Annotated in this window: 111 protein-coding genes and 1 rRNA gene (1 of these 112 running past the window's edge); 41 read left to right on the top strand and 71 right to left on the bottom strand. The window is 38.9% G+C overall.

Going from position 1 to position 115,343, the window contains the following annotated elements; translation table 11 throughout:
• A 16S ribosomal RNA gene (locus tag ACINWC141_RS09645) occupies nucleotides 1-94 on the bottom strand; the annotation flags it as partial.
• A 571-nt stretch (nucleotides 95-665) separates the two neighbouring features.
• Between ACINWC141_RS09645 and ACINWC141_RS09650 the strand changes: the two genes are divergently transcribed.
• From ACINWC141_RS09650 to ACINWC141_RS09680, 7 genes are all read left to right on the top strand, one after another.
• Complete coding sequence (locus ACINWC141_RS09650; protein ID WP_009390771.1) at nucleotides 666-1,544, top strand: MlaA family lipoprotein; 879 nt, start codon at nucleotides 666-668, stop codon at nucleotides 1,542-1,544.
• Nucleotides 1,545-1,655: 111 nt separating this feature from the next.
• Nucleotides 1,656-2,624: an RsbU family protein phosphatase GigA gene (gene gigA, locus ACINWC141_RS09655; RefSeq protein ID WP_009390851.1), complete on the top strand. Its 969-nt coding sequence runs from the start codon at nucleotides 1,656-1,658 to the stop codon at nucleotides 2,622-2,624.
• A 102-nt stretch (nucleotides 2,625-2,726) separates the two neighbouring features.
• Nucleotides 2,727-3,248, top strand: coding sequence for an anti-anti-sigma factor GigB (gene gigB / locus ACINWC141_RS09660; protein ID WP_002117273.1), 522 nt, complete (start codon nucleotides 2,727-2,729; stop codon nucleotides 3,246-3,248).
• Between the two features lie 26 nt (nucleotides 3,249-3,274).
• Nucleotides 3,275-4,099 carry a carbon-nitrogen hydrolase family protein gene (locus ACINWC141_RS09665; protein WP_009390794.1) on the top strand — a complete coding sequence of 275 codons (825 nt, stop codon included), beginning with the start codon at nucleotides 3,275-3,277 and terminating at the stop codon, nucleotides 4,097-4,099.
• 14 nt (nucleotides 4,100-4,113) lie between these two features.
• Complete coding sequence (locus ACINWC141_RS09670; protein WP_009390722.1) at nucleotides 4,114-4,488, top strand: DUF4951 domain-containing protein; 375 nt, start codon at nucleotides 4,114-4,116, stop codon at nucleotides 4,486-4,488.
• A gap of 166 nt (nucleotides 4,489-4,654) precedes the next feature.
• Nucleotides 4,655-5,092: a MarR family winged helix-turn-helix transcriptional regulator gene (locus ACINWC141_RS09675; protein ID WP_009390801.1), complete on the top strand. Its 438-nt coding sequence runs from the start codon at nucleotides 4,655-4,657 to the stop codon at nucleotides 5,090-5,092.
• A gap of 88 nt (nucleotides 5,093-5,180) precedes the next feature.
• On the top strand, nucleotides 5,181-5,612 hold the full coding sequence (locus ACINWC141_RS09680) for an organic hydroperoxide resistance protein (RefSeq protein ID WP_009390777.1): 432 nt from the start codon (nucleotides 5,181-5,183) through the stop codon (nucleotides 5,610-5,612).
• Between the two features lie 58 nt (nucleotides 5,613-5,670).
• Here ACINWC141_RS09680 and gspE read toward each other — a convergent pair whose 3' ends face one another.
• The gene (gspE, locus tag ACINWC141_RS09685; RefSeq protein ID WP_009390852.1) at nucleotides 5,671-7,161 is read right to left on the bottom strand and encodes a type II secretion system ATPase GspE; all 1,491 of its coding nucleotides are present in this window, start codon (nucleotides 7,159-7,161) and stop codon (nucleotides 5,671-5,673) included.
• 96 nt (nucleotides 7,162-7,257) lie between these two features.
• Here gspE and ACINWC141_RS09690 point away from each other — a divergent pair, with 96 nt between their 5' ends.
• Nucleotides 7,258-8,079, top strand: coding sequence for a DUF432 domain-containing protein (locus ACINWC141_RS09690; protein WP_009390731.1), 822 nt, complete (start codon nucleotides 7,258-7,260; stop codon nucleotides 8,077-8,079).
• A 9-nt stretch (nucleotides 8,080-8,088) separates the two neighbouring features.
• Complete coding sequence (locus tag ACINWC141_RS09695; protein ID WP_009390876.1) at nucleotides 8,089-9,006, top strand: mechanosensitive ion channel family protein; 918 nt, start codon at nucleotides 8,089-8,091, stop codon at nucleotides 9,004-9,006.
• Here the strand turns inward: ACINWC141_RS09695 and ACINWC141_RS09700 are convergent.
• Nucleotides 8,996-11,800 (bottom strand): DUF2339 domain-containing protein, encoded by a 2,805-nt coding sequence (locus tag ACINWC141_RS09700; RefSeq protein WP_009390780.1) that lies wholly within the window; start codon nucleotides 11,798-11,800, stop codon nucleotides 8,996-8,998. The genes ACINWC141_RS09695 and ACINWC141_RS09700 overlap by 11 nt on opposite strands.
• Before the next feature lie 154 nt (nucleotides 11,801-11,954).
• Here ACINWC141_RS09700 and polA point away from each other — a divergent pair, with 154 nt between their 5' ends.
• Nucleotides 11,955-14,726, top strand: coding sequence for a DNA polymerase I (gene polA / locus ACINWC141_RS09705; RefSeq protein ID WP_009390845.1), 2,772 nt, complete (start codon nucleotides 11,955-11,957; stop codon nucleotides 14,724-14,726).
• 53 nt (nucleotides 14,727-14,779) lie between these two features.
• On the opposite strand, the gene ACINWC141_RS09710 is transcribed toward polA, so the two are convergent.
• From ACINWC141_RS09710 to ppx, 5 genes are read right to left on the bottom strand one after another with little or no spacing between them, the layout of a single operon-like run.
• Nucleotides 14,780-15,349 (bottom strand): YggT family protein, encoded by a 570-nt coding sequence (locus tag ACINWC141_RS09710; protein ID WP_009390679.1) that lies wholly within the window; start codon nucleotides 15,347-15,349, stop codon nucleotides 14,780-14,782.
• Nucleotides 15,350-15,370: 21 nt separating this feature from the next.
• Nucleotides 15,371-16,207, bottom strand: a complete 837-nt coding sequence (gene proC / locus ACINWC141_RS09715; protein WP_155757891.1) for a pyrroline-5-carboxylate reductase — start codon at nucleotides 16,205-16,207, stop codon at nucleotides 15,371-15,373.
• Nucleotides 16,182-17,582, bottom strand: a complete 1,401-nt coding sequence (tilS, locus tag ACINWC141_RS09720; protein ID WP_081400097.1) for a tRNA lysidine(34) synthetase TilS — start codon at nucleotides 17,580-17,582, stop codon at nucleotides 16,182-16,184. Before tilS ends, proC begins: the two co-directional genes overlap by 26 nt.
• Nucleotides 17,519-18,340, bottom strand: a complete 822-nt coding sequence (locus ACINWC141_RS09725; RefSeq protein WP_004794519.1) for an acetyl-CoA carboxylase carboxyltransferase subunit alpha — start codon at nucleotides 18,338-18,340, stop codon at nucleotides 17,519-17,521. The genes tilS and ACINWC141_RS09725 overlap by 64 nt, the downstream gene beginning before the upstream one ends.
• An 18-nt stretch (nucleotides 18,341-18,358) precedes the next feature.
• Entirely contained in the window at nucleotides 18,359-19,879 is a 1,521-nt protein-coding gene (gene ppx, locus ACINWC141_RS09730) for an exopolyphosphatase (protein WP_009390850.1), read from the bottom strand.
• Between the two features lie 278 nt (nucleotides 19,880-20,157).
• Between ppx and trxA the strand changes: the two genes are divergently transcribed.
• Together trxA and rho are read left to right on the top strand one after the other, a co-directional pair.
• Nucleotides 20,158-20,484, top strand: coding sequence for a thioredoxin (trxA, locus tag ACINWC141_RS09735; RefSeq protein WP_003655060.1), 327 nt, complete (start codon nucleotides 20,158-20,160; stop codon nucleotides 20,482-20,484).
• A 322-nt stretch (nucleotides 20,485-20,806) separates the two neighbouring features.
• Entirely contained in the window at nucleotides 20,807-22,075 is a 1,269-nt protein-coding gene (rho, locus tag ACINWC141_RS09740) for a transcription termination factor Rho (protein ID WP_004794523.1), read from the top strand.
• Nucleotides 22,076-22,239: 164 nt separating this feature from the next.
• Here the strand turns inward: rho and ACINWC141_RS19565 are convergent, their stop codons facing one another.
• Nucleotides 22,240-22,392, bottom strand: coding sequence for a hypothetical protein (locus tag ACINWC141_RS19565; RefSeq protein ID WP_081400098.1), 153 nt, complete (start codon nucleotides 22,390-22,392; stop codon nucleotides 22,240-22,242).
• Nucleotides 22,393-22,486: 94 nt separating this feature from the next.
• Here ACINWC141_RS19565 and ACINWC141_RS09745 point away from each other — a divergent pair, with 94 nt between their 5' ends.
• Nucleotides 22,487-22,729 carry a hypothetical protein gene (locus ACINWC141_RS09745; protein WP_005302445.1) on the top strand — a complete coding sequence of 81 codons (243 nt, stop codon included), beginning with the start codon at nucleotides 22,487-22,489 and terminating at the stop codon, nucleotides 22,727-22,729.
• A 95-nt stretch (nucleotides 22,730-22,824) separates the two neighbouring features.
• On the opposite strand, the gene ACINWC141_RS09750 is transcribed toward ACINWC141_RS09745, so the two are convergent.
• Genes ACINWC141_RS09750 through pheS form a run of 3 tightly spaced genes read right to left on the bottom strand, consistent with a single transcriptional unit; the run spans nucleotide 22,825 to nucleotide 26,512 of the window.
• Entirely contained in the window at nucleotides 22,825-23,121 is a 297-nt protein-coding gene (locus tag ACINWC141_RS09750; RefSeq protein ID WP_000126166.1) for an integration host factor subunit alpha, read from the bottom strand.
• Nucleotides 23,118-25,499, bottom strand: coding sequence for a phenylalanine--tRNA ligase subunit beta (pheT, locus tag ACINWC141_RS09755; protein WP_009390758.1), 2,382 nt, complete (start codon nucleotides 25,497-25,499; stop codon nucleotides 23,118-23,120). Before pheT ends, ACINWC141_RS09750 begins: the two co-directional genes overlap by 4 nt.
• A gap of 32 nt (nucleotides 25,500-25,531) precedes the next feature.
• Nucleotides 25,532-26,512 (bottom strand): phenylalanine--tRNA ligase subunit alpha, encoded by a 981-nt coding sequence (gene pheS / locus ACINWC141_RS09760; RefSeq protein ID WP_009390854.1) that lies wholly within the window; start codon nucleotides 26,510-26,512, stop codon nucleotides 25,532-25,534.
• A 158-nt stretch (nucleotides 26,513-26,670) separates the two neighbouring features.
• Between pheS and ACINWC141_RS09765 the strand changes: the two genes are divergently transcribed.
• Entirely contained in the window at nucleotides 26,671-27,663 is a 993-nt protein-coding gene (locus ACINWC141_RS09765) for a hypothetical protein (protein WP_009390785.1), read from the top strand.
• Between the two features lie 49 nt (nucleotides 27,664-27,712).
• On the opposite strand, the gene rplT is transcribed toward ACINWC141_RS09765, so the two are convergent.
• Together rplT and rpmI are read right to left on the bottom strand one after the other, a co-directional pair.
• Complete coding sequence (rplT, locus tag ACINWC141_RS09770; protein ID WP_000124858.1) at nucleotides 27,713-28,072, bottom strand: 50S ribosomal protein L20; 360 nt, start codon at nucleotides 28,070-28,072, stop codon at nucleotides 27,713-27,715.
• A gap of 11 nt (nucleotides 28,073-28,083) precedes the next feature.
• Nucleotides 28,084-28,278, bottom strand: coding sequence for a 50S ribosomal protein L35 (gene rpmI / locus ACINWC141_RS09775; protein ID WP_003655048.1), 195 nt, complete (start codon nucleotides 28,276-28,278; stop codon nucleotides 28,084-28,086).
• A gap of 236 nt (nucleotides 28,279-28,514) precedes the next feature.
• Here rpmI and nreB point away from each other — a divergent pair, with 236 nt between their 5' ends.
• Nucleotides 28,515-29,768, top strand: coding sequence for a nickel resistance MFS transporter NreB (gene nreB, locus ACINWC141_RS09780; RefSeq protein WP_009390704.1), 1,254 nt, complete (start codon nucleotides 28,515-28,517; stop codon nucleotides 29,766-29,768).
• Nucleotides 29,769-29,812: 44 nt separating this feature from the next.
• Here nreB and ACINWC141_RS09785 read toward each other — a convergent pair whose 3' ends face one another.
• The 4 genes from ACINWC141_RS09785 to thrS all read right to left on the bottom strand — a co-directional run bounded on the left by ACINWC141_RS09785 (nucleotide 29,813) and on the right by thrS (nucleotide 33,628).
• Nucleotides 29,813-30,241: a YqaA family protein gene (locus ACINWC141_RS09785; protein WP_009390683.1), complete on the bottom strand. Its 429-nt coding sequence runs from the start codon at nucleotides 30,239-30,241 to the stop codon at nucleotides 29,813-29,815.
• A 57-nt stretch (nucleotides 30,242-30,298) separates the two neighbouring features.
• Nucleotides 30,299-30,919 carry a glutathione S-transferase N-terminal domain-containing protein gene (locus ACINWC141_RS09790; protein WP_009390762.1) on the bottom strand — a complete coding sequence of 207 codons (621 nt, stop codon included), beginning with the start codon at nucleotides 30,917-30,919 and terminating at the stop codon, nucleotides 30,299-30,301.
• Nucleotides 30,920-31,148: 229 nt separating this feature from the next.
• Nucleotides 31,149-31,700, bottom strand: a complete 552-nt coding sequence (infC, locus tag ACINWC141_RS09795) for a translation initiation factor IF-3 (RefSeq protein ID WP_080592984.1) — start codon at nucleotides 31,698-31,700, stop codon at nucleotides 31,149-31,151.
• Nucleotides 31,701-31,705: 5 nt separating this feature from the next.
• A complete protein-coding gene (gene thrS / locus ACINWC141_RS09800) occupies nucleotides 31,706-33,628 on the bottom strand; it encodes a threonine--tRNA ligase (protein WP_004794546.1) in 1,923 nt (640 codons plus the stop codon).
• A 395-nt stretch (nucleotides 33,629-34,023) separates the two neighbouring features.
• On the opposite strand from thrS, the gene ACINWC141_RS09805 reads away from it, so the two are divergent.
• Nucleotides 34,024-35,661 carry an acyl-CoA synthetase gene (locus tag ACINWC141_RS09805; RefSeq protein ID WP_009390761.1) on the top strand — a complete coding sequence of 546 codons (1,638 nt, stop codon included), beginning with the start codon at nucleotides 34,024-34,026 and terminating at the stop codon, nucleotides 35,659-35,661.
• Between the two features lie 46 nt (nucleotides 35,662-35,707).
• On the opposite strand, the gene yjgA is transcribed toward ACINWC141_RS09805, so the two are convergent.
• The 9 genes from yjgA to mazG form a co-directional block, all read right to left on the bottom strand.
• Nucleotides 35,708-36,244: a ribosome biogenesis factor YjgA gene (yjgA, locus tag ACINWC141_RS09810; RefSeq protein WP_004794549.1), complete on the bottom strand. Its 537-nt coding sequence runs from the start codon at nucleotides 36,242-36,244 to the stop codon at nucleotides 35,708-35,710.
• 2 nt (nucleotides 36,245-36,246) lie between these two features.
• The gene (locus ACINWC141_RS09815) at nucleotides 36,247-36,516 is read right to left on the bottom strand and encodes an HPr family phosphocarrier protein (RefSeq protein WP_000567533.1); all 270 of its coding nucleotides are present in this window, start codon (nucleotides 36,514-36,516) and stop codon (nucleotides 36,247-36,249) included.
• A complete protein-coding gene (rapZ, locus tag ACINWC141_RS09820) occupies nucleotides 36,513-37,364 on the bottom strand; it encodes an RNase adapter RapZ (protein WP_003655028.1) in 852 nt (283 codons plus the stop codon). The genes ACINWC141_RS09815 and rapZ overlap by 4 nt, the downstream gene beginning before the upstream one ends.
• Before the next feature lie 24 nt (nucleotides 37,365-37,388).
• Nucleotides 37,389-38,237 (bottom strand): pantoate--beta-alanine ligase, encoded by an 849-nt coding sequence (gene panC, locus ACINWC141_RS09825; protein WP_009390714.1) that lies wholly within the window; start codon nucleotides 38,235-38,237, stop codon nucleotides 37,389-37,391.
• Between the two features lie 3 nt (nucleotides 38,238-38,240).
• Nucleotides 38,241-39,050 carry a 3-methyl-2-oxobutanoate hydroxymethyltransferase gene (panB, locus tag ACINWC141_RS09830; protein WP_009390809.1) on the bottom strand — a complete coding sequence of 270 codons (810 nt, stop codon included), beginning with the start codon at nucleotides 39,048-39,050 and terminating at the stop codon, nucleotides 38,241-38,243.
• A 46-nt stretch (nucleotides 39,051-39,096) separates the two neighbouring features.
• A complete protein-coding gene (gene folK / locus ACINWC141_RS09835) occupies nucleotides 39,097-39,579 on the bottom strand; it encodes a 2-amino-4-hydroxy-6-hydroxymethyldihydropteridine diphosphokinase (RefSeq protein WP_009390870.1) in 483 nt (160 codons plus the stop codon).
• On the bottom strand, nucleotides 39,576-41,039 hold the full coding sequence (gene pcnB / locus ACINWC141_RS09840) for a polynucleotide adenylyltransferase PcnB (protein ID WP_009390756.1): 1,464 nt from the start codon (nucleotides 41,037-41,039) through the stop codon (nucleotides 39,576-39,578). Before pcnB ends, folK begins: the two co-directional genes overlap by 4 nt.
• Before the next feature lie 125 nt (nucleotides 41,040-41,164).
• Nucleotides 41,165-41,569, bottom strand: coding sequence for a ComEA family DNA-binding protein (locus ACINWC141_RS09845; protein ID WP_009390824.1), 405 nt, complete (start codon nucleotides 41,567-41,569; stop codon nucleotides 41,165-41,167).
• A complete protein-coding gene (gene mazG / locus ACINWC141_RS09850; RefSeq protein WP_009390700.1) occupies nucleotides 41,538-42,344 on the bottom strand; it encodes a nucleoside triphosphate pyrophosphohydrolase in 807 nt (268 codons plus the stop codon). Before mazG ends, ACINWC141_RS09845 begins: the two co-directional genes overlap by 32 nt.
• Before the next feature lie 112 nt (nucleotides 42,345-42,456).
• Between mazG and ACINWC141_RS09855 the strand changes: the two genes are divergently transcribed.
• Nucleotides 42,457-43,230, top strand: coding sequence for an SDR family oxidoreductase (locus ACINWC141_RS09855; RefSeq protein WP_009390896.1), 774 nt, complete (start codon nucleotides 42,457-42,459; stop codon nucleotides 43,228-43,230).
• A 49-nt stretch (nucleotides 43,231-43,279) separates the two neighbouring features.
• On the opposite strand, the gene ACINWC141_RS09860 is transcribed toward ACINWC141_RS09855, so the two are convergent.
• The 4 genes from ACINWC141_RS09860 to cysM are packed head-to-tail and all read right to left on the bottom strand — an operon-like array spanning nucleotide 43,280 to nucleotide 48,772.
• Nucleotides 43,280-45,586 (bottom strand): RelA/SpoT family protein, encoded by a 2,307-nt coding sequence (locus tag ACINWC141_RS09860; RefSeq protein WP_009390684.1) that lies wholly within the window; start codon nucleotides 45,584-45,586, stop codon nucleotides 43,280-43,282.
• A gap of 30 nt (nucleotides 45,587-45,616) precedes the next feature.
• Complete coding sequence (gene rlmD, locus ACINWC141_RS09865; RefSeq protein WP_009390869.1) at nucleotides 45,617-47,008, bottom strand: 23S rRNA (uracil(1939)-C(5))-methyltransferase RlmD; 1,392 nt, start codon at nucleotides 47,006-47,008, stop codon at nucleotides 45,617-45,619.
• A 9-nt stretch (nucleotides 47,009-47,017) separates the two neighbouring features.
• A complete protein-coding gene (locus ACINWC141_RS09870; RefSeq protein ID WP_009390725.1) occupies nucleotides 47,018-47,836 on the bottom strand; it encodes a 3'-5' exonuclease in 819 nt (272 codons plus the stop codon).
• A 12-nt stretch (nucleotides 47,837-47,848) separates the two neighbouring features.
• The gene (gene cysM / locus ACINWC141_RS09875) at nucleotides 47,849-48,772 is read right to left on the bottom strand and encodes a cysteine synthase CysM (protein ID WP_009390787.1); all 924 of its coding nucleotides are present in this window, start codon (nucleotides 48,770-48,772) and stop codon (nucleotides 47,849-47,851) included.
• A 172-nt stretch (nucleotides 48,773-48,944) separates the two neighbouring features.
• Between cysM and ACINWC141_RS09880 the strand changes: the two genes are divergently transcribed.
• The 6 genes from ACINWC141_RS09880 to ACINWC141_RS09905 all read left to right on the top strand — a co-directional run bounded on the left by ACINWC141_RS09880 (nucleotide 48,945) and on the right by ACINWC141_RS09905 (nucleotide 55,858).
• Nucleotides 48,945-51,752, top strand: a complete 2,808-nt coding sequence (locus ACINWC141_RS09880; protein WP_009390709.1) for a GacS-like sensor histidine kinase — start codon at nucleotides 48,945-48,947, stop codon at nucleotides 51,750-51,752.
• Between the two features lie 94 nt (nucleotides 51,753-51,846).
• A complete protein-coding gene (locus tag ACINWC141_RS09885; RefSeq protein WP_009390805.1) occupies nucleotides 51,847-52,635 on the top strand; it encodes a crotonase/enoyl-CoA hydratase family protein in 789 nt (262 codons plus the stop codon).
• A gap of 11 nt (nucleotides 52,636-52,646) precedes the next feature.
• Complete coding sequence (locus ACINWC141_RS09890; protein ID WP_009390890.1) at nucleotides 52,647-53,516, top strand: NAD(P)-dependent oxidoreductase; 870 nt, start codon at nucleotides 52,647-52,649, stop codon at nucleotides 53,514-53,516.
• 13 nt (nucleotides 53,517-53,529) lie between these two features.
• Nucleotides 53,530-54,324: a hydroxypyruvate isomerase family protein gene (locus tag ACINWC141_RS09895; protein WP_009390676.1), complete on the top strand. Its 795-nt coding sequence runs from the start codon at nucleotides 53,530-53,532 to the stop codon at nucleotides 54,322-54,324.
• An 81-nt stretch (nucleotides 54,325-54,405) separates the two neighbouring features.
• Nucleotides 54,406-54,807: a ribosome silencing factor gene (rsfS, locus tag ACINWC141_RS09900; protein ID WP_034678192.1), complete on the top strand. Its 402-nt coding sequence runs from the start codon at nucleotides 54,406-54,408 to the stop codon at nucleotides 54,805-54,807.
• Nucleotides 54,808-55,036: 229 nt separating this feature from the next.
• On the top strand, nucleotides 55,037-55,858 hold the full coding sequence (locus ACINWC141_RS09905) for an SDR family NAD(P)-dependent oxidoreductase (RefSeq protein WP_009390894.1): 822 nt from the start codon (nucleotides 55,037-55,039) through the stop codon (nucleotides 55,856-55,858).
• A 61-nt stretch (nucleotides 55,859-55,919) separates the two neighbouring features.
• On the opposite strand, the gene ACINWC141_RS09910 is transcribed toward ACINWC141_RS09905, so the two are convergent.
• The 3 genes from ACINWC141_RS09910 to ACINWC141_RS09920 are packed head-to-tail and all read right to left on the bottom strand — an operon-like array spanning nucleotide 55,920 to nucleotide 58,840.
• Nucleotides 55,920-57,374, bottom strand: coding sequence for an NAD(P)(+) transhydrogenase (Re/Si-specific) subunit beta (locus ACINWC141_RS09910; protein WP_004794591.1), 1,455 nt, complete (start codon nucleotides 57,372-57,374; stop codon nucleotides 55,920-55,922).
• Between the two features lie 12 nt (nucleotides 57,375-57,386).
• Entirely contained in the window at nucleotides 57,387-57,701 is a 315-nt protein-coding gene (locus ACINWC141_RS09915) for a proton-translocating transhydrogenase family protein (protein WP_003654992.1), read from the bottom strand.
• Nucleotides 57,702-57,712: 11 nt separating this feature from the next.
• Nucleotides 57,713-58,840: a Re/Si-specific NAD(P)(+) transhydrogenase subunit alpha gene (locus tag ACINWC141_RS09920; RefSeq protein WP_009390849.1), complete on the bottom strand. Its 1,128-nt coding sequence runs from the start codon at nucleotides 58,838-58,840 to the stop codon at nucleotides 57,713-57,715.
• A gap of 238 nt (nucleotides 58,841-59,078) precedes the next feature.
• Between ACINWC141_RS09920 and ACINWC141_RS09925 the strand changes: the two genes are divergently transcribed.
• The 3 genes from ACINWC141_RS09925 to ACINWC141_RS09935 all read left to right on the top strand — a co-directional run bounded on the left by ACINWC141_RS09925 (nucleotide 59,079) and on the right by ACINWC141_RS09935 (nucleotide 61,689).
• The gene (locus ACINWC141_RS09925) at nucleotides 59,079-60,005 is read left to right on the top strand and encodes a DMT family transporter (protein WP_009390867.1); all 927 of its coding nucleotides are present in this window, start codon (nucleotides 59,079-59,081) and stop codon (nucleotides 60,003-60,005) included.
• Between the two features lie 67 nt (nucleotides 60,006-60,072).
• Entirely contained in the window at nucleotides 60,073-60,480 is a 408-nt protein-coding gene (locus ACINWC141_RS09930; RefSeq protein ID WP_009390685.1) for a RidA family protein, read from the top strand.
• Nucleotides 60,481-60,498: 18 nt separating this feature from the next.
• Nucleotides 60,499-61,689 (top strand): MFS transporter, encoded by a 1,191-nt coding sequence (locus ACINWC141_RS09935; RefSeq protein WP_009390793.1) that lies wholly within the window; start codon nucleotides 60,499-60,501, stop codon nucleotides 61,687-61,689.
• A 342-nt stretch (nucleotides 61,690-62,031) separates the two neighbouring features.
• Here ACINWC141_RS09935 and ACINWC141_RS09940 read toward each other — a convergent pair whose 3' ends face one another.
• The 12 genes from ACINWC141_RS09940 to cadR all read right to left on the bottom strand — a co-directional run bounded on the left by ACINWC141_RS09940 (nucleotide 62,032) and on the right by cadR (nucleotide 71,982).
• On the bottom strand, nucleotides 62,032-63,162 hold the full coding sequence (locus ACINWC141_RS09940) for a beta family protein (RefSeq protein ID WP_000975797.1): 1,131 nt from the start codon (nucleotides 63,160-63,162) through the stop codon (nucleotides 62,032-62,034).
• A gap of 2 nt (nucleotides 63,163-63,164) precedes the next feature.
• A complete protein-coding gene (locus tag ACINWC141_RS09945; RefSeq protein WP_000394712.1) occupies nucleotides 63,165-64,388 on the bottom strand; it encodes an ImmA/IrrE family metallo-endopeptidase in 1,224 nt (407 codons plus the stop codon).
• Entirely contained in the window at nucleotides 64,378-64,650 is a 273-nt protein-coding gene (locus ACINWC141_RS09950) for a type II toxin-antitoxin system HigB family toxin (protein ID WP_000770669.1), read from the bottom strand. Before ACINWC141_RS09950 ends, ACINWC141_RS09945 begins: the two co-directional genes overlap by 11 nt.
• 407 nt (nucleotides 64,651-65,057) lie before the next feature.
• Nucleotides 65,058-65,876, bottom strand: coding sequence for a hypothetical protein (locus tag ACINWC141_RS09955; RefSeq protein ID WP_000835372.1), 819 nt, complete (start codon nucleotides 65,874-65,876; stop codon nucleotides 65,058-65,060).
• A 293-nt stretch (nucleotides 65,877-66,169) separates the two neighbouring features.
• A complete protein-coding gene (locus tag ACINWC141_RS09960) occupies nucleotides 66,170-67,237 on the bottom strand; it encodes an ArsO family NAD(P)H-dependent flavin-containing monooxygenase (RefSeq protein WP_000080830.1) in 1,068 nt (355 codons plus the stop codon).
• Between the two features lie 105 nt (nucleotides 67,238-67,342).
• Nucleotides 67,343-68,296, bottom strand: a complete 954-nt coding sequence (trxB, locus tag ACINWC141_RS09965; protein WP_001191833.1) for a thioredoxin-disulfide reductase — start codon at nucleotides 68,294-68,296, stop codon at nucleotides 67,343-67,345.
• 18 nt (nucleotides 68,297-68,314) lie between these two features.
• Nucleotides 68,315-69,019 (bottom strand): arsenical resistance protein ArsH, encoded by a 705-nt coding sequence (gene arsH / locus ACINWC141_RS09970; RefSeq protein WP_001052988.1) that lies wholly within the window; start codon nucleotides 69,017-69,019, stop codon nucleotides 68,315-68,317.
• 4 nt (nucleotides 69,020-69,023) lie between these two features.
• Complete coding sequence (arsB, locus tag ACINWC141_RS09975; protein ID WP_009390767.1) at nucleotides 69,024-70,064, bottom strand: ACR3 family arsenite efflux transporter; 1,041 nt, start codon at nucleotides 70,062-70,064, stop codon at nucleotides 69,024-69,026.
• A gap of 7 nt (nucleotides 70,065-70,071) precedes the next feature.
• Nucleotides 70,072-70,545 (bottom strand): arsenate reductase ArsC, encoded by a 474-nt coding sequence (locus tag ACINWC141_RS09980; RefSeq protein ID WP_000670222.1) that lies wholly within the window; start codon nucleotides 70,543-70,545, stop codon nucleotides 70,072-70,074.
• 6 nt (nucleotides 70,546-70,551) lie between these two features.
• Nucleotides 70,552-70,875, bottom strand: coding sequence for a metalloregulator ArsR/SmtB family transcription factor (locus ACINWC141_RS09985; protein WP_000373081.1), 324 nt, complete (start codon nucleotides 70,873-70,875; stop codon nucleotides 70,552-70,554).
• Between the two features lie 55 nt (nucleotides 70,876-70,930).
• A complete protein-coding gene (gene arsC / locus ACINWC141_RS09990) occupies nucleotides 70,931-71,365 on the bottom strand; it encodes an arsenate reductase (glutaredoxin) (protein WP_000213576.1) in 435 nt (144 codons plus the stop codon).
• A 224-nt stretch (nucleotides 71,366-71,589) separates the two neighbouring features.
• Nucleotides 71,590-71,982: a Cd(II)/Pb(II)-responsive transcriptional regulator gene (gene cadR, locus ACINWC141_RS09995; RefSeq protein WP_009390747.1), complete on the bottom strand. Its 393-nt coding sequence runs from the start codon at nucleotides 71,980-71,982 to the stop codon at nucleotides 71,590-71,592.
• 76 nt (nucleotides 71,983-72,058) lie between these two features.
• Between cadR and ACINWC141_RS10000 the strand changes: the two genes are divergently transcribed.
• From ACINWC141_RS10000 to feoB, 3 genes are read left to right on the top strand one after another with little or no spacing between them, the layout of a single operon-like run.
• Nucleotides 72,059-73,363: a cation diffusion facilitator family transporter gene (locus tag ACINWC141_RS10000; protein ID WP_009390718.1), complete on the top strand. Its 1,305-nt coding sequence runs from the start codon at nucleotides 72,059-72,061 to the stop codon at nucleotides 73,361-73,363.
• Between the two features lie 11 nt (nucleotides 73,364-73,374).
• Complete coding sequence (locus tag ACINWC141_RS10005; RefSeq protein ID WP_009390681.1) at nucleotides 73,375-73,635, top strand: FeoA family protein; 261 nt, start codon at nucleotides 73,375-73,377, stop codon at nucleotides 73,633-73,635.
• Nucleotides 73,625-75,454, top strand: coding sequence for a ferrous iron transporter B (gene feoB / locus ACINWC141_RS10010; protein WP_001086232.1), 1,830 nt, complete (start codon nucleotides 73,625-73,627; stop codon nucleotides 75,452-75,454). Before ACINWC141_RS10005 ends, feoB begins: the two co-directional genes overlap by 11 nt.
• Nucleotides 75,455-75,525: 71 nt before the next feature.
• Here feoB and ACINWC141_RS10015 read toward each other — a convergent pair whose 3' ends face one another.
• From ACINWC141_RS10015 to ACINWC141_RS10050, 8 genes are all read right to left on the bottom strand, one after another.
• A complete protein-coding gene (locus tag ACINWC141_RS10015) occupies nucleotides 75,526-75,888 on the bottom strand; it encodes a copper-binding protein (RefSeq protein WP_000911303.1) in 363 nt (120 codons plus the stop codon).
• A gap of 33 nt (nucleotides 75,889-75,921) precedes the next feature.
• Nucleotides 75,922-79,068, bottom strand: coding sequence for an efflux RND transporter permease subunit (locus ACINWC141_RS10020; protein ID WP_000561732.1), 3,147 nt, complete (start codon nucleotides 79,066-79,068; stop codon nucleotides 75,922-75,924).
• Between the two features lie 14 nt (nucleotides 79,069-79,082).
• Entirely contained in the window at nucleotides 79,083-80,573 is a 1,491-nt protein-coding gene (locus ACINWC141_RS10025; protein WP_000945693.1) for an efflux RND transporter periplasmic adaptor subunit, read from the bottom strand.
• Nucleotides 80,573-81,880: a TolC family protein gene (locus tag ACINWC141_RS10030; protein WP_009390886.1), complete on the bottom strand. Its 1,308-nt coding sequence runs from the start codon at nucleotides 81,878-81,880 to the stop codon at nucleotides 80,573-80,575. Before ACINWC141_RS10030 ends, ACINWC141_RS10025 begins: the two co-directional genes overlap by 1 nt.
• 81 nt (nucleotides 81,881-81,961) lie before the next feature.
• Complete coding sequence (locus ACINWC141_RS10035) at nucleotides 81,962-82,354, bottom strand: hypothetical protein (RefSeq protein ID WP_004713635.1); 393 nt, start codon at nucleotides 82,352-82,354, stop codon at nucleotides 81,962-81,964.
• A 112-nt stretch (nucleotides 82,355-82,466) separates the two neighbouring features.
• Nucleotides 82,467-83,396, bottom strand: coding sequence for a copper resistance protein B (locus tag ACINWC141_RS10040; protein WP_001260878.1), 930 nt, complete (start codon nucleotides 83,394-83,396; stop codon nucleotides 82,467-82,469).
• Nucleotides 83,383-85,290 carry a copper resistance system multicopper oxidase gene (locus ACINWC141_RS10045; protein WP_004713637.1) on the bottom strand — a complete coding sequence of 636 codons (1,908 nt, stop codon included), beginning with the start codon at nucleotides 85,288-85,290 and terminating at the stop codon, nucleotides 83,383-83,385. The genes ACINWC141_RS10040 and ACINWC141_RS10045 overlap by 14 nt, the downstream gene beginning before the upstream one ends.
• An 82-nt stretch (nucleotides 85,291-85,372) precedes the next feature.
• Entirely contained in the window at nucleotides 85,373-85,690 is a 318-nt protein-coding gene (locus tag ACINWC141_RS10050) for a hypothetical protein (protein WP_000853611.1), read from the bottom strand.
• A 149-nt stretch (nucleotides 85,691-85,839) separates the two neighbouring features.
• Here ACINWC141_RS10050 and ACINWC141_RS10055 point away from each other — a divergent pair, with 149 nt between their 5' ends.
• The gene (locus tag ACINWC141_RS10055) at nucleotides 85,840-86,523 is read left to right on the top strand and encodes a heavy metal response regulator transcription factor (RefSeq protein WP_001221580.1); all 684 of its coding nucleotides are present in this window, start codon (nucleotides 85,840-85,842) and stop codon (nucleotides 86,521-86,523) included.
• On the top strand, nucleotides 86,513-87,889 hold the full coding sequence (locus ACINWC141_RS10060) for a heavy metal sensor histidine kinase (RefSeq protein ID WP_000149047.1): 1,377 nt from the start codon (nucleotides 86,513-86,515) through the stop codon (nucleotides 87,887-87,889). The genes ACINWC141_RS10055 and ACINWC141_RS10060 overlap by 11 nt, the downstream gene beginning before the upstream one ends.
• Nucleotides 87,890-87,966: 77 nt before the next feature.
• Here ACINWC141_RS10060 and ACINWC141_RS10065 read toward each other — a convergent pair whose 3' ends face one another.
• Nucleotides 87,967-90,306, bottom strand: a complete 2,340-nt coding sequence (locus ACINWC141_RS10065) for a heavy metal translocating P-type ATPase (RefSeq protein WP_000350167.1) — start codon at nucleotides 90,304-90,306, stop codon at nucleotides 87,967-87,969.
• 281 nt (nucleotides 90,307-90,587) lie between these two features.
• On the opposite strand from ACINWC141_RS10065, the gene ACINWC141_RS10070 reads away from it, so the two are divergent.
• On the top strand, nucleotides 90,588-90,968 hold the full coding sequence (locus ACINWC141_RS10070) for a copper resistance CopC family protein (protein ID WP_000689222.1): 381 nt from the start codon (nucleotides 90,588-90,590) through the stop codon (nucleotides 90,966-90,968).
• Nucleotides 90,969-91,034: 66 nt separating this feature from the next.
• Nucleotides 91,035-91,916 carry a CopD family protein gene (locus ACINWC141_RS10075; protein ID WP_000611873.1) on the top strand — a complete coding sequence of 294 codons (882 nt, stop codon included), beginning with the start codon at nucleotides 91,035-91,037 and terminating at the stop codon, nucleotides 91,914-91,916.
• A 264-nt stretch (nucleotides 91,917-92,180) separates the two neighbouring features.
• Here the strand turns inward: ACINWC141_RS10075 and ACINWC141_RS10080 are convergent, their stop codons facing one another.
• The 7 genes from ACINWC141_RS10080 to ACINWC141_RS10105 all read right to left on the bottom strand — a co-directional run bounded on the left by ACINWC141_RS10080 (nucleotide 92,181) and on the right by ACINWC141_RS10105 (nucleotide 96,456).
• Entirely contained in the window at nucleotides 92,181-93,230 is a 1,050-nt protein-coding gene (locus ACINWC141_RS10080; RefSeq protein WP_000951116.1) for a DUF932 domain-containing protein, read from the bottom strand.
• Nucleotides 93,231-93,297: 67 nt separating this feature from the next.
• The gene (locus tag ACINWC141_RS10085; protein WP_000553830.1) at nucleotides 93,298-93,591 is read right to left on the bottom strand and encodes a hypothetical protein; all 294 of its coding nucleotides are present in this window, start codon (nucleotides 93,589-93,591) and stop codon (nucleotides 93,298-93,300) included.
• A gap of 90 nt (nucleotides 93,592-93,681) precedes the next feature.
• A complete protein-coding gene (locus tag ACINWC141_RS10090; protein ID WP_001068165.1) occupies nucleotides 93,682-94,011 on the bottom strand; it encodes a hypothetical protein in 330 nt (109 codons plus the stop codon).
• Nucleotides 94,012-94,069: 58 nt separating this feature from the next.
• Nucleotides 94,070-94,768, bottom strand: a complete 699-nt coding sequence (locus tag ACINWC141_RS10095) for a hypothetical protein (RefSeq protein ID WP_004713642.1) — start codon at nucleotides 94,766-94,768, stop codon at nucleotides 94,070-94,072.
• 81 nt (nucleotides 94,769-94,849) lie between these two features.
• Nucleotides 94,850-95,875: a J domain-containing protein gene (locus ACINWC141_RS10100; RefSeq protein ID WP_000942646.1), complete on the bottom strand. Its 1,026-nt coding sequence runs from the start codon at nucleotides 95,873-95,875 to the stop codon at nucleotides 94,850-94,852.
• A gap of 70 nt (nucleotides 95,876-95,945) precedes the next feature.
• Nucleotides 95,946-96,092: a hypothetical protein gene (locus ACINWC141_RS20295; RefSeq protein WP_000682545.1), complete on the bottom strand. Its 147-nt coding sequence runs from the start codon at nucleotides 96,090-96,092 to the stop codon at nucleotides 95,946-95,948.
• 100 nt (nucleotides 96,093-96,192) lie between these two features.
• Complete coding sequence (locus ACINWC141_RS10105; protein WP_000790974.1) at nucleotides 96,193-96,456, bottom strand: hypothetical protein; 264 nt, start codon at nucleotides 96,454-96,456, stop codon at nucleotides 96,193-96,195.
• A 546-nt stretch (nucleotides 96,457-97,002) separates the two neighbouring features.
• On the opposite strand from ACINWC141_RS10105, the gene ACINWC141_RS10110 reads away from it, so the two are divergent.
• The 5 genes from ACINWC141_RS10110 (at nucleotide 97,003) to ACINWC141_RS10130 (ending at nucleotide 101,950) form a co-directional block, all read left to right on the top strand.
• A complete protein-coding gene (locus tag ACINWC141_RS10110; protein WP_000489165.1) occupies nucleotides 97,003-97,218 on the top strand; it encodes a hypothetical protein in 216 nt (71 codons plus the stop codon).
• A 361-nt stretch (nucleotides 97,219-97,579) separates the two neighbouring features.
• On the top strand, nucleotides 97,580-98,692 hold the full coding sequence (locus ACINWC141_RS10115; RefSeq protein ID WP_000235770.1) for a hypothetical protein: 1,113 nt from the start codon (nucleotides 97,580-97,582) through the stop codon (nucleotides 98,690-98,692).
• A 749-nt stretch (nucleotides 98,693-99,441) separates the two neighbouring features.
• Nucleotides 99,442-100,677, top strand: a complete 1,236-nt coding sequence (locus tag ACINWC141_RS10120) for a YagK/YfjJ domain-containing protein (protein ID WP_000838816.1) — start codon at nucleotides 99,442-99,444, stop codon at nucleotides 100,675-100,677.
• Between the two features lies 1 nt (nucleotide 100,678).
• Nucleotides 100,679-101,659 (top strand): hypothetical protein, encoded by a 981-nt coding sequence (locus ACINWC141_RS10125; protein WP_000170389.1) that lies wholly within the window; start codon nucleotides 100,679-100,681, stop codon nucleotides 101,657-101,659.
• A gap of 18 nt (nucleotides 101,660-101,677) precedes the next feature.
• Nucleotides 101,678-101,950: a pyocin activator PrtN family protein gene (locus tag ACINWC141_RS10130; protein WP_000538010.1), complete on the top strand. Its 273-nt coding sequence runs from the start codon at nucleotides 101,678-101,680 to the stop codon at nucleotides 101,948-101,950.
• Here the strand turns inward: ACINWC141_RS10130 and ACINWC141_RS10135 are convergent.
• A complete protein-coding gene (locus tag ACINWC141_RS10135) occupies nucleotides 101,934-103,082 on the bottom strand; it encodes a tyrosine-type recombinase/integrase (protein ID WP_000534872.1) in 1,149 nt (382 codons plus the stop codon). The two genes, ACINWC141_RS10130 and ACINWC141_RS10135, sit on opposite strands and share 17 nt — an antisense overlap.
• 134 nt (nucleotides 103,083-103,216) lie before the next feature.
• Here ACINWC141_RS10135 and dusA point away from each other — a divergent pair, with 134 nt between their 5' ends.
• On the top strand, nucleotides 103,217-104,233 hold the full coding sequence (gene dusA / locus ACINWC141_RS10140; protein WP_009390804.1) for a tRNA dihydrouridine(20/20a) synthase DusA: 1,017 nt from the start codon (nucleotides 103,217-103,219) through the stop codon (nucleotides 104,231-104,233).
• Nucleotides 104,234-104,567: 334 nt separating this feature from the next.
• Nucleotides 104,568-105,077, top strand: coding sequence for a hypothetical protein (locus ACINWC141_RS10145; protein WP_009390868.1), 510 nt, complete (start codon nucleotides 104,568-104,570; stop codon nucleotides 105,075-105,077).
• 8 nt (nucleotides 105,078-105,085) lie between these two features.
• Here the strand turns inward: ACINWC141_RS10145 and ACINWC141_RS10150 are convergent, their stop codons facing one another.
• Nucleotides 105,086-105,979 (bottom strand): LysR family transcriptional regulator, encoded by an 894-nt coding sequence (locus ACINWC141_RS10150; RefSeq protein WP_009390892.1) that lies wholly within the window; start codon nucleotides 105,977-105,979, stop codon nucleotides 105,086-105,088.
• A 102-nt stretch (nucleotides 105,980-106,081) separates the two neighbouring features.
• On the opposite strand from ACINWC141_RS10150, the gene ACINWC141_RS19580 reads away from it, so the two are divergent.
• Nucleotides 106,082-106,204 (top strand): hypothetical protein, encoded by a 123-nt coding sequence (locus ACINWC141_RS19580; protein ID WP_081400099.1) that lies wholly within the window; start codon nucleotides 106,082-106,084, stop codon nucleotides 106,202-106,204.
• A 65-nt stretch (nucleotides 106,205-106,269) separates the two neighbouring features.
• On the opposite strand, the gene ACINWC141_RS10155 is transcribed toward ACINWC141_RS19580, so the two are convergent.
• The 7 genes from ACINWC141_RS10155 to ACINWC141_RS10185 all read right to left on the bottom strand — a co-directional run.
• Nucleotides 106,270-107,031 carry a tRNA threonylcarbamoyladenosine dehydratase gene (locus ACINWC141_RS10155; RefSeq protein WP_009390669.1) on the bottom strand — a complete coding sequence of 254 codons (762 nt, stop codon included), beginning with the start codon at nucleotides 107,029-107,031 and terminating at the stop codon, nucleotides 106,270-106,272.
• A gap of 351 nt (nucleotides 107,032-107,382) precedes the next feature.
• Nucleotides 107,383-110,139: an aconitate hydratase AcnA gene (gene acnA, locus ACINWC141_RS10160; RefSeq protein ID WP_009390693.1), complete on the bottom strand. Its 2,757-nt coding sequence runs from the start codon at nucleotides 110,137-110,139 to the stop codon at nucleotides 107,383-107,385.
• A 124-nt stretch (nucleotides 110,140-110,263) separates the two neighbouring features.
• Nucleotides 110,264-111,076 carry a TatD family hydrolase gene (locus ACINWC141_RS10165; protein ID WP_009390818.1) on the bottom strand — a complete coding sequence of 271 codons (813 nt, stop codon included), beginning with the start codon at nucleotides 111,074-111,076 and terminating at the stop codon, nucleotides 110,264-110,266.
• On the bottom strand, nucleotides 111,076-112,017 hold the full coding sequence (locus ACINWC141_RS10170) for an RsiV family protein (protein ID WP_009390837.1): 942 nt from the start codon (nucleotides 112,015-112,017) through the stop codon (nucleotides 111,076-111,078). The genes ACINWC141_RS10165 and ACINWC141_RS10170 overlap by 1 nt, the downstream gene beginning before the upstream one ends.
• A gap of 91 nt (nucleotides 112,018-112,108) precedes the next feature.
• Nucleotides 112,109-112,951, bottom strand: coding sequence for a hypothetical protein (locus ACINWC141_RS10175; protein WP_009390723.1), 843 nt, complete (start codon nucleotides 112,949-112,951; stop codon nucleotides 112,109-112,111).
• Nucleotides 112,952-113,020: 69 nt separating this feature from the next.
• Nucleotides 113,021-114,613, bottom strand: coding sequence for a peptide chain release factor 3 (locus ACINWC141_RS10180; RefSeq protein ID WP_009390900.1), 1,593 nt, complete (start codon nucleotides 114,611-114,613; stop codon nucleotides 113,021-113,023).
• A 232-nt stretch (nucleotides 114,614-114,845) separates the two neighbouring features.
• On the bottom strand, nucleotides 114,846-115,343 hold the 3' portion of the coding sequence (locus ACINWC141_RS10185) for a heme oxygenase-like domain-containing protein (RefSeq protein ID WP_009390766.1). It continues 366 nt past the right edge of the window; 498 of the gene's 864 nt are visible here — the last part of the coding sequence; its start codon lies off the right edge, out of view — the gene reads right to left on this strand; it ends in the stop codon at nucleotides 114,846-114,848.

Consider the following 115,343-nt stretch of genomic DNA (forward strand, 5'->3'; position numbering starts at 1 on the left):
AAGTGATAGTGCAAGCACCATCACCCCGCTCGACTTGCATGTGTTAAGCCTGCCGCCAGCGTTCAATCTGAGCCATGATCAAACTCTTCAGTTAAAAATCATTTTGCACCTTATTAAAGACAAGGTGCCAATTCTGGCTCATTAATTTTCTGACTTAAATTTCGCTCAAATAAACTTCGAGTAATTTAAACCAATCAATCAATGATAATATTTCGATTAATCAATCAGTAAAAATCCACACAAGTTGTTCTTCAATTCTCTTAATGATCTTCTTCCTGGTTCGTCACCAGCAAGCTAGGTCGGCTATATTACTCTTAATCTCTTAAAAGTCAACAGGTAATTTCGATATTTTTAAAACTTAATCTCTAAACCAACTTCTCATCAAATTCATCACTTAAAGTAATCAACTCAATTCCAAGTAACTGTTTTTCAACAAGTTTCTATCTGCATCACCGCCGATGGATGTGCATTATAGACCATCCCAATCCCTTTGCAACCCCTTTTTTAAACAAACATTATCGTATGCTTGTTTTTTAGCCTTTTTAGCATTTTATCTATATTATTTGATCAATTTTACATTGATAATAGGTTATCAATTTTGTATTAAAGCATATCTCCATCCAACTGCACTTAAGTATTAGCCTGGCTGGCGGTTAAGGAATTATATGAATTATTCTAATTTAATTTTACTCAGCGTGTTATCTGTAGGTGTTTGTACCTCTATATATGCTCAAGAAAACACGGTAAGTGAATCTGCTAATGCTAGTTCATTAGAAGAAACAGGGTCGAATCATCCCCGTTCACAAATTATTAAAGATTTAAAAAATATTAAAGTTAAGGATTTAAAAATTAATGCGAATGCAGCGCAACCAGATCCTGTAAAAGATCCTTTGCAGTCGTTGAACCGTCCAATTTATTCTTTTAATGATATGTTAGACCGCAATTTTTTGCGTCCTGTTGCTGTTCAATATAGAGAAAAGACCCCAGAAGATGTACGTGGTTCTTATCGCCAGTTCCGTAAAAATCTTGGTGAACCTTGGAATGCCGTTAATCAGCTTATTCAAGGCCGTCCTGGTCGCGCAGCAAAAACTTTAGGTCGATTTACAATTAATACCTTAACTACTCTTGGTTTAGCTGACCCAGCCAGCCGCTTAGGTTTACCGACTGAGGAAGAGAATTTTGGTGTAACTCTAGGCTACTATGGTGTGCCTTCGGGACCATTCCTTATGTTACCTTTCTTTGGACCAAGTACCTTACGTGATGGTTTTGGTTTAGCAGTAGATGCTCAAGCTCGTCCACAAAAATATGTTATGGATGACCAAGATGGGCTTTATTGGTCAAGTAATCTATTACAAGCTGTTGATACTCGTGCTCAATATCTAGACTTAGATCAAACCTTACAAGGTGATCAATACGCTATGATTCGAGACTTATATCTCCAACGTAAAGCATTCCAGATTGCAGAGAAAAAGGGCGACTCAGCGGATGTATCTTTCATTGATGATGATTCAGAAGATACACCTGATGAGAATCAAAACCCTTAAAAGATGAAATAAAGGTATTGCTTGAATTGAGAGTTCGGCAATACCTTGATTTTGGTCATACATACTCTATGATGAATAAAGTGATCATATAAAAGGACTACCATATCTTCTATGTATTTTATTAAACCGACACGCTCTATTCCTTATTTAGAGCAAGCTTTGGATAAACTACCAGGCTTACAAGTCATTAACATAGATGATTTAGACTTATATGATCCAACCATCATTGCAATTGCAGATGTACAAGATTTTCTAACTTATAAGTGGAATTTACCCACTATTGTAATTGCTTTTGAAAATGAAGGTAGTGCTTTAGCTCATGCATGGGAAGCAGGTGCTCTTGCAGGTTGGGTATGGAATCAACTACCTAACGATTTAAACAAAGCATTATCAAGAATCGATGCCCAATATAAGCGAAATCAAGATAGTCGTGATTTACCTTCAGCTGCTGAACTACAAAAACGGTTATTACCCAATCCAATTGATTTATTAAATTATGAAGTCGAAACTTTCTTTCAGCCTTCGGCTTATCTTTCCGGTGATTGGTATGATTATTGGAAGCTAAATGATAAGGAAGTTTTATTCTACCTTGCTGATGTTTCAGGTCATGGTGTAACCAGTAGTTTATTAACATCATGGATGGCAGCTTTTCATGGTCGATCTAAAACACCGAGACAATTAATTAAAAAATTAAACGGGATGTTAGTTCAAGAAAATATTGAAAAGCACATTACGATTGTGGTGGGTATTTTAAATCTTGAAACTCATACTCTTCGCTGGTCAAGTGCTGGACATTACCCCCCTCCTATCATTTTTGAGCCCAATCAAGCACCGAAGATTCTCACAACAAGTAGTTTCCCATTAGGTTTAACCGATGAACTCGAAGTTGAAGAGCATGTTTGTACATTAAATCGCCACGCACGCTTCATTGTTTGCTCAGATGGAGCTCTTGAACCCTTTGATGGTGGTTTGAATGATCAATTCCAACAATTGGTCCATCATTTGCAAAATCAATCATTTCAAGCACCCGATCACGTGGCCGACGATATTGCCATCTTCAGTCTTTGTCGAATGAATTAATTTACGAATCAATTAATTACATAATATACGACCTAAGGACTCTTGAGTCTGGGATGGCACTATGTGATAATTTTTCTATCCTTCTCTGAAAATGGCATTTATATGTCAACAGGTCATGTTGAATATGCAAGTTTAAATGGAACGCATATTTTCAAACTTATTGGTGAAGTGCGAGCCCATTCTTGTATAAGTCTAGACAAACTTTTAAACAGAATTGAACAGCAAGAGAATGTTGTAGGTGCAATCGTTGATTTAACCCAAACAACATTTATTGATAGTACTGTATTAGGCATCCTAGCTAAGCTAGGTTTAAAGCTTAAACAGACTCATCATATTCAAGCTGTGATGCTATCTACCAATCCAGATATCACAACCTTAGCCAACAGTATGGGGCTAGGGCAGGTTTTTGTTATTTTGAATTATTGTGGTGATCCTAATGTTTGTACGTTAACGTTAACAGATGAACAAATCACTCATAATGCAATGCTAAGAACTGTTCTGGATGCACATAAGACATTGATGAAACTCAATGCAAATAATCAGAATATGTTTGAGCCACTTGTGAAGCAGTTACAGAAAGAACAAGATACGCTTGAACAGGTTTCTGACAAGCAAAATGCCTGATTTTCACCATTAAGCCGGATTAGAATATGACCCTTGTTTCTGTTGCTCAAATGAACTCTCAAGATGATATTGAAAATAACTTTCAAGTCATTGAGTCTTTGATTCAACAAAGCAAGGCGCAAAATGCCAGTTTGATTGTTTTCCCCGAAAACTTTGTATGTTTTGCCGCTGGAAAACAACGTGAAACTGCTGAGCAATTTGAATCTATTCAGCAAAGGCTTGAGAAACTAGCTCATCAATATCAAATCTGGATTATAGCCGGTACTTTACCATGCCCTTTTCGTCCAGATGGATCCATCATTCAAGATGGGCGTGTCCGAACTGTTAGCCTCTGTATCAGTCCTGAACGTACAGAAGCACGTTATGACAAGATCCATTTATTTGATGTACAAGTTGGTGATGCTGTCGGTGGTTATCAAGAGTCTCGTTTCTTTGAACCAGGAACAGACGTAGTAGTCACATCTACTCCTTTTGGCAATATTGGCTTAATGGTATGTTATGACTTACGTTTTCCAGAGCTTGCTCTAACGCTAAGACAACAAGGCGCTCATATTCTTACTGCCCCTGCTGCATTTACCTACACAACTGGACAAATGCACTGGCAGCTTTTGCTACAGGCTCGGGCAATGGATAGCCAATGTTATGTTTTAGGTGCAGCACAACAAGGCTGGCATGGTGAAAAACGACAAACCTGGGGACACTCTGGGGCAACAGATAGTCGTGGTCAAATTTTAAGTATGATTGAAAATGAAGGGAATGGATTAATTACTGTACCCTTTGATTTAACTGCACAAGAACTTGTCCGCTCTTCAATGCCTCTAATGACACACCGTAAATTGATTCACTATTAAAAGTTTAATTATTCATGTGGAAATACTTATTTAGCTTTTTTTGCTTGGGGGCAAATATTCATTGTTATGCAGAGTTCGGTACAACGAATCATTTCGTTTCACCAACTGCACAGCTCAACTCAGATATTCTCCCCTCTACTCCTAAAAATATTCCTTTGCCTGCATTTGGTCAGAGAATAATTGGATGGGGAACGGGCGCAGAAGGTGCGAGACAACGTTTAGAAAATATTCAACCTGCAGATGTTTCTATGATTAAAAAACAAGGAACAACACTTGAAATGATCACTGCTTGGCAAGATTTTTATGAACAAGAGCAACAACGTAATGCGAATAATCCTACTGCTAAATATCGCGCGCGTTTAATGAAAAAAATCGCAGATCTATGGTAGCCAGTTTTATCTAAAATATTTTTTATCTTATGGAATAATTGATTCAATTATTCCATTTTTTATATCTTTTAATTTATTTTATTCATAACCTATTCTTATGAACATTTAAGAAACTGAATAGAACGCGATATACTACAAAAGCAATATTAGTTTCTTTGAGGAAGATATGGACCAAGACTGTCAAAACTTAAAGCTTGAGAATCAACTATGTTTCCTCGTCTATTCAACAAATTTAGCTCTTAATCAGCTCTACAGAAAACTTCTAGTACCTTTGGGTATTACTTATCCTCAATATTTAGTGATGTTAGTTTTATGGGAACAGGATGAAGTGACTGTTTCAGAAATTGGCGCAAAGCTATTTTTAGAATCATCTACCCTCACCCCCATTTTGAAAAAATTAGAAGCCCTACACTTTCTTCACCGTACTCGCTCAACACAAGATGAACGCCAAGTTATTATTACGCTAAGCGATGAAGGAAAAAAATTAAAAGATCGAGCAATGGATATTCCAGCCGAAGTATTAGACGCAAGCTCATGTGATATGACAACGCTACTAGGCCTAAAAGATCAACTTACTAAACTCCGTACAAACCTAGTCAAATAAACAGCAATTTTTTCAAAAAATATACTTGTCAAAATAATTAAGTCGTGTACGATATATTTGTATTCAATTTATTTTAGGAATAAAAACGATGTCATTAGAAAAAGTTGTTTATCGTGCAAAAGCTAAAGCAACCGGTGGTCGTGATGGCCGTGCAACCTCATCTGACGGTGTATTAGATGTACAACTTGGTGTACCTAAAGAAATGGGTGGTGCCGGCGGTGCTGTAACAAATCCTGAGCAATTATTTGCAGCTGGTTATTCAGCGTGCTTTTTAGGAGCTTTAAAATTTGTTGCGAACCGCGATAAATTTAATATTCCCAAAGATGCTTATGTTGAAGGCGAAGTAGGTATTGGTCCAATTCCTACAGGTTTTAGTATTGAAGTAACTTTAAATGTTTACTTGGTTGGCATGGATCGTGAAGAGGCTGAAAAGTTAGTTGCAGCAGCTCATATTGTATGCCCATATTCAAATGCAACTCGCAACAATATTGATGTAACTTTTAATATTGTAACTGAGTAATTTTTTAAGTTTTAAAAATGCCCGAATCTTATCGGGCATTTTTATTACGTGTTACAAATTATACTTCACTTGCTTCATTGGTTACTCGAAGCACTTCTTCAAGTGTAGTTTTACCTGTAAGTACTTTGCGTAAACCATCATCACGAATAGAACCCGAATACTGACGAGCATGATTTTCTAATTCAAATTCAGCTGCATTACCGTGAATCAGACGGCGCATAGGTTCATCAACAGGTACGATTTCATAAATAGCCGTACGCCCATTGAAGCCCAAGTGAGAACAGTGATCACACCCTTTAGCTTCAGGTAACTTCAACACAGGTTCACTATGGACATGTTGAAAAACCTGTCTTTCAAAAGTATCAGCTTCACGCCATGCCATGCAATGTGGGCATAAGGTACGAACCAAACGTTGAGCAACAACACCAATTAAAGAACTAGATAATAAGAATGGTTCAATCCCCATATCTTTAAGTCGAGTGACCGCACCAATAGCGGTATTGGTATGTAGTGTAGACAACACTAAATGACCCGTTAATGATGCTTGTACTGCAATTTCAGCAGTTTCGAGGTCACGAATCTCACCCACCATGACCACATCTGGATCTTGACGTAACATTGCTTTTAAAGCACGAGCAAACGTCATATCCACTTTAGTATTAACTTGTGTTTGACCAATGCCTTCAAGTTGATATTCAATCGGATCTTCCGCTGTCAAAATGTTGCGCGTATTATCGTTTAGATCAGATAAGGCTGCATACAAGGTCGTCGTTTTCCCCGAGCCGGTAGGACCAGTTACTAAAATAATGCCATGGGGGCGATGTACTAATTGAGTTAAACGCTCATAGTCATTTGCCATTAGACCCAAATGGATCATATTAAGACGACCCGCTTGTTTATCAAGCAAACGCATTACAACTCTTTCACCATGTGATGAAGGTAAAGTCGAAACACGGACATCTACTTCTCGTCCGGCAAGACGTAAAGAAATACGCCCATCTTGCGGTACCCGCTTTTCTGCAATATCGAGCTTTGCCATGACTTTAATACGTGAAACAAGCAACGGTGCCAACTCACGGCGTGGCTGTACAACTTCACGTAATTGACCATCTACACGCAATCGCACAGATAATTTCTTTTCAAAAGCTTCAATGTGAATATCAGAAGCGCCCACCCGAATTGCTTCTGAAAGTAGCGCATTAATAAGACGAACAATTGGAGCATCATCTTCTTGGTCCATCAGGTCTTCTGTTTCAGGAACCTGATCGGCCAAGCTTAATAAATCTGGATGGTCTTCTAAACCTGCTGCAACTTGTTGTGACTCCCCTGTATCACCTGCATAACTGGTACTTAAGAGTGTATTAAATTCTTGTTCAGTACATAATTGGTAATGAGCTGGCTTACCTAAAATTCGTCTTGCTTCCTGCAATGCAATTTTTTCAGTATTTTGACGTCTAATAATAAATACTTGATCACCGTCATAACGAAATAAAACACCATGACGCTTGGCAAAACTATATGGAACTTGTATTTGTTTCAATATTTGCATCACAATTTATAATGATGAGTAAGATGATTTTGAGTGTACTCTAAGCAGATTACAGCGTGAAGTCTGTTTAACAACTCGGTAGAGGAATTTTACGTCTTGTTTGAAAATAATGAATATCAGCCTCGCCCCCAGAATTCTTTAAAATGGTGGGGTGAACAGCACTTTGAAATTAACCAGTCTAAAGCATGGCAATTTGGTTCAATGCTTTTTCGTCTAACGCGCGGTATAAAAGAATGGCGCATCGAATATTATCGCCCATCTCTTCAAGATGATAATGAGCAAGATTGGCACCCAATCGCAGATCCGAATTTTGCCTTTCCGCATACGGTTCAAGTAGAACGCTACATGTTTCGGAAAACTAATCCAGAATTCCTACTGATGCCACGTCTAGCAGACCGCTCTGTGGTCATTAAACCTGTTGACCCTATCTACATTCCAGCGGGACAACGCGGAACTCTTTATATTAGTACGCCCTTATGGATTGCCGGGTTGGTTGAAAGTCAGCATGAGCCTTTGTTTGAAATTCCTCTAATTCAGCCCAAAGATACATGGTTTGGTCCAAATGCCCAGCAAGGCGAAATTTGTTATGCCACTTCAGTAGATGGGCGTACCGATTTGAACCTGTTAACGCCACGTGCTTTTCGTGCGGTTACACCGATTGATTTTCACAATACCAGTAACCATCAATTGCGTTTTGACCGCATGAATGTACCAGTTACCGCCCTGCCTCTTTTTTATAGTGAAAGTACGGGGCGTTTATGGACTTCTCAAATTAAAGTTTATTATGAAGGCTCTGATCGTCCCGCACGCATTCGTATTGAAAATCGTACGCCACCACTTGCTGGTGAGGTGACCTATGTTCATCCACCACGTTCACCTGGTGGAGCATTATTCAATATGTTTGATTCATTCTTTTAAGAGGTTTATATGGCTGATACAAGTATTCCTAAGGATATCGCTGATAGCCTCACAAGCATATTTACCAATATTAATACCGAACGTATTAGTGAAATTTTAGTCGGTGTTGTGCTGTGTTTTATTGGTTTTGTTCTTGCCCGTATTATTTCAAATACATTTATTAGAACCGTTGGTTCACGTTTTAATGCTCATCAACGTCTGGTGTGGCGCCGCGGTATTTTTTATTTTATTTTCTTACTCTTCATTATGACGAGTTTAAAAGAAGCAGGATTCAAACTTAGTGTATTCCTTGGTGCAGCAGGTATTTTAACCGTAGCGCTCGGTTTCGCATCGCAAACATCAGCCAGTAACTTGATTAGTGGTTTATTTTTGATTGGTGAAGGTTCATTTGAAGTCGGTGATACGATCCAGATTACGCTCATTCGTGGCAATACAATTGAAGGTGAAGTGATCTCGATTGATTTGCTTTCGGTTAAGCTACTTACATTAGACAATGTCTATATCCGTTTGCCGAATGAACAACTTATTCGTGCACCCGTACATAACTTATCTAAATACCCAATACGGCGCATTCCAATTACACTCGCAATCAACTTTCATGAAGACATTATTAAAGTCCGCGAGGTTCTGCTTGATGTGGCAGCCCATTATCCGCTTGTGTTAGATGACCCAAAACCTGCAGTTACAGTTACCGCGTTTAGAGAGTCATCGATTGAGCTTTTATTTGCAATGTGGTGTAGACAAGAAAACTCTTTAAAAGTTCGGGATGAGATGCAAGAACGAATTCGAAATGGATTTTTAAATAACCAAATCGAAATTCCTGTTCCTAAAATGGGACTGATTGATCGACCATCTAGTATTTTTGCTGAAGATGATATCGATCAATACAGTAATCAAAGAGAATTAAAACAAGAGCCTAAAGCTTAGGCTCTTCATTTTTTTGTATAGCAAATGACGGCGGTAATGGCGCAAGATAAGCAATAATCAACATTACCCCACCTGCTGCAATAAACGAAATGACCCGAGTTAATGTCGCACTTTGCGATAGATCAAGCAAAATTAACTTTAATACGACTATTCCTAAAAGTGCAGCGCCGACAAACCACAATTGACGAATCATTTTGCGACTTGAGAAGGTGGTTAAAATGAATGCCAAGATTACCCAGAGCAATGTCAAACTTAACTGCACTACGCCATTTGTCCAAATTGCAGCACTCCAGAGTGGCGTTGCCCAGTAATGGTGCAAACCTCTGACCACCACACTACTGAATACTAATAACCCCACTAGAATTGTTGTAATCTTAAAAGTCCACTCCAATGATTTATCTTGATCAAAAGTATGTTGATAAATAATAAAGAGTAGACCTGCAAATACCACAATTGAGAGAAAGTCAGTTAAGTTAATCAAAGGAATAAAATAAAGATACTGGGCAGAATGCATATCAACACTGACTACAAGCAACCAGACCAAGCTTAGACACCACACCGGAATTTGATGTAACAATGTAGTTTTATGAGTTTTATACGCCCAAAACGAATAAACCACAGGTACAAAAGCCAAAGCAACAATTGGCATTTGAGGAAAGATCGCCAGTCCAGTCACGGCTAATGCTAACCAGCTTAAACCAGCCCATAATTTTAAATATCCAAACTGACCTGATTGTGGTTGAGCCGTTATGAATAAAGCACTGAGGAGCATTGCCGCAATGAGGAAAGTACCCTGCTGCAATATGCTCGGCCATTTAAACATGCTGAATACTTGACTGGTAAAAGCCTCACCCAAAATTAACAACAATAACAGGCTAATTAAACTTAACTGTAGACTCTGCCATTGGACCCTTAGTTTGTAGTGAACAACTACACTAAATATTGATAATAAGAGTATCGCAATCATCAAATATGGACTTAAGCCGTGATGTTTCCATGTCAAAATTTCTATACCCGCTATAGCACCTGCATACATCCCTAAACACAAGAAAATACCGCTAAACATGCTGGCACTAAAATAGTGTTGCTCTTTACTGTTGTATTGCAACAAATAGAAGGCAGAAATAAATTGAGCCATTGCATAAATGCTTGTGCTTAGAGTCGGGAACTCTGCATTCGCCCAAAATTGATAAAACAATGCAACTGAACTGAGTAAAACTAAAATTACACCAATATATCGGCTTAAACGGTAGCGCTCAGTTACTCCCCACACAATGAGGGCCGTACCTTGAGCAACCCAACCAATCGCGGTCCAATGCGCCCCTTTCGCGAGTGGAAAGATTAAGGCAAAAAATGCAACGGCGAGAATGAAAAAGCTTTTTGCAAGTACCGAAAGTTGAGGATGGGTCTTTTTGATCCAGAAAGTTAATACTGCATAGGTACCAGCCAAAACAGCAGCACCAATCGTCAATGCTTGTGTAGACTCATGTACCAAGTAAGCGTGAAGTGTAAAACCTAATACAGGCACACTAAAAATAAGACCCACATCTAAGAGCGGAGGTAAACGAATCCCTTCTTGTTTTTCGTGTGCTGAAACCCGAGAGATATTTTGGCTATAACGCACACTGAGCCAAATAAACAATGCTATATGTAGCCATAAAATCCAGTCTAATGTGTCAAATTTTGCAGGTTCTGCATAAAAACCTATCGCACTACCACCAATAAACATTGTGGCAAAGAAAGCAATCTGATTTAAGATTTTCCAAGGCTGTATAAAGTTAACCGCAGCAACAGCAAGATTAATGACCAAGTAATAGCTAAATAAGAAAACCACATCGGGACGATACTGCGGAATAACCAATGGTGCTGCGTAAGCCATACCAAGTGCTAAAATTGCTAAATAAATTGCCTTTTGTTTTAAACTTAAGAATACGGTGATCGCTAATAAAATCGTAAATAGAATACTCGCTGTCATTAAATTGGCAATTACACCAAAATGATGCGAGAACACAAGTGTTAGGAATACAACAGCTAGTCCTACCCCCTGCAATGCTACAGCAAAAAGCTGATTTTTCTTTTGCAAGCTATATCCAAATGCCGTTAATACGCCTCCGGCAATTGCAATAAAACCAAGTTTCACACCTAAACTAAGTTGCCAGTGCTCACTTGCGAAACGCAATAACAACACCACCCCAACCATGAGTACAGCAACAGCAACTCTTAAAATTGGATTACCATGGACCATCCAGTCGACTGCTGGTTGCCACCATGTACTCTGTACCTGAGCTGGTTGTTCTTCTTGATTTAAAACTGATGTTTCAACAGGAATTAACATGTCTGTATTATTGGAATCAACTTGCTCTAACGCTGGAGTTATAATTTCTGTTTGTAGAGTTTCGTTTACATGAACAGTTTGTTTTACTGACTCGAGATATAATAGTCGAGTATGAAACGCACTAATCGTTTGGACCAAACATAGCAATAAAACTAGGAATGCCCCACCAGCAATCCACATCCAGTGATTCATATAAGCAACTAATGCAACCAAGGCGGCCGCATAAATTACTATTGTTTGCGTATGAATAGAATAAAGTGGTTTTTTCTGCTGAGAAAACTGTTGTTCTAAATGAGTTAGACGCTGATGCAGATTTGATAATAACTGAACCAGTACTACCACGAGTGCAATAGATAAAGCAGCAACAGCACTCTGAAATTTAAAACCAATTGAAATGGCTAAAAACAAAGTCAAAGCGATCAAAACGATGATCATTCCCTGTTTGTCTTTTTTATACATGGGCTTAGCAATATGACACCTTCATTACATGTCATCTTACTTCAAGCCAATACAAGCGTATATTTATACATACAAAATACTGCAAAAATCATAAACCTGCATTCATAGCCATTTTCACGTAAAATAGCCGTAATTCAAATTAAGGAATTGTTCAATGCCACCATTTGTCTTGGTTGATGGGTCCTATTTTTTATTTCGTGCATATCATGCATTACCACCATTGACGACCTCTACAGGGTTACATACCAATGCAATACGTGGAGCAATTTCTGCGATTCAAAAACTTATGCGTCGTATGCAACCGACGCATATGGCCGTAATTTTTGACACCCCAGAACCAACTTTCCGTCATAAGCTTTCACCAATCTATAAAGGTGATCGCCCAACCATGCCTGAAGAGTTGTCTCAACAGATTCCATATTTGCATGCATTGATTAAAGCTCAAGGAATTCCTTTATATAGTCTTCCTGGTGCAGAGGCAGATGACATTATCGGTACACTTGCTAAACGTGCCGTACTCGAAGGCCATCATGTGCTTATCTCGACCGGAGATAAAGATATGGCTCAGCTCGTCAATGATCATGTAAAACTCGAAGATAGTTTTAAAGATCGTGTACTCGACACTGACGGTGTATTTGAAAAATTTGGTGTTTGGCCAAATCAGATTATCGACTATTTAACGCTAATGGGTGATGCGTCTGACGGCATTATGGGTGTGCCGGGCGTGGGTGCAAAAACAGCAGCTAAGTTACTGACTGAATATGGCACTTTAGACAATATCATTGCCAATGCAGATCAACTTAAAGGTAAGATTAGCCAAAATATTAAAGATAATTTAGACAATATTAAACTTGATCACCAGTTAGCCAGTATTGTTTGTGATCTTCCTTTAGAACTCGACTGGCATGAGTTAAAGCTTACTGATCCAAACGTAGAAGCTCTACGTAATCTTTATACTGAGCTTGAGTTTAGAAATCAGTTACAGTCACTTGATCATCCAAACAACCCAAACAGTTCTACTTATAAACAACAAGCTTCGCAGACTGTTGTTCAAAATGAAGTTAAACCTGCTGAATCTATAGAAACTGAAGATCAAGCTAGCTTAACCAGCCAAGATGATCAGCTTGGAACTGCAAATTATCATACTGTTTTAACTCAAGAAGCATGGGATCAACTCTTGCAACGCATGCAAAATGCTGATCATTTTGCCATTGATACAGAAACTACAAGCCTTGATTATCGTATTGCCGAAATGGTCGGTTTTTCAATCGCATTTGACGCAGAAGATGCATATTATGTGCCTTTAGCGCATAACTATGAAAATGCTCCTGAGCAACTGAACCGTGAACAAATTCTGGCTCAAATTAAACCTGTACTAGAAAATGAAGCGGTTAAAAAAATCGGACATCACCTTAAATATGATGCCCATATTTTTGCCAATCATGGTATAGAACTTAAAGGCTGGTATTTCGATAGCATGCTGGCATCTTATGTACTGAATGCAGCAGCTACTCGACATGGAATGGATGATGTTGCTCGCGTCTATCTAAGCCACTTAACCACCACTTTTGAGCAAATTGCTGGCAAGGGTGCAAAGCAGAAAACTTTTAATCAAATTGAGATTGAAGTAGCTGCCCACTATGCAGCAGAAGATGCACATGTGACCTATCGTTTGTATGAAGTACTTTCAAATAAACTTAAGCCATTTCCTGAGCTAGAAAATATTTTATATAACATCGAAATGCCAGTTGCCCGAATTCTGTCAGGCATGGAAGAAAATGGTATTCGTCTAGATCATGCATTCCTAGATAAACTAAGCGTTGAATTTGCAAAAACGATGGAAGGTCTTGAAAATCAGGCCATGGAAATTGCAGATGAAACTTTTAATATTGCGTCACCTAAACAAGTAGGCGAAATTCTATTTGATAAATTAGGAATCAAAGGCGGCAAAAAAACTGCAACTGGGCAATACAGCACCAGTGAAAGTGTTTTAGAAAAAATTGAACATCCTTTAGCGGAAATTATTCTAGAGCATCGCGGTTTGGCAAAACTAAAGAGTACCTATACGGACCGTCTGGTTGAACAATCTCATAATGACACGCACCGTGTACATACGAGCTATCATCAGGCACTCACAGCGACAGGTCGCCTCTCCTCTTCCGATCCTAACTTACAAAACATCCCAATTCGTAGACAAATTGGCCGTCAAATTCGTAAAGCATTCATTGCACCAGAAGGCCGAGTTTTATTGGCTGCCGATTACTCGCAAATTGAACTACGTTTAATGGCACATTTTTCTCAAGATGATGCTTTAGTACATGCGTTCCAGCACGGACAAGACGTTCACCGCCGTACTGCAGCAGAAGTGTTGGGTATTGCAATTGAAGATGTAACCAATGATCAGCGTCGTCAAGCCAAGGCAGTCAACTTTGGTCTACTTTATGGTATGTCTGAGTTTGGCTTGATTCGCCAATTAGGCTTCACACGTCAAGAATCGCAAAACTATATCAAGCAATATTTCCAACGTTATCCTGGCATTTATGAATATATGCAACGCACGCGTCAAGTTGCATCAGAGCAAGGATTTGTTGAAACTATTTTAGGCCGTCGTCTTTATACTCCGGATATTGATGCACGAAATGTGATGGTACGTAAAGCTGCTGAACGGGCTGCGATTAATGCACCTTTGCAAGGTAGTGCAGCTGATATCATTAAACTTGCAATGATTGAAGTCGATAAAATGCTGCCAAAAGATCAGGCAAAATTACTTCTTCAAGTGCACGATGAATTAGTTTTTGAAGCAGATCAAAACATTGCTGATGAACTTTCTAAGCAAATTGCAAATGTTATGGAGTCAGTAGTAAAAATTTCTGTGCCTTTACTTGTTGAAGTAGGACAGGGACTAAACTGGGATGATGCCCATTAATTAACAGAAATAAAAAAGGGCTGTGAAATACAGCCCTTTTTTATTGAGTCAGCTTAAAGTCCTGTTAATAGAACTTTTGCGACTTCATTCATTAAGATCTCGGCAATATAGAGTGCCAAAAATGCTAAAATTGGAGATAAGTCAATCATTCCCATATTAGGCAATAAACGACGGAATGGCGCGAGTAATGGTTCAGCCAAATCTTGAATCACCTCAATATAAGGCGAACGCGATTGAGTAAACATAACCACCCAACTCAAAATGATTGTTGCAAAAATTAAATAACGGCAGAAACGAATCAAGTCCTGAATCATTGTCACAAAAGTCAGAATCACTAAATGAACCGGACTATTTGGCATAGAACCAGAAAGATACATTACACCGAAAATTTTCAGTAAATATAAAATAATTAAGAGAGCCAACGCAGCCAAATTAAATCGGCCTTTTGCGACCGTCGGAAAAATTCGGCCAAAAATATCAACAATTTTAGTCGCCTTTACGGTCGATAAAACCACAGGATTATAAGGACTTACTGCCGCCAATTGCATTAAAAAACGGAAAAAGACCAATAAAATCGCGACATTAATTAAAATTCCAAAAATTAGCGCAGAATTTGCACCCATAGTTGTCTTATCCTATTTAAGCTATTTCGCACTGTCACTCAATTCTTGAGCCAATTCTTGGCTACGCTTCTGTGCAGCAGCCAATGCAGATTGAATATTTTGGGAGATTTGTGCACGGTCAAAAACTTCAAGTGCAGCTTGTGTTGTACCATTTGGCGATGTCACATTCTTACGAAGTTCAGATGGAGTGTTTGAACTGGTAATTGCCATTTGAGCTGCACCTAACGCCGTTTGTAGAGTCAACGCGGTCGCAACTTTTTCATCCAATCCTAAATTTTTACCCGCACGGATCATGCTTTCCATGAGATAGAAAAAATATGCAGGACCTGAGCCAGAAACTGCTGTTACCGCATCAATTTGAGCTTCGGAGTTTACCCAAATTGTTAAGCCTGTGGCTGCCAAAATCTGACTTGTTAATTCACGATCCGAAGCACCTACTACATCATTTGCATAGATACCATGTGCGCCTGTTTGAACCAGAGCTGGTGTATTTGGCATAACTCGCACAATTCGATCACTATCAATTAAATTTGATATCGTTTGAATTTCAGCACCAGCAATAATTGAAATGACCAATTTATCTGATAACAGACCTTTCAACGGACGTAAAACATTCGCCAAAACTTGTGGTTTTACCGCCAGCACAACAACATCAGCATTTTGAATTGCAACCACGTTATCTTGTGTTACGTGGACTTCTTTCTCTTGTAATAATTGACGGATCTGCTCAACAGGATCTGAAACGGTAATACGTGTCGGTGGTAAACCTCTTGAAATCAGCCCGCCAATTAAAGCTTGGGCCATATTACCGCCACCAATAAAACAGATATTACTATTTACTGCACTTGCCATAACTATATTCGCCATTTACCAGATTACAAGAATGAGAAATTAAATCTGGTTGCCATCCTCCTTGCTCACAATACGGAGACTGAGCCAACCAAAATCCTTTCGGTGTAAAAACCCCAAGCATAACATTATCTATGACTAATATTTGAATTGTATGACGAAGCCAAGGCAAAATATGTGCTTCTTGAATTGCTTTTTTTAATGGCCATTGCCCAACACGACCATATAAATGGACTTTTTCCCCACCTTGACGTCGAATTATTGTCAATTTTTTATTTAATAAAGATGGAGCCAACCCGATATTTTTCTGTGTAATCTGAAAATTTCCTGAAGCGTAATGCACTATTTCCCCCATTTGGAAATGATGCTCTGATTTAGCTTCAACTGGACTTAATGTTTCAGCAAGAAAAGTCTGCTTATTCAATTTATAAAGATGATGTTGATAACGGACATAGTAAAAGTGGTTCCAGTGTAATGCTGCTTGTGCATCCAACTTTGAATCAATCACTTCATTTTTTAAGCGCTCAACCATTTCAAATGCAGGTCGATATTGTCCATCACCTTTCATCCAAACTGAAAGTAATTGACGTTGACGAGCAGCTGATAAATCTAAAATTTTAGTTAAGTCTAAACACTCAGCGCTACCACAATACTGTAAATCGACTTTCAAAACTTCTTCTAAAATTTCAGAAGCATCTTGCATGAGATAACTTGTTCGGCTCAGGGCTTGCTGCATTTTAGGAAAGCGATTTTGTAGAAAAGGCCAAAGCTCCTCACGTGACCACGCCCTATCATAATGAATATCGTAATTTGTCGGGTCATTTACATACTCAATTTCAAGTTGAGTAGTCCAATCAGCAATTTGCTCACGAGATAAGTCTAAAAAAGGACGCCAAATCGTCATATCCACACGATAATCAATAGACTGCATAGCAGCTAATCCATCAACGCCCGCACCTGACAATAAACGTAGTATTACCGTTTCAGCCTGATCTTGCTGATGATGAGCAAGCACTAAAATTTCGTTTGCTTGTAAATGCTGTCGATAAGCTTGATAACGCGCCTGACGTGCTTGGGCTTCCAGATTACCGTCGGTAACCTGAACTTTCTGAATAATATAAGAAATATCTAAGCGAGTGGCTTGTTCAGCAACGAGTTTGCCCCATTCTGCACTTTGTGATTGCAGTTGATGATCGATATAGATTGCTCGGATCTTTTGAGGGAAAATTTGAGACATCAAATGTAGCAGCAGCATAGAATCCATGCCACCACTACATCCAATAAGAAAAGAACTACTTTCCGAAAACTGTTGAGCTTGCCTTAAGACATTATGCCTAAGTTTGCGCTGCCAAACTTCATTAAACGTTGATAACGTTCTTCGCATCGTTCATTTGCATCCATTGGTAGCAACTCATCCAAAGCTTGCTTCAAAACTACTTTTAGGTTTTGCATAACTTGCTCAGGGTCTAAATGTGCCCCTTCGCCTTCATCTACTACATATTCAACAATACCTAAAGATTGTAATTTATCAGCAGTCAAACCTAAAGCTTCGCTTGCTTGAGCCGCTTTTTCAGCAGTTTTCCATAAAATAGATGCACAACCTTCTGGTGAAATCACAGAATAGATACTATGCGATAACATAATTACTCGGTCAGCAACGCCAATACCTAAAGCGCCACCAGAACCACCTTCACCGAGTACTGTTGCAACAACAGGAACTTTCAAACTTGAAAGTTGAGCTAGACTCGTTGCAATTGCTTCGGCTTGTCCACGCTCTTCAGCACCAACACCAGGGTAAGCACCCATCGTATCAATAAATGTGAAAACCGGAAGGTTAAAACGCTCAGCCATATCTAATAGGCGTTGAGATTTACGGTAACCTTCAGGGTTAGCCATACCAAAGTTATGCTTTAATTTTTCACGGGTACTACGACCACGGTGTTGTCCAATGACCATCACAGGTTGACCGTCAAAACGAGCAAGACCACCTACCATCGCACCATCGTCACCAAACAAACGATCACCATGCAAGGCGTCAAACTCTGTAAAGATTTCACCGACATAATCTAGAAACTGCGGACGTTCAGGATGACGTGCAATTTGAACCGTTGTCCAAGCTTTGGACTGAGTAGATTTTTTCATAGGTCGAATATTATCCCTTTAATCGATAAATTTTTCCGACTGAATATTCAATTCAATGTCCCAATGCTTAAACTGCTCTTGCTCATCGTGCAAGTCGGCAACTAACAATGGCCATTGTTTGGCATCACCAGAAACACTAAGCTGCCATTGTTGATCATTTATGATGGTCAGTTCAATGGCAGGAAGCATCTGATCACTTCGACTATGGTTGAGTAAAACTGCTAGGCGAAGCAATAAACTTAAGTAAAGTAATTTATGACCACCAGCCTTCAAAATTTCGTTTTTTACATCATTTCGCAATTTACGACGATGATGAGCAACTAAATGTGAAAGATGATTTTGATCAATTTGTGAGAAACCAGGAATATCAGAATGCTGTAATAAATAAGCACCATGGCGATGATAACCACCATGACTAATTGCTAAACCAATTTCATGCAAATAAGCTGATCGACGCAGTAAGTCACTGTCTTCACTCGTTAAATTCAGGGATTTAGCCACACCATCAAATAGGTGTTGTGCTGTTTTGACCACACGTTCTGCTTGTTTAGGATCGGCATTATAACGGCCCATTAGGGCTTGGACACTGCGGTCGCGGATATCTTCATGTTTAAATCGACCTAATAGGTCATACATAACACCTTCGCGTAAAGCACCATCTGAATATGCCAAACGATCAATTTCTAGAACTTCAAAAACTGCGTACAAAATTGCCAATCCGGCTGGCAAAACTGCTCGTCGATCTTCTCTTAACCCTTCAAAATCAATTTCAGAAACATTTTTAAACTTAAGCAGTTTATCTTTAAGTTTATATAGCCCTTCCCGAGTGACATTTTCTTGTTCATCACTTAAGCCCATATTCACCATAATTTGGCGGCAGGCTTTAATCGTTCCACTCGAACCAACGACAGTATCCCATCCTTCCATTTTATAAGTCGTTGCAATAGCAGAAAGTTCTTTACGGGCAGCAACTACTGCTTTATCAAATGATTTCTGGGTAATTTCCCCATCAGAAAAGTAAGCTGTTGTATAGGCCACACAACCCATTTGTAATGATTCTGTATAAATAGGTTCAAACTCTTCGCCGATAATGAATTCAGTAGAACCACCACCAATATCGACGACTAAGCGACGCCCGCCATTGGCCATCGTATGCGATACGCCCAGATAGATCAGACGGGCTTCTTCTCGTCCTGCAATAATTTCAATAGGTTTAGGTAAAATTTCTGCAGCTTTTTGAATAAATTCATGTCCATTTTTTGCCTGACGCAAGGCATTTGTAGCCACAATTCGTAAACGATTAGGTTGAACCGAACTCAATCTTCCGACAAAACGTGCTAGACATGCCAAACCACGTTGCTGAGCAGCTTCTGTTAAATTTTTATTCTCATCTAAACCAGCTGCAAGCTGTACTTTTTCTGACATCGAAGCAACTTTTTTAACTTCACCATGATCTACCCGTGCAATTGCAAGGTGAAAACTGTTCGACCCCATATCTATGGCGGCAAGTAATTCTTCATCAATCAGAAAGTCAGACATTATTGAACTAAACCCATAACAATTCACGCCTAGAGTAATTCACACGAATGCAATTGAAAAGTCATTTTCATCAACAATTAACTGTCATTTATATTTTTCTATTTATGAGTTGATTGTACAAGTCGATGATGAATATCGTGAGCATCCATTAGACAAATTTAGTGAAGCCTTGAATAATAGCATCAAACCCTTACATTGAACTAAGTAGCTATGTAATACTGATAGAGATAATTTTCTCCTGTAGTAATAGCACTTTTTCTAAAAATTGGAGCCGTACCATGTCTGCGACTATTGTAAATACAACTGATGATAACTTCCAAGCAGATGTTCTAGATGCTGAAACACCAGTACTTGTTGACTTCTGGGCAGGTTGGTGTGCACCGTGTAAAGCAATTGCACCTGTTCTTGAAGACCTATCAAGTGAATATGCTGGTAAAGTAAAAATTGTTAAAGTTGATGTGACTTCTTGCGAAGATATTGCGGTGAAATACAATATCCGTAATATTCCTGCTTTATTACTTTTCAAAAATGGTGAGGTTGTAGCTCAACAAATTGGTGCTGTACCTCGCTCTAAACTTGTTAGCTTTATTGATGAAAATGTTTAAGTCAAAATGCTAAGAATGAAAATACGCTATACTTTTTTATAGCGTATTTTTTTCGGCTATAAATTGACAAATTAACTAAGCTGGCTTATATTGCATGCTCAAGAGGCACTGAAGGGAATCATCTTCGTCCGGCTTCTTACAAGACACAAACATAAAGATCGCCACTCGGCAACAGAAATTGTTTTTTCACATTTTTCTTCGAAACAATCAATCAGACTTCTGAATTGTTATTGTGTAAATACAATTGCGATAATCTTTTTTGTATGCGAGCGATTTTTCTTCTTTTTAAACCACACTCTACTCTTTCCTAATTCTGACCCTTATGAATTTAACTGAACTCAAGAAAAAACCAATTGGTGAATTAATTAAAATTGCTGAATTTATGGGCCTGGAAGGTATGGCTCGTAACCGAAAGCAAGATATTATCTTTGCCATTTTGAAACGCCATGCGATGAATGGCGAAGAAATTTTTGGTGATGGCGTTCTTGAAATTCTCTCTGATGGTTTTGGTTTTTTGCGATCTGCCGCAGGTTCGTATTTAGCAGGTCCGGATGATATTTATGTGAGTCCCTCACAAATCCGACGCTTTAACTTGCGTACAGGTGATACCATCACAGGTACTATTCGCCCTCCAAAAGAAGGTGAGCGTTATTTTGCGTTGCTCAAAGTTAACCAGATTAACTATGACACGCCAGAAAATTCTCGAAATAAAATTCTATTTGAAAACTTAACTCCACTTTTCCCGACTGAACAATTGGTTATGGAACTAGGTAATGGTACGACAGAAGATTTAACTGCTCGTGTTGTTGATTTAGTTGCGCCAATTGGTAAAGGGCAACGTTCTATTATTGTTGCACCGCCAAAAGCGGGTAAAACAATGTTACTTCAAAATATTGCTCAATCTATTGTTAGAAACAATCCTGAAGTATTCCTGATTGTTCTATTAATTGACGAGCGTCCAGAAGAAGTAACTGAAATGGAACGTACTGTTCGCGGTGAAGTCATTGCTTCAACATTCGATGAAGCTCCAGCTCGCCACGTGCAAGTTGCAGAAATGGTAATTGAAAAAGCAAAACGTCTTGTTGAACATAAAAAAGACGTTGTGATTCTGCTTGACTCGATTACCCGTTTAGCGCGTGCATATAACACTGTCATTCCTTCATCAGGAAAAGTATTAACTGGTGGTGTGGATGCTCATGCATTAGAACGCCCTAAACGCTTCTTCGGTGCTGCACGTAATATTGAAGAAGGTGGATCTCTTACGATCATCTCAACTGCTTTGATTGAAACAGGCAGTAAAATGGATGACGTCATTTATGAAGAATTCAAAGGTACAGGTAACCAAGAGATTACTCTTGATCGCCGTATCGCTGAAAAACGCGTCTTCCCTGCCATGAACATTAAGAAATCCGGCACCCGTCGTGAAGAGCGTTTAATGGATGATGATAACTTACGTAAAGTTTGGATCCTCCGTAAGCTTCTCCATCCTATGGATGAGTTGGCGGCAATGGAATTCTTACTTGACCGTATGAAAGAAACTAAAACAAATGATGATTTCTTCGATCAAATGAAACGTAAAGCTTCAACTTAAACGATTAATCTTCCATAAAAAGCCACTCTTTTGAGTGGCTTTTTATTTGGTTGACAAACTTTACACAAAGATACATTTTGCAGCTTTTTATGTAAAATTATTTATAAGCTTTTGATAATAAATATTTTTGAATTAAAAAAATTAAGTTTTTTAGTAGCTTATCTCTACCTTTTCCAATACAGTCGGACTGATTGATTGTTTTTTTCTGTTAAAAAACAGACTGTTTTTCTCTTTTTCATACGTTTTTTTGATAGACGACAGTAGTATTTCAGCATTTGCAGTGATAGCATAGCGGCAGACCAGTTAGACTGCTCCATGCGTTGTTACCTAGCTACGTTTTAGGAATAATAAAAGCAAAACAGTCCAACTTAGGTTTTTTTAATCTCAAATCTTTTTTGTGAGAGTGATGCCATGTTATTCAAAAAATTTGCTGTTGCTGCTGCTGTAGCTGCTACTTTAGCTTTCGTTGGTTGTTCTAAGAAAGAAGAAGCTCCTGCTGCTGCTTCTGAAGCTGTAGCTGCTGCTTCTGAAGCTACTGCTGCTGCTTCTGAAGCTGCTGTAGCTGTTGACGCTGCTGCTTCTGACGTTGCTGCTGCTGCTTCTGACGTTGCTGCTTCTGCTTCTGACGTTGCTGCTGCTTCTGCTGCACACTAATCTATACTTAGATTAGAAAAAAAGAGGACATTTTGTCCTCTTTTTTTACGCTTAAATTTTAGAAAAATATAAAAACTATAAATAAAAAAAGCAGATCAATCGATCTGCTCATTTCCAACGCGTTGTCTAAACTTCTGACCTGCTCTAAAGGTCACTACCCTACGTGCCGAAATTGGAATTTCTTCACCTGTTTTAGGATTACGTCCTGGACGTTCGCGTTTATCTCTTAACTCGAAATTACCAAAACCAGAGAGCTTAACCTGCTCTCCTGCAATAAGTGCTTGGCTAATTTCATCGAAGAACAACTCGACCATTTGTTTTGCTTCACGGCGATTTAAGCTGGTTAACTCACTTAAATGATCAGCCATGTCTGCTTTAGTTAATGCTGTCATGAGGCCCTCAATGTCGCTTGATAAGTGTTTTCTAACACTTGGATTATATTGTCCATACCAGATTTAATTTCAGCATCTTCAAGCGTACGTGAAGGATGTTGCCATAATAGTGCAAACGCTAATGAGCGCTTACCTTCTTCGACACCCTGCCCCGTATACACATCGAACAGCCATGTAGAGTCTAAAAGCTCTCCACCAGTTTGTTCGATTAACTGCTGAATATCTCTAACATTTATATTATCAGAGATTAAAAGCGCAATATCACGTCTGATCGAAGGAAAACGTGATAATTCTGTAAAATTAGATACATAAGATTGCAAAACAGCAGTTTGATCGAGTTCAGCAACCCAAGTTGTGCTTAAATCTAGCTCATTTTCTAAAGATGGATGCAAACGACCTAAGTAACCAATTGATTGTCCATCAACTAAAATTTCAGCAGACTGCCCTGGATGCAACCATGCACGCTCTGAACGCACATATTCAACTTTGACGCGACCAGCAGCTAAAATCTCTTCAACCTCTCCTTTGAAGTCGAAGAAATCCATTGGTTGAGGCTTAGAATGCCATGTTTCTGGTTCTTGCGAGCCTACTGCAATTAGAGCCAGAGTAGGAGTCTGTTGTAAGTCTTCAATGTTCTTCGCATTTTGATAATCAAAACGCAGTCCGAATTCGAAAAAGCGCACGCGACTTTGCTGACGGTTGAGGTTATATTGTACGCAAGGAATTAAACTAGAAAGCAAAGTACTACGCATTGCAGCCAAATCACTTGAAATTGGATTTGCTAACATCAATGGCTTAACTTCAGGATTTAATTGCTTTTCAAGTTTCGCATCAGCAAAGCTAAAGCTAATTGCTTCTTGATAACCCAAAGTCACGATCGTTTGACGCAATTCAGCAAGTTCAAAGCGATCTTGATATTTAGCAAATTTAACATCCATGCTTGGTAAGCTAATCTGGATATTGTCATAACCATCAATACGCGCTACTTCTTCAATTAAGTCTTGATAAATAGCCATATCGTAACGATGTGAGGGGGGCACTACACTCCATTCACCTTCAGCTTTAACTGTTACCTTACACCCTAGTCGAGTTAAAGCATCTGCAATGAACTCACCCGCCACTTGATATCCTAACAACTGGTCAACCTGAACTTGTTTTAGTTCAATTGCTTCTCGTTTTGGTAAAATTTCCGCTTTTTCAGCTACAGTAATTGGACCAAATTCGCCGCCTGCTAACTGTTGAATAAGCTGCGAAGCACGATTCATGGCAAGTAAAGGTAACTCAAAATCTACCCCACGTTCATAACGCTGCGAAGAATCGGTATGTAAACCGAAACGACGAGCACGCCCAGCAATCGCAAGTGGTGCAAAGAAAGCACTTTCTAGGAAAATATCAGTTGTATCATCGGTTACACTTGATGCTAAACCACCCATAATTCCAGCAATTGCCAAAGCTTTTTGGTCATCAGCAATTACCATTATATCTTCTTGCAACTCAACTTCTTGATCATTCAAGAGTTGTAACTTTTCTTGTTGTGTTGCTTGACGAACATGTACAGTCCCTTCGATTTTAGACAAATCGAATGCATGCATTGGTTGACCCAATTCCATTAAGACATAGTTAGTCACATCAACCAAAATACTATGAGTACGAATTCCTGAACGCGCTAAAGCTTGTTCCATCCACTCAGGAGTAGCAGCTTTTACATTAACATTCTTAACTACACGCCCTAAATAACGTGGAGCTCCATCAGTACTGATAACTACTTTTTTCTCATCAGCAATGGTGGCATCAACTGACTTGATTTCAGGTTCATTCATTTGCAGCTTATTAATAACTGCAATTTCACGAGCAATACCACGAATACTAAAACAGTCACCACGGTTCGGTGTAATACTGATATCAATGACATTGTCGTCAAGTTTTAAGTATTCACGGATATTTACGCCTACCGGAGCATCAGCTGGTAATTCAAGTAAACCATCGATTTTATCTTCTAGATCAATCTCAGAAGCTCCACAAAGCATTCCTTGTGACTCAACACCACGAAGTTTACCTTTTTTGATTTTAAAATCACCAGGTAATACCGCGCCAATGGTTGCCACAGGTGCTTTCATTCCAGCACGGACATTTGGTGCACCACAAACAATTTGTAGTGGCTCACCTGAACCAATATTCACAGTTGTAACGCGCAAACGATCTGCGTCTGGATGCTGCTCAACCGTGAGCACTTCACCGATTACTACACCCGTAAATGGTTTAGCCACAGGTGCCAATTCATCAACTTCAAGACCAAGCATCGTCAACTGATCAGACAATGTATCACTATCAATTGCCGGATTAACCCATGTACGTAGCCAATTTTCGCTAATCTTCATCTTTATAAACCTTTTTTAATCCTGAAAAACTGTTAGGCAAATTGGCGTAAGAAACGCACATCATTTTGATAGAACATACGCAAGTCATTAATGCCATAACGCAACATAGCAAAGCGCTCTACCCCTAAACCAAAAGCAAAGCCTTTGTATTTATCAGGATCAATACCCGCAGCACTTAATACATTTGGATGCACCATGCCACAGCCTAAAACTTCTAACCAACGGCCGCGTTCATCCATAATATCTACTTCTGCGCTTGGTTCAGTAAACGGGAAATATGATGGACGGAAACGTACCTTTAAATCTTTCTCGAAAAATTCATTCAGCAGGTTAATTAATAAACCTTTTAATTCAGCAAAGCTGGTGTTTTCAGCAACATACAAACCTTCGATCTGATGGAACATTGGCGAATGCGTCTGATCCGAGTCACAACGATAAACACGCCCAGGGCATACAATACGAATTGGTGGCTCACTTGTTTCCATTGTACGAATCTGTACACCAGACGTATGCGTACGCAGTAAATGAGTAGCATCAAAATAGAAAGTATCGTGCATAGCACGCGCTGGATGGTGACTAGGAATATTTAATGCTTCAAAATTATGATAGTCATCTTCAACTTCTGGACCAGTCGCAACTGTAAAACCAGCTTTAGTGAAGAACTGACAAATTCTTTCTTGTACTTGAGTGACAGGGTGAACTGTACCAACGCGTTGACCGCGGCCCGGCAAAGTAATATCAATCGTTTCACTTGCTAGTTTTTGCTCAAGTGCTGCCTGTTGTAATACCGCTTGACGTTCTGTTAAAGCAGTATTAATTGTTTCTCGAACAGCATGAATCGCAGCACCTTGTACTTTGCGTTCCTCAGGGTCCATTTTCCCTAATGCTTTCGATTGTTCTGCAAGCTGGCTTTTTTTCCCTGTAAATTGCACACGCACCTGATCAAGTGCAACAAGGTCTTGAGCTGCTGCAATGGCAGCAAGCGCTTCTGTGGTCAGGGCTTCCAGTGACATATTAACTCTCAAAGCAACAAATTAAAAAAATATAATAAAACACTGCATTCTAACAGTTTTTCATCAGATTGATGAAGTTTATCCATCATGAAAAATGTATTAGGCAACAAAAAGATAAAACGTATAAGATAATAGCATCGTCAACGAGATCAACTATTATGGCGCTCAATCAAATTTGGAAACAACAACTTACGCTTGTGACATATGGTAATGAATACCTCCGCCAAAATTTAAGCTTCACCCAATGGCGACAACATCATATTTTTGATCATCATAGTTTTCAGTTTCGTGACTTAGCTTCGCAGCATTTACTTGCTCAACACTTTCAAGTTTGGCTAGAGGCCCTAAAAAAACAAGGTACCACGCAACTCAGTTTACATTTATCAAGCCTTCTAAATGAAGAGCAAAATCCAAACAGCAATGTTGAGCTTTTACCTTACACTCATTTTATCGTTAGCCATCAAAATGATAAGAAATTTGCATGGATTTTCGGCCATGAACTTGCTGAATGGTATAACAATGACAATGAGTTTGAAGCCCCCGCTTCACAAACCTGCGAGCTTCGTTTAGAAACTTTCTGGCGTTTTGAACTCAATGAAAAATTATCAAAAAAAGTAGACGCAGATTTAAAAAATCCACCATGGCAAGAAATAGCTGACTTTATGGATAGTGAGTTATTTCGTAGTAAATATGCAGCAGGCTTTGAGGAACCAGAATTTCAAAAAATTTACTTTGATGGCACCAACATTACGAGCCAAGAACCAAGGCTTGCTTTAATTCCAGAGACTTATCCTGCAGATTATGCTCACCAGCTTTTATCTCGTACTCAAGCATTAGCCAATTATTTAGAACAAAAAAAACGTCTTGCAAATGATCCGTTAGGAGAAGAGCTAGACCAAGAACAACTCATTAATTTAAGAAATTTTACGCAAAAGACTGATGATTTGTTTGCCAAACTTATTGTTAAGGCTGCTAATCACTACCAAACAGCTCAAATAATTCCAGTTGCTAAGGTCTCTCCGTTTGAGCAATCAAATGAAATTCCACAACAGTTGAAATCTCACCACCATAAAGGCACTGGTTCAGGCGTTATTAAGCTGATTATTCTAACGATTATTATTTGTGCTCTGGCTTATTATTTTGGGCTTTAAATAAATAAAAAAGACCGCTAAAAAGCGGTCTTTTTTTGAATCTCTAAGCTTATGCAGCTAATGCACCTTTAGCTTTTTCAGCTAAAGCAGCAAATGCTACTGCATCATGCATAGCGATGTCAGCTAATACGCGACGGTCGATGATCACTTGAGCTTTTTTCAAGCCATCGATCATACGGCTGTAAGACAAACCGTTTTGACGAGCACCAGCATTGATACGCGCAATCCATAGAGCACGGAATTGACGTTTCTTTTGACGGCGGTCACGATAAGCGTATTGACCAGCTTTGATTACCGCTTGGAACGCTACGCGGTAAACGCGTGAACGAGCACCATAGTAACCTTTAGCGCGAGCAAGAATTTTTTTGTGACGACGATGAGCCACTACACCACGTTTTACACGAGCCATTTATAATCTCCTTAGATGTATGGGCACATACGACGAACTGAGTTCACGTCAGAAACATGAACCATTACACAGCCGCGTAATTGACGGATACGTTTAGCAGATTTTTTGGTCAAAATGTGGCGCTTAAATGCTTGTTTGCGCTTGAAACCGTGTGCAGTCGCTTTGAAGCGTTTAGCAGCACCACGGCGAGTTTTCATCTTAGGCATAACAACCTCTTTTGAACACCTGTTCGGAACGTTTGCACCATTGCAAAAACGACCTGCAGGTAAGGGAGCCGATATTCTAAAGCATCCCAACTTAAAACAAAAGTAAAATGCTCATTTTTTGATAGTAAATTGTCTATTTTATATAAACGATATTTTTTATAATCAATTATCAAATTATGAGAAAATCCATAAAATCATCGCCTATAATAAGTGCAATCTCCTAAATTCAAAAGAATATGAATACACAAAATGATGCTTTCGCTGCATTGCGGTATCGAGACTTTTCTATCGTTACGATCAATCAGTTTTGCTTAACGCTCGCAATTTTGATTCAAGAAATTATTGTTGCCTATTCATTATATCAAATCACCAAAGACCCACTGACTTTAGGTTTAATCGGACTTGCAGAAGCTATTCCTTTTATTGCCCTTTCTCTTTGGGGAGGCTATTTTGCAGATAGGTTTAATAAACAGATTATTATGAAAATCTGTTTATTTTTCTCGGTTCCGCTTCCTCTGGTTTTATGGTTACTTTTCCACTTACATGGTTTAGGCCATATCAGTGTTAATTTCCTTTCTTGGGGCATTTATGCTGTTATTTTTGGTTTAGGAACAATCCGCGGTTTCTACAATCCTTCTGCAACATCTTTAAAACCATTTTTAATTCCGCGCGAACTTTATGCAAATGGTGCGACATGGACAACGATTGGTTGGCAAAGTGGTGTAATTATTGGACCAATGTTGGGTGGTTTTATGCTTGCTTATTTAGGCCGGGAAACTAGCCTATTTAGTGTGGCTGCCTTACTTACTATTTGCTTTATTTTAATTAACTTATTGCACAAACGTAATTTCCCTAAAATTGAAACTGACAATGTTTTAAAAAGTTTAGGAGAAGGTTTCCGTTTTATCTGGAAAACCAAAATTGTTCTTTGGGCGATTTCTCTTGATTTAGCTTCTGTTTTATTTGGCGGTGTTATCGCGTTATTACCAATTTTCGCAGAAGATATATTAAAAGTCGGCCCAGAAGGGCTTGGATATTTACGAGCAGCTCCATCTATTGGCGCACTTATCACCATGATTGCTTTGACTCGCTTTCCGCCAACTCAGCACGCATGGCGTAACATGTTACTTGCTGTAGCAGGTTTCGGAATATTTACTATTCTATTCGCCTTCTCAAATAATATGTGGTTATCTCTTTTTGCTCTTGCTATGACAGGCGCATGTGACAGTATTTCTGTTGTTGTAAGACAAACTATTTTGCAAATTTTCCCACCAGAAAATATGCGAGGCCGCGTTGCTGCCGTAAACGGTATGTTTGTATCTTCGAGTAATGAATTAGGAGCCTTTGAATCAGGTTTAGCGGCTAAATATTTAGGCACGATTACCGCTACAATTTTTGGAGGCTGTATGACTTTGGTTGTTGTGACTTTCTGTTGGATCAAAACGAATGATCTATTTAAAGTTGATATCACCAAAAGTTCAGAAGATTAATTTAAATAGTTATAAATCAAAGCATCTTCGGATGCTTTTTTATTTTAAATAAAACCCATCACCACCCAGTAAATAAACAAATAGCGCCCTGCTTTAGCAATAATGACAATACCAAGGAAGCGCCAAAAATTTTCTTTGAAGAGTCCAGCAACCAAAGTAATTGGGTCACCAATGATAGGCGCCCAACTCAAAAGCAAGGAGTAAAATCCATACTTATGATAAAAGCGTTGGGCTTGTTCTAAACGCTTTTCAGAAACAGGAAACCACTTATGGTGCTTAAATTGCTCTATCTTTAGGCCTAACCACCAATTGACACAAGAGCCCAATACATTACCCAAAGTCGCTATGCTAACTAAAAGCAAAGCTGAATATTGTTCTTTCAATAATAAGGTGACCAATACCGCTTCAGACTGTAGAGGCAATAAAGTGGCAGCGCCAAAAGCACTGATAAAAAGCAAAAAGTAACTCAGCATAATCAATTACACCAAACGACTTTTCACTTTAAACATTTACTAAATCTAGGCAAGAAATTAAGCTACTTTAATTGATAGTGCTTTCTGAACGGCTGGACGTGCTGTTAAGCGGACAATATATTCTTGTACGTATGGATAGTCTTCAATTTGAATACCTTGCCATTCATAACGTAAAATCCACGGCAAAATTGCCATGTCAGCAATAGAATATTCACCTGCAACAAACTTCTGACCAATTAATTGCTTATTAAGTACACCATATAAACGTTTAGTCTCATTTACATAGCGCTCTATAGCATAGGGGATTTTTTCTGGGGCAAAACGATTGAAATGATGATTTTGCCCAAGCATAGGCCCTAAACCACCCATTTGCCACATAAGCCATTGCTCAACTTCAACTCGCTCTTGCTCATCGGCTGGATAAAATAACCCAGTTTTTCGACCTAAATATTGCAAGATAGCACCCGATTCAAATATAGATATCGGCTCACCACGAGGTCCATTTTGATCCACAATCGCAGGAATTTTATTATTTGGGGAAATTTTCAGGAAATCTGGTTGAAATTGGTCATTCTCTAAAATATTGATTGGGTAAAGGGTGTAATCCAGTCCCATTTCTTCTAAGGCAATTGTGATTTTATGTCCATTGGGCGTTCCCCAATAATATAGATCAATCATTCTATTTTCCTATTCATCGTTATCATGACTGCGTCTTGCGTTATATCATGTTTTAAGAGAGACGATTAGATTTCCAACACTAAAAAATACATAAAATTCGTGAATTGAATTTCTTAAAAAAATACACCAATTGTCGTAAATAAAACTGAATAGAGAAAAGTTAAATGATCTTTTTTTATTGTTATGAGGATATAAAAAAGCACTGCTTTTGCAGTGCTTTTTTTGAGTATTACTTTTTCTTTTTCGGTCCAAGTAACATACCCATTTGACGGCCTTCCATTTTCGGTGCTTGTTCCACAACCCCAAACTCAGCTACATCTGCTTCAATTTTTTGCAATTGAGCTAAGCCAAGCTGTTGATGAGCCATTTCACGACCACGGAAACGTAAAGTGATCTTCACTTTGTTTCCTTCTTCAAGGAATTTCAAAATAGCACGAAGCTTAACTTGATAATCACCAACATCAGTTGCAGGGCGCAGTTTGATTTCCTTCACTTGCACTTGATGCTGTTTTTTCTTCGCATCTTTTTGCTTCTGCTTAAGGTCAAACAAGTGCTTGTTGTAATCCATAATTTTACAAACAGGCGGCTCGGCGTTTGCAACGATCTCAACAAGATCAAGTTCAACCTCTTCAGCAGCACGCAGTGCTTCACTTAATGAAACAATTCCTTTTTGCTCACCTTCAGCACCGACGAGGCGTACTTCTTTTGCACGGATCTCATCGTTAATTGCTGGACGGTTGCTTTTTGCACCTTGTTGTTGGTTACGGTCAGGCTGTTTAATCTTTCTTACTCCACAATATACCGGCCGCGTTCGGCGACGGCAGACTTCACTAAGTCAATGAATGCATCTACTGACATAGTACCTAAATTTTTTCCTGAGCGCGTACGTACATTCACTGTACCTTCTTCAACTTCTCGATCACCAAGAACTAACAGGTAAGGAATACGCTCTAGAGTACGCTCACGAATCTTAAATCCGATTTTTTCGTTTCTCAAGTCAGAAATAGCACGAAGACCATTTTCTTTGAGTTTTGCTACGACTTTCTCACAAGCTTCAGCTTGAGAGTCAGTAATATTCATAACACATGCTTGTAACGGCGACAACCAAGGTGGCATGAAACCAGCGTAGTGTTCAATTAGTATACCAATAAAACGTTCAAAACTGCCAAGAATTGCACGATGCAACATAACAGGCTGATCACGATCATTGTCTTCAGTCACGTAAGAAGCATCTAAACGTTCTGGTAAATTGAAGTCACACTGAATAGTACCACATTGCCATACACGTCCGAGACAGTCTTTCAATGAGAATTCAATTTTCGGACCGTAGAACGCGCCCTCACCTGGTTGTAATTCCCACTCAAGTCCCGCTGCATCTAAAGCATCTGCTAAAGATTTCTCAGCCATATCCCAAAGCGCATCATCACCCACACGTTTTTCTGGACGTGTAGAAAGTTTCATTTGCACTTCTTCAAAGCCAAAATCTTTATAAACATCAAGTGTCAGTTTAATAAAGTCTGCAACTTCTTGACCGATTTGTTCTTTCGTACAGAAGATATGAGCATCATCTTGTGTAAAGCCACGTACACGCATAATACCGTGTAAAGAACCAGATGGTTCATTACGATGGCAAGAACCAAACTCTGCCAAACGAATTGGCAAATCACGGTAAGACTTCAAACCTTGGTTGAAAACTTGCACGTGACATGGGCAGTTCATTGGTTTAACCGCATAATTACGACTTTCAGAATGAGTCGTAAACATGTTGTCAGCGTAGTTTGCCGCATGACCTGATTTTTCCCAAAGCGTAAAATCTACGATTTGCGGTGTTTTAATCTCAAGGTAACCATTGTCTTGCTGAACTTTACGCATGTATTGTTCAAGAACTTGATAAATCGTCCAACCATTTGGATGCCAGAACACCATACCTGGTGCTTCTTCTTGCATATGGAACAAGTCTAAAGCTTTACCAATTTTACGGTGGTCGCGTTTTTCAGCTTCTTCAATACGCTTAATGTATGCAGCAAGCTGTTTCTTATCAGCCCATGCTGTACCATAAATACGTTGAAGCTGTTCATTCTTCGCATCGCCACGCCAGTAAGCGCCAGAGATTTTTGTCAGCTTGAATGATTTTAAGAATTTGGTGTTTGGTACGTGTGGACCACGGCACATGTCCAAATAGTCTTGATGGTAGTACAAGCCCATTTGTGTTTCTTCTGGCATGTCTGCAATCAAGCGTAATTTGTATTCTTCGCCACGTGCAGTAAATTCAGCAATTACTTCATCACGTGGTGTCATTTTTTTAACGACATCGTAATCTTGATCGATAAGCTTTTTCATACGCTCTTCGATCGCTGCCATATCGTCTAATGTAAACGGACGAGGCATCCAGATGTCGTAGTAAAAACCTTCTTCAATGACTGGACCAATCACCATCTTGGCTTCAGGGAATAGCTGTTTAACAGCGTGTCCTACAAGGTGCGCGCAAGAATGGCGAATGATTTCAAGACCTTCTTCATCTTTTGGAGTGATAATTTGTAAGGTTGAATCTTCGGTAATTAAGTCACATGCATCAACTAAGCGATCATTTACTCGTCCGGCAACAGTATTCTTTGCTAGACCGGGCCCAATACTTTGGGCAACTTCCATAACAGATACGGCATGATCAAAACTCTTTTGATCGCCATTTGGCAATGTGATAATTGGCATAAAAAAATCCTTAAGGAGTGATGCCCTATACGAAGGAGCATTTCACCGCGAGATTATGATCGAGGCGAACCTCAAAATATAAAAACGGTGTAAAGCAAAATTAAAAAAACCTGAAAGATTTTACACTTGTTCAAGCAAAGTGAAAACCTTTGAACCCATAAAATCATAAATACATTTTGCTTATCAGGTAAACAGCAATAAATGACTTAAAAAATATATTGGGAAGATTTTTTAAACACGCTCAACGCAAGTGGTTTAAGATGAAGAAAATAGCATTTTTGCTCATTTTCTGACTGAAGGGTATTTCTCTTTAAGACTAAAGCATAGATGCTTTGATGAGTATTAAGTCATATTTTCAAAGAATGAATTAAAAATAGAACACGGAGTTGTTTACCATGGTTAGTGCTTATGATGAATTACCACGCACACCCGCAAACTTTGTTGCATTATCACCGCTACGCTACTTAGAACGTGCAGCTTATATTTATCCAAATCAAGCTTCGATTATTCATGGTAAACGCCAAATTTCATGGAAAGAAACTTACCAACGGTGTTGCCAATTTGCTTCTCAGCTCAAACAACTGGGAATTGAAAAAAATGATACGGTATCAGTCTTATTGCCAAATATTCCAGCCATGGTTGAAGCACATTTTGCAGTTCCGATGGCTGGTGCCGTACTCAATACACTCAATACACGCTTAGATGCAAAAACAATAGCTTTCATGCTTGAACATGCTGAAAGCAAAGTACTGTTGGTTGACCCTGAATTTGTTAATTTGGCAAGAGAAGCTCTCTCTCTTATTCCGGACCAACACATTATTGTGATTGACGTAGCTGATGATGAATATGAAGGTGAAAATCAGTTTATCGGATCTTTTGAATATGAAGAATGGATTGCCCAAGGCGACATTAACTTTACTTGGCATTTACCAGAAGATGAATGGGATGCAATTAGCTTAAACTACACATCCGGAACTACAGGTAATCCTAAAGGCGTTGTTTATCATCATCGTGGGGCTTACCTCAATGCTGCAAGTAATATATTGGCCTGCGGAATGAAACCTCGCGCTGTGTATTTATGGACATTACCGCTTTTCCATTGTAATGGCTGGTGTTTCGCATGGAGTATCGCTGCCAGCGGTGGAACCAATATTTGTTTACGCAAAGTCGACCCAGAATTAGTCATGCAACTCATTGCAGAACATAAAGTTGATTATTTCTGTGGTGCACCTATTGTTCTTTCGATGATTATTAACTTACCTAAAGAAAAACAAACTAACTTTGACCACCATGTTGAAGTAATGGTTGCCGGAGCAGCTCCCCCTGTCGCTATTATTGAAGGCATGCGAAATATGGGAATTAATGTGAACCATGTGTATGGCTTAACAGAAACCTATGGTCCTTCTGCCTTATGTGCTTCGCAATCGGGATGGAATGAGCTTTCAATTGCCGAGCAAGCTCAGCTTCATTCTCGTCAAGGTGTACCTTATCCTTTGCAAGACAGTATGCGTGTGTTAGACCCAGAAACGATGCAGCCTGTACCCAATGATGGGCAAACTATGGGAGAAATAATGTTTCGTGGCAATATTGTCATGAAAGGATATTTAAAGAATCCCCAAGCCACCCAAGAAGCTTTTGCTGGCGGATGGTTCCACACGGGAGATTTAGCCGTTTTCCATCCTGATGGTTATGCAAAAATTACTGATCGCTCGAAAGACATTATTATTTCAGGTGGAGAAAATATTTCATCTCTAGAAGTAGAAGATGTTTTATATAAACACCCCGCTGTTTTAACCGCTGCGGTAGTGGCTAAACCCGATGCTCGTTGGCAAGAAGTGCCATGTGCTTTTATTGAATTAAAGATGGGTGCGACAGCAACGCCTGAAGAAATTATTGCACATTGCCAAAAAGAATTAGCACGCTTTAAAGTTCCTAAAGATGTGGTCATTACAGAAATTCCAAAAACATCGACCGGCAAATTACAAAAGTTTATTTTGCGTGAATGGGCAAAAGAACGCGCAGAAAATATATAGATAAAAAAAGCGACGCTTTGAGCGTCGCTTTTTTATTTAAGTGCATTTAGCCTTGATCAGACAATAATGCAATTTGCTGCACATAGTTAACAAATTTAACTTTTGATGCCTCAATATCTGCTTCACTCGCCTGTTGAGTTTTATCGCGATTGATTCTCAACACATGCTGACGCAAGGTATGACGTTCCGATGCATTATAAATTTTACTAAATTCATTAATTGCAGGATCACCCTGTTCAATCATGCGGTCAACCCAACGCATTAATTGAGCCTGTCTTTTTGCGCCTTGTTGCGGAGTTAAATAAGACAAAATAATCGTCTCATCTTCATTGCGCAATAACTTACCAATACGTTGAAATTGGCGACGACGTGCTTCAAAAGAACTAATGTTCTGCACTTCCATTAAAGCATCAATTAAACGCTCATCAACTGGAAGTTTCTGAATTTGTTTAATAGAAAGTTGTGCGAGTTGCTCACCTAAAGCAGCCATGCGTTGCACTGCTTTTTTCTGTTCAGTTTTACTTGCACGTCCTTCTAAAGAACCGAAATCTTCTTCAGTATAACGTTGGGAACCACGTGCCACGATTAATCTGCCTCATAAAATTTTGCTGCGAATAACGCCTGTACTTCATTTAATGCCTGTTCTTCATCGGTGCCATCAATGACCAATCGCAAAGTGGTCCCTTTACCTGCACCTAACATCAGCAAAGACATAATATTTTTTGCATCTACCAAATGATCGCCTTTTCCAATCTGGATCGACGAACGAAACTTTGTAGTGACCTCTATCAGTTTTCCTGATGCACGAGCATGTAAACCGAGTTTATTAATTACATCAACAGTTGTGTCTATCATGACCAGTGCTTCATTTCTCTGTGTAAGACCTGAACAGACCATTCTGCCTCAAGTGCTTGTTTTAGTCTATCTACGATATAAACCGAACGATGTTGACCTCCAGTGCAACCAATAGAAATCGTCATATAGTGACGATGTCCTTCAGCAAATGCTGGAAGCCATTTTTTTAAGAAGTGAAGAATATCATCAAACATTTCGTTTGCTTGGGGACTTGCTTCTAAAAATTGTCTTACTGGCTCATCCAAACCAGAAAAACGTCTTAATTCTAAATCCCAATGGGGATTTGGTAAATGCCGTACATCAAAAACATAGTCGGCATCTAAAGGAATACCATGTTTATATCCAAAGGACTGCAATATGACAATAAGCTTATCTGACTGCCCTAATTTAGACAGTAAAATATGCTTTAAATCATGAACGCTTTTATCCGTTGTATCAATGTGAACCGTAGCGCGGAACTGGATAGGAAGCAGCAACTGCTTTTCTTCATGAATACATTGCAACAGGCTTTTAAAACGGTTAGCGAGTGGATGTGGACGACGTGATGCACTAAAACGTGCAATCAAATCCTGATCTTGCGTAGTCAGATAAATAACATCAACAGTGCCATGTCTTTGTAATTGCTCAAAAACATGGTCGAACTCTTGCATATCTGCCCGAGTACTTCTCACATCCACACCTAAAGCTAATTGTTCCAGATTATTTTCATGATCAAGCTTTGCTACAATTTCAGGCAGCAATGCCAAAGGCAAATTATCAATACAGTAATAGCCCAAATCTTCTAATACTTGAAGGGCTGAAGATTTTCCTGAACCAGACTGTCCTGTCACGATAAGTATACGCTTCATGGCATGGCTGTCCTTTGATCTCTTTTATTGGGGTGTAAAGGCGACTTCTAAATTATCAATCAAACGTGTTGCTCCCAGTTTTGCCGCGACAAATAACACAATATCACGATCAAATTGAGTAGCAGGTAACAGATTTGTCTGACGAGCTTCGACATAATCAACAACAAAACCATTATCTGTCAACTGAGTTTTGATATCTTCTATAACTTGTTGCAAATCTTTGCCTTGATGTAACTGTTGCTCAGCGTGCTTCAAACTTTGATAAATAACCGGAGCCACCTGACGGTGCTCAGCACTTAAATAACCATTTCTTGAGCTAAGTGCCAAACCATCTGCTGCGCGAACAATTGGTACACCAATTACTTCTAAAGGAATATTTAAATCTTGTACAAACTGGCGAATAACGGCTAACTGCTGGTAATCTTTTTGTCCAAAGAAAGCGTAGTTCGGTTGCACAATATTAAAAAGCTTAGTTACAACCAAAGCTACACCATCAAAATGTCCTGGACGTGAACTACCGCATAAAGCATCGGTAATCTGGCTGACACTAATGTTAGTTAAGCGCGGTTGTGTACCGTACATTTGCTCAACTGATGGCGCAAAAATAATGTCACAGCCGACATCGGCAAGTAGACGACTATCTTGCTCTAAAGTACGAGGATAGTTGTCAAAATCTTCGCCCGGTCCAAATTGAGTCGGATTTACAAAGATGCTTACAACCACAACATCACATAGCTTTTTCGCTTCACGAACAAGAGTGAGATGTCCTTCATGTAGATTTCCCATGGTTGGGACAAAACCAATAATTTTACGTGCAGCTCTAGCAGGATTTAAAGAAGCTGCAAGACCTTGTATGGTGGTTTCTGTTTTCATGAATTACAGCTCAACGTGAAAAGTATGTTCTTTAGCAGGGAATGACTGATCAAGTACCGCAGCATGATAAGCTTTAAAAGCATCTAAAATGGCAGTTTCACCTGATTGTTCTTTCATAAAGTTACGTACAAAACGCGCAACTCGGCCAAAAGTTAAACCTAACATATCTTGTACAACCAATACTTGGCCATCGGTTGCATTACCTGCACCAATACCAATTACAGGCGTATTTGGGAATAATTCAGCAATTTCTTGTCCCAACTGAGCAGGAACACATTCAAGTAATAATACCGCTGCGCCCGCCTCAACTACTGCTGTACAATCAGCAATAAGCTGATCTGCTGCTTCACGTGTTCTAGCTTGTAATTTATAGCCACCGAATACATGTACAGATTGAGGTGTTAAGCCTAAATGTACACAAACAGGCACACCATTACGGGTTAAAACCTGCACGATTTCACTCAACCATGCACCACCTTCGATTTTCACCATTTGAGCGCCGGCTTGCATGACTGTTCTTGCGTTTTGCAAAGCATCATTTAATGTTGCATAACTCATAAACGGTAAGTCAGTCATAATCAAGGCATGCTGGTTACCACGACGAACAGCTGCCGTATGATAAGCCATATCTTCAACAGTTACTGGCAAAGTTGAATCTCGCCCTTGAATTGCCATTCCAAGAGAATCACCAATTAAGATTGTATCAACTTCGGCAAGTTCCATTGCTTTTGCCATGCTTGCATCGTAGCAAGTCAGGCAAGAGAACTTGCGTCCTTCGGTTTTAAATTTTCTTAAGTCACTTAGACTAATCATGATGATATCCTCTACAGGAGTTCGCAGAACATAATGAATCGAGAGCTTAAGCCCAAGACTCATCAGCAAGTACAGTCAGTGTCGGCTGCTGTATCAGCTCTAAATCTTTGAGTGGCTGACCATTCAATTGTAAATCTGCATCTAAATCTAATAAGGGAATTACAACAAAATCTCGTTGTAAAATTCCTATGTGCGGCACAGTTAAGCGCTCATTGTGAATTTTTTCATTGCCATATATAAGCAAATCCAGATCTAAGGTTCGCTCACCCCAACGGCGAAGTCGCACACGACCGGCTTCTTGCTCAAAACGTTGCAAATGATCTAGCAAATCTAAAGGTGCAAGATTCGTATTTAATTCTGCAACTGCATTTAAATAATTTGGCTGATCTTGAGGTCCCATAGGTGGACTTTGATAAAGTCTAGAAACTTTAACCATTCCTAATGTTTTAAGCTTAGCAATGGCTTCAGTTAAAATTTGACGTGAATCGCCTAAATTACTTCCTAAACCAATATAAGTGGTGATTGTCATTGCGTTGGCCCAAAAACAACTTGGCTTAAATCGCGTTGTACCCGCTTACGTTTTAAAATTGGATGATCACCCGTCACACCTGCTTCGGAAGTAGTTGCTTTTTCAACAAATCGGCTTACTGCCTGATCTGTTCTCGTACGTTCTTTTTTCCCACGACGAGTGCGTGGTTCCGGAATATCAACCAAAGGTTCAATTTCCGTTTCAACTTTATTACTTTCAATCGGCTCAGCAGCTACCTTACGACGGTTTTTAGCTTTTTGACGATTATATTGGCTAATAGCAGCTTCTTTTTCGTCATTTGACATTTCTTGGTAGGTTTCCCACCAACTTCCCATTCCTTGTGTTGTGTCATCACCTGACTTTTCACGAAGTAACAAGAAGTCAAAACCAGCACGGAAGCGAGCATGTCCTGCCAATGCCTCTATTTGCTGTGGTTTTGGATTGAGCAAACGGGTTTGCATTTCCCAAACTTCACGAATAAAAGTTTCTGCAAAGCGAGGAATAACTGTGCGTGTTGCTTGACGTTTTAAGACATCTAAACCAGCCTGTGCGCGGGCTTCAGCTGGCACGATACCTTTAGATAAATAAAATTCACAACGCTCTAAAAACGGCTGCCACAATAACACTGCATAGAAAAATGCAGGGTTAATGGTTTTACCTACTTGGATACGTTGATCTGTATTCTTTGCTGCTCTTTGAATGAATGGCGTAAGATTAGGCTGAACATCGGCAAAAAGTTGCTTCCAGACACCAAACTCAATCAACATTGGCAAAACACGCGCCAAATGCCCCATTGTGAACAGCTTTTGAGATTCATCATATAAACGATGCGGAGAGACATCACGCAATAGTTGCGTCATTTCGGCATTAAATATATCGAGAATATTTGAATCAATTTTGAAATTTAATTTGGCTGCAAAGCGTAGCGTTCTAAGCATACGCACAGGGTCTTCTTCAAAGCGCTGTGCGGGATCGCCCAATAAACGCAAAGTTTTGTTTTTAACATCGTCAATCGCTTTACAGAAATCGAGCACAATACTCTTGCGCGGTTGGTAATATAACGTATTGATAGAAAAGTCACGTCGAGCAAAGTCTTGCTCGATAGTACCCCAGTTATTGTCACGTAAAATCATGCCCGAGGCACTCGTAACTGCTTTTTTAGGGGGGGCACGGAATGTTGCAACTTCAATAAGCTCACGCCCAGAATACACGTGTGCTAATTCAAATCGACGACCAATAATTCGGCAACGTCGGCCAAAAACTTCTTTAATTTGAGAAGGTGTCGCATTGGTGACTGCATCGAAATCTTTAGGATTAAGCCCTAGCATTAAATCACGGACACCACCCCCAACAATATAAGCCTCATAGCCAGCTTTATTCAGGCTATCGATCACATCTAAAATCGAAGAAGGAAGTTGGGCTGTGGACAAACCACATTTTGACGCTCGCAAGGTTTGCAAAAGACGCTGTCTCCTACGTCAGTACGTAAATAACAAGTTGTCGCTAATCATAGCTCTAACGCACACAAAGGGCAATTTGATTCTCTGTAGTTTGCGTATGAAATGACAATTGACAAACACATGATTTATAAACTCAACCGCGCTTTATTCTTTTCAAAAATGGCTGGACCTATGCCCTTTACGTTTTTAAATTCATCAATATTTTTAAAGCCACCATTCTTTTGACGGTATTCTACAATCGCCTGAGCCTTTTTCTCACCAATCCCTTTTAGCTTTTGAAGCTCATCAATAGTGGCTTGATTCAAGTGAATTTGCCCTGAAGAATCAGTCATTGTTGTACTTTTTGCAGCATTAGAATGAGAGGAGTGTTGCATGCTCAACTTCTGATCATACATCTGCTGTTTAGCCTTCCACTCCTTAAAATTTTGATCAAAAGATTGGGCTTGAATCATTGTTGATGAAATCAAGCTCCCAAATAAAATAATAAAAATATAATATTTACTCTTCCAAAGACTCATGCTGATCTGCATGTGTTTTTTCCCCTAACTTTAACTGTCGCTTTGCCTGATTCCACAATTCATCCATTTCAGACAAGGTCATGTCCTCTAATGTTCTTTGCTGTTTGTGCGCTTGATCTTCAATAAAAGCAAAACGGCTTCTAAATTTATGTATTGTTGATAAAAGTGAAGTTTCACTTGAAATCGCAAGTTTACGTCCTACATTCACCAATGAAAACAGGCAATCTCCAAATTCATCTTGAATTTCATCCATATTTTGATTTTTTAGTGCCTGCTTGAATTCATCTAGCTCTTCTTCTAGTTTTGTATAAGCATCTTCTACGGTTTCAAAATCGAACCCAATTTTTGCGACATTTTTTTGAATTTCCTGAGCTTGATTTAGTGCTGGCCCATGTTTAATTTCATCTAACCTTGATTGCGGCATTCCTTGTTTTTCTTGCTGTTTAATTTGTTTCCATAACTCACTTACTTGTTCAGAGCTTAAGTTATTAAATTGATCCGCCTGAAAAACATGTGGGTGACGACGAATTAACTTTTCACAGATCGATTCCACCACATCGTTAAAGTTAAAAGCGCCTTGCTCACTAAACATTTGTGATTGAAACACAACTTGTAATAACAAATCGCCCAGCTCATTTCTGATTTCATCGATATCGCCCTGACGAATAGCAGCCTCGACCTCATAGGCTTCTTCAATCGCATATTTAGTAAGAGTCATAGGTGTTTGCGCCTGATCCCACGGACATTTTTCACGTAATTCTTGCATAATTTTAAGCAACTTATCCATGGTAACCCTCAAGTTCAAAAAGTCGGTCAGTCAAACTAAGATTTTAATTTGTTATGATCAAAATCAAAGCGATTAAATCAGTCGCACTATTGTACTGACAAAGAGAAAAAAGATGAGATACAGTATTCTGATTAGTGGCGCCGCTCAAGGTATTGGGGCTGAAATTGCACGTGTATTCTACAAACAGGGATATAAAGTAGGTATTTATGATATTAATGAGTCGCTTGCTCAAGAATTGGCAAACGACTTGGGGCCAAATGCCTGTGCTGGCTATTTAGATGTAAGTGATTACAGTCAGTGGCAAAGCATATTAAAAGAATTTACTGACTGGGCTGGCGAACTCAATATCTTGGTGAATAACGCTGGCATTTTATATTCTGGTGCATTTGAAACAACTGATATTAAAGCTCACCAAAGAACAATAAATATTAATGTAAACGGCGTTATCAATGGCTGCCACGCGGCACTCCCCTATTTAAAGCAAGCTTCTTTTGCACGTGTTATCAATCTTTCGTCAGCTTCTGCAATTTATGGACAAGCCGATTTGATTTCTTATTCAGCCAGTAAATTTGCTGTTCGGGGGATTACTGAAGGCTTAGATGTAGAATGGAAAAAATATGGTATTCGTGTTTTAGATGTGATGCCGCTATTCGTACAAACTGCAATGGTCAACAATATGAATGCAGGCACTATTCAAAATATGGGGATAGATTTGACACCAAATGATATTGCTCAACAGGTACTTACGCTCGTAGAGAAAAAGGCTCATTTCTGGACACCTACTCACACTCCAGTTGGCATAAAAACTAAGCTGCTTTATCAACTCTCGACCTTAAGCCCGCAGTTTTTAAATCGACTAACCAATATTTATTTATCAAGAAAGTGATTTTTAATAAAAAGGCTGTCATTTGACAGCCTTTTTTTACTCAATTTGGTTAAACACCTTGAATCATGCGTCGCGCACTAATGATTCCCGGCTGCTGCTCTAAGCGTGCCAACAAACGAGAAAGCTGGGCTAAACCTTTAACCTCAATTAACAATTTCATATTCGCAATACCATCTGCTTCAGAAATTGTATTGACCTGACGAATATTGATTTGGTCAGAGAAAATCACTTGAGTTAAGTCTTTAAGCAGACCACGACGATCATAAGCTTCCACCACAATTTGAACGCTTTGACCACGTGTTGGCTGCATTTCCCAATCGGCTTCAACAGCACGCTCTGGTTCTTGCTTAATCATACGCTGATAGTCTGAACAAATGACTTTATGGATGCTAACACCACGATTCAAAGTAATATATCCAGCGATTGACTCACCATGTACGGGCTGACAGCACTGCGCGATATGCAGCTCTACATTGTCTAAACCATCAATTAAAATTCCGTGGGCCGATAACGTATGGCTAGCACGTGGATTTAATGCTGGTTTAAGCACTAGTTCAGGTTCATCCTGATCTAGATGCATTTGACGATTCACCTGATTAATTAAGGCATGTAAGCTAATATCACCGCTTACCAGACTCACCAAAATATCATCACCCGTTTTCACGTTAAAATGTGATGAATAATCGTTTAGGTCGATACTTTTTGGATGAATCGCTAGACGAGCTAACTCTTTATTAAGAAGCTCACGGCCTACTTCAAGATTTTTACTACGGTCTTGTTGTCTGAACCAATGGCGTAGCTTGTCACGGGCACGAGAGGTTTTAATATAACCTAAAGAATTCACCAACCAATCTCGGTTTGGATCACGATCTTTTTTAGTTAAAATCTCAACCTGCTCACCCGTTTTTAAAGTATAGGTAAGTGGCACATAACGCTGGTTAACTCGCGCTGCGTAACATTTATTTCCTACTTCCGTATGCACATGATAAGCAAAATCTAAAACTGTTGAGCCACGTGGCAATTCCTTAATGTCACCATCACGACTGAAAACATAAATCTTTTCAAAGCCTTCAAAGTCTTGTAACTGTTCAAAGCCTTCTGTTTCATCTTCGTTTTGATGTACCGTCGTTTCATTGCGTTCTTGGTAGTGTTCTAGAACAGCACGCAATGAATGCAAACGATGATTAAAGGAATGGTCAGTATTCTTCGAACCTTCTTTATAGTTAAAGTGCGAACATACACCTAACTCTGCTTCGTCGTGCATCTCATGAGTACGAATTTGTACTTCAAGCGATTTATTCTCGGCAATTACAGCAGTATGCAAAGATCGATAGCCATTTGCTTTTGGGTTGGTAATATAGTCATCAAACTGATGCGGAATATGACGCCAGATTTGATGAACGATACCTAAAGAGTGATAACACTCAGGAACACTATTCACCAATACACGTAAGGCACGAATATCATAAAGCTGATCAAAACTCAGGTTTTTGCTTTTCATTTTTCGATAAATCGAATAAATGTGTTTTGCTCGACCTGTAATTTCTGCCTCAATTCCGTAAGACGCCAACTCATTTTTTAAACGGTCAATGACGAACTGAATATAATGTTCACGCTCTAAACGTTTTTCATTCAGTAATGAAGCAATTTCTTTATAACGGTCTGGAGCCAAATAACGGAAAGCTAAATCTTCAAGTTCCCATTTAAGCTGGGCAATACCGAGTCGATGCGCCAATGGCGAATAAATAGTAAGAATTTCACGTGCTACGCGTTCTTGACGTTCACGAGAGGAATTTGCCAGCTCTCGTAAAGAATAGGTACGTTCAGCAAGTTTAATTAAAACAACACGAACATCTTCGGTGACCGAAATCAGCATTTTATAAATGCCACTTAAATGTTCTCGTTGATTGTTATTAAAGTGGTCTTCTAACCGCTTATTTTTCTCAATAAGTTCCGAGAGTTTACCCATTGCCAAAGCGCCTTTGACAAGGTTATAGACCTGCTCTCCGAATTTCTGTTTTACTTCTTCTATATCAGTAATGTCCTCACGAACACTACGATAGAGCATTGCTGCCGATAAAGTATCTTCATCTACATGGAGATGCGCTAGAATGTCGGCCATTCCAACGCCTGTAGCAAAAGTATTGGAGCGATGATTAACCGTTGAGTCTAACTCTTTTTGCAGGGTCTCATTCGCAACCTTTTCAAGCTGTTCAAGCTTCGCCCCATCTAATATTTCACGCACCCGATCCAACCATGAGGCTAAACCGATTTGCGTTTCGGCGGCATGCTCTACAGTCGTTTCCTCGGACAACTCAGTTAGTTGTTCAGGTAACTGTTCACGTACTGTGACCATACCATTCTCCTCAATATGTAACTCATGTTTTTAATCGTTTATCTCTTGAATTTTTTCAAATAGTGCAATGGATTCAACATGTTCTGTATGCGTAAACATGTCCATCACCGCTGCTTTTTTTAACTGGTAACCATATTGGACCAAAACACCCGCATCCCTTGCCAGTGTAGCTGGATTACATGATACATAAACGATTCTTTTTGCTCCAAAATTTGATACATATTGCATAATTTCATATGCACCAGCACGAGGAGGATCAATTAATAATGCATCAAATCCTTGATTTGCCCAAGAATGATGCGAAAAATCTTTTGTTAAATCTTGTGTAAAGAAGGTTGCTTGCACCAAACTATTGCTTTTTGCATTAGCTGTTGCGCGCTTCACCATTTCTTCACTCCCTTCCACACCAACAACCTGACCACTCTCACCAACACATCGAGCTAACGGGAGCGAAAAATTGCCTAATCCACAAAATAGATCAAGTACTTTTTCACCCGGTTGCAATTGAAGCAATTCACATGCCAATTGGACCATTTGTTCATTTACTGTGGCATTGACCTGAGTAAAATCCAATGGCGAAAAAGCAAAATTTACATTAAACCTCTCTAAAGCATAATGTAAACGTAAAGCGCCTTTTTCATCATCAATACGATGAATGCTTTCAGGCCCCTTAGGTTGCAAATACAACTGCCACCCCTTGTCTAACGCAAATTGCTTTAATTGGTTGACATCAGAATTGTTTAATTTTTCTACATGACGAACCAATAAAGAAATTTCATGATCACCTTTTGCTAATTCTACATGACCAATATGCGCTTTGCCTTTTAGACTTTGGAGTAAAATACGCAGCTCAGGCAAACTATTTGATAAATTTTTATCCAAAACACTACAGCTATGGATAGAAGTTAAGCGATTACTATGATGTTCACGAAACCCCATAATTAAGCGATCTGGTTTAGGCAAATAGCGCACACCGATTCGTGCACGACGACGATAATCACTTTGTAAAGATCGAATCGGCTCTAACCACTGTTCAGGTTGAATACCTGCAAAATGCTGTAAATGCGATTGAAGCACACTTTCTTTTAAACGAATTTGTTCATCAGGATGAATATGCTGCATGCTACAGCCACCGCAAATACCATAATGAGGACAAATTGCATCTATACGATGAGTTGAAGGCTCTCCTAATAACTGCACCATCTCTGCTTCTTCAAGACGCTTCGCTTGATGGGTAATCTGAGCCTTTACAGTTTCTCCGGGCAATGCATAACGAATAAAAACTTTCTTGCCATGCTTATCTGCTGGATGATCAGGATGAGAACCATAATGCGCAATTCCCCGCCCCTCATGAGAAAGTGTTTCAACTTGAAAAATATATTCAGGTTGTTGGGGCTTGCGAGATTTGGCTTGTTGTTTCAAAGAATGAACCTAAAAATCTAAAGGATTAAAATAGTGTGAAGTAAATTCAGTATGTTTCGAGGTACGTTCCCATACTTCAAGAAAATCTGCTTGCTGAGGAATATTTTTCAAATAATCAATACTAGAGTTTACCCAATCATTATGCTCATCTACAGTTAATTGCCCTTTTAATAGCAACCAACGTATATAGATAAACCATGTATTCAGTACATCTCCTTCACAATAACTGGTCAGTTTTAACCACTGCTGTGTATGAACATATTCCGGCACATGATAACCCGACTCACCGCGTTTCCCCGGCAAACCTAAAATGCAGGCAATATCATCGAGCTTCTGAAAATTACGTCCGTTAAACATTGCCATCACATCCATTAAATCAATGTGGCGATGGTGATAACGGTTTTGGTAATTATTAAAACGCTTCTGGCTATCAATTTCGCCTTGATCAAATAGGCCCGGTGCAGAAAGGCCATGATACATCGCGCGAAATAGAATAACGGGTAAGTCAAATTGCGAACCATTCCAACTTACTAAAGTCGGATGACGCTTATCAAAAATTGACAAGAACTTCTGCAAAATCTCAGCTTCAGAATATTGTTCCCGACTAAAAGAGAATAATCTGAAACCAGATTCATCAATCCATAGGCCAGAAATACAAACAATTTCATGCAAAGGTAAGCGCTGGAAATCCATGCCTGATTCTTGACGGCGCAGTTTAGTCAATGCTTGCTCTACATCAGCCTCTGGTAAATCAAGATGATATAAATGCGCTCCCGCTTTTAAATCAGTTAAAGTTTCAATATCAAAAACTAAGGTAGGGAAACGCATTATTTCTCTCAATTATGAGTTATCGTCCTGTACTGAAAACAGTCCTGTAGACAAGTAGCGGTCGCCACGGTCACAGATAATGCAAACAATAACAGCATCTGGATTTTCTTCTGCAATTTTTACTGAAGCCCACACCGCACCACCAGAAGATGTACCTGCACTAATTCCTTCCTGACGTGCTAAACGGCGAGCCATTTTTTCCGCTTCAATTTGCGGAATATCCATAATTTGATCAACACGCTTTGGATCGAAAATCGTAGGTAAATATTCTTGTGGCCAACGACGAATCCCAGCAATATTTGAACCTTCAGAAGGCTGTAAACCAATAATTTGAATATCTGGGTTTTGTTCTTTTAAATATTTTGAAATACCCATAATGGTACCGGTTGTACCCATTGAGCTCACAAAATGGGTAATCTTTCCACCCGTTTGCTTCCAAATTTCAGGGCCAGTTGTTAAATAATGAGCTTCGACATTATCTGGATTGCCAAACTGATTGAGGACCAAGCCTAGACCTTCAGCTTGCATTTGCAATGCCATATCTCGTGCAGCTTCCATATTTGGCGCTTCAATCAATTCTGCCCCATAAGCACGCATAGCATCCTTACGTTCCTGACTTGAATTCCCCGGCATGATTAATTTCATTTTATAGCCACGCATTGCAGCAACCATTGCCAAAGCAATACCCGTGTTCCCACTGGTTGCCTCAATCAATGTATCTCCTGGCTTAATTTGACCACGTTTTTCTGCCTGCATAATCATGTTATATGCGGGACGGTCTTTTACAGAACCTGCCGGATTATTACCTTCTAATTTTGCTAAAACTGTCGCTTGCGTATGAGAAGCTAATCGCTGCAAACGAACTAGAGGTGTCTTACCTACATAGTGATCTAACAAAAATTCGTCGGCTAAAAAATCAGGTTGTGTATTACTCATGATCAACACCTATATCGAGGTGGGCCTATTGTATGAAAAAATGCTCGGCACTGCACCCATTTCAATATGCTTTTTCATGAAAGAGATTAAAGCTCGGTCATTTATAAAATGCCGTCTGTTTTAAAATAAAGCGTGATAAGATGCCGTACAGAGAGATAAATCTGATGTAGCCATGTTTAATTTCAATAAAACCTTATCGAAACGCTTACGTCTAAATCATGCATATGGGCAATTGATTGCTCTCATCTTTGTGCCGATTATGATTTTAACAGGGGTCGGTGCTTTTCTGGTTTTAACTGAAACATCCCATTCGGTAAAACAACAACAGCTACATCATGCCTCAGCAATTTTAGCTCGCTACAATCAAATTGCGAAAGATTTGTATACGCTAGTCGAACTAGAGCCCGATGAATACGATCATGCCCAGCACATCATGCAAAGCATGTTTAGCGAAAAAAATCTAAGACGTGCGGTACTCATCGATAACAACGGACAAACTTATTTAAGTATTGGTTATCGTGATAATCGTTATTGGCCTAGTTTTCCTAGTAGTAATAATTTTTTTGGTCCAATTTCTTATAACCGCAACAATATTTATGGACTGCAAATTAGCAATACCCCAGGAAAAGCGCCAGTCTGGCTAGTCATTGAAATGGATAACCAGCCTCTCGAGCTGGCACGTTATCGCATTATGATTGCTCTCGTCATTACTGGGTTAATGACCTTACTGTTACTTTTACTTTGCTTGAATTTTTATTCTCGTCGCTGGATTGCGCCGATGTATGAAATTCGCATGCAGTTACAACGTTTAAATGCTGATACTTTAGACCAACACCTCGTGATTAACAGTACAGGCGAGCTCCGCCTACTACAGCGTGATATTGCAAATGTTGTTAAGCGATTGCACTTTAGTTTTTTAGAGTTAAAAGAACACACTGAACAAACAGAAGAAGACTTACGCAGAACATTAGATACCCTAGAAGTCCAAAACATTACCTATCGTCAAGCACGTGACCAAGCGATTTCATCAAACCAAGCGAAGTCTGTTTTCCTTGCCAATATCAGTCATGAGCTTCGAACACCTCTCAACAGTATTGATGGCTTTATTCATTTATTACTTCGTCAACAAAATTTAAATAACGAACAGAATCTTTATCTACAAACCATTCGCAAGTCATCTGCCCATTTATTGGCATTAATTAACGATGTATTAGATTTCTCAAAAATTGATGCGGGTAAGTTAGAACTTGAAACAGCACCTTTTGATTTAGAAGAAGCCATCTTTGATGTCATGGATATGCTGTCTCCATTGGCTGCTCAAAAACATATCGCCATGGCTTTTTATTATGCGGATAACATTCCACAAGAAGTTATTGGTGATGCTTTACGTTTCAAACAAATTCTGACCAACTTAATTTCTAATGCAATCAAGTTCACTCCAGACGGAGAAATTATTGTTCGTGTTCGTATGGAACATGATGATATTGGACAATGTCTGCTTCATTTTAGTGTTCAAGACAGTGGTATTGGCTTAAGTGGTACAGATCGTAAAAAATTATTTGAATCATTCTCGCAAGGTGATGCATCCGTTACACGTCAATTTGGCGGTACTGGTCTAGGTCTTGCCATCTCTAAACAGCTTGTTCATCTCATGCATGGTCAAATTGGCTTTGAAGATAATCAGGAACGTGCACCCACAGAAAAAGGCTCAACTTTCTGGTTTACTGCACAATTTGTGGTAGATGAAGATTATGAAATCGAACATCCACACTTTGAGCATTTACAAGTGGTGTCTTATCTTGCGCATCCTGCTACAGCAAGTGTTTTACGTTACTACCTTGAAAACTACCATGTGTCTCATATCGAAACACAATCGATTCTGGACCTGTTTAGTCGTTTAAAACATCTTGATCAGAAAGATAATACATGGCTCATTGTTGATCATAGTGGTGATACAGAAGCGTTATTAAAAGAAATTCGTAGCCGTTATCAAGGCAATTTAGCCGTCTATGGCTATCAAATGACACTTGAGCCAAACATGCTCAGTGAATACCGTGCTCGCCCTCTATATCAACCATTAAGCCGAAGTGGACTCATTCAACTATTAAATGATCAACCTATTTTTGAAGAGGAACAACAAGACTTCAATGGTCAGGGTTTGCACATTCTGGCAGTAGATGACCATTTACCCAACTTAATTGTTTTAGAAGCTTTGTTAGGTGAACTAAACGTTAAAACAACTAAAGCACTCAGTGGTCAAGAAGCTCTTAACCTGATCCAAGAGCGAATTGATCAGAAACTCAAACCATTTGATTTGGTGTTTATGGATATTCAAATGCCTGTTATGTCAGGCATTGATACAACTCGTGCGATCCGTTCTTTAGAGTCGACTTTAGATGGGGAAATGCAGCTTCCAATTATTGCGTTAACTGCCCACGCCCTTGCAGATGAAAAGCAAAAGCTTCTTAAAGTTGGTATGAATGACTATGTCACCAAACCAATTCAAATGGAACAAATCATCCAGATCTTAACGCAATGGACTAAAAATAACTTTACAGCAAAAGCCTTAGATAAAGACCACCATGTAGTCGCAGAAGCGTTAGACCCACAAATTTTAAATTGGCAACAAAGTTTGCAGCTCGCAGCAAATAAAGAAGACTTAGCGCAAGATCTACTTAAAATGTTAGTTGATAGTTTCCCAACTGAGCTAGATGAAATGCAGCAACTCATTGAGCTTGAAGACTTCCCTCAACTTGAGCATGTTTTACATCGCCTGTATGGTGCTACTCGCTATGTAGGCGCCCCGAAACTACAACAAGTGACGGGTGACTTTGAGCAATTTATTTCAACGCTACGTAAAGAACGCCGTGTAGCAGATGAAAGCTTTATTGAAGAGGTTATGCAGCGCTTTGATGAATTAGGTCTGGTCGTTAAAGAGGTAGAAAGTGCTGCTCACCAGATCTTGGTAATACCTGACTAACATATCTAACAAATAGGCATGACTGAGCTGTCATGTTTCCAAATTACAGCCATGTTATGCTCCGTTCATCTATAAAAAAAGAAGCGGGAATCTCATGGCACTCTTACGTATTGAAAAAAATAATGGCATTGCAACGGTATATTTAAACCGTCCAGACAAACGCAATGCGATGAGTTTTGCCTTATTAAAAGAGTTAGTTTCCACTGCAAAAGCAATTAAAAAAGAAAGAGATATTCGCTGTGTTATTTTGACAGGCGAAGGGAATGTTTTTAGTGCCGGCATTGATTTATCTGACCTTAACAACCCCAAAAACTCTGCTTTTGCCATTTGGGAACTTGTAAAACCTGGACAAAGCCTTTTTCAAAAAGCATTTTTAACTTGGCAGAATTTACCTGTACCAGTTATTGCTGCATTGGAAGGATATTGTTTCGGCGCGGGTATGCAACTCGCCTTGGCTTCCGACATCCGAATTTCTCACCCAGAAACTAAAATGTCGATTATGGAAAGCCGTTGGGGTTTAGTCCCTGATATGGGACTTACTCGCTCATTAAAAGGCTTAATTAGCGTTGATCTTGCAAAAGAACTCACCTTAACTGCCCGTGTTTTTGATGGAAATTATGCAAAAGAAATTGGTCTTGTGACTCATTTAAGTGACTCTCCTCTAGAGCGAGCACATGAGATTGCCTCTGAAATGTTGCAGCGCTCACCTGATGCCCTCACAGCGGCAAAACGCGTCCTTGATGCAATGGAACATCAACCAGAAAAATCATTACGCTTAGAAAAAATCTGGCAACTTAAATTATTACTTGGTAAAAATAGCAAACTTGCTCGTAAAAAAGACAAACACCCGGAAGTTAATTTTTTACCACGCCAATATAAATAAGAGCTTAGATTATGAATTTTGATCGCAACACCCCTATTGCTTTTTTAGGTATGGGCCTTATGGGAAGTCGGATGGCAACCCGCCTTATTCAAGCCGGCTTTCAAGTTGCGGTTTGGAATCGAACCTTCTCTGCATGTGAAGAACTGATTGACATCGGTGCACAACCTTTAGAACTTTCAAAGATTGGTGAATATCCAGTTATCTTAACCTGCCTAGCAGATGATAAAGCCGTACAAGCTGTATTTGAGCAAATCCAGCCTAACTTAAAAGCTAGACAGGTTATTGTTGATTTTTCAAGCTTATCTGTTGCTGCAACAAAAACACTTGCTCAAGCAGCTGCTAGCCATGACGTCACCTGGATTGACTCACCTGTATCAGGTGGAACAGCGGGAGCAGAACAAGGCACACTTGTCATTTTTGCAGGCGGTGATGCTCAAACGATTACAGACCTAACATCTATTTATAATGTTCTATCCCAACGCGTGACCCGAATGGGCGACACAGGAACAGGCCAAGCCACCAAAATTTGTAATCAACTGATCGTTGCAGCCAACAGCGCCCTTATTGCAGAGGCTGTCGCGCTTGCAGACCGAGCGGGTGTAGATACGACTTTACTCGCTCCAGCTTTAGCAGGCGGATTTGCGGACTCCAAACCCTTTCAAATTCTTACTCCACGTATGGCAACTCATACCTTTGAGCCAGTTCAGTGGAAAGTTCAAACATTATCTAAGGATCTTAACAACGCAGTAACATTGGCTAACAATGTTAATTTAGACATCCCAGTTGCACAAAAAGCTCTATTACAGCTACAAACTCACCAAAAAAATGGCTTTGCTGAGAAAGATTTAGCTACTATGATTCAATTAATAGAGCAAAAATAAACGGAGTTTGAGTATGGGTCGCCTTGCAGTCAATTTATCCATGATTTTTACCGAAGTTCCTTTAATTGAACGCTTTGCTCTGGCCCATGCACAGGGCTTTGAATATGTAGAAATTCAATTCCCTTATGAATTGGCTATTTCCGACATTCAAACTCAACTCGAACGCTACAATCTTAGTCTCTGTCTAATCAATGTGCCTGCTGGTGATCTGATGCAAGGTGGGAATGGTTTAGCAGGCATACCTGGGCAAGAAACAGCTTTTTATGAAGCTTTAGAATTAGCCATTAGCTATGCCACTGCTTTAAAGGTCCCTCGTGTTAATATTTTAGCGGGTAAACAACCTCTAGATGCCGATTTACTTCCTTGTTTAAAAACTTTAGCAGCTAATTTAAAATTTGCCTGTAACTTGCTTAGTGAACATGAGATAGAACCCGTTTTTGAAATGATTAACGGTACAGATATGCCACGTTTTTTAGTGCAGAACATTGCGCAAGCACAAGAGATGCTTGAAGCGGTTAATCATCCTGCTCTAAAAATGCAATATGACTGCTATCACATGGCAATGATGGGCGAAGATGTATTTGAGGGTTTGCAAGAGAATATTAACTTAATTGGACATATTCAGTTTGCGGACTGTCCGGGTCGTCATGAGCCAGATACAGCCCAAATTCCTTATGAACAAATTTTTTCTTGGTTAAAGCAAAGCACTTATCAAAACTATATTGCAGCAGAATATAAACCTGAAAATTCTTCAAATCAGTCATTTACTTGGAAGAAAAAGTATTTTTCAGATGATGTAAATATATAAACTGTTACGAGTTCTGTTTGAAATTTAGTTCAAAAACCACTATATTAGATAGTGAGTAATTGTCAGGAAAATATACCCTATATGAATTTAGAACCATCGCCCAGCGTGTCTAATTCTCACGATTTCGCAATGAATGCTTCAAATAAAGACGTACAAACTTGTCTCAAAGTCGTCCACGACGCTTTAGTTGATGTAAAAGCAAAAGATATTCTCCAGTTAGATGTTAGCTCAATTAGCAATGTCGCTGATGCTATTGTAATTGCGAGCGGTACTTCTACTCGTCATGTGAAGGCACTCGCAGACAATGTTGCAGAAGAAGCTCGAAAAGCCGGTTTCCGCCCGATTGGCGTTGAAGGTGAACGAGATGCAGAATGGATCTTGATTGATCTTGGCTTTGTTGTAGTACATGTGATGCTACCAACAGCTCGTAAATTCTATGATTTAGAAAGCTTATGGCGTACCGCTCCAGAGTCGGTTGCTTAAAATTTTGCTTTTAAAAAAAGCGGCTCTTTTGAGCCGCTTTTTTGTTTATCTAAAAGTCATGTTAATAACTCTTAAATAACTTTCCCCTCTTACCTAAATACTTTAACACCTACTGCAAATAGCCAGTCATCACCCACTTCTAAATTTGACATGACAAATTGTCAGTTTTACAGCAATATACAAACTCTTGAAGTCCCCACCAATAAATAGCATAACCGGAGCACAGAAAGTGAAGATATTAATTACAGGCGCCAACACAGGTATTGGTTTCGCCACAGCAGAGCAACTCATTAAACAAGGGCAACATGTTATTTTAGCGTGCCGAAATCCAGAAAAAGCACAAGATGCACAAAACAAATTACGCACCCTTAACCAAGGACAAGTCGATTTAGTTTCGCTCGATTTAAACAGCCTTGAGTTAACCCAAAAAGCAGCAGATGAAATTGCTGACCGCTATGGCAGCCTTGATGTACTCATTAACAATGCAGGGTTATTTGCTAAAACCAAACAACTGACTGTGGATGGTTTTGAGCAGCAATTTGGTGTTAATTATTTAGGTCACTTTTTACTAACTCAAAAACTACTTCCAGTTTTACAGCAGTCTCCAAAAGCACGTATTATCCATCTTGCGTCTATTGCTCACTGGGTGGGCTCAATTAAACCCAACAAGTTTCGTGCAGAAGGTTTTTACAATCCCCTGTTCTATTACGGACAATCAAAGCTTGCGAATTTATTGTTCAGCAACGCGTTAGCAGAGCAACTAGCAAGTAGTTCTATTACCAACAATGCATTACACCCTGGCGGTGTTGCTTCTGACATTTATCGTGAATTACCAAAACCAGTTTATGCAGCGATGAAATTAGGCTTAGTGCCAACTTCAGTGCCAGCAAAGCTCATTACAGAAATGGCTATCGGAGATGCGTGGCAGAATCGTAATGGCGAATATGTCAGTGCGCATATGCCAGACTGGAAATCTTCACACGCCAAAAACCAGCAACTGGCACGCGACCTCTACCAACAGTCAATAGACCTTGTAGACAAATTCCTTTAAACAAATAAGCCAATAAAAAAGCCACCCGAGGGTGGCTTTTACAATCCTGATTAAGGTCAGATTAGTGACCGCCACCATTGATTGCTTTAGTCATATCTTCCACAACTTTCTTCGCATCACCAAAGATCATCATTGTTTTTTCGTTATAGAACAAATCGTTGTCTAAACCCGCGTAACCTGTTGCCATAGAACGCTTAATCACCATGATTGTACGCGCTTTATGAGCTTCAAGAATTGGCATACCATAGATTGGTGAGCTTGGATCATCTTTTGCAGCAGGGTTAACTACGTCGTTTGCACCAATTACAAGCACAACATCTGTTGCTGGGAAGTCTGAGTTAATCTCATCCATTTCCAAGATGTCTTCATATGCTACGTCTGCTTCAGCAAGCAATACGTTCATGTGACCAGGCATACGACCAGCAACAGGATGGATTGCGAAACGAACGCGAACACCTTGCTCTTTTAGAATTTCACATAACTCTTTTACAGCATTTTGTGCACGACCTTGCGCCATACCATAACCAGGTACAATCACAACGCTGTCAGCATTTGACATCAAGAAGCCAGCATCATCAGCAGAACCAGAACGATGGTTACGCTGAACTTGCTCACCTTTAGCAGCAGTAGCAACCGCTGCACCCCCCATTGCACCACCAAACAATACGTTGATGATCGAACGATTCATTGCTTTACACATGATGTACGACAGAATCGCACCAGATGAACCTACGAGAGAACCCGCAACGATCAACATGTTATTTTCAAGGGTAAAACCAATACCTGCCGCAGCCCAACCCGAGAATGAGTTAAGAAGCGATACCACTACAGGCATATCACCACCACCGACTGGTGCAATCCATACCCAGCCAAATGCAAGCGCAAGAGCTGTCATTGCCCAGAAAGCAGTCATGTTGCCAGTCGTGAAGAAGTAAAAACCACAAGCCAACATCGCAATAAAGATAAGCGCTTGAACAGGCTTAACCCATGCACCAGAAATTGTTTTAGCCCATTTTTTCGCAGCCAATTTACCATACGCAAACACAGACGCAGTAAAGGTAATCGCACCAACGAAACAACCTACGAACAATTCAAATAAGTGAACTTTGCTCATATGCACATGTTGCACACCAGCTGCCGTTAAAGCCGCCTCATTTTGAGCAAACAATTCAGTTAATTGGTTGTTGTGTAAAATCGCAGCAATTGCAATTAAAACAGCAGCCAAACCAACTAAAGAGTGCATAAGCGCAACAGTTTCCGGCATTTGCGTCATTGGTACAGTACGAGCACGTGCAATACCTACGATTGCGCCCAACACCATTGCACCAACAATCATCCAGATCACTGGGTTATTCGCAACAAAGAAAGTCGTTACAACTGCAATCGCCATCGCGATCATACCGTAACGGTTACCTTGAATTGCTGTTTTAGGGCCAGACAAGCCACGAAGCGTCAAGATAAAGAGGATTGCGCCAACAAGGTACAACCAGTTTGCATTTGCTTGAATAAATTCCATGTCAAAGCCCTCTTATTTCTTTTGCTTAGGCTTGAACATTTCCAGCATGCGTGCAGTTACTGCAAAGCCACCGAAAATATTAATGCTTGCCAAAAATACTGCAATCGCACCCAGTACGCTCACCACATTCACACTTTGAAATGCAACGTTAGCATCTACACCCAAAATAGGTAGACCCACAGTTTGCAACATCGCACCCACCACAATAATAGATGACAACGCATTGGTTACAGCCATAAGTGGCGTATGTAAAGCTGGTGTAACACCCCAAACTACGTAATAACCTACGAAGATGGCAAGGACGAAAATTGTAATAGTTTCAACCATGAGAAATCTCCTTAACCACGCTTAAGCAGTACTTGACCGCCATGAGTGACCAATAGGGCTTTTTGGATTTCGTCTTCCTGATTAATCGCAAAGTTTTTCTCTTTGTCGAATAAAGTCTCTACGAAATTGAAAACGTTACGTGCATATAGCGCAGAAGCTTCTGTCGCTACAGTTGCCGGAATATTTGGAATACCCAAAATTTTCACGCCATTTTCTGTAAAAACAGTCTCGCCTACTTTAGAGCCTTCAACGTTACCACCGGTTTCAACAGCCATATCTAAAATGACAGAACCCGGTTTCATCTTGGCAACAGTCTCAGCCTTAATCAGACGTGGAGCATCACGGCCTGGCAACAACGCAGTAGTAATCACGATGTCAGCGTTAGAAACCGCTTTATCAACAATCGCGGCTTGGTCTTTGATATATTGCTCACCTGGCATCCATCCATAACCATTTTTAGCGGCATCTGCTGCACGTTGTTGTTCTTCTTCAGACATTGGTACGTCTAACCACTTACCACCTAAAGATTCAACCTGATCTTTTGCAGTAGGACGTAAATCGGTCGCTTCAACAATTGCACCTAAACGTTTTGCGGTTGCAATTGCCTGAAGACCTGCAACGCCCACACCCATAATCACAACACGCGCAGGTTTTACAGTACCGGCAGCAGTCATAAGCATTGGGAACATACGCTGATATTCAGCAGCAGCAAGCAAAACTGATTTATAACCAGAAAGGTTTGCCTGCGAAGACAATACGTCCATATTCTGCGCACGAGAAAGCGTACGAGGAAGCAATTCCAGAGCAAAAGCAGAAACTTGCTGACTCGCAAACTGATCTAGCTCGGTATTACGATAAGGATCAAACATGGCTACAACAGCAGTATTTGCTGCAAGTTTTTGAATTTCCCCGCCTTGTGGCGCACGAACTTTCAAAATAATTTGACTACCTGTATAGGCATCATCCGTAATGGTTGCACCGACCTGTTCATAAGCACTGTCAATGTACGCGGCCTTTTCACCAGCACCACGTTCAATCACAACGCTATGACCAGCGCTAATCAACTTCTTTACTGTCTCTGGCGTAGCAGCTACACGATTTTCACCGACGACAGTTTCGGTTGGGATTCCGATCTGCATGAGCGTTCCTCAAGCTAATTTCTCATTGTCAAAAACATTGCAAGCTGCAATGTTTCCCCCATGTGTATTCTTTGTACAGAATTTGGATTCTAATTGAACTTTTTTAAAATACCACCCAATATTTATTTAATAAATACCCATATTTTGAACTGATGATTCACGTTGTTTGATTTGAGGTGTAACATAGGAAGCTTTTTCTTTTTTTGCAGACAACAGTCTCTCTTATACAGTCTTGTATATGAAAATTTCTTTATCTTCGTTTCAAATCGGGTCTTTTTTTGCTCTTTGCTCTGCTTTTCTATTCAGTACAAAAGCAATCTTTATTAAACAGACTTATGCCCTTTCTCCATTAGTAGACGGTACCGTCCTGATGGCTTTACGCATGTTAAGCGCTTTACCGTTCTTTCTATTAATTTGTTGGTTTAACAGGCATCATAATCAGGGCATAAAAAAGAAGGATTGGCTAATTTTAATTTTTGCTGGTCTATTAGGCTACTACTTTGCCAGTTGGCTCGATTTTACGGGTCTTATGTTTATTAGTGCCTCTCTAGAACGAATTATTCTATTTTTATATCCCACGCTTACAGTCATAGTCTCAAGCTTGTTATACAAACAAAAATTAGATGCAAAAAGTTTATGTGCCATTTTTCTTAGTTATGGTGGAACCGTTTTGGTCATGCTTCAAGAGCACAACAACGCACCAATTCAGGGCAACTTTTGGCTAGGAACAAGTTTGGTCTTTGCAAGTGCGGTGGCTTTTGCAGGCTATTTATTACTAACCCCACCATTAATTAAGAAATTTGGTTCTTGGAATTTCACAGGTTTAGCTTTAACTGTGGCTTGTATCGGTACACTAACGCACTATGCACTCAGCACACCTCAACCTATTCAACTACTATTACAACTACCTTCGAGTGTGATTTGGTATGGGGTTGGTTTAGGCTTCTTAGTTACCGTCTTGCCTACCGTTATGCTCATGCAAAGTATTGAAAGACTTGGAGCCTCTCAATCGGCAATGATTGCTTCAATCGGACCCGTTTTAACGATTTTGCTTGCCGTTGCTTTTTTAAATGAGCATTTAAATATGTGGCAATGGGTCGGTTGTCTTCTCAACATTATTGGTGTGATGATGATTACACTCAGAAAGAAAAGACTAAAACATTAAATTTTCTTGACCTCAACTTAAGTTGAGGTTGGATACTCATCTAAATTTTACTGAACGGTTGAGTTCCATGATTCAAAAAACTTTTAAAATAATAAATCCATCCACTTTATATGACCCTACCCCAAATGCTTATAGTCATGTTGCTGTGGTAGAAAATTTTAAAAAGATTATTCATATTGCAGGTCAAGGAGGCGAAAACTCAAAAGGTGAATTAGGTCCAAATTTTAAAGAACAAGCCACTCAGGTTTTTGATAACATTCAACATGTTTTAATCGCTGCAAATGCAGAGCTTAGCAACATTGCCGTATTAAGAGTTTTGGTGGTTGACCATTCGGTCGAAAAACATCAAATTTTAATTAAAGTTATGCAAAGTTTATGGAAAAATCATCCTTTTCCAGCCTGTACACTCATTCCTGTACCACGCCTTGCATTAGAGCATATGCTCATTGAAGTCGAAGCAACCGCATACACCTAATAAAATCGAGAGAACATCATGTCTACCCCTGAAGATATCAGTCAAAATAAACCTTTGCTTTGGTTGATGGCAGCAGCATGTGGTTTATGTGCAGGTGTGAATTATTATTGTCAGCCCCTGATTCACTCGATTCAGCAAGATTTTGCTGTAACTCAAGCACAAGCAGCTTTAACGGTGACATTTGCACAGGTGTCGTATGCCCTCGGACTGCTCTTCATTGTCCCAATGGGAGATATCGTCAATAAAGCCAAGGCTATTCCTTTTTTGATGGTGCTTTGTGCCGTCGGCCTATTTACTTCTGCTTTTGCTGTTAACTTACCCATGCTATGGATCGGTACAATTTTAGCGGGTTTGTTTTCGGTTGCAGCTCAAGTGTTGATTCCACTTGCTACAATGACTGTAAAACCTGAAAAAACTGGTGAGATCATTGGCTTCTTAATGAGCGGCTTATTGGTCGGGATTTTACTCTCAACCAGTCTAGCGGGTTTATTTTCTAATCTTTTCCACTGGAAAGTGGTTTATGTCGTAAGCGGTATATTAATGCTTCTGTTGGCATATACCTTAAAAAGTCGCCTACCTTATGTCTTGCGTATGAAAATGAACTATGGACAGATCTTTGGTTCCATGGCTCAACTTTTAAAAGAGGAAAAGCGATTATTATTAAGAGCGCTTACTGGTGCTTTCGCCTTTGCAGCAGTAAGTATCTTATATTCTACTATCGCTTTACTCTTAACCTCAGCACATCACTTACCTGACCTGTTTATTGGACTGGTGCCTTTAGTCGGGATTTTTGGGGCCTTATCAACGCGCTACATTGGTAAATATGCAGATCGAGGACATACGGGCTTGCTCACATGGATGGGCTGTGGATTATTCTTGGTGAGCTGGGCTTGTTTCTATTATGGGCAAACTCTACTCTCTGCTTATATTATTGGTTTTGCTTTAATTCAATTAGCACTCGCGCTCGTACACACCAGTAACCAGAGTATTATTTTCCGTTTACGACCAGATGCAAAATCTCGTATTAATGCCATTTATATGACGACTTACTTTATTGGAGGTGCAGGTGGTTCGGCATTAGGAATTTTTGCGTGGAACCATGGTGGCTGGACTATGACTTGCCTTGCAGGTATTGGGTTAGTTGTTCTTTGTATTTTATTTAGTATGTTTGATGCGATCTTACAAAAAAAGAAAATGGTTTCCCAATAAGCTAACTTGTTATAAATCATCTCCCTATATCCAACCCAAGGGTGGTTATAAATTACTCGGTTAAATGCCCCTGTCGATTCAAGCATAAACCTCGTATAATGCTGCCCTTTCATTAATTTAGCGACTTTTGGGCTATTGGTTATGCAATCACTTCAATCGTTACAACCTCGTATTTCTGTCGCACCCATGATGGATAGGATCAACTAAAATAAAATATCATTTATTATTAAAAACTTAGAAACAAAAATAAAATTTATGGTGTAAATTTAGTGTAAAAATTTAATTACTGAAAAATAATTTAAAAATCCAGCCCATTTATGAATGGCTGGATTTTTATTTGATCTATTTTTGATAAGCTAGCTCAAAAGATCCTATTTCCTCTAAGACATACCGAATGTGGTGGCTCGTATCAATTGCAACCCATTGCGTAGGATTTCCTATAAAATTATTAATACCGTGCGCACATTCAAAGATTTTATTGTCTCCCCAACTAAAGCTTACATCTTCATAATAGATAGAATTAATTAATCTCATTGCTAGCTGCTTTCTATGCCCGTGACTTCCACCATCTCTAGAAAATGGATGGCCTCTTACGACATAGTAATTTTTATCTATAGTGTAGATAATTTTTCCATTCGTATGTTGATTAATAATCTGCTTTTCTGGAGCTGGATGTCTTGCTCCATGATCTGCAAACTTCAATTTAACATTAGGGAACATGTTTCTTAAAGTCTGCCATACAACCATTTCTTTTCGAAGTACTGGACCATCCGTATCATGATCTTCAATGGCTTCTGCAACGCTTGAAGGATATGAAGCTCCACTGATAGAAATGTATTTAAAATCATATTCAGTTAATACTTCTAAAAAGTCTCTAGACTTGCTTAGCATCTGTTCAATTGTTATACGATTGACACTTACATCCCCAAAATCTAATAATATAGAACAATTATTTTCTGCTAATTTTAAATCAGAAATAATTGATTCTAGTTGTTCTTTGAAAAAATCAGGTTCATCAATATCATACATTGCCTCACCATCTAATCTAATACAAAAATAAGGAGCCTCTGGATAATTTAAATTTTTCATTGTTTGATGATAAAGACTGCTCATTTGATCAAACCAACGGTCATAACCAATTACAGGAACTACCTTTACTCCTAATGCAAACAATTTGTTATACGTATAGGTTAAGAAATGCTCACCATTCTCCAATAAAGCTTCAGATGGTTTCCAAAAATAACCATCCACTAAAGCAATATTTCCACTCCATAATTTCCCTATTTTCTCGCAACGGCTATTAATATCAACAAGTCTTGAAACCCCTTCTTTATAAATATTAGGCATTTCAAATAAAGGGTGGAAAGTTGGCTGTATTTGATATTCTAACTGCTCAGACCTAATAGGTTTTATCGCATCAAATTCACCTTGCTTCGCTTTCATGATTGGGACATATTCTGGAATTTTCATCATCTCTACTCCTCAACACTTAATAAATGAGAATTGGTTAATAATGCCTTGACCTGATATTGACCAACCAAGTCTGAAAATAAGGTGTAATTTCCCAACTCTTTTCGAATACGCCCTGCAATGATTGCTGGATGAACTCTCAACTCTTTAGCCAACTTTTCAATAGATTCTTTACTTGGTGAGATAAATGCCTCTGTACGTCTCAAAACTCCTCTTGGTATAAATGCCTCTCTTGCCAATCGATTTGCTTCAGCCTCCCTCCGATCCTCCATACTTGATGAATCTAAATCATCGAGAAATGCTTCTGTTTCATCAACATGCTTCCAAATATGTGCGCATTCATGTAGTAACGTAAACCAAAAATTATCCAATCGGTCATATCGTAAACTTAGCCCAATAATAGGAGTGCCGTCACTGTCCTTCAATGCCGCTCCATCAAGATGCGTACCTTTAAGATGAGGCTCAATGACTACAGCAATTCCATGTTTTTCTAAGTATTCAATTGCTAATATTGGCCCATGCTCAAACCAGCTTAATTGAGCTAACTCTCTTAAAAAATTACTATTTATTAAATTAGGGTCATATTTTCCTAGACTATCTTTCTTATCTCTAGCTTGGAGAATGACTCTAGCTAGCCACGCATACAGTGCATACATCGTATTAGGTGTTTGGGCATCACCAGACAACTTTCGTTTAAAAGAAGCTGAGCCGATTTGTAACCCTGATTGAGCAATATATTTTTGGATAATACTCTCAGTTGATGCTGCCGTATCAGCAAGAAATGTTTTTAACCACCCCCTATTTTTCATCTCTTTAACAGGAAATTTAGACCAATCAATATTATTTTTATCTAATGTATTCTTTGAATTTGATAAACCAATTAATGTCTCTACCGACAGTCCCAACCCTACAGATAATGCTCGGATCATATCTACGGTTAAAGCTCTTTTTCGATTAAGAACTTCAGAAACTCTACTAGTAGTACCAAAATATGGGGCCAAATCAGCTTGTTTTAACCCTTTCTCATGCATCCTAAATAGAATTGCATCAATAGGATCAGGCGCCTCTATCGGATATTGTTTATTTTCATAATCTTCTATTAAAACCGATAATAATTCCAACCGATCACTCTCAGGACTTCCTATAGCCGGATTTAGCATAATTAAAGAATGCACTTCGTCAAGATAAGCTTGATACTGCTCTCTTGTACGAATAACTTTAAATTCCATTGTTAGCACCTTTAATGTTTACAGCTTTAATAATCGCTATTCTTTGAGAAAACGCGATTTGTAGACAAATAACCCATTTAGAGTTATGTATCGAAAATTCGAAACATTGATTTTCCAAAATAGATACTTTTGGAAATTGTTTCAGAATATCTTCCGCGCCCCGCCAATGAGCATCACGTATTTCAGAGATCCAACTTATGAGCCATTTTTTAGCAAACTCACACTCAATCACTGTTATTTTTTCAAGACCTAAAAGCTTCATTTAAAAATATTCCCAATTTGGGAATAAATTACACCATTTCAAAATACAACTCAATTCCCATTTTGGTAATTATCATAAACTAATTATTGAGAACTACTTTAATTGCTTAAATATTTATCAGTGATATGGTCTTTGTTAGATTTTTTTGAAATAAAAGAATAAATTTAATTAAATAAATCAATATTTAAAGTTTGATATGTTAGATATTGAATTGACATAAGCTGCCCATAATTCCTTCATTCAAAACCTAATTTAGTCACGGTCTTTCTAACAGAATTACAGTCTGACTAACCTCTAATGATCTTAAATAATAAATAACAGTAAAAATACTTTCTGTTATAGGGATAGGTAGTCTATAGATTGTTTTATGTATGTGGACAAATCCAGACTTGTCCACATATTTAAAATTAGGAGTCACTACCTATGCGTTTGCGCTCACGACTTCTAAAATTTTTCACATATAGGCCATCAATCATTTCTTTTGGCTCTAAAGCTAAGGCGCAATTCGCTAAGGTAGCAATTGTATTATCTGTTAACTTAAAGTCATTAGGTAAGAAACCATATTCTTTCTGACGATTACATTCAATAGCTTCAAATAAAGCTCTAAAATAATCAACTAAGGAAGCTCTCTCACCTATTGTTGCCACTTCAGTAATAGAATCAATAGCAATAGGTACGGCCATTCTTGCATCTTCAGCGATAACTTTCATTACATCATCTAACCGAGGCCAATATTTAAGATCAAACTGACCTTGGAGTTGCTTTAATTTATCTAGCAAAGATGTTCTAAAATACGGATTATTCTGAGATGCTTCACGAATTACATTACCAATGTGATAATGGGTATCTGTCATAAAGCCAGAAGTATTTATTAACTCGGATCTAGTTTCTAGGAGAGCTGCTAATTCATGAGCTTTAATAGAAATTTGCTGATTAATCTCATTCAATTTTTTCTGAGCAGCCCTAGACTTTATTACTTCCTCTGGACTATGCATTGAAGTAATTCCTACTAACAAATCTAAAAAATTTGTGAGGGCTTGATGATATTTCCCTAGTTTTGAATACAACTCACTATAAGCATGTTGTAACTCAACTTTACGCTCAAGTAACCTATCAATGATTATATTTTCACTAGGAAGTATCTTGGCTTGCGTATTAGTAGCTTTTTTATCTAATAGAATAGCTACACATACCTCTTGAGCTTTTATTTCATCTATAGACTTCATGATTTCATCTCTGTAATTGGTTCTGCTTACAGTGTAATTAGCTCAATTAAATCTGTCGGTATCTGAGTAATAATAACTTTTATAGTACTCAGATACCTCCTTTCTCATGAAAGAGTATATAAACAGTAGACTAGTTTTATTGGGAATTATATTAAGCAACTAGAGTCTAGTTAAAATTTTCCAGTTATTGATCACTTACTAAATTAGAACCAATACCACCAAAAAAACATAAGTGTTTGATATAAAAATATATAAACCTTCTATAGCCTCAGCCATCCTTTATTTAAGAATTTTTAATCTATAGCTAAGTAAACAGCTATTTCATCGACTACTGCTTTGGCTGTTCTAGAAACTCCGATTAATGTTGCCGATGCCATGCCTGTCCATTCACCATAACCAACTAGCCAAAGATTGTTTATTTTTATTGAACGTCCATCATTGACAGCAACAGTCTGATTAGGTTCTATCACTCTAAGACTCCTTAAGTGATTTAGGGAAGCTTTGAAACCTGTACACCAAATCACAGCATCGACCAATTGTGTTGAACCATCCTCCCAAACAACCGAATGTTCTTTAAATGCTTTAAAGGGTTCTCTGCTATGTAATACCCCACGTTCACGTGCATCTTTGACACTGTCAATCATGACAATATCCCCTAGACCACCAATGGGTTGATCAACTATTCGTCCCTCCTGTTGTGCCTTCAAACGTTCTGTTGCTCGAAGGAATAAAACACGCCCATCAACATCATCCGATAAAAATTGAGGAGGAGTTACTGTGATCCAAATAGTGTCTGCAACTTCTGAGACTTCAGCAAGAATTTGAGCACCAGAGTTACCTCCTCCTATCACTAGAACCTTTTTATTAATAAAAGGTTCTGGATTAACATAATGTGCTGAATGGGTTTGTATTCCTTTAAATCTTTCTAATCCTTCGTAATGTGGAATATAAGGCTGACTCCATGTACCTGTAGCACTGACAACCGCCTTTGCTCGCCAATATTTATCACCCGCATATACATCTAAGCAGTCATTTTTTTTCTCAATATGATCAACATGTATAGGTCGAATGACAGGAAATTGATAGCGTTGTTCGTATGCAGATAAGTATTGAATCACCTCATTCCGCGTTGGATAAGTTTGTTCAGTTTTTGGCATCATCCAGCCCGACAACGAACTCCAAGTATTTGGAGAAAAAAGACGTAAAGACTCCCAAGCATGTAACCATGCACCACCTGCCTGATTTTGGTCATCTAAAATCACAAATGGAATTTTCTTACGTTTTAAAAAATAAGCTGTAGCAAGAGCTGCTTGTCCACCACCAATAATGACTACATCTACTTCAGCTTGTAATTGAGACAAAGTATCGCTCCCCCCTTCTTTATTGTCATAAACAAAATCAAAAGCCCAATCTGTTAAACAGACTGGGCTTATTTCTTAAAATTTTCAAGTGATTGAATTAGCTTTTCAATCGTTCAATTGATCTAGATATTTTTCAGCATCTAGAGCAGCCATACAGCCTGATCCAGCAGAAGTAATCGCTTGGCGATAAATGCTGTCAGCGACGTCACCAGCAGCAAAAACACCAGCTACAGAGGTTGCTGTTGCATTACCAGAAGTACCGCTTTGTACTTGGATATAGCCATCACGTAAGTTTAATTGACCATCAAACATACCAGTATTTGGTTTGTAGCCAATTGCAACGAATAGACCATGAACCTCTACGTCTTGCTTAGATTCATCTTGAGTTGATTTAAGGCGAACACTTGTTACACCAGTATTGTCACCCAATACTTCTTCAACTTCGTGATTCCAGATAATGCTGATTTTGCCTTCTTTTTCTTTGACAAATAAATGATCTTGCAAAATCTTTTCAGAACGTAAGCTATCACGGCGGTGTACTAGCGTTACATGTGAAGCAATATTTGATAAATAAAGTGCTTCTTCAACAGCAGTGTTACCACCACCTACAACCATTACTTTTTGGTTTTTGTAGAAGAAACCATCACATGTTGCACATGCGCTTACGCCTTGTCCCATAAAGTTTTGTTCAGACTCTAGGCCAAGATATTGAGCTGTAGCACCAGTTGCAATAATCAAAGCATCACATGTGTACTCTTCCATATCACCTTTAAGAACGAAAGGACGTACATTTAAGTCCACTTCGTTAATATGGTCATAGACGAGTTCTGTACCAAAGCGTTCAGCATGTGCTTGCATACGATCCATTAATGCAGGACCTGTTAAACCTTCAGGATCGCCCGGCCAGTTGTCAACTTCGGTTGTTGTTGTAAGTTGGCCGCCAAGCTGTAAACCTGCAATTAAAGTAGGTTTAAGGTTTGCACGCGCTGCATATACTGCTGCACTATAGCCCGCAGGGCCAGAACCGAGAATTATCAGACGTGAATGTCTACTTTGCATTTAGTTCTCTCCAATGTATTACAGACTACGCTGGTTAACACGTTTAGATAATTCTTCAGCAGATTCTTTACGCTCAGAATATCGATCAGTTAGATACAGGCTTTGTCCACGCGTAAGTAATGTAAACTTATAGAGTTCTTCCATCACATCTACTATACGATCGTAATAAGAAGATGCTTTCATACGTCCATCTTCTTCAAACTCTAAAAAGGCTTTAGGAATTGAAGATTGATTCGGGATTGTAATCATCCGCATCCAGCGCCCCAAAATACGCATCTGGTTAACGCTATTAAAAGATTGTGAACCACCACTAACTTGCATAAGTGCTAAAGTTTTACCTTGCGTCGCACGTATTGCACCACCAGCCAAAGGAATCCAGTCGATTTGGGATTTAAAAATAGAACTCATAGAACCATGACGCTCAGGTGAACACCAAACCATACCCTCTGACCAAGCCAAAAGTTCATGCAATTCTTTTACTTTTGGATGTTCAGTATCGGCATCTTCTGGCAAAGGCAATCCTTTCGGATGAAAAATTTTCACCTCAGCACCAAACTCCTCCAAGATTCGTCCTGCTTCCATCACCGCTAAACGACTATAAGAACGTTCACGATTCGAGCCATACAACAATAAGATGCGTGGTGCATGATCCAGTGCTTTAGCTTGAACTTTCTCTAAAGTAGGTCGATCAAGAAGATTCATATCAACATTTGGGAGATTCATAGATTTACACCGATTCAAAATACTTTTTTCTTAGCCATAAAGAGACACTGACCAAAGCAATCAAAACTGGTACTTCAACTAATGGCCCAATGACTGTAGTAAATGCCACAGGCGATGCTAAACCAAAGGTTGCAATGGCTACAGCCAGTGCTAACTCAAAATTATTACCCGTAGCAGTAAATGAAATTGCTGTAGTTTTTGGGTAGTCATTACCCATCCACTTACTCATAAAGAAACTAATGAAGAACATTACGATAAAGTAAATTGTTAATGGAATCGCAATTCGAATTACATCCAAAGGCAGACTCACTACATCTCCACCTTTGAGACTAAACATAGCAACAATAGTAAACAGTAATGCCAATAGACTTAATGGACTGATCTTCGGTAAAAAGACATTTTGGTACCACTCTAAGCCTTTGGCGTTGACTAAGATCAAACGGGTCAAGAAACCAAGAAAAAAAGGAATACCCAAGTAAATCAATACCGCGTGGGTAATCGTCCAAAAATCCACATTGATTACTTGCCCAGCAATACCAAAATAAGGTGGTAAGAAGGTAAGAAATAACCAAGCATAAGTACTAAAGAACAAAATCTGAAAGATACTATTGAATGCAACCAATGCTGCTACATATTGGTTATCGCCGCAGGCTAAACCATTCCAAACTAAAACCATTGCAATACAACGAGCTAATCCGATCAGGATTAGTCCAGTCATATACTCTGGATAGCTATGCAAAAAAATAATTGCTAATGCAAACATTAATACAGGAGCAATAATCCAGTTCTGTACTAAAGACAAAGTTAATGTTCTTTTGTCTTTAAATACTTGTGGTAGAGCTGCATAGTCCACTTTGGCTAACGGTGGATACATCATCAGAATCAAACCAATCGCAATTGGAATATTGACAGAATCCACACTCATTTTGTCTAAAGTAACAGAAGCTTGAGGTAAGAAGACACCTATCGCAATCCCCACCCCCATCGCAATGAAAATCCATAGCGTAAGGTTACGATCTAAAAATGACAGTCTTTGTTGAGCCATGATTTTCTCATTCAATATCTGATATGTGATTGATTGCAGCAATTAATTCAGGACGAGACATATTTGCTGTATCAAGTGCAAATAAAGCATCTAAACGACGGTTGATATGGTCTACTGTCACTAGGAAAGCTTTTAATTTTTCCTCTTTAGGCAAGTCTAAATGTGATGGATCAGCCAAGCCCCAATGTGCCTTGATCGCTCCCCCTAAATAAAGAGGACAAGCTTCTTGAGCTGCTGAATCACACACAGTAATCACTACATCAGGTTTATATTGCTCACAGTCATCAATGGTTTTACTCCATAAACCTTCTGTTGAAAGACCAAGGTTTTCCAAAGTTTCAATAGTCAATGGATGCACCTGTCCTGATGGCTTACTACCTGCACTGTATGCTTTCCAGTCATGAGGAGCACGACTGTTAAAAAGCACTTCAGACAAAATGCTACGACAACTATTTCCAGTACACAAAAACAGGAATTTCATAATCTATTACTCACAATAACTATTTATAGAAAGCGTGTTGGTATTGCTTACAACTTGACTAGATGATGTTTTTTTTAAAGTATCTAGAATTTCAAAACACCATGCTGGAAGTTGTTGATTAATGCTGTAGTACACCCATTGGCTTTGTCGTCTGTCTTGTAAGAGACCAGAAGAGCGTAATAAAGCTAAATGCCTAGAAATCTTTGGTTGACTCAGTTGTAGCTTTTCTGTCAGATCACAAACACAGAGTTCATTATTCTCAGCAATTAAAGTGACAATATTGAGACGGGTTTCATCTGATAAGCATTTAAAAAAATTAACTTGATCCATCTTTGCTACCTATAAAATTGGATATGCAGATAATCACATACAAGAACTAAATTTTTTAATTTACTCTCTGACCATTTTCGTCGATCACTTGTTCACCATCTTCTTTAGTGAAAGCACCTTTTTGTGGTAATGGCAGAATATCTAAGACAGCTTCTGAAGGACGACTTAAGCGAGTACCTAATTCAGTAACAACAAATGGTCGATTAATCAAAATAGGATGTTCAAGCATAAAACTGAGTAGTTGTTCATCACTCAAATCACTACGATCAAGCTGTAAATCCCGATAAGGATCTACATTCTGACGAATAGCCTCTCTTACTGTTAAGTTTGCATCCTGAATCAATTTAACTAATTCGTCATGACTAGGTGGTGTAATGAGATATTCAATAACGGTTGGTTCAATTCCTGTATTGCGAATCAAAGCCAAAGTATTCCGAGAGGTGCCACAAGCAGGATTGTGATAAATCTTTACATCTAATGAAGTTGTCATGAAACTGGGACCTTTAATATATTAATATCTTTATATACGAATTAGCATATATATGCAACTTCATATATGATGGTCTGCAAAATACAATCCATTAAATAAGCTAGTTAAATTTGAAAAACTGCTGTAAACAATTCATTTTAGATTAATAATTTAGCAATAATATTAAATAAGCTAATATACGTATCAGTAAGTTTGAGAAACAAATGTGATCACTAACTTTTTATTCAGGCTAACTTCTTCAATACACCACATTTGTCCACTGTACATAACCCATCACAAGTCTTTCTTATTTCTAATAGCTGCTGTATGAGTTTCTGCTGATTCCGAATATTTTCCTTAACATCGTTAATATGTGAATCGATAAGCTCATTCACATCAGAACAATTTAGATTAGGCAGATCCTTATAATTTAGTAATTTTTTAATTTCAGTTAAGTTCATATTCAAAGAACGGCAATTCACAATAAATTTCAACCGATCAATGTAATCTTCAGTATATAGTCTATAGTTACCTTGAGTTCGATCAGGTTTCGGGATTAAACCTTCTTTTTCATAAAACCGTATTGTCAGTACTGAGCACGACGTTTTTTCAGAGAGCTCGCCTATCTTCATAAACATTATGAAATACTCAAAATCCAACTTGACTCTATAGTAGCTATAGAGATTTTAATATGCAATAAGTAAAGATATGACTATGGGCACATCAATGAGTGGTTGCGGTTGTAATAAAGAAAGTTCTTGTGAAGACACTAATCAAAATGAATCAGAAACAAATTCTGGTAACAATAAAGATTTAACTACTGAAGAAAGTAAAAGCTCTTGTTTTGGTAATGAAGAAGTACCTAAACAATCTAAAACAGATGAAAAAGATTCTTGTGCTAGTACTCAGCCATGTTCTACGCAGTCAAACTCATGTTGTGGCCCAAATTCGATAAGTTCATCTGAGACAGTTAGTGATAATGAGGGTGTGGCGACTTTCATCAGTAACTATAACATCCCTAAAATGGATTGTTCCGCAGAGGAACAAATGGTTCGGATGACTTTATCTTCTTTGGTAAATGTTAAGAGGCTAGTTTTTGATTTGCCGAATCGAAACCTAAAAGTTATACATAATGGTGAAAGTAATGAAATCACTGCAAGACTTGAAGCTCTTGGGTTTGGAGCAAAATTAAATAAAACTGAAGCCGATGTAAATAAAGAGCATGCAAAAGAAGTCAGTACGTTTCTGATTCCGAAAATGGATTGCTCTGCTGAGGAGCAAATGGTTCGAATGGCACTATCTTCAGTGAATGAAGTCAAAGGTCTGACATTTGATTTACCTAATAGGAAATTAAAAGTTTTTCATAATGATGGTCTTAATGAAATTACTAGCAAACTTGAGGCCCTTGGTTTTGGTGCCAAACTAGAAAGTACTGTTACATCTGTCGGTGAAATTCCGGAAAAAGCAGATACATCTGAACAAGCAAAAGTTTTAAAAATTCTTTTAGCAATTAATCTCTTACTGTTCATGATCGAATTTATCAGTGGTTTAGTTGCTGCTTCTACAGGCTTGATTGCCGACTCATTGGATATGCTTGCTGATGCCACAGTGTTTGGAATAGCACTGTTTGTTGTTGGTAAAAGTGTAAAAAAACAATTAAAAGCAGCGCATCTTTCAGGCTGGTTACAGTTAATTCTCGCTACTTCTGTAATTGTAGATGTTGTGCGTCGGTTCATTTATGGTAGTGAGCCAGAGTCTTTCTTGATGATTGGAATTGCTGCTTTAGCGCTAATTGCCAATTTTTATTGTATATACCTAATGTCTCATCAAAAAAATGATGGTGCACACATGAAGGCTAGTTGGGTCTTTTTATCCAATGATATCATAGTCAATCTAGGTGTAATTTTTGCTGGCTTCCTTGTTGCGTTGACAGGTTCCGCATATCCAGATCTTGTTATAGGAATAATTGTTTCACTTTTCGTACTTAACGGTGCTCGAAAAATTTTGGCATTGAAATAAGGGTCGTAAAAATGAATTTATTCCAAGGTAAACCAAATCAATTTGTCAAAATTGTTGACCTAAAAAAAGGTAACCAATATTTAGATAAAAATGATCCAGTTCTAGAACGACTTGAATTGTTAGGTTTCAGAATTGGTGAAACTTTACAAGTTCTAGCTAAGGGACTTTTCGGTGGTGATCCAGTATTGGTTCAAATTGAAACTTCTCGATTTGCGTTAAGAAAGAATGAAGCTGAACGAATTTTTGTAGAGATTGTTTCAAATGAACAGTAAAAATATTGCACTTATTGGTAACCCAAATTGTGGGAAAACATCTCTCTTTAATACTTTAACAGGCACTCGTCAAAAAGTAGCTAATTATGCTGGTGTTACTGTTGAGCGGAAAGAAGGTTTCTTTAAACTACCTTCTGGTGAATCAGTTCGAGTTTTAGATTTGCCCGGCACATACAGCTTAAAGCCTACGAGTCTAGATGAAGAGGTAACAAGGGCTGTATGCTTAGGTGAGCTTGAGGGTGAGGTTCTACCTGATATATATGTATGTGTGGTTGATGCCACTAATTTACATTTACATTTAAGTCTTGTGCTTGAAATAAGGGCATTGAATCGACCAATGCTTCTTGTTTTAAATATGATGGATGAGGTCAAAAAGCGTGGTATTTCGATAGATATTAATAAGCTATCAGAATTGTTGGGTATCCCTGTTATTGAGGCTGTTGCCGTTAAAACTAAAGGCGTGCAAGAACTACTAAATCAATTAGATCAAAAAAATCTATTTGTCACTCCTTATCATTCTGATCTGAATCATTTTGATCAGATTAAAAATATTACTAAACAGGTAATTTTAAAAAATGATAACGGTGATGCAAGAACAGCTTTCTTGGATAAAATTTTCTTACATCCTGTACTTGGTTTAGTCATCCTAACGCTTACCATGTTTGTCATGTTCCAAGCCGTTTTTATCTGGGCACAACCTTTTATCTCATTAATTGAAAATGCAATTGCTTGGTTAGGAGATACAATTGGCCCGCTTATTACTCATCCATTACTTAGAAGTCTTATTGTTGATGGGGTAATCGCTGGATCGGGTAGTGTTTTGGCTTATATGCCGCAGATCCTTATCTTATTCTTCTTTATTTTAATTTTAGAAGAATCAGGTTATTTGCCACGAGCAGCATTCCTTTTGGATAAATTAATGTCCAAAGCTGGTTTAAGTGGACGTTCCTTTATTCCACTATTATCTAGTTTTGCCTGTGCTATTCCTGGTGTCATGGCAACACGAAGCATTAGTTCGGAAAGAGATCGTTTAGCAACCATTATGATTGCGCCATTAATGACTTGTTCTGCAAGATTACCTGTTTATGCTTTGCTAATTGCGGCATTCATTCCAAACAAATTAGTTTATGGTTGGTTGAGCCTACAAGGTTTAGTTCTTTTTGGACTATATATGGCTGGAATTGTTTCAGCATTATGTGTTTCTTTATTTTTGAAACTAGTTAGAAAAGATAAAACAGAAAGTATTTTTATCTTTGAGTTGCCTACTTATCGATTGCCAGATATTCGAAACGTTGCATTAGGACTTTATGATCGAGCTACGATCTTTCTAAAAAGAGTTGGTGGTATTATCGTAGCATTATCTATATTGCTTTGGGTGTTGGTTACGTTCCCTCAACCACCTGAGCATGCCACGATGCCTGCTATCAACTATAGTTTAGCTGGACAACTTGGACACATTATTCAGCCTATATTTGCACCTATTGGCTTTACTTGGGAAATCTGTATCGCATTAATTCCTGCTATGGCTGCAAGGGAAGTTGTCATTGCTGCTTTAGGTGTAATTTATGCTATGTCTGGAGATGAAGATACTGTAACTCAAACATTGTTGAGTCAAATCTCTGGTCCTGATGGTTGGGGGCTAGCTACAGGGATGTCATTATTAGTTTGGTACATTTTCGCACCACATTGTCTTGCAACATTAGCGACCATTCGTCGTGAAACTAGTAGCTGGAAACAGCCTGTTATTATGGCGACTTACTTATTTGGGCTTGCGTATTTCTTTGCCTTCATTACATATCAGCTTATTAGTAGACTTTAATCAAAATAAGAATATTTCATAAAGAAAAATGGATGCCTTCGCATCCATTTTTCTTTTAAGTATCAAACTGATTATGAGCTTTTTTTCACAGCAACAATAATCTGACTCTCACCCTCTATTTTTAATTCGAAGTCAACCTTTTCCCCTACAGTTAAACCATTCAATAATGCTGGATCTGCAACTTTAAAGCCCATGGTCATTGCAGGCCATTTAATTGCAGGAATTGCTTCATGGTCGAGTGTTAGAATATTTTCTTTCGTATCAATAGCAGTAATCACACCAACAGCTTGAGCTGTTGCAACTGTAGATGACTCTTTACTCATCTGCTCCATCGGTGCTTCCGATTTCTTTTGCTCTGATGCCTCATTTTTGCTACATGCACTTAACGCAGCAACAGTTGCAACAAGAGCCACAATTTTCATAAATTTCAACATAATAAAACCTCTTTTGACGAAATAATAAAACTATCAATTCTTTGATAGTTTTCTTTTGATTAAAAGCTGATATGCCGCAGGGATAACAAACATAGATAAGAGAGGGGCTGAAATCATGCCCCCAACCATAGGTAAAGCAATACGACTCATTAATTCAGAACCTGTTCCAGTCCCCAACAGAATAGGGATTAACCCCGCCAAAATGACAGCGACTGTCATTGCTTTAGGGCGAACACGTAGCACGGCCCCTGTATGAATTGCCTCATTGAGTTGTTGCTCTGTTAAGGATGCCGTTGAAGAAGATAGGCTTTGCTGTGCATGCTCAATTGCTTGCTTTAAATAGAACAACATGACTACACCAAACTCTGCGGCAACACCAGCAAGTGCAATAAAACCAACAGCAATCGCAACCGAAAAGTGATAATCACTCAAGTACATAGCCCAAATACCACCAATCAAGGCAAAAGGTAGTGTTGCCATAATCAGAACAGCATCTTGTACTTGCCTAAAAATCAAATAGAGCAATAGAAAAATGATCATCAAAGTAATTGGAATAACAACTTTTAAGCGAGCATTCGCACGCTCCATGAACTCAAACTGTCCTGAATAGCTAATGCTCATGGCAGAAGAACGTTTTACTTTTTGGTCTATGGCCTGCTTCAAATCTTGTACAACCGAAGCTAAGTCACGTCCTTGTACATCGACATAGACCCAACCACTTGGACGGGCATTCTCACTTTTAAGCATTGGCGGCCCATCTGTAATTTGAATATTCGCAACACTACTCAAGACTATTTGTTGACCAGATTCAGTTAGAATCGGTAAATTTCTTAAGGCTTCCAGTGAATCTCGAATCTCTCGTGGGTAACGTACATTAATGGGATACCGTGCCAAGCCTTCAACAGTTTCACCAATATTTTCCCCGCCAATCGCTGATGAGACGATTTGCTGTACATCTTTAATATTGAGACCATATCGCGCAGCCTGCATACGGTTAATATCAACATCAACATATCGACCACCTGTGAGCCGTTCAGCTAAAGCTGAACTAACACCGGGCATCTGTTTAGCCACTTGTTCAATTTGCTGTGCTACCCGATCAATATCTTGCAGATCATTTGCTGAAACCTTAATCCCGATTGGACTTTTCACCCCAGTTGCCAACATATCAATCCGGTTACGGATAGGTGGCACCCAAATGTTTGTTAAACCCGGTACTTGGACTGCCTTATCTAGTTCTTTTATCAATTTGTCAGGTGTCATACCTGAACGCCATTCAGACCGTGGTTTGAACTGAATCGTGGTTTCAAACATTTCTAATGGTGCAGAATCTGTGGCTGACTCAGCGCGACCAGCTTTACCGAATACTGTTGCAACTTCAGGAACGGTTTTAATCATTCGATCAGTCTGTTGGAGTAGCTCAGAAGCTTTTGCTGCGGACAATCCCGGTAAAGCTGAAGGCATATACAGTAAATCACCTTCATCCATATTGGGTAGAAACTCCCCACCTAACCGTGTTAAAGGGAAAAGACTAATAAGGAAAATTAGCAATGCACCAAGTAAAATTGTCTTTGGATGAGCTAAAACCTTATCCAACATAGGGCTGTATATTTTGATCAGAAAACGGTTCAGTGGATTACGCTGTTCAGAAGGTAATTTCCCTCGAATCCAATAACCCATTAAAACGGGAATCAAGGTAATGGATAAACCTGCTGCTGCTGCCATTGCATAGGTTTTAGTAAATGCCAGTGGTGAGAACAAGCGACCTTCTTGTGCCTGTAAAGTAAAAATAGGAATGAAGGATAAGGTAATGATGAGTAGACAGAAAAATAAAGTTGGCCCGACCTCACTGGCAGAACGTGTAATGATGTTCCAACGGACTTGTGCTTCCAAGACTTGCTCAGGATGTTCGTGTTGCCAAGTTTCGATATGCTTATGTGCATTTTCAACCATTACAATTGCGGCATCGACCATAGCGCCAATCGCGATAGCAATACCACCCAACGACATGATATTGGCATTTAGCCCTTGATAATGCATCACCAAGAAAGCAGATAAAATCCCAAGCGGCAAAGAAACAATAGCCACCATTGCTGAACGTAAATGCCAGAGGAAGAGTCCACAGACTAAAGCCACCACAATGAACTCTTCAATTAATTTATGGCTGAGATTTTCTACTGCTCTATCAATCAATTGACTGCGATCATATACAGGAACAACTTGTACACCTTTCGGTAGACTTTGTTGTAATTCAGCTAGCTTCGCTTTCACAGCAGTAATCGTTTCACGTGCATTTTTACCTGCTCGTAAAATCACGACACCCCCAACCGTTTCACCTTGCCCATTCAATTCACTGATGCCACGACGCATTTCTGGACCAAGTTGAATAGTTGCAACATCACCTAAAGAAACAGGAACACCGAAACTATTTGTTCGTAAAGGAATTTGGCGAAAATCATCTAAAGTTTTTAAATAACCAGAAGCCCGCACCATATATTCCGTTTCAGCCATTTCCAGAACTGAACCACCAGTTTCCTGATTAGCTTTTTGAATCGCCTCAATGACATTGTTTTGTGTGACACCTAAAGTAGCCATCTTGCTTGGGTCTAAGACAACCTGATATTGCTTAACCATTCCCCCAATTGTGGCAACTTCAGCCACGTTAGGTAATGTCTTCAGTTCATACTTTAAAAACCAGTCTTGTATGCTTCTCAGCTCCGAAAGATCATGCTGTCCTGTTGGGTCTACTAATGCATATTCATAAACCCAACCAACGCCAGTGGCATCTGGTCCCAATGAAGATTTCGCATTTGCAGGCATTTTCCCTTGAATTTGATTTAGATACTCCAATACACGAGAACGGGCCCAGTAAAGGTCAGTATGTTCATCAAAGATGACATAAACAAATGAGTCACCAAAAAAAGAATAACCGCGAACAGTTTTAACACCCGGTACCGATAACATGGTTGTTGTTAAAGGGTAGGTCACCTGATTTTCAACAATTTGTGGTGCCTGACCAGAAAAATTAGTTCGAATAATTACTTGTACATCAGACAAATCTGGTAATGCATCGACCGGAGTATTCTTTACGGCCCAAGTTCCCCAAGCAGCCAGAATTAAAGCGGCTAACAGGACAAATACACGATTCGCAATTGAAAAACGAATAACACGGGCAATCATAATCGTCCTCCCGTTTAGTTCTTCATAGATGTCATAGACATCTTGGAAATGTCAGAAATAACGTAAGTATCTCTAGCATGTGTAAATCTAAAACGGACCTGATCGCCTTGCTGAATTTGGGTAAATGGTTGCACTGGTTGTTTAAAGCTCATAGTCATAGCCCCCCAACCCAACTCAGGAATCGCCTGATGTGAAATGGTAATGTCTTGAGCTGTGACTTTTTCAACTTTACCAATGCCTTGATATATTGATGTCTTAACCACTTGGGATGAAGTCATCGATTGTCCAGTGTTCAGCTTATCCAATACACCTTGTAAATTTGCTTCAGAATCAATCAGGAATTGCCCTGAAATTACTACCTTCTGACCAGCTTTCAACCCTTGTAGAATTGCAATTTTATTGCCATCACTTTGACCTAACTGTACTACAACAGGTTCAAAACGCCCTTGCTCATGTCCCACAATGACAACGTTCCGAGTACCTGTACGTATAACAGCTTGCTCTGGTATAACTAAATTGCTTTGTGGGTTGTTGGAGAATTTAACAGAAGCAAACATTCCCGGCTTGAGCATTCCCTCTCTATTGGGCAACTCAATACGAACTTTTATGGTTCTACTCGTGCTATCCAAAGTTGGTAAAATATCAATAACTTTACCGGACACTATTTGAGGGTATGCAACAAAAGTAGCTTCAACTTTCATTCCCCGTTTTATCCCGGCAATTTGTGCTTCTGGAACAGATGCTTCTAACCAGATTGGGCTTATCCCCTTGATGGTGACAAGCGTTTGCCCCATAGCTAAAGCCATTCCATTGCGGACTTCTAACGAATCAATAAATCCACTCACAGGTGCACTTAAAGTCATATTGGATTGCACTCGATGTGTCCGCTCGACTTGATTAATCACATTTTGTGGGATTCCTAAAAGCTGTAAACGTTGTCGGCTTGCCTGAATAAGAGAACGATCTCCAGTTCGAAGTACAGCTAGAAATTCAGTTTGTTCTCCTGTCCATTCGGGTATTGAAATATCAGCTATGGGACTGCCTTGCGTCACCATATCCCCAACGGCATGTCCGTACACTCGTTGGACGAAACCACTTGCCCTTGTTTGTAAAATAGCTACCTGTCGTTCATTGGTCTGCAATATACCATTGGTTAACAAAGCATTTCCCATCACAGCTTGTTCGACTGAAGCATAACGGATTGCTAAATTTTGTTGGAGGGATGGATCAATCTTAACCGCAGGATAACTGTCTTCAGTCATCATAGTATTTTCATCTGCATATTTAGGAACCAGTTGCATGTCCATAAATGGCGATTTCCCCGGTTTATCAAAATGCTGTTCAGGTTTCATTGGGTCGTACCAATACAACACTTTGGCAGCCTGTTGCGGACCTGATTGAGGATTGTATTTCTGATGTGCAATCCAGTATCCAGCGCCACCACCCGCAGCCAGACTAATTACCGCAACGCCCATGACAGTAAGTGCTAATTTATTTCTTAACATTATGGCTGCCCCTCAACATGGTTTAAGGTCGGTTCTTCAAAGGCATAATAAAGTTGGGCTTTAGTCACAGCCTGTTGCTGTTGGAGATCAATGAGACGCAAACGCTGTTCTAAAAGAGCTTGTCGAGCAGCAATAACATTAGATAAATTACTTTTACCTGCTTGATAGCTTGCCAACTGTAAACCCACTTTTTGTTTAGCGAGTGGAATACTTGTTTGCATCGCACGTCTAATTTGCTGATCAAGTGCATCAAGATCGGATGACCCATCATCTAGCATAGTGAGATGGTCACGGTATTGGACTTCTTGATCGGCAGTAATCCTGTTTTGTTCGGCTAAAGCTGCCCGAATGAGTGGACTACTACGTCTTTTTGAAAACACAGGAAGCTCTGTTGTTAGTTGCACCCCGATCATATCGCCAAATTCGGGTGCTCGATGCTGATAAGCAAGTTCAATACCCCAATCTGGTTTCTGTAAAGCCTGAGCTTGCTTCAGTTTTGCTTCAGCAGTTTGCTTTTCTGCCTGAAATGCTTTTAATTCAGGATGTTGATGCAAATGATGATATAGCTTTGATCTATCAAGGTAGATAGATGGTGCTTGGTCAGGTAAGGTTTCAATTTGAGAGAGATTTTCAGTAGGTTCTGCACTGACTAACCGATGCAACTCCAACTTGGCTTTATTTAAATCACGAAGTAAATCATCCTTCTGGTCAAGCAATACCGTGGCTTCTTGTCTTGGATCAAGTGCATCGGCAATGATTGTACGACCAGAGATGACCTGTGTTTGAGTAATTTGAGAAAGTAATCGATTCTCTGAAAACAGTTCATCGTATAGTGCTAATTTACGTTCAAGATAAAAGCGCTTAAGCCAAGCAGATGCGACTTTCTGACGTAACTCAATACGCAGAATCTCAGTTTGAGCATTGGCCGAACCTAGTTCAGCTTTTGCTAAATCGACCTCAGCTTGTCTTTTGGCACGATTTGGAAAATCTTGCATCACGCCAATTTTTTGCATAGTCATACCTTCGCGTGTGACTGACCATGCGGCATCGCCGGATACAGGGTAATTATCTAAACCTACAAATAATTTAGGGTTGGGTAAAATACCTGAAGCTGAAACTACATTCTCGGCCCCTTCAATCTGGGCGCTATTTGCTCTTAGGGTAGGTGCATATTGCTCAGCGAGATTCAAAGCTGTATCCAAGGTCAGTGGCTGGGCATAAGCATGACCATAGGTCAAAGAGAAGCAAGCCACAGCAATTGACAATCCCCCCCATTTTCGAGACAGTTTTTCTTTATAAAAGTCCATATTTCTAGCTCTAAAAAGATGTACACGCGCGCGTGCAGAACATCCATAGAAAACTCTATGAATGATAAAAAAATCATCAGATTAGTTAGAGCGTGGGGGTTTCCATAAACCAGAAGGGTATGGAGAAGGAAGGTCTTGATCTGGAGAATAAAAAATAGATCGTTCTATTGGAGAGAACACAATTGAGTGCGAAATATCTTGAGCAATGTTGGCATAAGCAATCTTGGCAAAAGACATAATACAATCTTGCTCAGACATACATGATGGATCATGTATATCTTTTTTTATCTTCACCTCGGTTTTCATACAGTCAGTATGCATCATGCCCTGATTTGAAGACATTTCCATTTGCATGGATATCTGTTCAGATGGCATTAAACATCGCTTATGTACAGACGAAGCAGCAGCAGCCGATCCTACTAATAGGATAGCAAACGATAAAAACAGCGATAAGCATGTCTTTAACCACTGCATAAAGATAAGACCAAAATTTAAGCTTTTTTAGTTTTACAGATTCGAAAATAAATAGCAACAAGTTCATGAATGATAGCTTCAGCTATCATTCATGATACTAAGTCATATTACCTTAAAAAACTAATTCGATACCTGCACCATATTTCCAACCTTTTTCAGACTCAGTAGCTTCTTGCATAGTGGTAGCTTTTTGTCCTTTTTCATATTGATAAGCAATATCTACAAAAGGTCGGATTCTCTTAGTAACTTCATATCTGGTTTTAATACCTGTCTTTAATTCAGATAAACCTGATTTTGCAGCATAGTTAGAATTATCGCTAAACACAGTATCTACTTCGAGATAAGGTTGTGTGATCAATTTCTGTGTTAACAAGAAATCACGCTCGACTTCCAAGCTTGCTCCCCAGAAATTATTCTCACCACCGTACAAATAAGCTTGGGTTTCAAAGAAATAGGGAGCCAATCCCAATACGCCAATAACACCATCAACCCGATCACTATTGCTGTTATTTTTATCTTCACTATATCTCACCCCCGCCTGTACATCCCAGAAGGGTGCTACATTACGGCTATAAAGTGCAGACACATCATATTTTGGATCATGACTTTCTACTTTATCCAAATTTGCTTCAATAAATAGGCGATTTTCATCTGTGCCTATCAATGTTTCAATTTTCGATCCTAAAGTACCTTTGCCATCTTCATCCACAGTCCACTCATTCTCAAATTTAGTCGTTTGAAAAACTTGTCCACCATGTTCTTTCAGATGCTTATCATGATTTCGGCTATTAGATGTTTCAACTTCAAGACCTGCATTGTTATCTCCATCATTACCAGAAGTTGAATTTTGATAAGTATTACGGTCAACATAACCTAGCCCACCAGGCTCTTTTAACAGCATTTTCATACTCTCGGACTGAGAGGATTTAATACTATTATCCGTACGTTGAACATCAGTATTATTTGCAAAAGCTAGACCTGATAATCCAATTAAAGCTATAGATAAAAGTGTCTTAGAATATATTTTTTTAGTGGTGCGCATGTTGATTTACCCCCTTATCATTAGTATTAGGTTGAGTAACAACATCTTTCGAAGATGTACTATTACTATCGACATTTGCCACAATAAGTTTATTCATCATTCCAGCAGACATGTGATAGAGCAAATGACAATGGATGGCCCATTCACCTAACTCATCAGCAGTTAATAAAGTTGTAACTGTTTTACCTGGTGGAACAATTACTGTATGTTTATTCGGCATATTACTTGGATCTTGGCCATTTTCCAGTTGCATAAACATGCCGTGTAAATGCATTGGATGAGCCATCATACTGTCGTTAACAAATTTCAAGCGTATACGCTCACCATATTTCACTTTAAATGGTTCAGTTTCATTAAACTTCTTACCATTAATTGTCCAAATATAGCGCTCCATATTTCCCCCTAAACGGATTTCAATTTCACGTTCTGGAGCACGAGTATCTTTTTGAGGGGTTAAAGATTGTAGATCACTATATTGAAGTGCTTTTAGTCCAGCTGGGGTTGAGGCATTCGCCCATCCGTAAACCACCTCATCTGATCCAGAAGAGCTCATTGTTTTTGAAGACATGTCATGATTCATACCTTCCATCGAAGACATGTCGTGATTCATACCTTTCATTGAAGACATGTCGTGATCCATGCCTTTCATCGAAGTCATGTCATGATCCATACCTTCCATCGAAGACATGTCGTGATCCATGCCTTTCATCGAAGACATGTCGTGATTCATACCTTTCATTGAAGACATGTCGTGATCCATACCTTTCATCGAAGACATGTCGTGATCCATACCTTCCATCGAAGACATGTCATGGTTCATTCCCATATCTTCCATCGTCAGTAAAGCACGGGGACGAGGTGTCGGCATCATTATATTTTTTACAGGTGAAGTATTTTCATCATGTAATGTACCGATAGAAAAACCACTTCGATCAATAGATTCAGCTTCAATCTGATAACTTGCTTGTTTCGGTTCTACAATAACATCATAAGTCTCAGCGGTTCCTATCCGGAACTCATCCACTGGCACGGGTTTTACTGGTTGTCCATCCGCGCTGACTACTGTCATTTTCAGATTAGGAATTCTTACATCGAACAAAGACATTGCCGAAGCATTGATAAAACGAAGACGTACTTTTTCTCCAGCTTTAAAATTTCCAGTCCAATTTTGTTCTGGAGTCTTACCATTCATTAAAAACGTATAGTTTGTTACATCAGACATATCTGTCTTAAGCATTCGCATCTGATTCCACATGGAACGATCTTTCCATGTTGCTTTTAAACCATCTCTTTTAATCTGCTTGAAAACATCAATAACCGTTTCTCTTCGATTCTGGTAATAATCAGCTTCTTTCTTGAGATTACTCATAATCTGACCACTAGTAGAATTGTGAAAATCAGAGAGTAAGACTACGTAATCTCTATCAGCTTTTTCTCCAGCCGTTAAAGGAACTTTATTTTTGGGATAAATAACTAGAGGACCATACAAGCCATCTTGCTCTTGGCCTTTACTATGCGAGTGATACCAATAGGTTCCATTCTGACGAACCTTGAATTTATATTCATAGGTTTTATTTGGTGCAATACCATCAAACTTGTTGAACCCAGGTACTCCATCCATAATGCCAGGTAAAATTAAACCATGCCAATGAATAGATGAATCTTGGTTTTTCAACTTGTTGTGTACGCGAATAACGGCATCATCACCTTCCTCAAACTCAAGAAGAGGTGCAACAAACTTACCATTTACAGTAATTCGTTTTAGAGGCTTTCCTGTAATATTCACCGTCTGTTCAGCAATTGTTAAATCATATTCTTTAACCGCTGCCATAACCCAAGTCGACGAAAACAATCCGACTCCTATTAAAAGGACATGACTTAATTTTCTAGACATTTATTTTCACCTATCTATAGTTAATTGAGGGCTAAGCAGGTGGATAAAATACTTTCCCTCAATATCTTATTTCGCGTATTAATTATTTATTTGGCATATTCATTTTAGAATGGTCCATCTCACTCATTTGAGAATGATCCATGTTCATCATTTTAGAATGATCCATTTGGGACATATCAGACATTTGGCTGTGATCATGCTGACTATGGTTTTGTTGATTTTCCTTGCCATCTTTCATATCACAAGGCTTTTTGCATTTCTCTTGTGCTTTTGAATTTACTTTAACTTCTGTACTTACAGTATTTTTCTGTTGAGCATCCGCAGCCCAAGATTGGGTTCCAGCAATTAAAGTCCCAACACACATAAAAGCAGTAAAGCTACGACGGAATAGAGTTTTCATTGATTGCTCCAAAAATAAATTTTATATAACTAACTTATAGGTTGGAACCGGACATCTATGTGACTTGAAAATGACATTTTTGTAATCTACATCGCATCCTGTATTTATAACGTTATTATGGTCTTAATATGCGATACGGGGCTTAATAAATGAGAATCTTACTAGTTGAAGATGAACAAAAAACTGGTGATTATCTAAAGCAAGGTCTTTCTGAGGCAGGATATATTACAGACTGGGTTACAGATGGCTTATCAGGTAAACATCAAGCTCTTTCTGAAGAATATGATCTAATTATACTAGATGTAATGTTACCGAAGTTAGATGGTTGGAATATCATTAATGATATTCGCAAAAGTGGCAAAACTATGCCTATCCTTTTTCTCTCAGCACGTGATCAAATTGAAGATAGAGTTAAAGGCCTGGAACTAGGAGCTGATGATTATCTCGTTAAGCCTTTTGCTTTTGCAGAACTTCTTGCCCGAATTAAAACTTTACTTCGTCGCGGTCAACAAAAGGAAGATAGCAATATTATTACTATTGCTGATCTTGAACTTGATCTTCGTAAACGCCGCGTCACACGTGCTGGACAAAGAATTGACCTTACAGCTAAAGAGTTCGCATTGATGGAATTATTCATGCGTAGACGTGGAGAGATTCTGCCTCGTGCTCTCATTGCTTCTCAAATATGGGATATGAATTTTGATAGTGATACAAACGTTGTAGAAGTCGCTATTAAACGTCTAAGAAATAAAATAGATAGTAATTTTAGTCCTAAGTTGATTCAAAACATCCGCGGAATGGGGTATGTCTTAGAGGTAGAAGATGACTCATAAACTGTTTAATGCGATCAGTTTCCGTATTGCACTCATCTTCTCATTATCTACCATTATTATCTTAATGATTATGGGGCTGGTCATTCATCAGCTTGTTATGCATCATTTTGAAACTCAGGACCGCACTCAGCTAGAAGGGAAAATTCAGCTTTTAGAAAATTTACTGGAACAGAATCCGAAAAATACCGAAGAACTAAAGATATATTTAAAAGATGCTTTAGTTGGTCATCATGACCTAATTGTCCAGATTGAACGTCCAACTGGTCAAATCATTTTTAGTTCAGCACCCGCCGTTATAAAGCCCCAGACATTAGTAAAATCTAAACATACTCCTTGGATAGAATGGAAAATCCAAAGTAAAACATACCGCGGCTTAGTTTATAAAAAGTCATTTGATAAAAATATGAGCATTCCAACTGCTCAGATTATTGTTGGAATCGATACATCTGAACATCAACATTTTTTAAACGACTTTAGACGACAATTGTTATATATCGGAGTTGTGGGCACAATTTGTTTAATGTTTCTAGGTTGGTTTGCTGCATGGAGGGGCTTACGTCCAGTTCAAAAAATGGCAAAAGTTGCAGAAGGCATTTCAGCTCAGCATCTATCTGAACGATTAGCAGTCGATAATACCCCCACTGAACTAAAATCATTAGCCATAGCCTTTAACGATATGTTAGATCGGCTAGAAACTGCTGTAGAAAAACTCTCAGATTTCTCATCTGATCTGGCCCATGAAATTAGAACACCAATTAATAATTTAATGACTCAAACTCAAGTGTGTTTGTCTCGTAGTCGGGATATTAATACTTATCAAGAAGTCCTCTTTTCTAATCTGGAAGAATTTGAACGTTTGGCCCGAATGGTTTCAGATATGTTATTTCTTGCAAAAGCAGAACATGGCCTACACTTACCAAACCTGCAACAGGTCAACCTGGTACAAGAAATTTCTGCTTTATTTGACTTCTATGATGCTATCGCTGCTGAAAAGGGAATGTTTCTAGAACAGAGTGGACAAGGATACGTAAAAGGCGATCCGTCAATGTTACGTCGTGCTCTGAGTAATTTACTATCAAATGCGATCAAATATGGTAAACCTGATTCAGTAATTAAGATTAACTGCCAACAAAATATTGATACCACTATATTTACAATCGAAAATGAAAGCTCTCCAATAACACCTGAGCAGCTGAATCGATTATTTGATCGTTTTTACCGCACGGATGCATCCAGACAAAGAGTTGAGGAAGGCACAGGTTTAGGTTTAGCCATTACCAAGTCAATTCTTGATGTACATGGCGCAATGATTCAAGCTGACTATAGCAACAGCCGTATAGTTTTTAAAATAACTTTTAAAAATTAAATATTTGTAAACAACATATAACTGACTACTCATTTCCAATATCTAAAAAATTATGAGTAGTCAGAAATGATCATTTCCTAACTACGTAGCCTTAAAGCATTACCAATAACCGATGCTGAACTTAGGCTCATTGCTAAAGCTGCGATCATAGGAGAAAGTAGCCAACCGGTAAATGGATATAAAATACCCGCAGCTAAAGGGATGCCTAAAGCATTATAAAGAAATGCAAACATCAGGTTTTGCCTCATATTTTTAATCGTGGCCTCTGACAGGGAACGAGCGATCTCTATCCCCCGTAAATCACCTTTGACTAAAGTGACTTGAGCACTATTCATGGCCACATCTGTTCCTGTTCCCATTGCAATACCAATATCCGCTTGAGCTAAAGCTGGGGCATCATTGATGCCATCACCTGCCATTGCAACCATTCTTCCTTCTTTTTGTAATTTATTAACCAGTTCCAGTTTATCTGCCGGTTTAACTTCTCCATAAACTTCATCAATACCTAATCTAGCTCCAACTGATTTTGCAGTAGTTAAACCATCTCCTGTGGCCATTATAATTCTTAAACCAGAATTCTTCAGAGCATGCACAGCCTCAGGTGTACTGGCTTTGATTGGATCAGAAACAGCCAATAACCCTACGAGCTTCCCATCAACAGCCAAATGCATAACACTCGCACCTTCTGCTCTTAATTGCTCAGCTTGAGGGATATATGCATCAACTGAAATGCCAAGTTGTTCCATTAGAGCTGTATTACCTAATGATAATTGTTGTCCTTCTAACTCGCCCTTAACACCAATTCCAGAACTTGACTCGAAAGATGTCGGTGTTGTTAGTACAAGATTTCTTTCACGGGCAGCCCGTACAATTGCATCTGCTAACGGATGTTCACTACCTTGATCCAAGCTGGCAGCTAATCTGAGTACTTCATTTTCTTCATATCCAGATAAAGCAAACACCTTATCAAATGAGGGGCTACCTTCTGTTAAGGTGCCTGTTTTATCAATAATTAATGTATCAATCTTACGTAAATTTTCTATTGCTGCGGCATCACGGAAGAGTACGCCATTGGATGCTCCACGACCTGTTGCTACCATGATTGACATTGGCGTGGCCAATCCTAAAGCACACGGACAAGCAATAATTAAAACTGCAACAGCATTGATTAAACCGTATACCCAACTCGGTTCTGGACCAAATATTCCCCAACCAAAAAAGGTAAGAATAGATATACCGATCACCACCAGTACAAACCAACCAGCTACCTGATCCGCCATTCTTTGCATAGGAGCTTTAGAACGCTGAGCTTGTGCCACCATTTGAACTATCTGCGAAAGTACTGTTGAAGAACCAACCTTTTCAGAGCGCATCACTAATGAACCGTTCATATTCATTGTCGCCCCTATTACTTGGTCACCTATACGTTTTGTTACTGGAACTGGCTCTCCCGTTAACATCGACTCATCAATAGAACTTGAACCTTCTGTAATTACTCCATCAACAGGTACTTTTTCACCTGGCCGCACTCTCAGTAAATCTCCAACATGTACATGGGAAAGTGGGATATCTTCCTCTCGACCATCTTCGTTAATTTTTCTTGCAGTCTTTGGAGCCAGCCCAAGTAAAGACTTAATTGCTGCCGATGTCTGTGACCGAGCTTTTAATTCAAGTACTTGACCTAATAAGGTCAGTGAAATAATGGCGGCTGTAGCTTCAAAATATACAGCGACACGCCCCATAGAAATAAAAGAATCTGGAAATACTTGTGGGGCCAAAGTCCCAACGAGACTATATAGAAATGCAGCCCCAGTCCCAATTCCGATTAAAGTCCACATATTAGGACTACGATTTAAAATTGACTGCCAACATCTTACAAAAAATGGCCAACCTGCCCAAAAAACGATTGGTAAAGTAAGGACAAGTTCAATCCAGCTTTGCACCTTCATTTCAAACCAATTCAGTTGATGACCAAACATCGCCAAAAATACTACAATTAGGGTCAACGGTAAGGTGTACCAAAATCTTCTTTTAAAATCTTTGAGCTCAGGATTTTCATCTACTTCATCTAAATTTGGAAGCAAAGGCTCTAATGTCATACCGCAAATGGGGCAATTACCAGGATGATTTTGTCGGATCTCTGGATGCATTGGGCAAGTATAAATTGATGAGGTATTTATACTATTTGACTGTGCCTCCATTTTATTTAGAGAGACATTTGTGAAAGCAGATCCATCTTCTTTAGCAAGATACAAAGCAGGATCATGCTTAAATTTTATCTGACATTTTTCACTACAAAAGTAAAAGGTGTTATTGCCAACTTGTTCATGAAATTTAGACTCCTCTGTTACAGCCATGCCACAGACAGGATCGTTATGCGTGTCATTTATAGTTTTCTTTTCATGATAATGGTCCATATATAAACCTCCTTCATATTTGATTTAAAAAAAAATAATTAGCTTCGGATAGAAATAAATTTCCGGTTATTTGAATATTTAATGAACATTTTTCTTGATAAAGTCAGTGTAGCACTTGTGAGTTTTCAATTCTAAAAATGACAAAAATGTAATTTTGGAGTCATCAAGACGTTTCTCTCTTTCTTAAATAATAAGCATACAAAGAGTGATGACCAACGCGATCAATTTAGGAACTTCACTGGGTCATTACTTAGCATGTATTAATTTTAAAAGGTGATGAAATGAAAATTTTCCAAAATAAAGTGTCAGTTCTACGTAATGTACTAGTAGGTGCGACTATGGCTATAGCTGCTTCAAGTGCATTTGCTCATGTCAAACTTGAAAGTGCTACGCCAGCTATTAATGCATCTGTAGCAGGTCAACCAAAAAATATAACTCTAAATTTTGGTGGAGAAGTCATGTTAATGAATGTCAAATTACTTGATGCTCAACGTAAAGACATCCCTTTAAATTACCAAGTAACTCATGATTTAAAAAAATCATTTGAAGTAGCTATACCTAAACTTAAGAAAGGTAAGTACACAGTGGTTTGGACCACAATGGGTACTGATGGCCATAACATGAATGGTGAATATAGCTTCACCATTAAATCAGCGAAATAAAAATAAAATATCAATAATCAATATGCTAGCAGCTTGCTGGCATATTGCTATCACTGGGGTGAAAATATGATTCCTGAAGCTTGGATGTATGCAACGTGGCTGATTAAAGTCGTTTTATATTTAGGAATAGCATTTATTGTTGGTGGTGCCTTTAGCTATTTTCTACTGGGTCGTTATGTAGAAATCAAGCAAGCTATCCTAAAGTACATTACTATTGGTGCAGGGGTAGGCTTTATTTCAAGTGCTTTAAGCTTCTTCGTTCTTATAGGAAGTTTTTCCAATACAGGTTTTTCTGGAATGTGGAATAGCAACTACATTAATATCTTAATAAATACTCCTACTGGGCATGTCCATATCATCCGTTCAATTAGTTTTGCACTTTTACTATTATTTATGATCGTAAAGCTTGGTAAAGGGACTATCCAGATTTCTAAAGTAGAAGGGACAATTTTTACCATCCTGCTCATCCCCATAGTTTTTAGTTTTTCACAACTAGGCCATGTTACAAATTTACCTTTATTCGCTCAATTCTTATTATCAATACATATACTAGTAATGTCCTTATGGATGGGATCACTTTTCCCTCTATGGAGAACAACTAAAAAAATTACAGGTATTCCATTAAAAGATCGCATGCACCTATTTGGAAGAATCGCAGCATTTGTTGTAGGAATACTACTCGCTTGCGGTGCGAGTATTGCTCTGTTACTCATTAAAGATTTCAATACTCTACTAAATACTCCTTATGGGCATGGTTTTATTATTAAGATCGTATTTGTTCTAAGCGTTTTATTATTAGCTGCCTTTAACAAATGGTATTTTACTCCTCGCTTACAAGACCCGAAATTTGCCAAACAGTTGGGTTATGCTATTTTATTTGAAATGTCATTAGGCCTAATGATCCTTTTAACGACTGGATATATTACAACTGTAGTGGGAATTGATTAAATAGGTATATAGAAATTTAAAAAGTAAAATGAAAAAAATTATCTGATTCTGTTTGATTTCATTACTGGTTCAATTCTTGATATTTTTTCTAACTCCATAAGCTTTACTATTGTAAGTAGAGTGTAGTGTACGACTATAGAGTCTCAAATCTTTTAAAATATAGGGGTAAAATTACTTACCCCATAATCTGCCTTTGTTTTTATAAATTAATTACATGATTTTCTGTAATTAATTTATAAATGAACTTAAATAAATAATCATACCTTATACAACCATTCTTAATGCCTGTTCCAGCCCACGTTGTTTAAGGTTGGCTCCTACCCCAAACCATGCTGAATCTAGTCGGTGATCTGTTGAGATCGCACGTCGCTCATGATCAACAAACTCCGTAATACTACAAAGCAGTCCATACGCCGTATCTTTAGCTGAAGCTAACTCGGCACCACGACCATGCCCATTAAACATGGCCATGACCTTAGACATAGCACGTCCATTTGGTTCTGTTTTATTGTCGGCTTTGGATGAGTTGATTTGTTTAGGCGTAGCTACATTACGGTAGAACTGAATGATACTTTCATCTTGTTCAGCAATACTCAGGTTCGTGTTATTAAACACTGCATCAAAATAAGCTGCTGCTTCCTGCTGGGTAACTTTACGCTGGCTGAGTTGTTTCATTTCATACATGTGCTCGCCCCATGCATGAACCGAAATACCCAATTGCTGTTTAATCTTCTCGGCATCGAACTTGGTACTGTGTGGAACTTTCACTACACCAGCACTACTATTCTGCCCGCGTAAGGCAATCGCCAAGGTGTTGTTACACACCACACGAACACTGGTGAATTGCGCCGTGGTGGCTAGTGTGCCATCACATGCGGTTGCCAACAAAATGTAGCCATTACTGACATCCTTGCCTTTTAATGCTGCCGATTGTCCGGTCCTAGCCAATGCCCAGAACTTACGTCCACCTTTAAGTACACCTGCCGTTTCCAGTTCAAAGCCTGATTGTTCGGTCAGGTCTCGGTAAAACTCCAAGATTTCTTTGGGCTGCACTTCCTGATAACGCTGACTCACTACCGATAACGGCGCATGAGTATCTGAGCGATAAAGTACTCGTTGCTCTTCATAAGGCATCAGAATATTTTGTCCACGTTCATTCTTTGCCATAAAACTGACATTGGATGATTCTATTCGCCAGTCCATACCCGCCTGTTGTGCCCATACTTCTATTGGTTGATTCTGAGGGAGTTGATTACCTAAGCCATGCCAAGGGGTTTGACCAACGAATGCCATCGTTTCTATTTGATGTGCCATGATTGATTTCCTTTAAGTAATATAAATGAAGTGATTTAAATAATTTGAAAGTTGTAAACGATAAGAATTAAGCGAAGCCTGATTGCTGGATTTCAAAATGCTCCAGACATTGCTCACACTGGTAATACAAGGTCACCATATTTTCTTGATGCTGAACGTAGAGCAGAAACATGCCCCCAATCACCAAGCCCACAAATCCACCCACCAAAGGGTGAACGGGACTGCGTTTTGACAACTGCATACAGGCTGCTGCCAGAGACATGGGCGAGAACGATGAAAGCTTTGCAAATACGCCCGAAGTGGGTTCAGTCTGGCGGAGTAAAGTGATGTGTAATGAATGACAGTAAGGACACTGGTGCATGGTCTTCTTCCTTAAATAAAAGGCATAAAAAAACCACAAGCAAATGCTTGTGGTTTGATTGAGCTTTATGTCGTTTTAGATTAAGTCAAATTAACGAGTTACTTTTGGAGTCGCTAAACCTTTCTTGCTACAAGGTTGGATACTTTCAATATATTGACCATCTCCAGTGTCTTTAAAGAAACCATATTTTGATTTGATTTCTAAACATTGCCCCTTCTTAAAAGGTTTAACTTGTGGAACGACTTTAGCTGGCATAGCGTAGCTATTTAAAATGACTTCGCCTTTAGTGGTTGGAAATACAACTGACTCTTCGCCGTAATAGACATTGGCTTTAAGTGTAATCTGCTCAGTTTTAGCAAAAGCAATAGAACTGAGTGAAAGACTTAAAACTCCACAAGCGATAAGTTTGATTGGGTTCATGGTATTTTCTCTGATTAAGTAAAGTAATAATTAAACGAATGCTACAGGCCAGCTTTAATTAGTGACCAAAGCATGGCTGGTATCCTTCGTGAAGGACTTGATTGCTGTTCTTATCCCAACTCACCACATACCAAGTACATTGGTAACGGTCAGAGTCCCATGCAGTACGATAGGTCATGGTATTACCTTGCTGGCTCCATCCTTCAACTCGTTTACTCACCTGATCTGGACTTGAGCGGCCCCATACATTCATAAGGTGTGACGCTAACATTTGATCAATATTCGGGATGGTTGACTTTAAATCAGCTGGAGCAGATTTGATTGGCTTTAAGCCATAGCGAGAGGTGTTCGAACTTAAGGTTTTTCCTTCATGGTACTCAGCATCAACTTCTGAACTGAGATTGCCTAGACTTGTATCTTGTGCTTTTGCCTGATCCACTGCGGCTATTGCCCCCGCAACCACTTCATCTTCAGCTTGTGAATGAGTAGATTCTGATTCCGGGTTTTCCACCATACTTTCAATTCCGGTGAAACCTGATTCAACGGGTTCCGATGCTGCTTGTGTTGTGGCAGATTGATTTTGTACCTTAGATTGTTCTAAAGCGAGTTGTGCTAACTGAAGTTCAGTTTGTCGTTTTTGATGTTGATTAAATAAAATACCGCCTGCAATTAACACCGCCATCATGACTACAGTTAACAACCAATATAACGGTGGTATCTTTTTAGTTGAGTTAGTGCTGTTCTTTATCATATTCATATCATTACCTTGAAATAGAGGATATACGGCGCTTTAGGGCTGCCTTCACTGGGGTAATATGTAAGTAAAAATTCTTTATTTTCAGTTATTGTCCAAATAGCTTTTTAATAAAGCTCTTGCTTCATTCAGTTGCTGTGCCTGACTTTCAATCAACTGACGAACAGATTCAGGTAAGTTCTGGTATTTATCGGGATGGAACTCAGCCATCTTTTTTCGGTAAGCAGATTGTAAGTTCTGCTCAGTCAGTGAATTAGGCTGAATATCAAGAAGTTTGCACGCTTGAAGTTGTCCACCGTTGAAAGTAGAAGTAGTAGACTGATTCATTTCATCAGCCAGACATTGATAGATAATTTTGACCAGATCAGGAAATACGGCTTTAGAAACATTGGATACACGACATAAATGGGTCATGAAGAGATCCGCCTGATTCTGCTCAACCTGACCCAGTGCCATGGCATAAACCAGTTGTTCGATCATCTCCGTACGAAGCTTGTAAGCCAGCACATCTTTCAGTTCTGCAAAGCGATGTAATAATTCTTCATATTCAAAGTTGGGATGTTCAGTCAGTAACCTTTTAATATAGTGCTGTGATGCTTCATCATTCAGCTTTACAAAATGTTTAGATATTGCATGACTAGATTCAGGATTCCACTTACCCATATTGAATGTGATGAAATAAGCAAACAGATCAATAATTACCTTCAGTTCTGCATCAATCTGTGGTGGAGCCCGATCGGTTTCTGTTTCACCCTGACAAACTTCATTTAGAAATGAAGCCAATGTTCGTACTGTGCCCTTATCCAGTTGGGTAAAGGTCAGGGTTTCTATACGATTCAGTACGATGCCATGATTAATGACGCCAATATCTGCCTCGACATGATGAATACTTTTAAAGAGATAAACCGCTTCATCTCCAAAGCTTTCTTTATAAAAGAGTCCTGTCGCCGTCACACAAAGTCCAGCTTTAGCACTGCCAAATACCGTATCGTCAATTAGCATAAGGATTTCATCTGGATGAATTCCTTGAGGGAGATAACTCATAGCCCCTTGCAATTTTTTATAAGGAATAGCGGGTGCAAAATAAATATTGTCACTCGCTCTTAACATCAACATCCAACGGCTTTTCTGGAGTGATTCTCTCGATATGATTGTCATGGCAACTTCCCCAATTTAGCGACTAAAACAACCAACGTAGAAAATCAGCAGGCCAAACAAGTGCCCGACCCAAAGAATATGAACCAGAATAAATAGGGTACTGCCAAATCAAATACAGCCAATAACCAATCACAATGGTGAAATAAAGGCCAATCAATGGATGTTTCATTGTAAATTCCTCATTTTTTTAGGTAAGCCTATCCAACCCACTGCTCTATGGCAGCAGGTGAGATCAAAAGACAAACTAAGATTTAATGTGAATACGAGTTCTAAAGTTTATGTGCACATTGCTGACCAGACTTAAAAGACACCTCTTCAAAGTCCTCTGGCATCTTGACTTGCATCATGCCAATCGCCTCCAACTTTTCTTCACCATAATGTTCTTCCATCCTGTCGTAGAAGCAGGAACAGAAACTGCGGCTACCACCCGTATTCCTACAGCTTTGTTTCATACCCTTTTCGAAATCAGAAGAACAACCAGTAACCAACAAAATACTGACACCTACCAAACCCATCAAAATTTTATTTTTCATCATTTTATCCAGTGACGTCGTCATGGAGCTTAGGCTTTTTTAGGCAACACGAAGCCTTGCCATGGTGTAGCTCACATGACATTTTTTTAAGTAAATTTTTAGACGAAAAGATCTAAAGCTTGAGAAACTAGAAGTTCATCAAATCCTATTAAAACTAATCAGGCGTTATAAAAAGAATATGCATAGCCAACTCCTTTATATTGGGAGTTCTGCCAAAGCATTAGAGAATTATGGTGGCAGAACGAGAAAGGGTTGACAGACCGGATTGGATTGACACCAGCACACTCGAAAGTGTCCCTCTCCCGTCCTACCGCAACGGGAGGAGACGAGATGTACCCTCAAAATTATTCCTCAGAAGGAATAACTCTGATGCAACCCAATAAAACGGTCTGTCAAAACCGACTGGCAATGTGGCCAGCAAGCAAAGGATAATGTGCAATATTTAAGGTGTCAATGATCTATCGACTAAGTCGTAAAGTGATTGTTATTGTTTTTCATTAGATTAATTCTTTAAACTAACCATTAGGTAAATTTAAGGATGATTCAGTGTTTCGGTTAAAGTGTCTTGGTGGTCCACTGTATGGACAAGAATATTCTCATGCTCAGGATGAGTTTATTTTTAAAGACAAACAGACAGGAAAGCAGACGCGTTATCGAAAGCAGGCTTTAAACTTCACCCCACCCCAAGAGTTCTTTATAGCAGAGTCAATTTCTACAACCGTAGCCTACAATCTTGCATTGCAATTAATGAAACGCTATTGAGACCTTTTAGTAATACAAAGACATACTATTAACTAACCAATAATGAGTGATTTTCTAGCACTTGATTCAGTCCATAATAAATTTATAATCCAGTAGAATGCTTCACAGTACTACAAGTTTAGTCCAACAATTATAACTCTAAGCTACATTTTGATTTTGACTACTTTTCACCCAAAACATCGCAAGTCGGTACAGAATCATCATAAGTCGGTACATAAATGGAGTGCAGTTTAACACCTAACACCCCTCTACAAATGCTCATAATTCACTCTCAAGTTAAGCTAAATCATTTTTAAATTATAAGTAGTTACGACTTATAATATATGCACTTCTTTTAAAATGAATAAGTGAACTTGATTACATGGCAACTTCAGCTAAAAAAAATGCTAAGGCTAAACAAGAAACCACATCTACGAGTAACATCAAAAAACTTATTGGCTTAATTGACCAACTTGAAGAACATATTATTAAAAGACATAAATTTCCCTATGGTTTGCCATCAGCCTATGCCGAACACTACAAAGCTTATTTACCCGAACAAATGGAACCTATCAGTGAAGAAATGACGGATAATGACCGAAAGTGGTTTTATGAACAGCTTGATCAAGGCTTATTAAAAGAATCGCCAGAACAAAAGGCTCTCCGTCAACAGGCATGGAGATTACCCCCACCATTACTTCGAGGTAAATCGGAAATTTACATCTACATTCCCGAAGAGGACCGACTTGCCCGACACTATGGCGAAATCGCGACTGAAATTCGTAAATTCAAAAACTTGGTATCAACTAAAACCAGAATATTCAAAAAAACAGCACAACAAGCTGAGAAACATTTTGAAGAAGCATTTCGTCTCTACTCCAAACATTATGATTGTTCTTTCTATATCTACACGCTACCAGAAGATATCTATAAACAGATTAGGCAATCTCAATTAGCCCGAAACAGCCATAAAAAATCCCAGAGGGTAAAAAAAACTTACCTCTCACTTGTTCAACGTTTTATTACCAGTAATCAAAAAACTTACTCAAGTATGGATACGGTTCTAGGAGCCATTGAGCAGCAAGCTATCTCAAAAATTCCAGAATACCTCACTCAAGAATACAATGCTGAAATAGAACATTGTTTACGAAAAAAAGAAGAAGCTGAATATTTTCTTTTTGCAGCTCGAAATGATCTATCTACAGCTGAAGTCAAAGAAATTGAAGAATATGGTAAAAAAACTGTAATCATACAAGCTCAGAACCGTGATCAACCCCTAACTTCTTTTGCAGGTCGCCCTATCGAACGTTATAAGGAAATAAGAGTATTTTATCAGAAAAAGATTTCTGCCTTAGAAACTCAAAAAAGTAAAATTAGAACCGACGATCAGAGAATGAAGTTACTGAATAGCGCTAAATCTTGGTTAAAGGAAAGCGAGCCAAGCCTATATGATGCGCTGAACATTTTTATAGAAAAGAAAGGTAGAAAACTTTAGAATTCCCCTCCCACCCCAATAAAAATCCGATCACTCACATAGTTTATTTAGAGCCTGTTAGTTCTACACTGACATGCTCTTAAAAAAAATTAATAAATTTTTAAAAGAGTAATAATTACAATGAAATTTCTATATTTTAAAGATTTTAAATACATATATATCAGTAGCTTAAATAAATTCTTCGCAGATTTTTAGAGGGTGCTTAATTTTTTTCTAGAATTTCCCTTATGCAATCAAGCATACAAAACTTGCTACATAAGGAACCAATATGACCAACTCAAACCTAAGCCAGCAACACATCAAATTAATAAGTACATTCAATTGGAAGCTTAGCAATTTACGGGTGTGGGTCACCCGAAGAATAGCTCAACGAAGCCATTTAAATGCTGCATAACGCAGGACATCACAACTTTTAAAAAGTCCTCGTATTACCGTCATTTTTTGGTAGAGCATTCTCGAAGTAAAGTGCAATCGGCTTTTCGGTTTAAATACAATTGTAATAAGTAATATTAGATATATGTAATTAATCTACTAGATACTTATTGTCATAAGCAGTGTGCCTTAGCAAATACTGCTTATAGATTAGATTGATTTAATTGTGTATCCATTTGAGATGAATACACTCCAGATAGATTAGCCAATATCCACTCTACGCCTACCCTAATGGACATTTCTAAACGATGTCCATAGGGAGAGCATTTACCTCATGACGCCTGATACGTAATTAATTATTTGTATGTAGGTATACTATGAAATCTCTGAACAACACAGCTAAACCAATTCTTCCACCTATCGCACAGTTCTCAGTTGCAGATAGAGATGCATTCCTAGAACAGCTCAAGGAAGATTTTTCAACTCATGAGTACATGACAGAAAACGGTAAGATTAAAATATTCAAAACGAGTATAAACCCTGAAGTTGAAAAAATGCTCAGTCGTGTTGAGTTCATCAAGTATTTTGAGAAAGAGCGCCCAATCGCTACTCTTAAATCTGTTCAAAGTTTTAAGGGCAAAGAGCAACTACGTGTTGAATATGCGAAGGATATTCCACTTTTGCTTAAGTGCCAGCTTACAACAATCTTTGTGTCTGCTCGCTCTGGCAATTACAAGATGGGCATAGAGTTACAGGCCTTTAAGGATTCATTCTTAGAACTTTCAAAGGAAGAACAATATACCCTTTATGAATTTTCTCTGATCAATCAGTGTTACACATCTGAACAGGCTCAGGCTTATGTTGCAGCTTTAATTAAATTTCAGAAGTTGTTTGCAATAAGAATGAGCAGTGCCTCAATTCGTAAACAACTTTCGAATCGTGCTAGTAATCGACGCCGTTCTAAAGAGCGTTGTGTTGAGCTTGTAGAGACTCTACTCAAGATCCATTCTCGAATCCTTGTTGTTCGAGTAGACCTAGGATTAATACGCGATCCAGCTAAGCTTCAACAGCTTGCTATCTCAACTGATTTTGCTCAGGCTGAACATGATAGTGAGTTTATGCAAGAGTCTTTTATTCGGTTCTATGATGCATCTAAGCATAATCAGCTTAAGCAAGCGCTCGGGTATATCCTGCGTATTGAACACACCCCAACCAAGGGATTCCATGGACATCTTTATTACTTCTTCAATGCCAATGACCATCGTGAGGACATCACGTGGGGGCAATATATTGCTGAGAAATGGAGGGTTGCTACAAACAATCTTGGGACTGCTTTTATCTGCAATATGAAGAAAGATGAGTACCGCTATCGTGCCTTAGGCATTTTGGAGTATACCGACCATGAAATGCTTAAGAATCTCAAGGCTACGTTTGACTACATATGCAAAAATGATCAGTACTTCGCCTTTACTAATGGAGAACAAATTCGGAGCTTCCGAACAAGCCAAATACCAAAAGTTCCTGCTACCAAACTTGGCCGTCCACGCAAGTTCGAGCAACTTAACCTACTAGACTCTGATCAGTCAGATGATGCTCAAGTAGGAGGACAGTAACATGACTAAGTACGCATCAGATGCTTTAATTGCAGCTACACATTCGTCATGCAGCATTCAACCTATTTGGGCTTACGATCTGATTGGTTCTGAGAAGTCAGCAAAAGCTCTTGGGGGATCAAAAACTACGAGCATGTTTGCAAAACAAAAGTCTCAAAATAGTAATCAGGCATTATCTCTCAGTAAACCTGTTGAGTTGATTAGGTCAGTATATCCATTAGTGACAGGCTCCCCTGTCACTAATGGGATGTTATCTGTTCGGCTAAAGCCAGAGAATGAATTGTTTATTCAGTTTATTAAACAGATAGGGCCTATGCTCAATGGTGGGATTTACTGTAACGATCAGTACTTTTCGTATCAAATTATGGGCTATCAATATACGCTCATCACGAGACAGTTCAATGAGAAGTTAATGGCGTGGAATGCAGAGCAAGTTCGCACTGAAGAGTTATTTGATTTAACAATGAAGGCTCTATACAAGAACTATGCAGGCTTCGAGATACATGAGCTATATCTGCCAATACTATTTACGCTTTCGACGAATGCAACAACGTATTCTAAACAGCAATATTTAGATCAGCAGAAGAAAGAGATGATTGCCCTTTTCATTAATGAAGGCGGTAATAATGATGTTGTTGCGGTATTTTCAAAATGGGAACTTACGCCCCAAGGACAATTAGCACTCAGACTAGTGTTCTTACTAGAACGTCAGTTTATAAATGATCCTGTTGGTTGGTCTGATGAGAATGCTTTCACAGCCTTACATGGTAATTTGGAGAGCCTTTTTAATTGCAAAGCATATCCTGTATCTATGCCATTAAATGGGTTTATGCAAACCAATCGTTTTTTAAAAAACGATCCAAAGTGTAAAGACCTTATTAAGTTGCTCAAAACGTATCTGGTTGGCACCGATACAATCCTTCGAATCTGGGATACACAGTCCAGTTTTGATGTGTTGTTTTCCAAGTTTACAACCAACTAGCTAAGAGGCTATTTCACAATGGGTGTATTTCAGTTAAATACCGCTGACTACCTATTCATGAAATATCGATCTATGACTGTCGAATTAATGAGTGTAGTACAAGACTATTATCCTCATTTAAGTAAGGCAGAGGCTCTGAGAAAGGCAAATCATCAAGAATTTCCTTTCTCAGTCTTTAAAATAGATTCAAGCAAACGTGCACCTTTTCTAGTACACATTAAAGACTTGGCTGATATTTTAGATAAAAAGTATTCTGAAGCTTCTAAAGATTTTGCTACGTTTCATCAATGAGGCGTAGCACCTCTTCCAACTGAATTACATTTCGTCTTGATTTAACAGAAACATACCTCTGTAAACTACTCCACGAATCATGCAAACTCACTTTCTGAATTTCAGGAATAGTAAAACTTTGTTCTGCCAATCGTGTACATCCCTCATGTCTCAAATCATGAAAATGTAAATCTTCAATTCCTAATATTTTACATGCTTCACGAAATTCTTTTCCTATGCTTTTTGGGTTCAGAGGCAATAAGAGTTGTTCATCATATCCTAATCGAAGCATACGACTCCGCACTTCATTATCTAATAAAAGTTCAATTATTGTTTTACAAGGTTCCAACACGTCAAAAGACTTGTGATTACCTTTAGAACCGTTCGGATTTTTCAAATCATGAACTTTCCATGATGAATGGTAAGAATCATAATCTTGCAGCCATAAGCGTGTTAACTCTGCTTCACGTCTGCATGAAAAAATTGCGAACCAAATAATTAAATGCATTGGATACTTAGTACCATATTTATTTAATTTCCAACGCTCAGCAAAAAGTTTTGTTAAAGCAATTAACTCTTCATTTGTAGGAAGTCTATCTCTCACTTTGCTAGAGGAGATTTGGCGAGTTTTTCTAAGCTGTGCCGTAGCTTTATCGAAGCTACTTAAATCAACTTCCATGCCCCACATAACAGATGCATGAGATAGAACACCTCTAATATGTAAAAGCTCATGCTGCTGTGTACTTGTTGCAATAGGGTCTAAACCAAGATTCGGCACGCCTCTCCGTCTTAGAGCAACATGCTCAGCCAAATGTATTGAATGTATTTTTGTGATAATATTGCGCGCGATTGGCAACTTCTTAATTAAGAGTAGAGAATAGCGTTTCGTCCTACCGTACTCGCTCCCAACTTCATCCAAATATTTATCTATGGCATCTGACAAAGTTAGATCAATCAGTTGTTCTTTGCCAAGTAAAATGTCTGGATTTTCTTGAATCTCAACTTCTCTTTTTTTAAGCCAGTTTTCTGCCACTTTTTTTGAATGAAATGTTTTGCTTTCAGAATAAGCTGGATAACCTTTTTTGTTGATCCGGATAGCAGCTCGGTAACTAACACTTCCATCTGCACCTTTTCTGGCAGTAATTGACCCCATAAATTTACACCATGAACCATTTTCTCCATTATGGTGTAAATTTTGGTGTAAATGCAAACTAATTAACGCAGCTAAATATGAGTTCCCACAGATTCAAACAGGTTGCAAAACACTGATTAAAGGCATGATTTTTAATGACTATTAATAAAACCATTGAAACTATTAAATCTCCAAGAATCAGTGTAGCCCCAATGATGGATTGGACAACGAAGGATTATCGATTCTTTGCGCGCTTGTTTAACCCAAATGTTGTGCTCTACACAGAAATGGTGACTACAGGTGCGATTCTTTTTGGCGATGCTAAACGCCATTTGGACTACAGCGCGCAAGAACACCCTATCGTATTACAGTTGGGTGGTTCAAACCCGCAAGAGCTTGCGACCTGCACCAAAATGGCTGAAGACTGGGGTTACGATGAAGTTAATCTCAATGTAGGTTGTCCAAGTGATCGTGTACAGAACAATAAAATCGGTGCTTGCCTAATGGCAGAGCCAGATTTGGTTGCTGAATGCATCCATACCATGCAAAAGGCTGTAAACATTCCTGTGACAGTCAAACACCGTATCGGGATTGATGACATGCACTCTTACGAAGAGATGCTGCATTTCGTAGATACAGTCGCTGCAACAGGTTGCACTCATTTTGTAGTGCATGCTCGTATCGCTATTTTGAAAGGTCTTTCACCGAAAGAAAACCGCGAAGTTCCACCTTTACGCTATGAAGATGTCTATCGTTTAAAACTAGAGCGCCCAAATCTCACCATTGAAATCAACGGCGGGATTAAAACGTTTGCTGAAACTCAAACCCATTTACAGCACGTTGATGGCGTTATGATTGGCCGTGAAGCCTATCACAACCCTTATTTACTTGCTGAGCTCGGCCAGCTTTGGAATTTAGACGCTCCCGATCGATTCGATATTATGGAACAAATGCTACCGTATATTGAACAACGTATGGCTGAAGGTGCTCCTCTATCAATTATTACCCGTCATATTTTAGGTTTATTCCAGAATTTACCGGGTGCACGCAAATGGCGTCAGGCCCTAAGTGGAGGAAATGCAAAAACTTTAGCTGATGTAGAACAGGCTATTAGCAATATGCAAGCAGCTTTAATTCGTACTGAAGAGTATGTAAAAGAGCACCAAGCCTAAGCTTGTGATGGCTTCTTAAATTGTAAGAAAATGTGGCATTTTAAATCAGAGACTTAGATTTTGAGTATATTCGCAAATACTGAATTAAAATATTCAAATTTAAGCTCTGATTAATTATTTATAGTAAATATAATCAATAACTTAGATTGAATTGTTTTTGTCGGTTATTTGAATAAATATTTTTTTAGCACCAATACGTAATCTTAGGGAAAAAGATACGTTATTACATAACATAAACAAAACTTTTAAGGTACGCCTATTAGTATCTCTCAACGCCACAGGTAGGTGGTGATTTTTTAAATATGGATATAGATAGTACGGTAGAGATTTCACGATGATTATTTACGACGGACAAGTAGCTGATAATTACATGTATCAGGATTCAAATCAGGCAGCCATTGTTGTATCGCACAGCACCCCAAGCCTTCCTTATCCCTTCACCATGAAACCCAATAATCATCAGACAGACACTTCCAGTACTCCCGCTATAGATGTTGATAAATTTGTAGAAAAATTAGAAAGTATTACCTCTAGACGCAGCAAAGCGCGTTGCGCACGTAGTATCCGCCTTGCACTAGAATCTGCTGGTGCCAATGTCGAAAATCATCCAATCGCAGCTTCAGATTGGGGTGATACCCTTAAAAAGATCGGCTATAAAGAAATTAATCCAGCTTTTGATGAACCTCAAGAAGGTGACATTTATATCATTCATAGAACCCGTAACCATGTTTATGGACATATTGCTGGCTACACTGGAAGTGAATGGGTCTCTGACTTCAAACAACATAGCTATGATGTCTATAAAGACGATAGCGTCACCTACACTTACTATAGATTGGCTTAATCAATTTTCTAAGATTGAAACATTTGATGAATGAATTCGGCACAATGCTGAATAATTTCGTCGTTATCTTTCCTATAGACTAAAACGACCTCTGAAAAGAATAGATGATCTGCCAAAGGTAACAACTTTACATTGGCAGGCAAAATCTGCTGAAACTCTTGAGGAACGATACTAATTCCTAAATTTGCAGCAACTAATTGTAGCTGCGAAACCTTCCGTGACTGAATCGGGGCTTTTTGTGGGGTAAATCCTGCGGCTAAACACAGATTTGCGACTAAATAACTTAAGCCCCCTCTTTCAGCATGAGGTGTAGATACAAAACACTCATCTTTTAAGTCTTTTAAATAAACCTTTTCCTCTTTAGCAAATTTGGCATGATCAATATGAACAGCCACCATTAACGGTTCTTCATATAACTTAAGAACGCTCATCTCATCTAGTGTGTGCCGAACGGGAGGCCTAATAAAACCAATATCAATTTCTCCATTCATTAAAGCTAAGATCTGTTGTTCCGAGGACAAGGTATTCAGCTCAAAACTCAGTTGCTGAGTTAAGCTAACTTCTTTTAATATTTGAATCTTTTTATGATCCATAACAATGCTGCTTGAATGAGCAATTTTAATCTGACGGTTTTTCCCTTCCGAAACACTTTTAGACAGGTCAATAATTTCATTTAAGTAAAGCAGGTTATCTTTTATTTTCTTATAGAAGACCTCTCCCGCTGTCGTGAGTTTTGCTCTTTTGTCATTACGATCAAACAACTGAAAATCAATTTCTTCTTCTAATAACTTCATTTGTCGGCTTAAAGCTGACTGGGCAATAAAGAGTTTTTCTGACGCCGCCGTAAAGCTACCTTCTTCAACAATTTTTATGAAATATTGGAATTGTTTTAATGTAAGCATCACTATCTCAAAATTAGATCATTAGGTCTATTTTCCATATTAGATTAGATAGATTAGCTTCGCTAGAATTTTATCAAGACCAGTCACCTGATTGAATTATTTATGAAGTATTTAAAATTTTTTACTTTATTCACCATCATTATTCTAATTTTATGGTGCTTTAAATTTTATGATCAGCAGCTTCCAACACAGCCCAAACACGACACAATAGAGTTATATGATTAAATAGTTTTTCTCAAAAAATAAAAGGCATCCCCTCACGATAAGAACATGCCTTTTTAATATTTAAATTAGGCTTTCTTTAAATCGAGTTTCTTTAAAACTTCAGCGACAGCAATCATCGCAAAACTTGAAGTCACAACCACAGCTGACCCATAACCACCACAGCGTAAACCAGCCGATGGACAAACATCCGCACTTGAAAAGGGGTTGTCGATTGAGTAAATACAAGTAATTCCAAATTTCTCTTTAGGCTTTTTACATATGCCTCGAGCACGGAGCTGGCTACGTAATTTAGCTAACATTGGATCTTGTTCTGTTTTTGATAAATCCGCCACACGAATTTTAAGTGGGTCAAGCTTACCACCTGCTCCACCAGAAACAATCAAAGGAATTTTATTAAAACGACAATGAAGCATTAAAGCCAACTTTACTTTAACGTCGTCGATACAGTCTAAGATAATGTCGGGTACAGGATTTAAAAGTTCTGTGACATTCTCAGGTGTTAAGAAGTCATCAATAATATTGACTTTAATACGCGGATTAATTTGGCGGCAACGCTCCGCCATAATCTCAACTTTTTCACAGCCTAGAGTTGACGTCATTGCTGGTAACTGACGGTTCACATTTGATGCAGCCACCACGTCCATATCCACCAGAGTCAACTCACCAACACCTGTCCGCGCTAAAGCTTCTACTGCCCAACTACCGACACCACCAATACCAATCACCATTACATGACTTTTTTCATAGTGCTCGAACGATGAATCACCATAAACTTTGGCTACACCTGCAAAACGACGTTCATATTCATCTTGTTGGAGATCGGTCATTATTACTCTTTGGGGGATATAAAACACGGTGGCTATTTTACTGCTTTTCAGAAGAAAGTGTATTTCATATCAAAGAAAACTTGGGATGGGGATACTTTATTTCACGTTAAGTCTCTCATTATAAATCAAATTATATTATTTAAGATTTAAGTCATCATTTACTAACGTGACAGGCAACATGGATGCCGCCTAGTTGGGCTGCGGTATAAGGATATACCATCAGCCCGACAAAGGATTTTTGCCTTGCGCTGTTTTAGTCACAGCTCATTATCCTTAAAAAGTAAGGATACGCCTATATAGTCAACATTAGCCAAAGCACCCTCATTACAAGGCTACGCAAACTTAGCCAAATTAACCAGCAATCAAATTCCGTAGCACATAATGCAAAATACCACCTGCCTTAAAGTATTCGACCTCATTTAAGGTATCAATTCGACATAACACATTAAAGTGGCTGGCTACACCATTTGGCCCTTTGACATCGACTTCAAGAATTTGATGAGGTTCAATCCCATCCGACAAACCTCGAATTGATATCACCTCATGTCCAGTCAAGTTCAGAGATTGTCGCGTTTGACCATCAACAAACTGTAGTGGCAACACGCCCATACCCACCAAGTTTGAACGATGAATACGCTCAAAGCTCTCGGCAATCACTGCTTTTACGCCTAATAAGTTTGTTCCCTTAGCAGCCCAGTCTCTTGAAGAGCCTGTTCCATATTCCTTACCAGCAATAATTACAAGCGGGGTATGTTCTTGTTGGTAACGCATCGCTGCATCATAAATGGCAAGCTTTTCACCACTTGGTACATGAATGGTATTACCACCCTCTTCGCCACCAAGCATCTCGTTTTTAATACGAATATTGGCAAAAGTGCCTCGCATCATGACTTCATGATTACCGCGTCGAGAACCATAAGAGTTAAAGTCTTTCGGTTCAACGCCTTGCTCTTGTAAATATCGACCTGCCGGACTGTCTTTTTTGATATTACCTGCTGGTGAAATATGGTCAGTTGTTACAGAGTCACCCAACACTGCCAAGATACGAGCCTGTTCAATATTCTTAATTGCTTTTGGCGGCTCGCCAATTCCTTCAAAGAACGGCGGATGGCGGATATAAGTCGAATCATCTGCCCATTCGTAAGTTTTACTTTGTGGAATCTGGATCGCTTGCCATGTTGCATCACCATCAAATACAGCAGCATATTCTTTGTGGAACATGTCTGTATTCACTTTTTGCAAGACTTCATCAATTTCTGCCTGACTTGGCCAGATATCTTTTAAATAGACAGGTTGTCCATCTTTACCTTGTCCAATAGGTTGTGTGGTCAAGTCGGTACGAATATTACCCACCAAACCATAAGCAACAACGAGAGGTGGTGAAGCAAGCCAGTTCGTTTTAACTAATGGATGCACTCGTCCTTCAAAGTTACGGTTACCGGAAAGTACAGATGCTACGTTTAAATCATGACATTGAATTGCATCTTCGACTGGTTCAGGTAGTGGACCTGAGTTACCAATACAGGTTGTACAACCATAGCCCACCAGGTTATAGCCCAACTCATCTAAATACGGCGTAAGCCCAGCAGCCAGTAAATAATCCGTCACTACCTTCGAGCCTGGTGCTAACGAGCTTTTTACCCATGGTTTTCGTTGTAAGCCTTTTTCAATGGCTTTTTTAGCAAGTAACCCTGCTGCCAACATTACACTTGGGTTAGAAGTATTGGTACAAGATGTGATGGCCGAAATAACAACATCACCATGATTTAATGGGTAAATTTGCCCATTAATGGTACATGATGGACTTTCATGTTGAATATTCGCTTTTTTTGCTTCTACCGCAGTACCACCACCGCCTTCATTTTCTAAACGCTCTTTGGCTTCTTTTGCTGGTTTTAAAGTTAACTCCATCAGCGCATTAAAGGTTTTAGGCACCTCTGATAAAAGCACTCGGTCTTGTGGACGTTTTGGACCTGCCAAACTTGCTTGGACAGTACTCATATCAAGACTTAAAGTATCTGTAAACACAGGTTCATCACCAGCATTTCGCCATAAGCCTTGTGCTTTGCTATACGCTTCAACCAGTGCAATACGATCACTTTGACGACCGGTTAATCTCAAATATCCTAATGTCACTTCATCAATCGGGAAGAAACCACACGTTGCGCCATATTCTGGTGCCATATTGGCAATGGTTGCACGGTCAGCAAGCGGTAAATCTGCTAAACCATCACCATAGAATTCTACAAATTTACCAACTACGCCTTTTTGACGAAGCATTTGAGTAATGGTCAGCACCAAATCGGTTGCAGTAATCCCTTCTGGTAATTTGCCTGTAAGTTTAAAACCAATGACTTCAGGAATCAGCATCGAAATAGGTTGGCCTAACATTGCTGCTTCCGCTTCAATACCCCCTACACCCCAACCTAAAACACCTAAACCATTAATCATGGTGGTATGTGAGTCTGTACCGACTAACGTGTCGGGAAAAGCAAAGGTTTGCCCATTATCTTCGCCTAACCACACCGCTTGGGCTAAATATTCTAAATTGACCTGATGGCAAATCCCCGTACCCGGCGGGACCACACTAAAGTTATTAAATGCGGACTGTCCCCAACGTAAAAATTGATATCGCTCACCATTACGTTGCATCTCAATTTGTACGTTTTCTTCAAATGCTTGATCGTCAGCAAAATAGTCAACCATTACAGAGTGATCAATGACTAAATCAACAGGAGATAATGGGTTAATCTTTTCAGGGTCGCCACCCGCTTGTGCCATCGCTGCTCGCATTGCAGCTAAATCAACCACCGCAGGGACACCCGTAAAATCTTGCATTAAAACGCGGGCAGGTCGATATTGAATTTCTTGATCTGAGCTTCGATTTTTTAGCCACTCTGCTAAAGCATGGATGTGCTCAGTTTTAACGCTGTGCTGATCTTCAAACCGTAATAAGTTTTCCAATAATACTTTTAAAGATTTTGGCAGTTTAGCAATGTCTCCTAGCGTTTTCTCTGCTTGGGCTAAGCTAAAAATCTGATAATTGCTGGAACCTACTGTTAGCGTCTGTAAAGCATTAAAACTATTGATCTTGCTATACTTAGCCATTGGGTTATCCTCCCATGTCTGGCAATGTTATTTTTCACGTTTTTACATGTTGTTTTCTTACTTTAAGCTTCTTTTTTAATCGCTGTGTTTTGTTTTAGTTAATATTTCTAATCTTTGATTTTTATTACGATAATTTCAAAGCCGAGAGAGAGTTTTTCCAAAGCTGTTCCGACAAATCTGACTCTGATATGTTTAAGTTTTCTGCCAAACTTTGCAAAACATAAGGCAAATTAACAGGAGTATTACGAGTACGCTGTTCAGTTGAGGTCTGGCAACAAAGCGGCGTCATATCTGGACAATCTGTTTCAATCACCAAGTGCTCTGCCCCTATGGCCTGCACAACGGTATGAAGCTTTTTTGCATTTGGATTGGTAATTTGTCCTGTCACACCAATTTTAAACCCAAGTTTAATGAGACCTTTGGCTTCTTCTACCCCACCACTAAATGCATGTGCAATTCCACCCAGTTTAAATTTTTGAGCTTTTAATAGTGCGAGTACATCGCCATGGGCTTTTCTAATATGAAGCAGTACCGGTTTTTGATATTGGGTTGCTAGTTCAAGCTGATCAGCAAAGTATTGTTTTTGTTTAGCATATATTTCTGGGTGCTTATGCTCTTTTAAAAAAGTATCTAAGCCAATTTCACCCACCGCTACACAGTCTTGTTGCTGCAAAATGTGTTCAAGGTGAGAAAGATGTTCTGGCTGATGCTGCTCAATATAAAAAGGATGTAAGCCGGGCGCTAAATATGAGGTTGGTACATTTTCCCAACTCTTTAACTGGTGATGCGTTTGTATTAACTCATCAAATCGTGATTGCACAAAACCAATTAAGACCAATGCATCAACCCCAGCTTTTTTGGCGTTAACCGCTAACTGTTGCCGATCTTCATCAAAATCGGCAACATCAAAATGCGTATGGGTATCGAACAGATGCATTAGCTTCCACTTTTTGCAACAGGTGCTGAAGCTGGTTGCGCTTTAGGCTGAGGTAAATACTCTTTTTTCAAGACTTCCTGTAATTGATCATATGAAATCACTAATCGAGGTAGCCCAACCACATAGGGTCCAATTTCATATTCACCATATTGAAGAATTAAACCTTGCTCACCTAACAAGAAATTATCAGATAATTTAAATGGCCAAGCTTGTTCATAGTCAGTAACATTATCAGCTAATTTAGAGTCCGTTACCCAAGTCTTAAAGGCTTCATGCGCCAATTTTTCTAACGCTGCTTTTTGCTGTGGACGTAACATGTCTTCAAGCTTGATCTGCTTTTGTTCTTTTAAGTCAAAATTATAGTAATGCTGTGCAGCAGAGCCATGCGCCCCACCTAAATAGCTACTACTATTAAGTACAACCGTGACGACTTTACCTTGAGCCTGCAAGATTTTAGGTTTAACTAAAAGATTAATCTGATGATTGCTACTTAAAGCTTTTAATTCATTGTCCAGACCAATGAACGAATTTGCATAGCGTTGAACCTGAGCATCAAAGCTATTTTTTTGCTCTGCACCCGCAACCGCAGAAGCTTCAGTTTTTTGATCTGCTTGCTTCGCTTTAGCATCGGGTTCAGCAATCTCTAAAATTTGATCTAGAGCCTTTAAGATTTGCTGATCTATAATTTTATCAATAAATGGAAAATTACTCTGTAAACGCTCTACTGTAAATTCCGGACAATTTTTACCATCACAATCAGGTAAAACAACCTTGCTAGGAATTGTTTCGCCTTTCAAAGTCAGCTCTACCGGCTTTTGCTCTTCAACTGCTGGTTTCTGTTGCTCTTGAGAATCCTTAGGATCGGCTTTAGGTTGGCATGCCACCAAAAATATAGCCGAAGCAAGCAAAGTTAATCGCAGTGAAGCTTTAGAAGATAACATCATATTTTGCCTTTTATTCTAAGGAGATTACGCAGTGCCTTTTCTAAGAAATTAGCGCATATAAATAGAGGTTGCAAATTCTGCAACCATCTTAAAACATTTGTTCATAAACCTCGGGTTGTAATATTTTTTTTGTTTGCTCTTTAGATAAGTAAATATCGAGCTGTGGAGCTTCTTTAGTAATTTGGTTTGCCTGATAATGTAAGCCAACACCTTCACCATCAAAGAACCAATCTGCTTGTCCCCAATATAAAGTTTTTGGTGCCTCTTTCTTTATCTCAACAGTTTGCTTTTTTAACCAGTCTTGATAGGCGACCTGCACTATTTGATGCATAGTCGTTTGCTGATCCTTTTTTAAAACATCTAATAAACTTAAACTTTTATGCAATTTTCGGTCAGCAACGAAAAAGTAATAACGATCTTTAATCGTCAGCTCTTCTTGCTTGGTATCAAGCCCCAATTGCAATAAAACATACTGATTACGTTGCGAAGCAATACGCGTATGAAGATGCAATTCATAAGCCCGATTCTTTGAGTATTTATCTTGCCATTCATCAGACTTTTTAACATAGGCATTAATGGCTTGCTGCAAACTCAAGTCTTTCTTCAAATCAATTTGATCTTGAATGACTTTAGCCTGACTTTTAGCGATCCAATCATTTAGCCATGCGTCTTGAGTCTTTACAGTTTGAATATCGACATCGATACAATTTTTCTTCTCACAAAATGGCAAAGCATAATCAGCTTTTACTTGTTGTAAGTTAAGAAATGGTAGTACTTCAGCCTTTTCTATATTTTGAGTTTGAGTAGACGCTAGTTTTGTTTGAGAAGATGATGAAGGCTGAGTTCTTTTCCAAACCAAAAGACCAATAGCCAAAATTAATATGATTACTGCAACTAAAAGCGCACTAACTGTTTTTCTATTCAATTTCATTTCATCATCCTTTCTTATTTTTCAAAACAAAACAGCTTCTATTCGAAGCTGTTTGTCACTTTAAAATGATCAGTGTTCACGTGTATTACGGAACTGAATATCAGGCCAACGCTCTTGCATAATCTGCAAGTTCACTCGGCTTGGCGCAAGATAGGTTAAGTGTCCACCGCCATCGATAGAAAGCTGGTCATGTGCTTTCTTCTTAAATTCATTCAGAGTTTTTTCGTCATCACAGTGAATCCAGCGAACTGTATTAACGCTTACAGGCTCATAAACACAGTCAACCTTATATTCTTCTTTCAAACGATAAGCAACTACGTCAAATTGAAGCACACCTACCGCACCCACAATCAAATCATTGCTAATTTGTGGCATAAATACCTGAGTCGCCCCTTCTTCAGACAACTCTTTCAAACCTTTTTGCAATTGTTTTGACTTTAATGGATCTTTTAAACGCACACGACGGAACATTTCTGGCGCGAAGTGAGGAATACCCGTGAAGTGTAAATTTTCTCCACTAGTAAAAGTATCACCAATTTGAATTGTGCCATGGTTATGTAAACCAATAATATCGCCCGGCCACGCTTCTTCTAAATGTTCACGCTCACCCGCAAGGAATGTCAAAGCATCGCTAATGCGGACATCTTTACCAAGACGCACGTGATTCATCTTTAGACCTTTTTCATATTTACCAGAGCAAATACGCATGAAGGCAATACGGTCACGGTGTTTCGGGTCCATGTTGGCTTGAATTTTAAATACAAAACCAGAAAAACCTTCTTCTTTCGCTTCAACTACACGCTCTTGTGTAGGATGTGCTTTAGGTTCAGGTGCCCAGTCCATGAAAGCATCCAATACATGGTCAACACCAAAGTTACCTAATGCCGTACCAAATAGAACTGGCGTTTGTTTGCCTTGCAAAAATAATTCGCGGTCTAATGGCTCATTCGCCATTTGCACAAGCTCAAGCGACTCTTCAAAAGATGCCCAAGCTAAATCACCTACTTTTTCACGAATATCAGCATGGTCGTAGCCATCACGTACTTCAATATCGGTAATGGTTGAACCAAAGCCTGCTTTATATACATACAATTTATTTTCAATAATGTTGTATACACCGGCAAAATCACGTCCCATTCCTAATGGCCATGTAATTGGCACACAGCGAATATTGAGGACATTTTCAATTTCATCCAGTAACTCAAGTGGTTCACGAATTTCACGGTCCATCTTGTTTACGAATGAGATGATGGGAGTGTCACGCATACGACACACTTCCATCAATTTGATGGTACGTTCTTCGACACCTTTTGCACCGTCAATTACCATTAACGCAGAGTCAACTGCGGTTAGGGTACGATAAGTATCTTCCGAGAAATCTTCATGCCCCGGTGTATCGAGTAAGTTAATCGTATGACCTTTATAAGGGAACTGCATAACAGAGGTGGTAATCGAAATACCACGCTCTTTTTCCATTTCCATCCAGTCAGATGTAGCTGCGCGGTCAGATTTACGGCTTTTTACCATCCCTGCAACCTGAATCGCTTTACCCCATAACAGCAATTTCTCTGTCATGGTGGTTTTACCTGCATCGGGGTGGGAAATGATGGCAAATGTGCGGCGTTGAGCAACCTGTGCCGCTAACTCATCTTTAAAACTCATGAAATACACCTACTGCGGAGATTGCAGTGCCAAAGATCTAAAGTCGATCAAAATAAAAATTGGCGTAATTGTAGCAGATTTATAGAACTGTTTAATGTTTGTTGATATGCCATCAGTCACTCATAAGATTTTTGAACATTTTTTGAGAATATAAATTGGTTTATTAGAAATTTTACAATCAAAAAAGCCCATCTGATTATGGATGGGCTTTTTTAGAACTTAGCAGAATAGCTTATGCCAGTTTCTTTTCTTCAATAAATTGAACATCGGCAATTTGTACGTCCCAGAACTCATTCCATAAGGCACAATAATCAAGACATAGCTGAGTTAAACCTTCGTAATCCTCTTCTGTAATTGCTTGGGCTAACGCAAACCACAGATCGTCCTGATGATCATCATCAGCCGCTTCAGACGTTTCATCAGTAGATACACCATGCACATGGTAATACCCACCACCTTCAACATCAATATTCACAAATTTAGTCGCTTGACGTAATGGAGGGCTAAAAAGAATAACCTCTTCCTCTGCAACAGCTAATAATGCTACTACATTGATATAACTGTCATAAGATGATTCTAAAAAGGATCTCACCTGATCGGCAGCTTTTGATGGCTTATAATTACGACGGTCAAGCTCAGTTAAGCCATAATCATTAAGCAAATCTTCATACAATGGATAATGAGCATATTCAGGATTCCCCAAATAATAATCATCTTTGCCTAATCCTGG

The organism is Acinetobacter sp. WC-141, assembly GCF_000313935.1.
Taxonomy (GTDB): Bacteria; Pseudomonadota; Gammaproteobacteria; order Pseudomonadales; family Moraxellaceae; genus Acinetobacter.

What these genes read in the sequence shown, in the direction of transcription:
- dusA (WP_009390804.1), top strand. Translation starts at nt 103,217, where the DNA reads ATGACTATTAATAAAACCATTGAAACTATTAAATCTCCAAGAATCAGT.
- ACINWC141_RS10035 (WP_004713635.1), bottom strand. Translation starts at nt 82,354, where the DNA reads ATGCAGTGGTTAAAGACATGCTTATCGCTGTTTTTATCGTTTGCTATC.
- ACINWC141_RS09895 (WP_009390676.1), top strand. Translation starts at nt 53,530, where the DNA reads ATGGGTCGCCTTGCAGTCAATTTATCCATGATTTTTACCGAAGTTCCT.
- panB (WP_009390809.1), bottom strand. Translation starts at nt 39,050, where the DNA reads ATGATTAGTCTAAGTGACTTAAGAAAATTTAAAACCGAAGGACGCAAG.
- cysM (WP_009390787.1), bottom strand. Translation starts at nt 48,772, where the DNA reads ATGAGTAATACACAACCTGATTTTTTAGCCGACGAATTTTTGTTAGAT.
- ACINWC141_RS10180 (WP_009390900.1), bottom strand. Translation starts at nt 114,613, where the DNA reads ATGAGTTTTAAAGATGAGTTAGCGGCACAGGTTGCTCAACGCCGCACA.
- ACINWC141_RS09650 (WP_009390771.1), top strand. Translation starts at nt 666, where the DNA reads ATGAATTATTCTAATTTAATTTTACTCAGCGTGTTATCTGTAGGTGTT.
- ACINWC141_RS09980 (WP_000670222.1), bottom strand. Translation starts at nt 70,545, where the DNA reads ATGAAATTCCTGTTTTTGTGTACTGGAAATAGTTGTCGTAGCATTTTG.
- ACINWC141_RS09955 (WP_000835372.1), bottom strand. Translation starts at nt 65,876, where the DNA reads ATGAAGTCTATAGATGAAATAAAAGCTCAAGAGGTATGTGTAGCTATT.
- ACINWC141_RS10100 (WP_000942646.1), bottom strand. Translation starts at nt 95,875, where the DNA reads ATGTTAAGAGCGAGTGACAATATTTATTTTGCACCCGCTATTCCTTAT.
- ACINWC141_RS10015 (WP_000911303.1), bottom strand. Translation starts at nt 75,888, where the DNA reads ATGTTGAAATTTATGAAAATTGTGGCTCTTGTTGCAACTGTTGCTGCG.
- ACINWC141_RS09885 (WP_009390805.1), top strand. Translation starts at nt 51,847, where the DNA reads ATGGCACTCTTACGTATTGAAAAAAATAATGGCATTGCAACGGTATAT.
- ACINWC141_RS10090 (WP_001068165.1), bottom strand. Translation starts at nt 94,011, where the DNA reads ATGAACCCAATCAAACTTATCGCTTGTGGAGTTTTAAGTCTTTCACTC.
- ACINWC141_RS10125 (WP_000170389.1), top strand. Translation starts at nt 100,679, where the DNA reads ATGACTAAGTACGCATCAGATGCTTTAATTGCAGCTACACATTCGTCA.
- ACINWC141_RS10045 (WP_004713637.1), bottom strand. Translation starts at nt 85,290, where the DNA reads ATGTCTAGAAAATTAAGTCATGTCCTTTTAATAGGAGTCGGATTGTTT.
- gigA (WP_009390851.1), top strand. Translation starts at nt 1,656, where the DNA reads ATGTATTTTATTAAACCGACACGCTCTATTCCTTATTTAGAGCAAGCT.
- ACINWC141_RS09700 (WP_009390780.1), bottom strand. Translation starts at nt 11,800, where the DNA reads ATGTATAAAAAAGACAAACAGGGAATGATCATCGTTTTGATCGCTTTG.
- ACINWC141_RS09665 (WP_009390794.1), top strand. Translation starts at nt 3,275, where the DNA reads ATGACCCTTGTTTCTGTTGCTCAAATGAACTCTCAAGATGATATTGAA.
- ACINWC141_RS10070 (WP_000689222.1), top strand. Translation starts at nt 90,588, where the DNA reads ATGAAAATTTTCCAAAATAAAGTGTCAGTTCTACGTAATGTACTAGTA.
- ACINWC141_RS09725 (WP_004794519.1), bottom strand. Translation starts at nt 18,340, where the DNA reads ATGAAAAAATCTACTCAGTCCAAAGCTTGGACAACGGTTCAAATTGCA.
- ACINWC141_RS10145 (WP_009390868.1), top strand. Translation starts at nt 104,568, where the DNA reads ATGATTATTTACGACGGACAAGTAGCTGATAATTACATGTATCAGGAT.
- mazG (WP_009390700.1), bottom strand. Translation starts at nt 42,344, where the DNA reads ATGGATAAGTTGCTTAAAATTATGCAAGAATTACGTGAAAAATGTCCG.
- ACINWC141_RS09675 (WP_009390801.1), top strand. Translation starts at nt 4,655, where the DNA reads ATGGACCAAGACTGTCAAAACTTAAAGCTTGAGAATCAACTATGTTTC.
- rapZ (WP_003655028.1), bottom strand. Translation starts at nt 37,364, where the DNA reads ATGAAGCGTATACTTATCGTGACAGGACAGTCTGGTTCAGGAAAATCT.
- ACINWC141_RS09670 (WP_009390722.1), top strand. Translation starts at nt 4,114, where the DNA reads ATGTGGAAATACTTATTTAGCTTTTTTTGCTTGGGGGCAAATATTCAT.
- ACINWC141_RS10115 (WP_000235770.1), top strand. Translation starts at nt 97,580, where the DNA reads ATGGCAACTTCAGCTAAAAAAAATGCTAAGGCTAAACAAGAAACCACA.
- ACINWC141_RS09950 (WP_000770669.1), bottom strand. Translation starts at nt 64,650, where the DNA reads ATGAAGCTTTTAGGTCTTGAAAAAATAACAGTGATTGAGTGTGAGTTT.
- ACINWC141_RS10050 (WP_000853611.1), bottom strand. Translation starts at nt 85,690, where the DNA reads ATGAAAACTCTATTCCGTCGTAGCTTTACTGCTTTTATGTGTGTTGGG.
- ACINWC141_RS09985 (WP_000373081.1), bottom strand. Translation starts at nt 70,875, where the DNA reads ATGGATCAAGTTAATTTTTTTAAATGCTTATCAGATGAAACCCGTCTC.
- ppx (WP_009390850.1), bottom strand. Translation starts at nt 19,879, where the DNA reads ATGTCTGACTTTCTGATTGATGAAGAATTACTTGCCGCCATAGATATG.
- nreB (WP_009390704.1), top strand. Translation starts at nt 28,515, where the DNA reads ATGAATACACAAAATGATGCTTTCGCTGCATTGCGGTATCGAGACTTT.
- ACINWC141_RS10150 (WP_009390892.1), bottom strand. Translation starts at nt 105,979, where the DNA reads ATGCTTACATTAAAACAATTCCAATATTTCATAAAAATTGTTGAAGAA.
- ACINWC141_RS10075 (WP_000611873.1), top strand. Translation starts at nt 91,035, where the DNA reads ATGATTCCTGAAGCTTGGATGTATGCAACGTGGCTGATTAAAGTCGTT.
- ACINWC141_RS09935 (WP_009390793.1), top strand. Translation starts at nt 60,499, where the DNA reads ATGTCTACCCCTGAAGATATCAGTCAAAATAAACCTTTGCTTTGGTTG.
- ACINWC141_RS09845 (WP_009390824.1), bottom strand. Translation starts at nt 41,569, where the DNA reads ATGCAGATCAGCATGAGTCTTTGGAAGAGTAAATATTATATTTTTATT.
- ACINWC141_RS09695 (WP_009390876.1), top strand. Translation starts at nt 8,089, where the DNA reads ATGGCTGATACAAGTATTCCTAAGGATATCGCTGATAGCCTCACAAGC.
- folK (WP_009390870.1), bottom strand. Translation starts at nt 39,579, where the DNA reads ATGACAATCACCACTTATATTGGTTTAGGAAGTAATTTAGGCGATTCA.
- ACINWC141_RS10170 (WP_009390837.1), bottom strand. Translation starts at nt 112,017, where the DNA reads ATGTTATCTTCTAAAGCTTCACTGCGATTAACTTTGCTTGCTTCGGCT.
- acnA (WP_009390693.1), bottom strand. Translation starts at nt 110,139, where the DNA reads ATGGCTAAGTATAGCAAGATCAATAGTTTTAATGCTTTACAGACGCTA.
- feoB (WP_001086232.1), top strand. Translation starts at nt 73,625, where the DNA reads ATGAACAGTAAAAATATTGCACTTATTGGTAACCCAAATTGTGGGAAA.
- ACINWC141_RS09920 (WP_009390849.1), bottom strand. Translation starts at nt 58,840, where the DNA reads ATGCAGATCGGAATCCCAACCGAAACTGTCGTCGGTGAAAATCGTGTA.
- ACINWC141_RS09890 (WP_009390890.1), top strand. Translation starts at nt 52,647, where the DNA reads ATGAATTTTGATCGCAACACCCCTATTGCTTTTTTAGGTATGGGCCTT.
- ACINWC141_RS09750 (WP_000126166.1), bottom strand. Translation starts at nt 23,121, where the DNA reads ATGACAGCATTAACTAAAGCAGACATGGCTGATCATTTAAGTGAGTTA.
- ACINWC141_RS10120 (WP_000838816.1), top strand. Translation starts at nt 99,442, where the DNA reads ATGAAATCTCTGAACAACACAGCTAAACCAATTCTTCCACCTATCGCA.
- ACINWC141_RS10025 (WP_000945693.1), bottom strand. Translation starts at nt 80,573, where the DNA reads ATGTTAAGAAATAAATTAGCACTTACTGTCATGGGCGTTGCGGTAATT.
- ACINWC141_RS10020 (WP_000561732.1), bottom strand. Translation starts at nt 79,068, where the DNA reads ATGATTGCCCGTGTTATTCGTTTTTCAATTGCGAATCGTGTATTTGTC.
- ACINWC141_RS09790 (WP_009390762.1), bottom strand. Translation starts at nt 30,919, where the DNA reads ATGATTGATCTATATTATTGGGGAACGCCCAATGGACATAAAATCACA.
- panC (WP_009390714.1), bottom strand. Translation starts at nt 38,237, where the DNA reads ATGAAAACAGAAACCACCATACAAGGTCTTGCAGCTTCTTTAAATCCT.
- cadR (WP_009390747.1), bottom strand. Translation starts at nt 71,982, where the DNA reads ATGTTTATGAAGATAGGCGAGCTCTCTGAAAAAACGTCGTGCTCAGTA.
- thrS (WP_004794546.1), bottom strand. Translation starts at nt 33,628, where the DNA reads ATGCCAATTATCACATTGCCAAATGGCGATCAAAAGAGTTTTGATCAT.
- ACINWC141_RS09710 (WP_009390679.1), bottom strand. Translation starts at nt 15,349, where the DNA reads ATGGGTGCAAATTCTGCGCTAATTTTTGGAATTTTAATTAATGTCGCG.
- ACINWC141_RS09880 (WP_009390709.1), top strand. Translation starts at nt 48,945, where the DNA reads ATGTTTAATTTCAATAAAACCTTATCGAAACGCTTACGTCTAAATCAT.
- ACINWC141_RS10175 (WP_009390723.1), bottom strand. Translation starts at nt 112,951, where the DNA reads ATGAAATTGAATAGAAAAACAGTTAGTGCGCTTTTAGTTGCAGTAATC.
- ACINWC141_RS09805 (WP_009390761.1), top strand. Translation starts at nt 34,024, where the DNA reads ATGGTTAGTGCTTATGATGAATTACCACGCACACCCGCAAACTTTGTT.
- pheS (WP_009390854.1), bottom strand. Translation starts at nt 26,512, where the DNA reads ATGTCACTGGAAGCCCTGACCACAGAAGCGCTTGCTGCCATTGCAGCA.
- ACINWC141_RS10155 (WP_009390669.1), bottom strand. Translation starts at nt 107,031, where the DNA reads ATGACCGATCTCCAACAAGATGAATATGAACGTCGTTTTGCAGGTGTA.
- ACINWC141_RS19580 (WP_081400099.1), top strand. Translation starts at nt 106,082, where the DNA reads ATGAAGTATTTAAAATTTTTTACTTTATTCACCATCATTATTCTAATT.
- rho (WP_004794523.1), top strand. Translation starts at nt 20,807, where the DNA reads ATGAATTTAACTGAACTCAAGAAAAAACCAATTGGTGAATTAATTAAA.
- ACINWC141_RS09855 (WP_009390896.1), top strand. Translation starts at nt 42,457, where the DNA reads ATGAGATACAGTATTCTGATTAGTGGCGCCGCTCAAGGTATTGGGGCT.
- ACINWC141_RS10000 (WP_009390718.1), top strand. Translation starts at nt 72,059, where the DNA reads ATGGGCACATCAATGAGTGGTTGCGGTTGTAATAAAGAAAGTTCTTGT.
- ACINWC141_RS09910 (WP_004794591.1), bottom strand. Translation starts at nt 57,374, where the DNA reads ATGGAATTTATTCAAGCAAATGCAAACTGGTTGTACCTTGTTGGCGCA.
- ACINWC141_RS10095 (WP_004713642.1), bottom strand. Translation starts at nt 94,768, where the DNA reads ATGAATATGATAAAGAACAGCACTAACTCAACTAAAAAGATACCACCG.
- trxA (WP_003655060.1), top strand. Translation starts at nt 20,158, where the DNA reads ATGTCTGCGACTATTGTAAATACAACTGATGATAACTTCCAAGCAGAT.
- ACINWC141_RS09815 (WP_000567533.1), bottom strand. Translation starts at nt 36,516, where the DNA reads ATGATAGACACAACTGTTGATGTAATTAATAAACTCGGTTTACATGCT.
- ACINWC141_RS09860 (WP_009390684.1), bottom strand. Translation starts at nt 45,586, where the DNA reads ATGGTCACAGTACGTGAACAGTTACCTGAACAACTAACTGAGTTGTCC.
- ACINWC141_RS09680 (WP_009390777.1), top strand. Translation starts at nt 5,181, where the DNA reads ATGTCATTAGAAAAAGTTGTTTATCGTGCAAAAGCTAAAGCAACCGGT.
- ACINWC141_RS09785 (WP_009390683.1), bottom strand. Translation starts at nt 30,241, where the DNA reads ATGCTGAGTTACTTTTTGCTTTTTATCAGTGCTTTTGGCGCTGCCACT.
- ACINWC141_RS19565 (WP_081400098.1), bottom strand. Translation starts at nt 22,392, where the DNA reads ATGGAGCAGTCTAACTGGTCTGCCGCTATGCTATCACTGCAAATGCTG.
- arsC (WP_000213576.1), bottom strand. Translation starts at nt 71,365, where the DNA reads ATGACAACTTCATTAGATGTAAAGATTTATCACAATCCTGCTTGTGGC.
- gigB (WP_002117273.1), top strand. Translation starts at nt 2,727, where the DNA reads ATGTCAACAGGTCATGTTGAATATGCAAGTTTAAATGGAACGCATATT.
- ACINWC141_RS10105 (WP_000790974.1), bottom strand. Translation starts at nt 96,456, where the DNA reads ATGAAAAATAAAATTTTGATGGGTTTGGTAGGTGTCAGTATTTTGTTG.
- ACINWC141_RS10065 (WP_000350167.1), bottom strand. Translation starts at nt 90,306, where the DNA reads ATGGACCATTATCATGAAAAGAAAACTATAAATGACACGCATAACGAT.
- ACINWC141_RS10165 (WP_009390818.1), bottom strand. Translation starts at nt 111,076, where the DNA reads ATGCATCTGTTCGATACCCATACGCATTTTGATGTTGCCGATTTTGAT.
- trxB (WP_001191833.1), bottom strand. Translation starts at nt 68,296, where the DNA reads ATGCAAAGTAGACATTCACGTCTGATAATTCTCGGTTCTGGCCCTGCG.
- ACINWC141_RS09765 (WP_009390785.1), top strand. Translation starts at nt 26,671, where the DNA reads ATGGCGCTCAATCAAATTTGGAAACAACAACTTACGCTTGTGACATAT.
- ACINWC141_RS10135 (WP_000534872.1), bottom strand. Translation starts at nt 103,082, where the DNA reads ATGGGGTCAATTACTGCCAGAAAAGGTGCAGATGGAAGTGTTAGTTAC.
- ACINWC141_RS09925 (WP_009390867.1), top strand. Translation starts at nt 59,079, where the DNA reads ATGAAAATTTCTTTATCTTCGTTTCAAATCGGGTCTTTTTTTGCTCTT.
- ACINWC141_RS10060 (WP_000149047.1), top strand. Translation starts at nt 86,513, where the DNA reads ATGACTCATAAACTGTTTAATGCGATCAGTTTCCGTATTGCACTCATC.
- ACINWC141_RS10085 (WP_000553830.1), bottom strand. Translation starts at nt 93,591, where the DNA reads ATGCACCAGTGTCCTTACTGTCATTCATTACACATCACTTTACTCCGC.
- ACINWC141_RS10040 (WP_001260878.1), bottom strand. Translation starts at nt 83,396, where the DNA reads ATGCGCACCACTAAAAAAATATATTCTAAGACACTTTTATCTATAGCT.
- ACINWC141_RS10055 (WP_001221580.1), top strand. Translation starts at nt 85,840, where the DNA reads ATGAGAATCTTACTAGTTGAAGATGAACAAAAAACTGGTGATTATCTA.
- rpmI (WP_003655048.1), bottom strand. Translation starts at nt 28,278, where the DNA reads ATGCCTAAGATGAAAACTCGCCGTGGTGCTGCTAAACGCTTCAAAGCG.
- arsB (WP_009390767.1), bottom strand. Translation starts at nt 70,064, where the DNA reads ATGGCTCAACAAAGACTGTCATTTTTAGATCGTAACCTTACGCTATGG.
- ACINWC141_RS09945 (WP_000394712.1), bottom strand. Translation starts at nt 64,388, where the DNA reads ATGGAATTTAAAGTTATTCGTACAAGAGAGCAGTATCAAGCTTATCTT.
- ACINWC141_RS10030 (WP_009390886.1), bottom strand. Translation starts at nt 81,880, where the DNA reads ATGGACTTTTATAAAGAAAAACTGTCTCGAAAATGGGGGGGATTGTCA.
- polA (WP_009390845.1), top strand. Translation starts at nt 11,955, where the DNA reads ATGCCACCATTTGTCTTGGTTGATGGGTCCTATTTTTTATTTCGTGCA.
- ACINWC141_RS09915 (WP_003654992.1), bottom strand. Translation starts at nt 57,701, where the DNA reads ATGGTTGAAACTATTACAATTTTCGTCCTTGCCATCTTCGTAGGTTAT.
- pheT (WP_009390758.1), bottom strand. Translation starts at nt 25,499, where the DNA reads ATGAAGATTAGCGAAAATTGGCTACGTACATGGGTTAATCCGGCAATT.
- rsfS (WP_034678192.1), top strand. Translation starts at nt 54,406, where the DNA reads ATGAATTTAGAACCATCGCCCAGCGTGTCTAATTCTCACGATTTCGCA.
- ACINWC141_RS10080 (WP_000951116.1), bottom strand. Translation starts at nt 93,230, where the DNA reads ATGGCACATCAAATAGAAACGATGGCATTCGTTGGTCAAACCCCTTGG.
- ACINWC141_RS09930 (WP_009390685.1), top strand. Translation starts at nt 60,073, where the DNA reads ATGATTCAAAAAACTTTTAAAATAATAAATCCATCCACTTTATATGAC.
- ACINWC141_RS20295 (WP_000682545.1), bottom strand. Translation starts at nt 96,092, where the DNA reads ATGAAACATCCATTGATTGGCCTTTATTTCACCATTGTGATTGGTTAT.
- ACINWC141_RS09940 (WP_000975797.1), bottom strand. Translation starts at nt 63,162, where the DNA reads ATGATGAAAATTCCAGAATATGTCCCAATCATGAAAGCGAAGCAAGGT.
- rplT (WP_000124858.1), bottom strand. Translation starts at nt 28,072, where the DNA reads ATGGCTCGTGTAAAACGTGGTGTAGTGGCTCATCGTCGTCACAAAAAA.
- ACINWC141_RS09745 (WP_005302445.1), top strand. Translation starts at nt 22,487, where the DNA reads ATGTTATTCAAAAAATTTGCTGTTGCTGCTGCTGTAGCTGCTACTTTA.
- ACINWC141_RS10130 (WP_000538010.1), top strand. Translation starts at nt 101,678, where the DNA reads ATGGGTGTATTTCAGTTAAATACCGCTGACTACCTATTCATGAAATAT.
- tilS (WP_081400097.1), bottom strand. Translation starts at nt 17,582, where the DNA reads ATGCGAAGAACGTTATCAACGTTTAATGAAGTTTGGCAGCGCAAACTT.
- gspE (WP_009390852.1), bottom strand. Translation starts at nt 7,161, where the DNA reads ATGCAAATATTGAAACAAATACAAGTTCCATATAGTTTTGCCAAGCGT.
- arsH (WP_001052988.1), bottom strand. Translation starts at nt 69,019, where the DNA reads ATGAATCTCCCAAATGTTGATATGAATCTTCTTGATCGACCTACTTTA.
- ACINWC141_RS09870 (WP_009390725.1), bottom strand. Translation starts at nt 47,836, where the DNA reads ATGCGTTTCCCTACCTTAGTTTTTGATATTGAAACTTTAACTGATTTA.
- ACINWC141_RS10005 (WP_009390681.1), top strand. Translation starts at nt 73,375, where the DNA reads ATGAATTTATTCCAAGGTAAACCAAATCAATTTGTCAAAATTGTTGAC.